The organism is Arthrobacter ginkgonis (genome assembly GCF_039540195.1).
Classification (GTDB): Bacteria; Actinomycetota; Actinomycetes; order Actinomycetales; family Micrococcaceae; genus Zafaria; species Zafaria ginkgonis.
On sequence record NZ_BAABEO010000034.1, the window covers coordinates 1 to 110,950 of the forward strand.

Here is a 110,950-nt window from a genome sequence, read left to right on the forward strand (position 1 = left end):
CGAGTAGTACAGGTCGGTGAACGTCCCGCCGACATCGACTCCAATGCGCTTCATGCTCGATCTCCTCCAGGTGGTCGCGGATCTCTCAGCGGCCCTCGGTTGCTCTTCCAGCAACTACTTTGCTTTCTCGGCAACTATGAGCACAAGAGGGAATGTGTAAATTCATTATTTCCCGCCCATCCTGACGACTCGGCCTTCGGCCATACGGCCTACTCGGCATTGCTTAGTGGCGGCGTTAAAGAAAATTGGTTTGACGAAACACGAATGACACGGATGCGTGTTTCTATGGATGCGTCACAGTTCTTTGGTGCACAACACCTTTTCTCTTTCGCCGGGCAGCCAAGCCTGCCGCGGAGGGTGCCGGCCGGATGGCCGGTCCGCACGGCGCGGTCGCGATGGCGCATCCGCCCGGCCAGAACGCAAGGACTCGTCATGACCCTCTCATCATCCACCCCGGCCCGTGCCGGGATACATTCCTTTACGCCGCGCGATGTCAAGATCGCCAGCTGGATCTGCTTCTTCGCGTGGGCCGTGGCGGTCTACGACTTCGTGCTCTTCGGCAACCTCCTCCCGGTCATGGCCGCCGACCTTGGCCTGGCCGAAGCGCAGGCCACCGGCCTGAACACCTGGATCACGGCCGGAACGGCACTGGTCGCCTTCGGCATCGGCCCCGTCGTCGACCGGTACGGACGCCGCAAGGGGATCGTCATTGCCGTGGCGGGGGCCGCCGTCGCCTCGGTGCTGACCGCGACCGTCGGCTGGCTCATCGGACTCCTGGGGGGCCTGGGCCTCGTCGCGCTGGTGCTGATCCGTTCGCTGGCCGGCCTCGGCTACGCGGAGCAGGCGATCAAAGCCGTCTACCTGAACGAGGTCTACGCATCCGCCGGCGCCAACGGGCCCAGCCTGCGCCGGCGTGGCCTGGTCTACTCGCTGGTGCAGTCGGGCTGGCCCGTGGGCGCGGTGCTGGCCGCCGCGTCGACGGCGGTCCTCATGCCGATTGGCAGTTGGGAACTCTGCTTCGTCCTGGCCGCCGTGCCGGCCGCTTTCATCGTGTGGGCCGCCCGCTGGCTCAAGGAAAGCCCGCAGTTCAGCGCCCGCACCGAGGTGCTGCGGCTGCAGCGGTCCGGAGACGGCGCGGCCGCTGCAGCCCTGGCCGCGGAGCATCACATCGACCACACCGCCACTGCCGCGACGCCGCTGAAGGACGCCTTCCGCGGGGAGTCGCGCCGCCCGCTGTTCGCGATCGGCCTGGCCTTCCTCCTGAACTGGATCGGCGTCCTGGTGTTCTCCATCCTCGGCACCTCGCTGCTGACGGCGGAGACGGGGAAAGCCATCGAGTTCACGAACGCCCTGCTGATCCTTGCGATCTCCAACGGAACCGCATTCCTGGGCTACCTTTTCCACGGCTGGCTGGGGGACCGGATCGGCCGCCGCAACACCATCGCCATCGGATGGACCCTCTCGGCGGTCTCCTTCGCGGCCATGATCCTGCTGCCGGCTGGCGCGTTTGCGGCGACGGTCGCGCTCTACAGCCTGGGGTTGTTTTTCCTCATCGGCCCGTTCGCGGCGCTGCTGTTCTTCAACGGCGAAAGCTTCCCCGCGGCGACCCGCGCCACCGCGGGGAGCATCATCAACGCAGCCGGCCAGGTCGGGGCCATCGTGGGTGGCGTCCTGGTCACGGCGGCCCTCTCCGCGGGGCTGAGTTGGAACACCACCGCGCTGATCGTGGGGTGCGTTCCGGTCTTTGCGGCCGGGCTCGTCGTCCTCGCCGCGCCGCACCGCGACCCGGCGGCATTGCCCGTCGAGTAGGGGACAACGCCCCGCCGAAGCGCCGTTGGACGCCGTAGCGTCCGACGGCGCTTCGGCGCGCCGTTTGCCTTCGCCATTTGTCTGCGCCGTTTCGCCGCTGCGGCCTGCGTGTATAGGGGGAGGTGGCGTGGTCACGCGGGCCTCATGGCCTCGTCGGCTATCGTGGATCGTGGCCATAGCCGGATCCCTGTGCGGCGGCGGATGTGGACAGGATCACCAACGTACCGAGGAGCCTCCGTGTCACCAGAACCGAATGACCGCGCCGCGGGAGTCCAAGGCGCGGCGGCGTCCCTGCTCAACGGTCTCAAGGTCCTGGAAGCGTTCCGCATCGGGCGCCCGAGCCTGGGCGTGACCGAGGTCGCCCAGATCGTCGACCTGCACAAGAGCACGGTCTCGAGGATCCTTTCCGGCTTGGCGGCTGCCGGCTACCTTGAGCGCGAGCAGGAGAACGGACGCTACCGGCTGGGCCTCGGGGTCATCGGTCTGGCGGGTCCGCTCCTGGCCGAACTCGATGTCCGGCGCCTGGCTCGCGGCCCGTTGGAGCACCTGACGCTCCAGACGCAGGAAACCAGCGCGCTCTCCGTGTGGAACGGGACCGGGGCGATCGTCGTCGAGCAGGCACCCAGCCCGCAGTTCGTCAAGCACACGGCCTACATCGGGACGCGCTTCGACCGTTACGAGAGTTCGTCGGTCCGGGTCTTCCTGGCCGCGCTGCCGGAGAGCGCGGTGTCCCAGCTCCTGGAGACCGGACAGATTGCGCGCACTGCGACCTCGGGGCTCGGCACCGACGTCGCGGCCCATCTGGCCCAGGTCCGGGAGCAGGGGGTGGCGCTCAACGACGGATTCACCGATCCCCAGGAGTTCGGTGTTTCCGCACCGGTCAAGGACTACCGCGGCGAGGTGGTCGGATGCATTACGCTGTCCGCCCCGCGCGGGCGCATCTCGCCGGAGGCGCACGCGGACCTCATTGCCGCGGTCCGCGCTGCCGCCGAAGAGGTCACGGACCGGCTCGGCGGCGCCCCGGCCAAGCCCGAATCCTAGGGCGCGCCGCCACCGCTGGCCGGTAGCCCGTTGGCGGTTGCGGTGAGTAGGGCGACGGCCCCGTAGTTGCCGGCGGCGACCGTGCTGCCCTTGCCGTCGAAATCCCAGCGGTTCCGGTTCCCGTATCGCTCGGGCAGGTCCCTTCCGCGGCGCGTTCGCACGGGCCTTCCTTGCTGTGCCCTCAACGCCGGAACCCGAACAGGTTCCGGCAACACGCTTTGGCGGGCTCTGGCCGCATCGTTCCGGGAAAATCGAGAGGCACTGAGGGCCATGTTGCTGGGGGAGCAACTATTTTCTCCGCGGCCAAGTTGGCTGGCACTATCGGATCGCCTTGGAGCGGCGCCTGCCGCGGGCCGGTCGGAATCCTTGATTTCGCAAGTTCATGGGAGAAATCTGTGCGTGGACGGGCTATGCGGCGCCATCTCGGGGTGGCGACGTCAGTCACTGAAGGAGATGCACGTGTCCAACGAAATCGAGACCCAGCTGAACGAACTCCTGGAGAAGGCCTTCGCGATCGGAGCCGAGGAGTACGCGGAGCGCGGCTTCAAGCGTCGCGTTGGCTACGGCACGCGCCCGGCCCTCATCCACATCGACATGGCCAACGCGTGGACCCGTCCGGGCCACCAGTTTTCCTGCAAGAACATGGAAACGATCATCCCGGCCTGCCAGAGCCTGAACGAGGCCGCCCGGGCCAAGGGCGTTCCGGTCATCTACACGACCACCGCCTACGACATCACCGGCGTCACCGCCGCCGGCTGCGTGCGCCACACCGTCGAGGACGCCATCGCCGAGGGCTTCCGCCCGATCGTCGTCCGCGAGGCCGTCGGCGACCGCGTCCCCGGCGTCGTCGCCTGGAACCTGTTCGACATCGACGCCAAGTTCGGCGACGTCGAGCAGCTCGAGAACGTGGTCGCGTACCTCAACGCGCTGCCGGACTTCTCCGAGACGGTTCCCACTTCGCAGGTCCCCGTGGGGAAGTCGTCCCTCGTCTAGACGCCGAGGGGCCCCGGCCGAGCGAAGCGAGGTCGGGGAGGCGTCGACGACGTTAGTTCCGCTTGCCTGATCAGCGGGCCGGCCACCTCCTGGTGGCCGGCCCGCTGGCGTGTGGGCCGGACTTCGGCGCGCCGGTTAGATCCCGAACGCGGCCGGGTACTGGATGGCGCCGGAGGGCACGGGGCGCCCCGGGTCCAGCGTGAGCGCCATCATCGCCTCGTCCGGCACCTCGAACGGTGCCCGGATGCCGTAGCCGGAGGCCGGGGTGAAGCCGAAGCGCGGGTAGTAGCCGGCGTGCCCCAGCACGAGCACCAGGTTTTCGCCCAACGCCCGGGCGGCTTCCAGGCCGGTCCGGATCGCGGCCGCGCCGGCGCCCTGGCCCTGGAACGCGGGCAGCACCGCGCACGGGGCCAGCGCGAGGGCCGGCTGCCCGTCGACATGGCAGCGGGTGAGCAGGGCATGCCCCGCCGGGGTCCCGTCGGGGGCCTCGGCGAGGATGGACAGGCCCTCGATCCAAGCCCCCGGATCCGCGCGCAACGCTTCGACCAGGTCCGCCTCGGCGGGGGTCGGGAACGCTGCGACATTGATCGCGCGGACGGCTGCGACGTCGGCGGGGGCCTCGGGACGGGTGGTCCAGGCGGGGGTCATGCGCTCTCCGTTTCGGGGTGCTTCGCCCGCACGGCATCGGTGCCGGCCGGCGAAGCGGGATTGGTCGGGGCGCCTAGGACCCGAGCTCGCGCTGCCGGTTTTCCGCCTTCAGTGCAGCCAGCCGGGCCTCCACCTCGGAAACCTCGCCCAGGTTCTCCAGTTCCTCGAACTGGGCGTCCAGGGAGGATGCCGCCAACTCCGCCGCTCCGCGGACCTTGGCCTCCTCGCGGCGGATCTTCTCCTCGAAGCGGCCCACCTCGCTGGCGGGGTCCAGCAGGTCGATGGATTTCACCGCGTCCATCATCTGGTTCTGCGCGGCGGCGGTGCGCGAACGCGCCACCAGTTCGTCGCGCTTGGCGACCAGCTGGGCCCGCTTGGCCTTCATGGCCTCCAGTCCGGCCTTGAGCTTCGCGACGATCTCTTCCTGGGCGGCGATGGTCGGCTCCGCGTCGCGGGCCTCCTTCTCATGCTGCAGCTGGCGCGTGATGGCGACCCGGGCCAGTTCGTCGAACTTCGCGGCGTCCACCGTGTCGCCGGCGGTGCGGAATCCGTCGGCCCTGGTGGAGGCGGCCAGCGCCTTGCGTCCCCAGTCCTCGGCGGTGCGGAGGTCGTTGCGGTAGTCGTCCTGCAGCAGGCGGAGGTTGCCGATGGTCTGGGCCACCGATGCCTCGGCCTCGGCGATGTTGTTGGTGTAGTCGCGCACCGTCTGGTCCAGCATTTTCTGCGGGTCCTCCGATGCGTCGATCGCGCTGTTGGCGTTCGCCTTAACCAGCTGGGCGATGCGTCCGAACAGGGACTTCTTCTCTGCCATGGGGCGCCTTTCTCTGGGATGACCGCCGGGTTCCACCTTGAGCCTACGCCGCCGGCGCCCCTCTTGGCTGGATAGGCACCGCGGCGGCGGAGCGGTGCCCGTCCCGCCGCCGCGGTGCGTCTCTGTTGGTCCGGGAGGGTGCTCGCTACGCTGGGAGCAACCACACTGGGGGACAACGAAAAAGTGGGGGATCCCATGACCGACGCGAACCAGCCAAGCAGTCCAGATACGCCGAACCCGTCAAACCAGCCCTCTTCCGGCCAGCCCTACCCGAACCGCCCCGACCCGTATCAGCAGTACCCGAACCAGCCATATCCAAACCAGCCCGGCCCGTACTACCAGCCGGCGCCCTACGACGGCCAGCCCCCCGAGCAGCTGTCGGGGCTGACCATCACGGCCATGACGGTCGGGATCGTGGCGCTGGTCGTGGCCGCGATCCCGATCTTCGGGTTCGTGTCCTTTGTGCTGGGCCCGCTCGCGATCATCCTGGGCATCATCGGACTGGTGAAGAAGCGCCCGAAGAAGGGCTTCTCCATCACCGGCATCATCACTGGCGCCCTGGCGCTGCTGCTGTGCATCCTCTATCTGGCGATCGGCATCGCGCTCGCGGGCGTGTTCGGCAACGCCACCAGCCAGGCCGGAACCTACACCTACAAGGTGGTCGGGGAGGGCACCTTCCAGGTCACCTACACCACCACCAGCCTCTTCGATCGCACCACCAACCAGGCGACCGGCCAGTTCAGCGCGGAGGTCGAGGCCTCCAAGCTGCTGGGCACTCTCGAGGCGCACAACACCGGTAACACCGCGGGCGACCTGACCTGCACGATTACCGACTCCACCGGCAGGCTGATCTCCACCAACACCGCCTCGGGAACCGGCGCCTCGGTCATCTGCGCCACCGTGGCGGGCATGGACAAGGACGGCGACGGGAACTGGGACGGCCAGCCGTAGCCCCTGTCAGCGCCGGTAGCCGGTAGCCCGCCGGGCGGCGACGAGGCGCTCGACGACGGCCACCGCCGTCGGACAGTTCCCGCCCGGCCCAACCGCCACGAAGCAGGGGGCCTCGTGCGCCGGCCCGGCCTCGTCGTCGTACCGGAACGGCAGGTAGCTGCCGCCGGCCTGGCGCACCAGCAGGACGCCCGCGGCTACGTCCCACGGGTTCGTGTCCAGGCCCAGGGTCGCATCCGTCCACCCGGCCGCCACGTGCGCCAGCGCCAGTGCCGCGCTGACCTTGCGGCGCACCGTCGCGTAGGTGCCCACCAGCTCGCCGAACGCCTCCAACGCGGCGGGCCCGTCGAGGGCGAGCGCCTCGGCGGACGGATAGTCGGTCATCAGGCAGGCGCGGGCCTCTTCGGCCTCGGCCTGCGGGTGCAGGGGCGCCCCGTTCAGGTAGGCGCCGGTCAGGTCGGCGGTGAAGAGCAGGCCGGCGATCGGGTCGTAGACGACGCCGGCCAGCAGTTCGCCCTCGAGCGCCGCCGCGATGGACACGCAGAAGAACGCGACGCCGTGGGCGAAGTTGCTGGTGCCGTCGATCGGGTCCACGATCCACTCGATGCGCCCCTGGCCGCGGTGTCCGCCCTCCTCGCCCAAAACGCGGCTGTCCGGTTCGCAGGCGAGCAGATGGCGGACGATCGCTTCCTCGCTGGCCCGGTCGTGCTCGGTGACCAGGTCATGCGCGTTGGTCTTGTGGCCGGCGCTGACGCCGCTGCGGAAGGCCGCGCGCAGGCCGGGTCCGACGCCGGTCGCGGCGTCGGCGGCAATGTCGCGCAGCCGGGTGGACAGGCTGGCGAGGTCTTCGAGGGATTCCACGCGTCCAGCCTAAGCTTTTCTCCCCAAAGTAGTTTGCACGGTCAACAGTTATGTGCATATAGTTGCCTTACGCAATATTAGCCTCAGTCAACTTTCTTGTCCTGGTGGACCTTGTTGCATCAGTCAAGCTTTTTGCGCCACCCACCCTTTTCGCCCCGGCTGCGTCGATCCGGCTTCCCGCATCGACGGTCCGGGGTCCATCACTCACCTGCGAAGGAGATCCATGCCGGTCGGAAAAACCACCGTGGTGGAACTGGTCCAGGGCATCCAATCCCTGCACCGCATGCTCCGCTGCGTCTCCCATCTCGGCATCGAACCCGGTGAACCCGGGCTCGGTGCGCTGGGCGTGCTGGGATACGTCTACAACAACCCCCTCACCCGGGCCGCCGCGGCCGCGCGCTGGCTGGGTGTCGGCCCCGCCGTGCTCAGCCGCCATGTCGCCGAACTCGAATCCTCCGGAATGGTGGTGCGCCGCCCGGACCCGGACGACGCCCGTGCCCAACTGCTGGAGCTGACCGACGCCGGCCGTGCCGCCGTCGAGCGCTCCAACCGGCAGCGCGGCCTGCTCCTGCAGGAGATGCTGGTCGACTGGGACGAATCCGAGGCCCACGACGCGATCGAGACGCTGGGCAAGATCGAGGCCATCCTCCGCACCGGGGTCGAACGCGGAATCGGACGCCCCGGCGCCGAAGGGACGGCAGCGGTATGACGGCAGCCAAGGAAACCAGCGCCCCGGCCCTGAGCAAGGAATCCGCGCCGGAGAGCCCCCATGTCATGAAGCAGCTGATCGGCGTGCTGGCCAGCTTTTTCGCGGCCATGCTCTCGGCCACGATCGTCTCGATCGCGCTGCCGACGATCATGGCAGACCTCCATGGCACCCAAACCGACTTCGCCTGGGTCATTACCGCCGCCCTGCTGGCCAACGCGGCCACCACCCCGATCTGGGGCAAGCTGGCTGACCTGTTCCCGAAGAAGCGGCTGACCCAGATCGGCATCTCGATCTTCGTCCTCGGCTCCCTGGCGGCGGGGTTCGCCCCGAACGTGCCGACCCTGCTGGGCGCACGCGTCCTGCAGGGCGTGGGCATGGGCGGGCTCACCGCGCTGGGCATGGCCGTCATCGGTTCCGTGATCGCTCCGCGCGACCGCGGGCGCTACTCCGGCTACTTCGGCGGGGTCATGGCCGCGGCCACGGCCGGCGGCCCGCTGCTTGGCGGACTGATCGTGGACAGCCCGCTGGGCTGGCGGTGGACCTTCTGGTTCGGCATCCCGATCGCGCTGGCCGCGATGCTGCTGATCCACCGCACCCTGCGCGTGCCGTACCTGCCGCGCAAGGTCCATATCGACTGGGCCGGCGCGGTGCTGGTCACCACCTCCGTGAGCATCCTGCTGATCTGGGCCTCCTTCGTGGGCAAGCCGGACTACTTCGGATGGGCCTCCTGGCAGACCTATGCCATGGTCGGCGGGGCACTGGTGCTGATCGCGGTGCTGCTGGTCGTGGAGAGCCGCGTCCCCGAGCCCGTCCTGCCGCTGAAGATCATGGTCCAGCGCACCCCGGCCCTGGCCATCATCGCCTCCGTCTCGGTGGGCGTGGCCATGTTCGGATCCGGCGCCTTCCTGGGCCAGTACTTCCAGATCTCCCGCGAGGCCAGCCCCACGCTGGCCGGCATCCTGACCCTGCCGATGATCGCGGGCAACCTGATCGGTTCGGTCGTCTCCGGCCAGCTGATCAGCCGGTACGGCCGCTGGAAGGGGTTCCTGGTTGCCGGATCGCTGCTGAACGTCGTCTCGCTGTCTTTGCTGGGCACCATGACCCACGAGACGCCCTACGGAATCCTGGCCGTGGGCATGCTCGCCAACGGCATGGCCATGGGCATGCTGATGCAGAACCTGGTCCTTGCGGTGCAGAACACGGTCCAGGTCCGCGACATCGGCACGGCCAGCTCGGCCGTCGCCTTCTTCCGCTCCATCGGCGGCGCGGCAGGCGTCGCGGTGCTTGGGGCGGTGCTCGCCGAGCGCGTGGGCACGCTGACGCTGGACGGCATGGTCGCCGCGCACCTGATCTCTCCGGACGGAAGCGCCGCCGCCTCGGTGTCCAGCATGGACGTGGGCGCGCTGCCGGCCTCCGTGCGCATGATCGTCGAGGGCGCCTACGGCGACGGAACCGCGGCGGTGTTCCTGCTGTCCGCGGCGGTGGCCGTGGTGGCCTTCGCCTGCATCCTGTTCATCAAGGAAGTTCCGCTGCGCCGCTCGCTGTAGGGGTTGCCCCGCCCCGGGGTGGCCTTGCCCCGCAGCCGTCCTGGCCGGCGTCGCACCCGCCCCCAACCGGGGCAGGTGCGGCGCCGGTCAGGTTTCGTCCAGCTGTTCCGGCTGGGCGCCGAGCATGAAATGCCGCCCCGTGGTCGAGGACGGGACGATCTCCACCCACACGTCCTTGAGTGTGGGAATCCACGGAGCCACTCCGGAGTCGCGGGCTGCGGCGATCTCGGCTTCCGTCTCGAGGATGCGCGCCTCGCCGCGCACCACCACGGACCAGGCCTCGTCGCTGAGGATCCCGTCCGTTTCCAGGGCCACCTGCGGATTGACCGCAAGTTCGGCAAGCTTGGTGCCCGGGCCGGTGCGCAGGAACACGCGGCGGCCGGCGGTGGAGTAGTTGACCGGGAAGATATCGGGCCTTCCGCCGACGGTCACGGCCAGGCGGCCGTGCTTCGCATTGTCCAGGAGGCGCCAAATCTGGTCTTCGTCGAGAAGGAGGATGGGCTGGTTGTCTGCATGTTCGAACATCATGGAACCATTTTTCTACGCGACGTAGAAGATTGCTAGGGCGAGGCCGGGAATTCCAGGCTGGGGCCGGAAATTCTAGGCCGGGGCACCCAGGAACGCGTCCAGCCGGTCCAGCACCTGCTCGGGGTCCTTCAGCTGGCACTCCCAGAGCGTCAGCACGGACCAGCCCATCGCTTCCAGCGCCCCCGCGTTGCGGGCGTCGCGCGCCATCGTCGCCTCCCGCTTGGCGGACCAGAATTCGGCGTTCGACGCCGGCGCGACGCGTCCGGCGGGGCAGTCGTGCATGTGCCAGAAGCAGCCGTTGACGAACACCGCCTTCCGGCTGCCGGCGAAGACCAGGTCCGGGCGCCCCGGCAGTTTGCCGCCGGGCAGCTTGCCTCCGGGAGCGCGGCGGGCCTCGGCACGGGATACCTTCCCGTGGAGGCGGTAGCGGTACCCGGCGGCGTGGGCGATCCGGCGCACGCGCAACTCCGGCCCGGTGTCCTTGCTGCGGATCCGGGACATCAGGGCCGAGCGCTGTTCGGGGGTCAGACGGTCCACCGGGCCCGCATCCCGCTGCGACCGCCGCGTGACGTGGCGGCCATGTCTTCATTCTGACAGCGGGCCCGCGGTCGTGACAGACTGGGCGCCATGCCCGCCAAGAACAAAACGCACTTCGCCTCCAAGCTCGAAGACGGGTTCCACGCCTGGCGCGAACGCCGGGCACGCGAACGCGGGATGGTCGCCACGGTGCTTCCGTTCAAGGGATACGGGCGCGCCGGCGCCGATGCCGGGTGGGTCCGCATCCTGGCGCGCGTGGTCATGGCCCGTCCCCGGGCCTTCGAGGACGGGCACCTGCAGCCCAAGGTCATCTCCGACGGAGTGCGCGGGTGGCGCAACTTCATTTCCCCGGCGGCGCCGTATGCCGAGGTGGTCGCCCGGATCGGCGACCGCGAATTCCGCATCGACGCGGACCGCGGCGGCGTGCTGGACGCCCGCGTCCCCGCCAACCTTCCACCGGGCTGGCACACCGTCACGCTGACCTGCCAGGACTCCGAGCCGGCGTCGGCCAAGATCTTCGTGGTCGCCGAAGACGCCCGCTTCGGGCTGCTCTCCGACATCGACGACACCGTGGTGGTCACCGCGCTGCCGCGTCCGCTGCTCGCGGCCTGGAACACCTTTGTGCTCGACGAGCACGCCCGCGTCGCCACCGCCGGCATGGCCGTCATGATGGAACGGGTGCTGCGCGGCCGCTCGGGCGTCCCGGTGCTGTACCTCTCCACCGGCTCCTGGAACGTGGCACAGACCCTGACCCGTTTCCTTAACCGCAACCTCTATCCGGAGGGCACCCTGCTGCTCACCGACTGGGGCCCCACCGAGGTGGGCTGGTTCCGCTCCGGCATGAAGCACAAGGTGGACCAGCTGCGCCGCCTCGCCGTCGAATTCCCGGACATCCAGTGGCTGCTACTCGGCGACGACGGCCAGCACGACCCGGAGATCTACGCCGAGTTCGCCCGCCGCTACCCGCAGAACGTGTGCGCCATCGTGATCCGCCAGCTCACCCCTTCCGAGGCGGTGCTGGCCGGCGGCCGGTCCCAGGGCATCATGGCGTCCACCCCGGGGGTGCCGTGGGTCTACGCGACCGACGGTGCGCAGATCGTCGCCGAGCTGGGCCGGCTCGGCCTGGTCCCCGAGCCGGCGGAGCGCGACGGCGGAGACGTCCGGTGAGCGGCCGGAAGCTGCGCGTCCAGGTCCCGATGCGCTGGGCGGACATGGACGCCTACGGGCACATCAACAACGTGAACCTGGTGCGCATGATGGAGGAGGCCCGCATCGCCGGCTTCGGCGTGCCCGGCGGCACCGGCAAGCCGGGCACCGAGCCGCTGGTGAACCTGTTCTCCACCATTCCGGAGGCCACCCAGATCCTCGTCGTCGAGCACCGCGTGCGCTACGTGGTGCCGCTGGACTACCGGAACGTCCCGGCCGACGCCGACCTCTGGATCTCCGGGGTCAAGCCGGCCAGCTTCGATATCTGCTATGAGTTCCACGACCCGGTGGACGGCGGGCTGCGCGTGAAGGCGACCACCACGCTGGCGTTCTTCTCCGTGAACGAGGGACGCCTGCTGCGCATCCCGGCCGCGCACCGCGAGGCCCTCGAGGAATTCCGCGGAGAGCCGGTTTTCCGCTCCTAGCGGCGCTCAGCCGCGGTGGCCTGACGAAGGTGTCGGCTCATGGGGTGGTTGCTCCTTGGGTGAGAACGGCGGCCAGGTTGTCCACCACGATCTCGCCGTCCACCACCGTGAGCAGGACCGGGGAGGAAGAAAAGTCGTCCGGATCGGTTTCCAGCGGGTCGTCGAGGAAAACGGTGAGGTCGGCGCGGGCTCCGGCCTCGATGGTCCCGCCCGTTTCCCCCACGGAGAGCCAGTACTGGCTGGTGTAGCCCTCAAGGGCCGCCCGGGCGGAGAGGGCCTGTTGCGGCTGCACCGGCTCGATGTCCGGCCGGCCCGCCGGGCGGCGCGTTTGCGCGGCGGCGATGATCCCGCGCGGATCGTGGGGCGCGATGGGCCAGTCCGAGCCCAGGGCCACGACGGCTCCGGCGCGGCGGAGGTCTCCGGTGCGCCACGCGTGGTTCGCCCGTTCGGTTCCCAGCCGCTGGGACCAGTTGTCGCTGTGGTCGGCCCTGCTGTAGAGCGCGCAGTGGGTGGGCTGCAGGCTGGTCGTGGCGCCGGAGGCCACCACCTGGTCCAGCACGCCATCCGGGATCGTTTCGATGTGTTCGATCCGGTGCACGGTGCCGTTGGGCGGCAGCCGGGAAATGGCTTCGGCGATGAAGGACACCGCGCGGTCGCCGATGGCGTGGGTGGCCGTGGGGATGCGCAGGTCGTGGAGGCGGCGCAGGACGGAGGTGAGGTCCAGCGGGTCGGTCCACAGGGGCTGCCGGGATTCGCCCTGCGTGTCCGGTTCGAACAGCCAGGCCGTTCCGTTGTCGATGGTGCCGTCCATCATGAGCTTGACGCCGTGCACGTGCCAGCGCCGCCCGTGCCGCCCCTGCAGGCCGATGACCCGTTCCACGTCCTCGGCCGTGTCGCCCGGCATGATCCAGGGCGAGATCCGCAGCCGGATCGGCAGGTCGGCGCGCTCCTCGAGCGCTTCGAGGAGGTCCAGCGCGTCCGGGGTCCCCAGGTCCAGCATTTGCCCCGCCACCAGTCCGGAGGAGGCCATTTGGGTGAGGATCTGGTGGAGGTCGTCGAGGCGCTCGCCGAAGCCGCGTTCGGGCAGCCCCCGCGAGACGAGGTTCATGGCGGCGGACTCGAAGAGCATCCCCGTGGGGCGGCCGTGCGCGTCGACGCCGACGCGGCTGGAACCGGGGAGGTCCCGCGCCCCGCTGAGGCCCGCTGCCGCCAGGCCGGCGGCGGAGACGACGGCGGCGTGCCCGTCGAAGAACGTGACGTACGCCCGCCTGCCGTCGAGGATGCCGTCGAAGAGGGCGTTGCTGAACGGCCGGGTGCCGTAGACGGCGGGGTCCAGTCCCCAACCGAGGACCCATTCCCCGTCGCCGGAGTGGGTTGCGGCGTGTTCGGCAAGGAGGGACCGCGCCGCGTCCCAGGTCGTGACGCCGCTGAGGTCGGCGCCGCGGGCGAACTCCCCACCGAGGATGGGGTGGATGTGGGCATCGATGAGGCCCGGTACCACCGTGGCGCCTCCGACGTCGATGACGCGGCGGGCGCGCGCGGTGAGTTCCTGGAGGCTGTCGGAGGACCCGACGGCGACGACTCGGCCCGCGTCGATGGCCACGACGCCTTGGACCTTGGCCAGGTCGGCTCCGGTGAGGATGCTTGTCGAGACGATCGCTAGGTCGATGGGGTGGTTCGGGTTCATGGAAGCTTCTCCTGGTTGTCGGCGGGTTCGGGGGCGAGGGCGGGAACGGGCGCCACGGGGCCGGGCACCGCTGTTCGTTTCAGGCCCGCGGCCAGGGTGTCGGCGAGGAAGCCGAAGCGGTCCACCGGGCGGGTGGAGAGCGCGTCCCTGGCGCCGGCGAGGTTCGGGAAGGCGGCGGCCTGGCCGTCCGTGAAAGTCCACATCGATTCGATGGTCAGCGCGTCCAGGGCCGCGCCGATCGCGGCGCTGTCGAGGGTTTCGACCGCGGGAAGCACCAGGTGCTTCGGCACTCCGGCCGCCTCGAAGGCCGCGGCGATCCTGTCGTAGACGGCTAGGGCGTCGGGGTGGGTCATGGGCTGGACGAGGAGCAGTGGCAGCAGCGCCGGAACGGTTTGGTAGGTGCGGCGCAGGACGTCGAACACCTGGTGGACCAACGTGTCGAGGTCCCCGGAGAGCCGGGGGAGCGGGATGCGTTCGGCCAGCGCCCCCCGGGCGAGTTCCACGATGTCGGACCGTCCCGCGACGTGCTTGTAGAAGGCCGACTGGCGCACTCCGAGGCGTTCGGCGAGCCGGGGCAGGGACAGCACGCCCTCCTCCTCCAGCAGCGCGAGGGCCTCGTGCCCGATCGCGTGCAGCGACAGCCGCGGCGTGCTGGGCCGTCCCATCCGGCGCACGGGGGGTGTCTGGCCGTCTGCTGCCTGGCTCATTTCGGGTGTCCGATTCATTCCGAGTGTCCGATCCGTGCGTAGGTTCCGGGGCGGGCCCGCCGAAGCCAGAGGGCGATGAGGGCACCGACGGTGAACACTACCGGCGTGACGGAGATGAGGATCGTGTTGAGCGGGTCGCCGGGCGCCGCCCCGGTCAGCAGCTGGATGTTGGCGATGCCCAGCCCGGCGACGGTGGCCATCACGACGGCGGCCACGATGGCGGAGGGGACGACGTACCAGGCCGGACGCAGCTGGCGGTTGCGGAGGAAGTAGGCCACCACGCCGATGCTCGTCAGGCCCTGCAGGACGAGGATGCCGATGACCCCGGGGGAGTTCATCCAGATCACGAACTGGCTGAAGGGATCGAGCTGTAGGAGGGCTGCGGCCCCGACGAAGACGACCGCCAGGAGCGTCTGGAGGACGCCGGCGCTGGAAGGGGTGCGGAACCGGGGGCTGACCCTGGCGGTCCAGCCGGGGAAGATGCCCTCCCTGCCGAGCGAGAGCGTGTAGCGGTTGATCGTGTTGTGGAAGGCGAGCTGGGAGGCGAAGATGCTGGTGACGATGAGGATGCTCATGAGCTGCACGCACCAGTCCCCGGCGTACTGGCCCGCCATGATGTAGGCGGTGTCCCCGGCGTCGAGGTGGCCGGCGGCGAAGGCCTGCACCGCATCGGCGCCGAAGGCCTGGACGATGACCCAGACGGCGAAGGCGTAGAACGCGCCGATGAAGGCGATGGAGATGTAGGTGGCCCGGGGGATGGTCCGGTCCGGGTTGCGGGCCTCCTCGCGGTAGAGCGCGCCGGCTTCGAAACCCATGAAGGCGGAAAACCCGAGGGTCAGGACGGCTGCGAAGGCGGGGGAGAAGACCACGTCGGGGCTGAAGGAGTCGAAGCTGATCCCGCCCGCCCCGCCGCGGGCGAGGACGGCCACCGCGACGACGGCGACGATGAGGGTCTCCAGGGTCAAAAGGACCGCGAGCACCTTGGCACCGACGTCGATGCCGACCCATCCCAGGACCCAAACGGCCGCGATGGCAGCCATGGCGTAGAGCCACCACGGCAGCTCGATCCCGGTGAACTGCCGGACGCCCAGGTTGGCCTGGATCCCCAGGAGGCCGTAGAGGCCGATCTGGATGCCGTTGTAGCTCATCCAGGCCGTCAGCCCGGCGCCGAGTCCGGCCACCCGCCCCAGCGTCTTGACGATGTAGCCGTAGAAGCCGCTGTAGGAGCGCACGTAGCGGGTGAGCGCCATGAACCCGATGGCGAAGAGTCCCAGCCCGAGGGCCGCGACGGCGTAGATCGCGGGGGCGCCCACGCCGCCCACCGCGATGGCGAGCGGGGCTATGCCGACCACGATGGTCAGCGGCGCGGCGGCGGAAACCAGCATGAACACGATGTCACGGGTGCCGATCGCGTCTTTTTTGAGTCCGGCGGCGGGGCCGGCGGCGGGCGGAGCGTGGGTCGCCTCGTCTTTAGTGAAAGCCATACACTTTAGTGTGGGGCAGGTCACTCCAATGTCAAGCCCCTGCCACAAAAGCCGCTCCCGTGACGCGATCAGTTGCGCGGTAGACAAGTTGTATACAGTTGGTCTACAGTCTTGCTCGTGAGTTAGATCACCCGGCGCAAGGCGCCATCTCTCAGCCCCCGTGAGGGGCTCCAACCCTGGAGAAACCGCATGACGACGCTTTCCTCGCCTCCACGCGTGCGCAAACACACCTCCCTGCCGGCCGTTGCCGCGTCCAGCCTCGCTGGCACGGCAGTGGAGTGGTACGACTTTTTCCTGTACGGCACGGCAGCGGCACTGGTTTTCAACAAGCTCTTCTTCCCCAGCACTGATCCGTTCGTGGGCACCATGCTGGCCCTCGGCACGTTCGCCGCCGGCTTCCTCGCCAGGCCCCTGGGCGCCATCGTCCTGGGGCACCTGGGCGACCGCCGCGGCCGCAAGGCCACCCTGGTGGCGAGCCTGATGTTGATGGGCGTCGCGACCGCGCTCATCGCCCTCATCCCGCCCTACGCCAGCATCGGCGTGGCGGCGCCGGTCATCCTGCTGTTCCTTCGCCTCGTCCAGGGATTCGCCCTGGGAGGGGAGTGGGGAGGAGCGGTACTGCTCGTCTCCGAGTACAGCAACGACAGCACCCGCCGGGCGTTCTGGGCCTCGTGGCCCAACGTGGGGCCGCCGCTGGGCAACCTGATGGCCGCCGGCGTGCTCGCACTGCTCTCCGCCACCATGCCCGCCGAGCAGTTCATGGCCTGGGGGTGGCGGGTCGCCTTCGGCCTGTCGGCGATCCTGGTCGTCATCGGCCTGGTCCTGCGCCTCTACGTCCAGGAGACGCCCCTGTTCCAGGCATCCCAGGCGAAGGCGGACGCCGAGGATGCCGGGCGTTCCCGGCTCCCGCTGGCCCGGCTGGTACGGCACCACTGGCGCGAGATCCTCATCGCCGCCGGCAGCCGCATGGGCGAGAATGCCGGGTTCTACATCTACTCCCTGTTCCTGATCACCTACGTCACGGAAATCCTCAAGCTGGACCGCCAGACGGGGCTGACCGCGGTGATGGTCGGGCAGGGCGTGGCGGTCCTCGCGATCCCGCTGCTGGCAGTCCTGGCGGACAGGGTGGGGCGCAAGCCCCTGCTCTTCGCCGCCTCCGGCGCCACGGTGGTGTGGGGATTCGCCTTCTTCGCCCTGCTGGACACCGGCGAGTTGCCGTTCATCATCCTGGCCGCGGTGGGCGGGCTGCTGATCTTCGCCGCCTACAGCTCCGTGATCGGTGCCTTCTTCTCCGAGCTCTTTCCCACCGAGGTCCGCTACAGCGGCACCTCCGTGGCCTACAACATCGCCTCCCTGGTGGCAGGCTCCCTGTCCCCAATAATCGCGCTGGCCCTCTACCAGGCCTTCGGGACCGGGCAGGCGATCGCCCTGTACCTTGTGGTGATGGGGTTCATCTCGATCGTCTCGGTGGCCTGCGCCAAGGAGACCAAGAACCTGCGGCTCAGCGACCTGGATGCCGCCCCGGCCGGCAGTTAGCCGGCCCGAATCCCAGCCCCCGCACCATCTACCTAGCTAGGAACGAGAACGATGAGCATCTTCCAACCGGCCCCCACAAGCGCACCCGACCGGGCGTTCCTGTGGCTGCGTCAGCAGATCGCGGCCCTGCCGTGGGACCGGGAGGCGTTCCTGAGCGAAAACGCGATCGCGGAGGCCTCGGGGATCTCCCGCACGCCCGTCAGGGAGGCGCTGCTGCGGTTGGAGGCCTCGGGCCTGCTCCGACGGGTCCCGCACAAGGGCGCCTACATCCCGGCCCTGACGGAGACGGACATCCAGGAAATCATGGAAGTGCGCCAGGTGATCGGCGAATGGGCGACCCGCAAGGTCGCCGCGGACGGGCTCGTCCCCGCCGACGACCTCGAGGCCCTGGTGCTCGAACAGGAGCAGCACCTCGCCGACCCGGTGAAGTTCATCGAGTGCGACATCACGTTCCACCAGCGCATCGTCCACGCCGCCGGCAACCCGACGCTCGCGCAGGTCTATGACTCCCAGCGGTTCAAGCAGGAGCGCCTCGGCATCCAGGCCGTCCTGGCCGGCCTCGGACGAAGCGAAACCGTCCTGCTCGAGCACCGGGCCATCGTGCAGGCCATCAGGGACGGCGATCCCGAGCGGGCCGCGGAAGCCGTCCGCAGCCACATCCATTCCACCCGCAGCGTGCTGGGCGCGCGCCGCACGTCCTAAGGACGTCCTAGCCGCGGCCTAGCCCCACCCCACCCCTCCGCCGGGGCCGTTTCGACCCCGGCGTAGCCACTGCATACCCAAAAACACCCTGAACCAAGACATCCCGAACCGCCCTGGAGACCCCATGGAAACCGGCTTTTTCCACCTGCCGCCGGGGGAGGAGGGTGCCGCCTTCGATTCCGCCGGTCTCGGCGACCTCGTTCGCGCCAGCCTCGATCCGGCGCTCACCCGCCCCGCGCCCCACCACCTCCCCACCTGACCCGACACGTCCGGCCACGAACGCCCGGACTCGAACCACCCGGACAAGAAACGGAAGACATGCCCACCCACACAGACACCCTCCAATTCAGCGTCGACGGCACGGGCGAATCGATCGTCCTGGACGACTTCACCGCCATCGTCGCCGGCTACACCGGCCGCGACGAGGCCGCGGTGCAGCACCACATCGACGAACTCGCGGCCATCGGCGTGGCCCCGCCGCCCGCGGTCCCGATGTTCTATCCGGTGCAGAACCACACCATCACCACCGTCGCCCGCGTGCAGGTCGCAGGCGACAAAACCTCGGGGGAAATCGAGCCCCTGTATATCCGCCACCAGGGCCGCTACTACCTCGGCATCGCCTCCGACCACACGGACCGGCACGTCGAAACGATCGACATCGGCGAGTCGAAGCGGGCCTGCCCCAAGCCGGTCGCGGCCACCGTCGTCCCGGTGCCGGACCTCGCCGGCCTCGTGCTGGACGGAGCCCGGGCCCGCTGCTGGGTCGACGGCCGGCCGTACCAGGACGGGACGCTCGATGGCCTGCGCACCCCCGAAAACGTCGTCGAACTGCTGCTGCGGCGCACCGGCATCGGTGAGGGGGACTTTGTCTGCCTCGGCGGAACGCTGCCCGTCATCGGCGGAACGTTCGTCTACGGCACCGACTGGCGCCTCGAACTGACACTGCCCAACGGCACCCGGCTTTCCCACACCTACACCATCCAGAAAGGAAACTGACCATGCGCACTGGAGAGGCCTACCTCAAGTCGCTCAACGACGAGCGAACGGTCCTGCTCGACGGAGAGGTCGTCGACAACGTCGCCGGGCACCCCGCCTTCCGCAACGTCGCCCAGACCATCGCCGAGCTCTTCGACATCGCCGCCGACCCCGCCAACGGGATGCAGTACCACAGCGACGAAATCGACGGGCCGGCCAACCTGGTCTTCAGCGTTCCCCGCTCCGCCGACCAGCTCGCCGCCCGGCGCCGGGCCGTCGAGCGGTGGACCAAGCACACCCACGGATGGGTCGGCCGCAGCCCGGACCACGTGGGCACCTTCTTCGCGGCCTTCGGCGCGCACCCCGAGGTCTTCGAGCACCCCGAGCGTGATTTCGCCGGGAACATCAGCCGCTACTACCAGCGGATCCTTGCCGAGAACCTCTACGTCTCCTACGCCATCATCCCGCCGCAGGTTTCCCGCGCGACCACCGCATCGGGCTGGGAAGGCGACTTCCTCCAGGCAGGCGTCGTCCGCGAAACCGAGGAAGGCCTGATCGTGCGCGGATCGCAGATGCTGGCGACCGGCGCGGCCATCGCCGACGAAGTGTTCGTCACCTGCATCAAGCCCCTGGGGCCGGACGACGTCGACTTCGCCGTGAGCTTCGCCCTGCCCGTGGCCACCCCCGGCCTCAAGCTGCTCTGCCGCCGCCCCTATGCCCCCCAGGCCTCCAGCGACTTCGACTACCCCCTGACCAGCCGCTACGACGAACCCGACGCGCTGGTCATCTTCGACGACGTGCTGGTTCCGTGGGACCGCGTCTTCATCGACCGGAACGTCGAGACCCTGCGCCGCCAGTTCTTCGACACCGGAGCGCACGCACTGGGCAACTGGCAGGCCCAGACCCGGCTGAACACCAAGCTGCAGTTCATCGCCGCCGTCGCCCGCAAGGTCACCCAGGTCAACGGGACCGAACGCATTCCCGGCGTGCAGGAAAAGCTCGGGGAGCTGGCGGCCGTCGTCTCCTCGGTCGAATCGGCTCTGGTCGCGGCCGAACACACCGCCGAGCCGGACGAAGCGGGGATGCTGGTGCCCGGAAAGCGCGCCCTCTACGGGGCCATGGGCCTGCAGTCCGAAACCTACCCGCGGGCGATCGCGATCCTCCGGGACCTCGTCGGCGGCGGGGTCCTGCAGATGCCCTCCGGCGTCTCCGACATGAAGAGCCCCGTCACCGGACCGGACGTGGAACGCTACATCGCCTCCCCGGGCGTTTCCAGCGAGGAACGCATCAAGCTCTTCCGCCTGGCCTGGGACATCATCGGGTCCGAGTTCGCCGGCCGCCACCAGCAGTACGAGCTGTTCTACGCGGGCGCTCCGTTCGTGGTGAAGGGCGCCTACACCTTCCGCAACTACGGCTTCGAATTGCACGTTGCGGAACTCGACGAATTCCTTGCCGCCTACGGCACCGACCACATCCAGAGCGGCCAGATCCAGGAGGCGAAGTAAGCCATGCCGAAGCCAGAGTACGAGTTCACCCCCACCTCCTCCGTGGAGTTCGCCCCGTGCAACCCGCACATCGAGGGCCTGTCCGAAGCCATCCTCGCCCGCAACACCGCCGACGATTCGGTCACCCGGATCCTCCGGTTCGAGCCGGGGACGGACACCACTCCCAACGGGGCCCTCCGCCACGACTTCTGGGAGGAAGTGTTCATCTTCGAGGGGTCATTCGTGGACCAGCGGCTGGGCCAGACGTTCCGTGCCGGCGACTGGGCGACCCGGCCTCCGGGCATGGAACACGGCCCGTGGATCTCCGCCGAAGGAGCGAAGATGTTCGAGGTCCGGTACTACCAGCGGAAGGGCGAGTAGCCATGGCGCTCGCGGCCACTTTCGCGCAGCCCGACGGGCTGGCCATGCGCCGGGCCATGGGCCGGTTCCTCACCGGCGTCGCAGTGGTCACCACGGCACACGACGGCGAGGCGTCGGGCATGACCATCAATTCGCTCACGTCGATCAGCCTGGATCCGCCCATCCTGATGATCTCGCTGAACCACAACACCCGCACCGGGGACGCGCTCCTGGCCAGCGGCAAGTTCGCGATCTCCATCCTGGGCGTGAAACAGGAGGCCGTGGCCCGCCAGTTCGCCGTGCGGGGAGGAGCCCGGTTCGAGGCCGGGAGCTTCGACACGACGCCCGGGGGCCTGCCGGTGATCGCGGACGCGCTGTCCCAAGTGGAGTGCGAGGTCGCCCACCAGTACGTCATCGGGGACCACCAGGTCTTCTTCGGCAGGGTCCTCGCCTGCCGCGACCGCGACGGGGACGGCCTGGCCTTCAACGCGGGAAAGTTCGGAGCCTTTGCGGACTTCCACCACGAACAAGGGCCGTGGCTGTTCTAGCCTGAACATCTAGCCTGAATACACACCTGCCCGAACACGCCGGTGGGGTGGCCGCCGCGCGGCGGCCACCCCACCGGGATCCGCGGCCACACCAATCCGGACTTCTACCCCGAATGGAGACAGCATGAGAATCGCGATCGCACAGATCCTCAGCGGTTCCGACCCCGCCGAAAACCTCGAAACCGTACGGGACTATGCGACAAGGGCCAAGGAGCAGGGCGCGGACCTCGTGGTCTTCCCCGAGGCGACGATGTGCGCCTTCGGCCATCCCCTGGGCAGCGTCGCCGAACCGCTGGACGGCCCGTGGGCCACCGAAGTCCGCCGGATCGCGCACGAGCTCGGCCTCGTCGTCGTGGCCGGCATGTTCACCCCCGGGCGCGGCGGGCGGGTGCGGAACACCCTGCTGGCCTGCGGCCCCGGCGTGGACACGCACTACGACAAGATCCATCTGTTCGACGCCTTCGGGTACGCCGAATCCGAAACCGTCGATGCGGGCGAGTCGCCCGTCACCTTCGAGCTCGGCGGCACGGCCATCGGACTCGCGACCTGCTACGACGTCCGTTTCCCGGCCTTGTTCGCCGCCAACGCCACCTCCGGCGCCCGGGTCAACATCGTCTGCGCATCCTGGGGAGCGGGCGAGGGCAAGGCCGAGCAGTGGGAGCTCGTCACCCGCGCACGGGCCGTGGACAGCACGACCTTCCTCGTCGCCGTCGGCCAGGCCAACCCGGCTTCCGTGGACAAGGCGACCACGGGAACGGCCCCCACCGGAATCGGCCGCAGCGCCCTCATCAGCCCCCTGGGCACCGTGCTGCATGCGCTCGGGGAGAAGCCCGAACTCGTGGTCCTGGACCTCGATCCCGCGCAGGTCGACGAGGTGCGGGCCAAGCTGCCGGTACTGGCGAACGCCAGGAACCTCACTGTTCCCGCGAGGCCTTAGGCACCCGTTGCCACAGCCGGCTCCGAGCCGGCTGTGGCAACGGGCCCTGGCATGATTCACTCATCGCGGGTTTCCCAATAGGCTGGCCGGGTGGATACAGGCACCGTGAACTCCGGCGAAAAGCTTGACAGGCAGTCGCGCATTCTCGAAGCGGCATTGCAGCTGCTGTCGCGGCACGGCATATCAGGCGTCAATATGCGCGCCGTGGCGCGCGAAGCCGGCGTCGCCCTGGGGCTCGTGAACTATTACTACGAAGACAAATCGACCCTGATCCGTGCGGCCCTGCGCCGCATCGACGAGGACGACCTCATGCTGGTCGCGCCCGACCCGGCGTCGCCCCCTGACGAACAGCTCCGCAAGGCCCTTCACCGCGTTGCCGGTCCGGAAATCCTGACCACGCAATATCTGTCCCTGCGGCTCCATCTCTGGGCGCTCGCGCAGGCTGATGAAGATTTCGCCCTGATCAATGCGGCCGCGTTCGATCGGTATCTCGAGGGGCTCGCGACGCTGATCGGGAATGCCAGCCCCGAGCTTTCCCGCGAGGAGTGCCGGGAGCGGGCGGCCGACATCGTCGTGGTGCAAAACGGCATGTGGTTGACGGCCCTCCTGGGCATTGACAAGACGTTCATCCAGCGGAGCATCGCCCGCACGGAGCAGATCGCTTTCGCCGCCGCGCCATAGGGCGGGCGGTCCCGGTGCCGGGCCGTTCCCACAAACACTCCTTCCGCTGTAACGGCGTCGAAACATGTTTGAACATTTGTTCAGGTAGGGTCTTGAACAATTGTTCAACCCCTACTAGCCTTCATCTATGACCTACGCCACACCGGCCCAATGCGGGCCGGGATGGAGGTTCCGGCGCCGGCCGAGAGGGCGAACGGCTGCAGGCCCGTCGCCGTACTACTGGAGGAGACACTATGACCGATACCGCATCCACCCTGTTCATCAATGGCTCGTGGGAGCCGGCCAGGTCCGGCGCGGTGCGCCAAATCCGCAACCCGGCCGACGGCGAACTGGTCGCCACCGTGTCCGAAGCCGGTCGGGAAGATGCCGAACGCGCTATCGCGGCGGCCCGTGCGGCCTTCGATGCCGGTGTCTGGGCCGCGGTCCCGGCGCCCGAGCGCGGTGCCTTCCTGCTCAAGGTGGCTGCGGAACTTCGCGAACGCCGCGAGAAGTTCGCCCGCGCCGAGTCACTGGACACCGGAAAGCGGATCATCGAGAGCCGGATCGACGTGGACGACATCGCCGCCTGCTTCGAATACTTCGGAAGGCTTGCCGGGCAGCAGGCGGGCCGCATTGTCGACGCCGGGGACCCCGCCGTCGTCAGCAGGATCGCCTACGAGCCGGTGGGCGTCTGCGGCCTGATCACGCCGTGGAACTACCCGCTGCTCCAGGCGGCTTGGAAGGTCGCGCCCGCGCTGGCCGCCGGCTGCACCTTCGTGCTCAAGCCCTCCGAGCTGACCCCGTCCACCGCCATCCTGGCCATGCAGCTGCTGCAGGACCTGGGCCTGCCGGACGGCGTCGCGAACCTGGTGACAGGGGCCGGCGCGGAGGCCGGCGCACCGCTCTCGGAGCATCCCGACGTCGACCTGGTCTCTTTCACCGGCGGGTTGGAGACCGGCAAGCGCATCGCGGCCGCCGCCGCCGGCACCGTGAAGAAGGTGGCGCTGGAGCTGGGCGGCAAGAACCCGAATGTGGTGTTCGCCGACGCGGACTTCGACGCTGCCGTCGACAATGCGCTCAACGGGGCCTTTGTGCATTCCGGGCAGGTCTGCTCTGCCGGAGCGCGGCTGGTGGTCGAGGAATCGATCGCCGAACGCTTCGTCGACGAGCTGGTCCGCCGCGCGCGGGGCATCCGCCTTGGCGGTCCATTCGACGAGGCCGCCGAAACCGGGCCCCTGATTTCCGCGGCCCATCGCGAGAAGGTCCACGCCTATGTGCAGCGCGGCGTGGCCGAGGGTGCGCGCGTGCGGTGCGGAGGGGCGGTGCCTGAAGGGCGGAAGTACGACGCCGGTTTCTACTACCAGCCGACCGTCCTGGACCGCGTGCGCAAGGGAATGTCCGTCGTCGTGGACGAAGCGTTCGGCCCGGTAGTGACGGTCGAAACTTTCCGTACCGAGGACGAGGCCGTGGCGACCGCCAACGACACGATCTACGGCCTGGCCGGCGCCGTCTGGACCCAGGATGCCGGCAAGGCGCAGCGCGTGGCGGGCCGGCTGCGGCACGGCACCGTCTGGATCAACGACTACCACCCCTACCTTCCCCAGGCCGAGTGGGGCGGCTTCGGCCAGTCCGGCGTCGGTCGCGAGCTCGGTCCAAGCGGCCTGGCCGAATACCAGGAAGCCAAGCACATCTACCAGAACACCAGCCCGCAGGTGACCGGCTGGTTCGCTGACCACGGCAAGGAGAACTAGATGCACACTGACAACATCGAGAAGCTCAATGACCGGGAGTTCGACTACATCGTCATTGGCGGCGGATCCGCCGGCGCCGCGGTCGCCGCCAGGCTAAGCGAGGACCCGGCCGTGTCCGTGGCGCTGGTGGAGGCCGGCCCGGACGACCGCGGAATACCCGAGGTGCTGCAGCTCGACCGCTGGATGGAGCTGCTGGAATCGGGCTATGACTGGGACTACCCGATCGAGCCGCAGGAGAACGGCAACTCTTTCATGCGGCACGCCCGCGCGAAGGTCATGGGCGGCTGTTCCAGCCACAACTCCTGCATCGCCTTCTGGGCCCCGCGGGAAGACCTGGACGAGTGGGAGTCCAAATACGGCGCCACCGGCTGGAATGCCGAGGCCGCCTGGCCGCTGTACCGGCGGCTGGAGACCAACGAGGACGCCGGCCCGGACGCGCCGCACCACGGTGACTCGGGCCCCGTGCACCTGATGAACGTGCCCCCGGCGGACCCGGCCGGCGTCGCGCTCCTGGATGCCTGCGAACAGGCGGGCATTCCGCGCGCGAAGTTCAATACCGGCAGCACCGTGATCAATGGCGCCAACTTTTTCCAGATCAACCGCCGCGCGGACGGCACCCGCTCCTCCAGCTCGGTCTCCTACATCCACCCGATCATCGAGCGCGGGAACTTTACCCTGCTGACTGGCCTGCGCGCCCGCCAGCTGGTGTTCGACGCGGACAAGCGCTGCACCGGCATCGACGTCGTGGACTCGGCGTTCGGCCGGACCCACCGGCTGTCCGCGCGGTGCGAGGTGGTCCTGTCCACCGGCGCGATCGATTCGCCCAAGCTGCTCATGCTCTCCGGCATCGGCCCGGCCGCGCACCTGGCGGAGCATGGCATCGAGGTCCTGGTCGACTCTCCCGGCGTCGGCGAGCACCTGCAGGACCACCCCGAAGGCGTTGTGCAGTTCGAAGCCAAGCGGCCGATGGTGCAGACATCGACGCAGTGGTGGGAAATCGGCATCTTTACCCCCACCGAGGACGGCCTGGACCGCCCCGACCTGATGATGCACTACGGCTCCGTCCCATTCGACATGAACACCCTGCGGCACGGCTATCCCACCACGGAGAACGGCTTCAGCCTCACCCCGAACGTCACCCATGCCCGCTCCCGCGGCACCGTCCGGCTGCGCAGTCGCGACTTCCGCGACAAGCCCGCGGTCGACCCGCGGTACTTCACCGATCCGGTAGGCCATGACATGCGCGTTATGGTTGCCGGTATCCGCAAGGCGCGCGAAATCGCCGCCCAGCCCGCCATGGCCGAATGGACCGGCCGCGAGCTTTCCCCCGGCGTCGACGCGCAGACCGACGAGGAACTGCAGGACTACATCCGCAAGACGCACAACACCGTGTACCACCCCGTCGGCACCGTCCGCATGGGACCCGCCGATGACGACATGTCGCCGCTCGACCCCGAGTTGCGGGTCAAGGGCGTCACCGGCCTGCGCGTCGCCGACGCCTCCGTGATGCCCGAGCACGTCACGGTGAACCCCAACATCACCGTCATGATGATCGGCGAACGGTGCGCGGACCTCATCCGCGCCAGCCGAAGCGGCGAAACGCCGGCGGCGGAGCCGAGGCTCAGCGCGGCCCTCGCCTGAGCGGCAGCGCTTTGCCGGGGGCAGGCGCGAACAGGACTGAACATCTGTTCATTCGCACGTCTTGAACGCATGTTCAGCATCGACTAGCCTGCTGGCTATGATGCACGTCACACCGAAGTCCGACGGCGTGCGTCCGTAACCTTTGGTCCGCATCCGGCAGCCGGTGGGCTTGCTTTTCCCCGGGAAGCCCGTCTTTCCCGGGAAGCGGGGCGGACACTACGGCTAGTCATCAGCAGTGGGGGGAGACGGTCCGGGCGCCGCGGCGCGGTGCCCGGACCGTCGATTTCAGCAGCGTGATCCACTCCGCGTCCAATGGAGGCCGCGGGTAATCACCATTGTGCTTTTCTGACTTAGGAGTTCAGATGTTGGAACCCAGCAAGAGTACTGATTCAGGCGGCATGGACGAGTTCGGCTACGCCCAGACCCTGGACCGCAGCATCGGCAAATTCGCCAGCTTCGCCGCCGGGGTCAGCTACATCTCCATCCTCACCGGCGTATTCCAGCTCTTCTACTTTGGTTTCTCCATGGCCGGTCCCGCCTATGCGTGGTCCTGGCCCATCGTTTTTGCCGGCCAGCTGATGGTCGCACTCTGTTTCGCCGAACTCGCGGGTCGCTACCCGGTGGCCGGATCCGTCTATAACTGGGCCAAACGGCTCTCCTCGGGCACCTTCGCCTGGCTGGCGGGCTGGCTCCTGCTGCTGTCCTCGATGATGGCCCTGGGCGCCGTCGCGCTGGCCCTCCAAATCACGCTGCCGCAGATTTGGTCAGGTTTCCAGATCGTCGGCGACGGCACCGGCCAGTACGACTTCGCGATCAACGGCGTGCTGCTGGCCAGCATCATGATCGGTATCTCCACGCTGATCAACGCGTTCGGCGTGAAGCTCATGACCCTCATCAACAGCGTCGGCGTGTTCGTTGAACTGGTGGCGGCCGTGCTGCTGATCCTGGCCCTGCTCTGGCACGCGGTCCGCGGCCCGGGAGTCCTCTTGGACACCTCCGGCTACGGGGAAGGGCACCCGCTGGGGTTCTTCGGCGTCTTCCTGATCGGCGCCATGGCCTCGGGCTACGTCATGTACGGCTTCGACACCGCCAGCTCCCTCGGCGAGGAAACGAAGGACCCCAAGCGCACCGCGCCCAAGGCCATCCTGCGCGCCGTCACCGCCTCCTTCCTGCTGGGCGGGCTGATCCTGCTCGGCGGGCTGCTGGCCGCTCCGGACCTCAATGATCCGAAGGTGGGCCATGCCGACGGCGGCCTGCAGTACATCGTGCTCTCGGTGCTGGGCGGCCCCTTCGGCAAGGCCTTCCTGGTCTGCATCGTCGTGGCCGTCATTGTGTGCACCCTGGCGGTGCACGCGGCCGCCATCCGGATGATGTTCGCGATGGCCCGGGACAACAACCTGCCGTTCAGCCGGCAGCTCAGCAAGGTCGATCCCGTGCGCAGGACGCCTGCCGTGGCGGCCATCGTCATCGGTGTCATCGCGGTGATCCCGCTGATCGTCAACGTGATGCAGCCGGCCATTTTCACCATCATGTCCAGCATCAGCATCGTCCTGATCTACCTGTCCTACCTGCTGGTCACCGTGCCCATGCTGCGCAACAGGTTCCTGAGGAAGTGGCCGCTCAAGGAGGAAGAGGCCGGCAAGGCCGGATTCAGCCTCGGCAAGTGGGGCCTGCCGGTGAACATCCTGGCCGTGTTCTGGGGCGGGGCCATGACCCTGAACCTCATCTGGCCGCGGCAGGAGATCTACAACTCCGTTCCGCCGTTCGAGTGGTACCTGCAGTGGGGCGGCGTGCTGTTCGTCGGTGCCGTCGTGATTGGCGGCACGCTCCTCTACCGCCTGAAGATCCGCCACCAGACGGGGGTGCTGGCCGAGCACGCGGCGGCCGTCGCGGCCCATCCGTCCTCGGGCTCCGCACGTACCGAACCGTCGGCTGCCCCCCGACCGCTGCCGGATCCTGTCCGGGCCGGGGCCGGCCTGTCCAGCGCGGACATTGCCAGTGAGATCCCTGACGCGCTGCCAGCCAATGCTGCCCTGTCAGAGAAAGGCACGGGGTCGTAGATCGGGCCCTTGGGGATGCCCGCGGGGCCGCTGCTCCTAGACGGCGTCGAACTCGGCGAAGTCGGCGGTCACCGCATTGAAGAAGCGCTCCAGCTCGGGGTCGTGGTCCAGCGGACACGGGACCAAGGGCTCCAACGACAGGCTGAGGTAGCTGCGCCCCGCCTGGCGGCGCGGATCCGCGGGCATCCCCAAAACCCCGGCCTCGGGGTTCCACACCGGCTCGGCGCGGCGGCCGGTCCGTCCGAGCGAGTCCAGCAGCCGGGCGTGCTCGGCCAGGGCCAGGGCATCATGCGTGTAGGCCAGGACCTGCTCCCCGCAGAACGTCACCATCCGCACTGCCTGTTCGGCCACGTCCACGTCCACGCTGGTGATCCGTTCCCATGCCGTGGCATCGCGGAGGGCCCCGGCCACGGTCCGGAGGTGGAGGCGGTGCCCGCGCCCGAACAGGGTGCAGTTCGCTTCGGCGCCGGCGGAGGGGATCGGATAGCCCATGGGGGACCTTTCGTTGCTCTTGTCCGGAGCGGTGTTGCACCAGACCACTTCGTCATCCGAACCACCCGTGAAGCATGGGGTTGGTGTGCGGTCGGGTCGGAGCCCAAACATGGCCGCAGCTCGTGAAGCTTTTCCTAATGGTATCCCATTCTCCAAGGCGCCAGCGTCGCGCAAGTTGCTTCGCGGGCCGGAGTGGGATTGGCTGGGAAGGAACGCTTTAGGCAACCCTTACCTCGGGTTGGTCCCGAACGTCCCCGCCGAACGCCCGCGAAGAGGAACCGCCATGACCGCAGCACCCGCCGCCCGCACCCCACGTCCCGCCCGCCCGCAGGTGGTGCTCGAGGTGCTCGCCACCGAACGCCTCAGCCCCCACATGGTGCGGCTGACTCTGGGCGGGGAGGGGTTTGCGGGGTTCCAGAACAAGGACGCCACGGACAAGTACGTCAAGATCCTCTTCGCCGATCCGGCGCTGGGACTGGAACCGCCGTACGACCTGGAGGCACTGCGCGTGAAGCTGGGCCCGGAGGCCGTGCCGGTGCGCCGCACCTACACGGTCCGCCGCGTCGACGAGGCGGCACGGACGCTGCAGATCGACTTCGTGGTCCACGGAGACGAGGGCATCGCCGGGCCCTGGGCCGCGGCGGCGCAGCCGGGGGAGAAGGTCTGCTTCAACGGACCCGGCGGGATGTACGCGCCGGATCCGTCCGCCGACTGGCACCTGCTGGCCGGGGACGAGTCGGCACTGCCGGCGATCTCCGTCGCGCTGGAGGCCCTGCTGGACGACGCCGTGGGCGTCGCCTATCTGGAGGTCGCGGGCCCGGAGGACGAGTTGGAGCTCGCCGCGCCCGCCGGCGTCGAACTGCGCTGGCTGCACCGCGGCGAGTTCACCCCCGACTCCACCGTGCTGGCCGCAGCGGTCGAGGCCGGAGCGTGGCGCGAGGGGCGGGTGCAGGTCTTCGCGCACGGCGAGCGGGAGGTCGTGAAAAACCTGCGCCGCTACCTTGCCGAGGAACGCGCGGTGGACCGCAGGCAGCTGTCCCTGTCCGCCTACTGGGCCTACGGCCGGGCCGAGGACGCGTTCCAGGCGGAGAAGCGCGAGGCGGTCGGGCAGATCTTCCCCGAGGGCTGAGGCGCCTCCCGGAACCGGGCCGCAGGCCCTACATGGCCTGCGGGTAAGCCGGCGGCAATGACGATCGGGCGTCGAAGCGCGCGCCCTGGGGGTGGGAGGGCAGCACCATGAAGATGAGGATGATCAGCCCGCCGACGCCGGGTATCAGGGACAGCAGGTAGAACCAGCCGCTGTAGTTGGCATCGTGCAGCCGGCGCACCGCGATGGCGATGCTGGGGATCAGGACCGCGAGGGAGTAGGCGGCCAGCAGGACGATCAGCACGACCGTCAGCGGGGCGGGCCGCCAGTTCTCAGGGTCCGGCTCGTAGTCCATCTGGGGATTTCCCGTGGCGACGATCGAGATGGCGAGGAGGATCGAGCCCACGGTCGCCACCAGTGCGTTGAACAGGGCGGCCCACCAGTACTCGCTCCGGCTGGCCCGCCCGGAGAAGGTCGCGTACTTGGTGAAGAACCGTTTGATGGCCTGGCCGAAGCTGGCGTTGTAGAGCGGCTGGTCCAGGGGAACGGGGGAGTTCCCGCTCCGGGGCAGGGGCTGTGCCATGGAAGGTCCTCTCATCAGGCGGTATGCGTCGGCCGGAGTGATCCTCCCGACCATAATCCGCCCGGGTGTCCCGGCGGGGAAGGCCGCGGGGGCCTATGATGGCGAAAAGATTGGGAGGCCCACCATGACCGAGACCCCGGAGACCACCTTCTCGGCCCGTTTGCGCCACGCCACGCAGGCGGAGCACTCCCGGGCGGAGTCCGCCGAATTCATCTCCACGCTGATGGAGGGGACCCGCAGCGCGCGGGACTACGCCCTCTTGCTGTCCCAGTACCGGTTCATCTACTCCGCCCTGGAGGAGGAATGCCGCTCCCTGCGCGAGCGGCCCGGGGCGGGGGACCTGCTGGCGGAGTTGCTGGATCCCCGGCTTGAGCGGCTGCCGTCCATCGAGGCGGACCTGGCCGGCCTGGTTCCGGCCGTGGGGCTGGACGCGGCGCCCGGAGCGCTTCCGGCGACCCGGGAGTATGCGGCGCGCATCCGCGCGGCGGCCGCGGAGGATCCGGCACGCCTGGTGGCGCACCACTACCTGCGCTACCTGGGGGATCTTTCCGGTGGCCTGGCGATCGGCAGGCTGGTCGCGCGCCACTACGGCATTGTCCCGGAGCACCTGAGCATGTGGACCTTCCACGGCATCGACAAGCCCAAGGTGTACAAGGACGGCTACCGGGCCAAGCTGGATGCCTACGCGGTGGACGACGCCCGCGCCGACGCGCTGGTGGACGAGGCGGCCTCCGGCTTCGCCCTGAACCGGGCCCTGTTCGCCGAGCTGTTGGGACTGTCCCGGAAGGTGGCGCCAGCGGTGGCCTAGCGCGCGGGCCTTGCCCCGCGCTTACCGGTCAGCCGGGCCAGACCCCCGAGGTCCCGCGCCGGTGGCTATCCACCAGGTGGGTGTCCACGATGCCGGTGGCCTCCATGAGGGCGAACATCGTCGTGGGGCCAACGAACGCGAAGCCCTTCCTGCGCAGCGCCTTGGAGAGGGCCACCGACTCGGGCGAGGTGGTGGGCACCTCGGCCATGCTTCGTGGCTCCGGCGTTACTGCGGGCCGGAAGGACCACACGAAATCCGCCAGCCCGCCCTCGGCCCGCAGCGCGATCGTCGCCCGGGCGTTGGTGATCGCGGCCAGGATCTTGGCCCGGTTGCGCACGATCCCCGCGTCCGCCATAAGCCGCTCCACGTCCGCCTCGCCGAATGCGGCCACGGTATCCGGGTGGAAGCCGCCGAACGCGGTGCGGAACGCCGGCCGCTTGCGCAGGATGGTCACCCAGGACAGGCCGGCCTGGAACGCCTCGAGGCTGAGGCGCTCGTACATGCCCCGCTCATCGCGCACGGGCATGCCCCACTCGGTGTCGTAGTACTCCCGCAGCAGCGGGTCCCGGCTGGCCCACGCCGGCCGGACGAGTCCGTCGTCGCAGAGCACGACGCCGGCGGCCGCCTTCGCGGACACGTTTTCCGCGGGCACGGGTGCCTCGGTCACGGGGCGTCCTCTCCCGCTTCCGGCGCGTCCAGGCCGGTGGCGCGCAGCGTGATGTTGATCCTGCCTCTTCCTTCCAGCCCGCACCCTTCCGGCGCGGTGCCGGGAAACACCTTCGGCACCCCGTGGTAGGCGAGCCGCGAGGGGCCGCCGAACACGAACAGGTCGCCGGAGCGCAGCTCCACGTCCGTGTAGGGGCGGGTCCGGGTTTCGGTGTTCCCGAAGCGGAACAGGCAGGTGTCCCCGATCGAGAGGGACACCACCGGTTCCCGGGAGATTTCGTCCTTGTCCTGGTGCATGCCCATCTTCGCCATGGTGCCGTCGCCGATCGTGCCGTAGTGGTTCGCCAGCGCGGCGTCCGGCACGTAGCCGGCGGCAGCGGCGCCGTCGTACGCCTCCGCCACGGCCTTGCGGCCCAGCCGCACCAGCCACTCCGGCAGCGGCAGCACGCGGGCGCCGTTCACGTCCGTGGCCTCGCGCGTGTAGCGGTAGGGCTGCCAGTGCCAGCCCAGGCAGACCGTGCGCACCGACATCGGGTGCCCGCCGATCCGCGCCGCCCGGGCGGGCACCGGACCGGCCGCCCACTCCCGGAAGCGCTCGACGATCCAGGCCTGCTGCTCCAGGGTCAGCCAGCCGGGCACGTGCACCGCCCCCGGGGCGACCTCCCGGCGCGGGCGGGCCAGCAGGTCGTCTCCGAAGAGTTCGGTCACGCCGCGGCTTCCATCGCCAGCAGCGTGGTCTTGGCCTCGAGCCCGCCCAGGTAGCCGCCCAGGCTGCCGTCAGTGCGCAGCACCCGGTGGCACGGGACGACGACGGGCAGCGGGTTGGTGGCGCAGGCGGAACCCACGGCGCGGACCGCGTTGGGGTTGCCCACCAGGCGCGCGACCTCCGCGTAGGACTCCGTATGTCCGAAGCCGATCTCCGAGAGGTGCTCCAGCACGGTGAGCCGGAACCCCTTGGACAGGGAACGGTCCAGCGGCAGGTCGAAGCGGCGGCGGTGGCCGGAGAAGTACTCGTCGAGCTGGCGGGCGGCGTTCTCCAGCCGGCGCGGGGAGCGCAGGATACGCGGGCCGATCCGTTCGGCCAGGGCCTGCAGGACGGCGTCGTGGTCCTCGCCGGCGAAGGCGACCCGAACCAGGCCGCGCTCGGTCGCGGCCAGCAGCAACTCCCCGAGCGGAGTGGGGACGGTGGTGTAGGCGATGTCGAGGATCCCGGCATCGGCCGCGGCGACCTCCAAGCGCTCGTGGAGGGAGGCGAGCGCTCCGGCGGGAACGTCCCGGAGGGGTTCCAGCACGCTCTCTTGGTCAAGCGCGGCGGTGGTGGGGGACTGGATGGCTGTCATCGGAGGACTTCCTCCTTGGGAATATGAGGGGTCGAAATTTCGGGGAAGGGGGGTTCGGGAGTGGCGGCGGGGGAGCCGGAAGGGGACGGGCGCGGGATCGCGTCCCGCAGCCGCTTGATCCCGTCGGAGGCGGCACGGCGGGCTGCCTCGGGCGTGCCGCCGAGGATTCCGGCGACCTCCCGGTAGGGCAGCCCGGCGACGTGGTGGTAGGCCACCGCCAGGCGCTGCTTCTCGGGCAGCGACGCGAGGGCTGCCCACAGGGAGGGCTCCCGGTCCCGGGGGAAGCGCAGGTCCTCGGGAATGCCGAGCGTGGAGACCGCCTCGGGCAGGTCGTCCGAGGGGAGCGCGCGCCGGGCGGCGGCCCGCACGGCGTCGATCGCCTTGCGGTGGGCGATGGTCACCAGCCAGGCCTCGACGTTCGCGTCCGCCGGCAGTGCGGGGTAGGCGCCGAGCGCGGCCAGGAAGGTTTCCTGCCAGGCGTCCTCGCTGTCCGGGCCCGGACCGAGCACGGCGCGGCACACCCGCAGCACGGTGGCCCCATGCCCGGCGACGATCGCTTCGAACGGTTTCTTCATGTCCAACGCTTCCCGGTACCCATCGCATACTTACCCATCACACAGCGTAGACGCCGGGGGTTCCCTAAACGTGAGGTCCGGCGTCGCACCCGGCCGGGATGGCCGCAATGCGTGCGCGATCCGTGCCGGTGTGAGGCCTCCAAACCGGCACGGATCGGTCACGCGTTGTGGGAACCCCTAGGAGTGGTGCGAACCCGCAGGCGCGGACAGCGTGGTGGGAGCTTCCGTCTCGGTGCCCGGCTCCACGCTGCCTGGATCTACAACAGTGAATTGGCCCATCATGCCCTGGTCCTCGTGCCAGAGCAGGTGGCAGTGGTACATGTACGGCACGTCCGGGTCGGTGTGCTTCCCGAAGGGAACCACCAGGTCCACGCTCTCGCCCGGACGCACCAGCACGGTGTCCTTCCAGCCCAACTGGGCGGCCATCCCCGCCCCGTCCTTGCCGGTGACCGAACGCACCCGGAACTGCACGCCGTGGACGTGGAAGTTGTGGGCGTGGTCGGAGGAGTTTTCCACCCGCCACAGCTCCACGGCCCCGGCCGGGACGGACAGGTCGATCCGGTCCATCGCCATGGTGGCGCCGTTGATGGACTTCTCGCCCAGGTTGAACGTGCGCACGGTGGCGCCCTGAGGCGGGCCGGCCGGCAGGGAGGACAGCTCCGGCGCCGGCAACGACGCCGGAATCCCGGCCGAAACCCCGCCTGCCGGGCCGCTGATCCGCAGCAGGTCGAACTCGTCCCGGGCCCCGGCCAGCTCCTCGTCCCCGCCCATCCCCAGCTCGTGCGTGAAGGACCGCAGCACCACGTCGGCGCCCGGGGCCAGTTCCACCAGCACCTCCGCGCGCTCGCCGGGGGAGAGCAGCACCCGCTCCAGCGCCGTCGGATCCGGCACCAGGCCGCCGTCGGTCCCCACCAGCCACAGCCGCCCGCCGCCCTTCAGCCCCAGGTTGTAGCAGCGGGCCGAGGACGCGTTGAGCACGCGAAGGCGCAGCAGGGGCGTCGAGGCGGCAAAATGCGCCTGGTGGGTGCCGTTGGCCAGGACCGTGTTGCCCAGCCGACCCACCGGGGCCTGCGTGCGCCCGCCCTCGGTCCTGCCGCCGGAGGCCACTGCGACGTCCTGCAGGATGAGCGGGATGTCGTCCACCCCGTACTCGGATGGCAGCCCGGCGGCACCGGCATCGTCGACGGCTTCATCTATAAGGAACAGCCCGGCCAGCCCGCGGACCACCTGTTCCTCGGTCTGCCCGTGCGGGTGCGGGTGGTACCAGAGGGTCGCCGCCGGCTGGTCCACCGTCCATTCCGCCGTCCACGTCTCCCCGCGGGAGATCGACTGGTGCGGCGTTCCGTCCTGGGCGGCCGGCAGGCACATCCCGTGCCAGTGCGCGGTGGTGGCGGTGGTGAGCCCGTTGGTGACCGCGACGCGGACCGTCTCCCCGCGCGCCGCGCGCAGCGTCGGGCCCAGGAAGGTGCCGTTGTAGCCCATGGTCCGGAAACTCACCCCGGGCAGCAGTTCCGTCAGCCCGGACCCGGCCTTGAGCCGGAAGGAGCGCACCCCGCCGGCAACCTCCGCCTCCGCCAGCGGAGGGATGGCCAGCGGCGTCGCGAAGGCCTCGCCGCCGTCGTCGTCCTGTTTTCCGGAGGACAGCGCGGCGGCGGTGCCGCCGCCCACCGCCAGGACCGCCCCGCCGGCGAGGGCCAGGAACGTGCGCCGGGACGGCCGGGACAGGCCTTGGAGAGCGGGGCGCGGCCCGGCGGGAGGGGCGCCGGGGACCATCAGCGCAGGACGATGTCGGTGGCGATGGCGGGGGAGAGGCCGGTCTCGACGAACCCGGACACGTTGGAACCCGGGTGCTTGACGATGTCCGTCACCGATCCCAGGTGCCGGGACAGGTCGATCTTGTCCTCCGGGGCTGCCAGCAGCAGCTGGAACCCGAACTCCTGCAGCGCGTTGATGCCGGCGGCCGCGTACTCGGAGTTGGCTTGGATGAACGCCTCGTCGATCATCACGGTGCCGTAGGTGGTGAAGCCCTGCGTCGCGAAGCCCAGTTGGTAGGCCAGGGCCGCGCCCATGATGAAGGAGGTGAAGCGCTGGCCCTCGCCGCCGGAGAGGGTACCCGGCTCCAGTCCGGTCTCCACCTCGCCGCCGGGCTTGTGCTCGTTGCAGGAGATGCTCACGTGCTGGCGCACGTCCAGCACGGTGTCCCGCCAGGACTGGCGGGAGGAGTCGTCCAAGGCGTCCACCAGCTTCTCCAGCTCGCGGTAGCTGGCGCTCATGTGGTCGGCCCCGCGCTGGGTGTAGGCGTTGCCGAGGGCGTTCTTCAGCGCGGTGCGGAAGTCGCGGGCCTCGTCCGGGATGGTGGTGCGCACCTCCAGGGCCAGCCGGGAGCCGTGCTCGAACGGCACGTCGGCGAGGATCTGGTTCAGCGGCAGGATGCGCTCGCCGATCGCGCGGCGCTCCTCCTCCAGCAGCTGCAGCAGGTCGGAGAAGCGCTCGTAGGAGCGGTTGGAGAAGTACTCGCGGAATTCCTCCTCGCGCTGGGGCAGGCCCTCCTGGAGGATGCCCTGGTAGAGGGCCACGAAGTGCGGGGCCGCCTCGACGCCGGTTCCGAAGGAGGCCGTCGCGGCGGGGCCGAAGTCCCGGGTGAACTGCTTGAAGGTGTCAGTCAGCGCGGTTTCGGTGGCGAACTGGGCCTGGCGCAGTCCGGTGGCCTCCTCGCCGAAGGCCAGCGCGGCGGCGGCCACTGCAGCGTCCAGCTCGGCCACGGTGGTGGGCTGTGCGGCCTGGATCCGCTCCACGACGCCGGCCAGCGCCGGGTGCCGGTGCAGGGCCTCGGTGGCGGATTCCTCCGGCGCGCCGGCGGCGCTGCGCTGCAGGGCGGCCTTGAGCTGGGACTCGGCGGCGCCGGAGCGGCGCTCCAGCGCGGAGGTCTCGCTGCGCAGCACCGCGAGGCGTCCGACGGCGGCCTCGAGTGCGGTGCGTGCCTCGGCGAGGGTGGTGCGCAGCGCGGCGAGGTCGGTGCTGGAGTCCATCGCCTCGGCGATGCGCTGCTCCAGGTCGGCCACGGCCGCGGCCTGCGTGGTCGAGTCCAGGGTGGAGAAGGGGCGCTTGTCCGCGGCGAGGAAGCGCAGCGAGGCCAGCCGCTCGGCCAGGTTCTCCTTGGCCCGGCTGCGTTCGAGGGCGAGCTCCTCGGCGTCGCGCTCCTCGGCCGCCAGCGCGGCGGCGCGCGCCTGCAGTTCGTTGATCTTCTCCTGGTTGGTGAAGCCCAGCAGGTAGTCGGAGGCGGCGATGGTGCGGGTGTCGCGCTCGTAGGTGCCGCGGCCGGCCTTGATGGTGCCGGCCAGCGAGATCGCCTTGTCGTGGATGTGCAGGCCGGCGTCGGACTCGACGCAGGCGAACCCGTAGTCCGCGGCGATCTTCGCGCGCAGCCAGGCGCCGGCGTCGGACTTCTTGAACTCCAGCTTCGTGACCAGGTCAGCCGGCCCGGATTCGGCCTCGCGCGGGACGCGGGAGATGTCCATCCAGCGCAGCCGGCCGAAGCCCTCCAGTCCGTCGATCGCCCGGGTGACGGCCTTGAGGTCCTCCCCGCGCACCAGCAGCGTGGTGGCCAGGGTGCGCAGCGCCTTCTCCGCGGCCGGGCGCCACGGGGCGTGGCCGGGGGCGATGTCCACCAGTTCGCCGCCGAAGGGCAGGTGCTCGACGTCGATGCCGGTTTCGGCGGCGATATGCCGGCGGGCGGCGGCGGAGGCGCTGTCGATGTTGGAGCCGCGCTTGGCGTAGGAGTCGATCTCCGCGCGCAGCTTGCGCCCGCGTTCGCGGGCCTCCATGGACGCGGCCATGGCCTCGTACTCCATGGTCTTCGCGTCCTTGGCGACGCCCTCGAGCGTCTCGGCGGACACCGCGGCCTGCCGGCGGGCGGCCTCCAGCCCGGAGGCGGACCAGGTCAGGGGCACGGCCACGCCCTCCACCTGGGCGCGCAGCGCGGCGGCGGTGTTCTCCCGCTCGGCGTAGCGGGAGCGGGCGGTCTCCAGCTCGCGCTCCAGCGCCTGCACGGCCTGCCCGCCGTGCGAATCGTGCTGCTCCTGCAGCGAGCGCACGCGCTCCTCCAGGCCCGCCTTGTCCTCGGCGGCGGCGGCGATGTCCGCGTAGTTCTGCCCCAGCTCGGCGGCCAGCCGGGTGGATTCGGTGCCGAGCAACTGCGCGGCCAGGTGCTCGCGCAGCAGCGGCAGCTGGCCGGAGGCCAGCTCGGTGTTGCGGTCCAGCGCGGCGGCCAGTTCGCGGTGGCGGGCGTACTGGTCCGGGACCAGCTCCAGGGCGTCGCGCTGGGCGCGGGCCTCCTCCAGCTGGCGGTGGATGCCGCGCAGGTGGGAGAAGTCCTCGACGGCTCCGGCGGCGGCCTTGAGCGTGGCCGGGACCTCCAGCACCTCGTAGCGGAAGAACTGGTTGACGCCCTTGTCCAGGCCCTTGCCGTTCTGCAGGGTGCGCAGCAGCTGGAAGGCCTTGTCGTTGTCGATGCCCAGGCGGCGGCGGAAGCGCTCGGCGAACGCGCGGTGCACGTCGAAGGCCTCGAAGCCGGGCAGCACCTTCTGCAGCGAGGAGGGGGAGAAACGGCGGGAGCCGTGGTCCTCCAGCGCCTCGGTGTCCAGCGGGCGGTCGCCCATCACGTAGTGCTTGCCGACCTGGCCCTCGAGCCCGTTGGCGGGCAGGTCGAACAGTGCGGCGAGGCAGACCTGGCCGCCCAGGCCGTCCTCGTAGACCAGCGCGATCGCGCTCCAGGTGGCGCCCGGGCGCTGGTAGAGGGTGCCGGCCTCGGTCTTGAAGCGGCGCCCGCGCATGTAGGAGTACGTGGTGCGGCGGTCCTTGCGGGTGGAGGCCTCGTGGGCTGACTCGTTCAGCCGCGGGGCCGCGTGGAAGATGTGGCCGATGCCGTCGAAGAGCGTCGACTTGCCCACGCCCGGCTGGCCCGTGAGCAGCGTGCCCAGCCGGTCCACGTACAGGCTGTGGCGGCCGTGGAAGGTGCCCCAGTTGATGACCTGGATGCGGCTCAGGCGGTGCTGGCCGGGGTTGACGGCCTCGCCGAACGGCAGGGTGAACTCGATGCTCACAGTTCCTCCTCGGTGTCCGCGTCCAGCAGGGTGTCGCCGGCGGAGCGGTCGATCGCCGCGATGTAGGCGGGGATCTCGTCGATGGTTTCGAACGGCAGGGCCAGCGCCAGGGCGCCGGAGACGCGGTACTCGTCGTCCAGTTCGGTGGGCAGGATCAGCTTCAGCGCCAGCAGGCGGGCCAGCGAGGCGTCGGTGAGCTCCTCCAGGCGCTTGTCGTCCACCGCGCCGGGCTGGCGGTGCTCCTCGAGGATCTCGCGGGCGCCGGCACGGGAGATGACGGCGTCGGTCCCGGTCCCGGCGTGCCGGTCCAGCAGCAGGCGCAGGCGCAGCGCGATCAGCGTCTCCTCGCGGCGCAGCGGCTTGCGCGGCACGATCGTGGTGGTGTGCGGGGCCTCCACGTCCACCGGGACCAGCAGCGCGATCTTGCGTTCGGTGTCCAGCGACAGGCGCAGGAACAGTTCGGCGACGAACGCGGAGATGTCCGCGCGCCGGTCCAGCACCAGCTGCCAGACCTTCGGTTCGGCGGAGCCGTCCAGGTACGGCCCGCGCAGCAGGCGCACCAGCACCTGGCGCAGCGGCAGCGGGAACCTGCCGGTGTCCCCGTCGAAGAGGCGGCGTTCGGCGCGCAGGCCCGCGCCGTCGTCGTACCGGTCCTGCTGGACCGAATCGTGGGCGTCGTCGATGGCGGTCATGCGGGGTCCTTCGCGAAGGTGATCACGGGCAGGTAGGCGGTGCGTTCGGTGCCGTCGACCTGGGTGTAGGCGAGCGGTTCGAACGCGGTGGCGTCCACGGCCCCACCGGCGGTGCGCGCGGCAAGGACCAGGTGGCGGACGGAGTTCAGGTGCCGGTCGGCCGGCTCCAGCACGGCGAAGGCCTGGCCGACCGTGGCGGTCCCGCCGGCGGTGCGGCGGGCGCGCACGACGGCGGCGCGCAGCCGTTCGGGGTCGGCCTTGGGCGTGCTGGGGGTGCGTACGATGTCGGCGCCGGACAGCGCCGGGGGATCGGCCAGCTTGGGCGGGGCGACGTGCTCGGCCGGATCGAAGATGCCCAGGGTGGCGAGCGTGGCGAACTCCGGCTGGAAGAGTTCCACACGAGCCACCGGGGTGCGGGCCTTGAGCCCGGTGGAATTGGCCACGGCCAGTTCGGCGGCGCGCACGGCCTTGCGCAGCAGCTGGGATTCGCGGAACGCGTCCGACTGCACGTAGGCGTGCAGGCTTTCGCTGAGCTTGCCGTAGCTGGAGTGCACCTCGCCGGCCTGGCGGCGCAGTTCCCTGACCAGGTTGGCGAGGGTGTGCCGCTCGGTGGGGGCGAGCTCGTCGATGAAGTCGCGTTCGAGGACCTCGTTGACCGCCTGGCGGAAGCGGGCCTGCTGGGCGGGGTCGTTGAGGAACTCGGTGAAGCCGCGGAAGGTCTCGCCCTCCGGGGTGCTGCGCAGCTGCCGGTCGCCCTCGAGGACCTGGCCCACGGCGACGCCCTTGGTCACGGAGGACTCCATGATTTCCTGGCGGACGGTGTGCAGCATCTCCTGGACGCCGTCGCGCATGCGCTTGAAGTCGGCGGGCAGGTTCGCGGCCAGGTCCAGCACGGACCGGGCAGCGGCGACGGCGCCTTCGCGCGGCATCACGGCAGGGCCCTCGCCGGCCTGGAGCTGGCGGATGCGGTCCTGGCGCTCGGCGATCTCCGCCTCGAGCTGGCGGACGCGGGCCTGCGGGTCCGGGTCGGTCTCGTGGGCCAGCGTCTCGATGCTGGTCAGCAGGGTGTTCAGCCGGGAGGAGTTCAGGTTGGTGCGGGCGCCGGTGAAGTCGTCCAGGAAGGTCAGCACGCGGGCGGTCTGCGCGGTGGGCTCGTAGTGGAACTGGCCGTCCACGAGCGGGCGGGCCAGGAAGCGGGACCTGACCCAGGAATCCGCGTACTGGGCGGCCTGCCACTGCTCGTTCAGGCCGGCCCCGTTGGCGCGCAGGTGCTTGAGGAAGGCGTCCAGGGCCGCATGGAAGGCATCCAGGGTGATCCGCGGACGGGCCTGGGTGAACTCGGCGCGCAGGAATGCGACAGTCCAGGGTGCCGCGGAGAGCAGCTTCCAGGCGGGGGAGGAGCGGAAATCCAGTTGGTCGGCCCACAGGGCGGCGGCGTGGTCGGTGGGCCGCATCGAGGTCGCGTCCTTTCTGGCCAGCGGTGCCGCACTCCGCCGGGCAGGGCACGGGGCACGGCAGCACGGCAGGTCACCGGCAATCCGGCAGCGGGATGGAGATTCAATTCTAGGCCACTTGGGCGTCCCGCTTTCCCGCCGGTTCGCCCGCGCTACCCGCCACCCCTTGCGCCAGCCGTCCCGGTCTGGGTCAATGCTGGTGGGTCCGCCACTGCCGGACCCGCGAGAGCAGGGCGACCAAGCTTTGGAGGGGAACATGGCGCGGCTGGACTACATCTCGATCGTTTCGCTGGACGGGTACGTCGCAGACGCGGAGGGCAACTTCGACTGGGGCGCTCCCGACGCCGAGGTGCACGGCTTCATCAATGCCCTCCAACGCGACTACGGCACCCTGCTCTACGGGCGCAGAATGTACGAGGTCATGGTGTTCTGGGAGACGGAGGGCGACGGCCCGGACGCATCGGAGGTCGAGGAGGAATACGCCCGGATCTGGCGCTCCCAGGACAAGGTGGTCTACTCGCGCACCCTTTCCGAGGTCTCCAGCGCCGCCACCCGGCTGGAGCGCGAATTCGACCCCGACTCCGTGCGCCAGATGAAGGCCGAGGCCGGGAAGCCGCTGGCCGTGGGCGGTGCGGAACTGGCCGGGCAGGCCCTGCGCGAAGGCCTGGTGGACCAGGTGCACCTGTTCGTCTCCCCGGTCACGGTCGGCGGGGGCAAGCGGTGCCTGCCCGCGGACCTGCGCCTGCGGCTGCAACTGCTGGACACGCGCCCCTTCGACAGCGGCGTGGTCTACCTGCGCTACCGCGTCGCGTGAGGACACCCTGGCTGGCCTGACGGAAATGCACTGGCCTGACGGAATCTGGCGAAACTGCACTTGTGCCGGTGGCCCTCGGCGTGTCGCCGCCACTGGAGCCACTTTGGTGCCCATGCGTCACGCCGAGTGCAGAAACGTCCCCAGCCGCGCCAGGCCAGTTCAACCGCCAGGCCAGTTCGACGGTCAGGCCAGCTCGTCCGGGAACGTCTCCGTGTCGATGCTGGCCTGCTGGCCCGCGGTGTAGCGGGGGCCGTGGACGGTGTCGTGGTTGATGAGCCCATCCAATTCGGCGAGGGTCGCGGCGTCGAGCACCACGTCCTCCGCCGTGAGGTCCTCGTCCAGGTGCTCGGTCCGGGTGGTCCCGGGGATGGCGACGATGTGCTCGCCCTGGGCCAGCACCCAGGCGATGGCCAGCGCGGCCGGCGTCGTGCCGAGGCGCTCGGCGATCGCGGCGAACCCGGTGAGCAGGTCCAGGTTCCGCGGGTAGTTCTCGGCGTCGAAGCGCGGCATGCGGTGGCGCATGTCGCCCTTGGGCAGCGCTGCCGGGTCGGTCAGCGTGCCGGCGAGGAACGCGCGGGCCAGCGGGCTGAACGCCACCAGGGTGGTGCCCAGCTCGCGGCAGGCCTCGGAGAGCCCCAGCTCCGGGTTGCGGGTCCACAGCGAGTATTCGTTCTGCACGGCCGCGACCGGGTGGACCGCATGGGCCCGGCGCAGCGTCGCGGCGGAGACCTCGGACAGGCCGATGCCGCCGATCTTGCCCTCCTCCACCAGCTCCGCCAGCGCTCCGACGCTGTCCTCCACCGGCACGGACCTGTCCAGACGGTGCAGGTAGTACAGGTCGATCCGGTCCGTGTTCAGCTTGCGCAGCGAGGCCTCGGCCTGGGCCTTGATGGTCGCCGGGTGCCCGTCGGTGGCCCCGCGCCCGTCCACCATGGCCAGCCCGCACTTGCTGGCCAGGAAGTACTCGTCGCGCCGGCCCAGCAGCGCGGACCCGAGCAGCTCTTCGTTCCGCCCGCCGCCGTAGAGCGTGGCGGTGTCGAAGTGGTCAATGCCCGCGTCCAGCGCGTGCTGCAGCAGCCGGGCGCCCTCCTTCGCGGTGGGGAAGTTCGAGTAGCCGTGGCTGAGGTTCATGCAGCCGAGGCCTACCGGGCGGACGGTGGTACCCGCGAGGGCGCGCTTTTCCATAGGACTTTCCTAGCACGGCGGCGGACCGAACCGCAGTACCGCAGCCGATCCCGGCCGCTAAGCCCCTGCCGCGCAAAGGCCCACGAACGCCCCGAGTTCGGCCAGCGCGGCCGGCCGGGTGGGCATGTGGTGGGTCAGGTCGGGGGAGCGGACGATCACGGCCCGCCACTGTCCGCGCGAGACCGCCACGTTGATGCGGTTGCGGTTGAGCAGGAACTCCATGCCGCGCGGCGCCTCGGCCGCGTTGGAGCACGCCATGGTCACGATCACCACCGGGGCCTCCTGGCCCTGGAACTTGTCCACGGTTCCGACCCGCACCCCGGACAGGCCCGCGGCCTCCAGCGCGTCGCGCACCACGTTGACCTGCGCGTTGTACGCGGCGACCACCAGGATGTCCTCCTGGCCCAGCGCCCGCACGCCGGAGCCCTTTCCGCCGTCCCAGCCCAAGCCCAGGTGCCGGCGCACCTGGCGCAGGACCTCTCCGGCCTCCTCGACGGAGGAGGTCGCGTTGCCGGCGTGCTCCACGTACACGGTTTCCACTCCGGCCGCTTCGCGTTCCAGGTGCCGCAGCGCCGCGGCGGGCGCGGACTTCAGCTGCCCGTCGTAGCTGAGCCGGGACACGGCCTCGCACAGCGACGGGTGCATCCGCCACGAGTCGGCCAGGAAGTATCCCAGCTCCGGGGGCAGCGTCGCGTGCCCGGCCGAGAGCCAGCCCAGCGCGGACTCGTCCACCGGCTCGGGGTGCGTTCCCTGGGTGACCTGCGGCAGCTGCTGCGGATCGCCCAGCAGCAGCAGGCGGCGCGCGGCCCGGGACACGGCCAGCGTGTTCGCCAGCGAGTACTGCCCGGCCTCGTCGATCACCAGCAGGTCCAATGAGTCGGCGGGAATGTTCTTGCCGGTCAGGGTCCACGCGGTGCCGCCCACCAGCGCCCCGTCCGGCCCGTCCAGCAGCCCGGCGAGCGCCTTGTCGTCGGTGACCGTCCACGGGACCTTGGATTTGTCCTTCTGGGCCTCCGGGTCCTTGGGCTTCTTGCCCACCCGGTCCGGGTCCACGCCGGCCTTCTCCACGGCGGCGGCGAGCATGTTTTCGACCACGGCGTGGGACTGTCCCACCACGCCGACCTTCCAGCCGCGCGCCACCAGGTTCGCGATCACGTGCGATCCCACGTGCGTCTTGCCGGTGCCGGGAGGGCCCTGCACCGCCAGGTAGGAGTGGTCCAGGTCCGCCACCGCCTCGGTGATGGCCCCGATGTAGTCCAGCTGGCCGTGGCCGTCCGGCCCGACGGCGGGAGGCGCCTCCAGCGTCCGGAACCGCGGCGCCGCCTTGCGCAGGATCTCCAACCCGGGGTGGCGGGGCAGCGAGGGCAGCGCACCTCCCACGGTGCGGGCGAGCTCGGCCAGCGCTTCGCGGATCGAGGCGGTGCGGATCGGCTGGTCCGGCGCCAGCACCATCGGCAGGTGCGGGTACGGGTCCACCTTGCCGCTGGACTTCTCCGCGATGGTCAGGACCGCCCCGCCGTTCTCCTCGTCGAGTTCGGCCTCCAGGATCTCGGTGGAAAACATTCCGCCGCGGCCCAGCGCCGAGCTGCGCGAGGGCTCGATCCCCTCGGGCAGGGAACCGCCGAACATGCGGAACCAAGTGGTCCCGGGCCGGAAATCGGAGCCGGGAGGCATCGAACCGCGCAGGCGCACGGTGCGGGTCTCGGTGCGGGCCCGCGGGGTGGGCTTGGCCCAGTCCTCCAGGACCTCGGCCCGCTCCACCACGAAGACGTTGCGGGTCTCGGCCCATTCGTCCACGGGCTTGTCCAGGCGGTCGTAGTGGCCCCACCAGAACTGCTTTTCCTCGCGCCGGTGGTAGCCGGTGGCGGCGGCGACCATCGCGACCGCGCGCTCGTCCGCGGTCAGCTCCCGGTCGCTCGGCAGCGCCTCCAAGTATGCGCGCAGGCGCAACTCCTCGGGGGAAGGCTCCTCCTGCGGAACCTCCGGGGATTCATCGGGTTCCAGGACGCCCTGCCGCGCGGCCGGTGGCGCGGCCTCCGCCGGAACCAGGCCCACCAGCCACTCGCGCAGGCGCAGCGTGGAGAGGCAGTCGTACTCGTTGTAGGCGGCGATCGACTCCAGGACCTGCTCCGCCTTCTCCGCCTCCCCGGCATCGCGGGCCGCGCAGTAGTCGGCGTACGCGACCACGGACGCCCCGGCGTCGACCACGTCCCCGCCGCGCGGGTTCCCGGCCATGTACAGCGGCTCGAGTTTCTTGATCGAGTAGGAGGACTCGGAGATCCGCAGCGAGTGGCGGACCGTGTCGTAGAGGTCCACCAGCAGGCCCTCGCGGAGCCAGGCGTCGATGGTGTCCTCGCCGGCGGTGTGCGCGGAGGCGAGGTGGCGCAGCGCGGTCTTCTCATACGGCGCGTAGTGGTAGACGTGCAGGTCGGGCCAGATGGCCCGGCGCTTCTCCACGTAGTCGAGGAAGTCCAGGAACGCCCGCTTCTCCCCGCCGCGCGAGTGCGCCCAGAAGGGGTGGAACGCCGGCTCCGGCCCGTCCGCCTCGACGACGCCGAACAGGTACTCCAGCCCCCAGCCGCCCTGGGGGTCCTGCCACAGCGGATCGCCCTCGAAGTCGAAGAAGATGTCCCCGGGGCTGGCCGGCGGCAGCTTGCCGATGGTGCCGTCCCGCAGCAGCCGGTAGGAGACCGTGTGCTGCCGGCCGTCCTTTTCGTAGGTGCACGATCCGTCAGGGGTCTCGCGGCCGGTCTGCATCCGCGCCTGGTCGCGCAGCCGGGCGAGCGGGCCCGTGGCTTCGGCCTCGGGCAGCAGGGCGAGGTCGTCGATGGTGCGCACCCCGGCCTCCATCAGCTTGGCCCGCCGGGCCGTGCTCATCCCGGAGACCAGCAGCAGGTCGCGGTTCAGGCTCACCTGTTCGGCGCAGTAGTCGCAGCGGCCGCAGTGGGCGAGTCCGGCCTGGCCCCACGCCACGGGGCCGTCGCCGGCCCGGTGGAAAGCGGTGAGGGTGCGGAAGCGCTGGCGGCGCTCGCGGAAGACCGGCAGCAGGTCCGGCAGCGGGTGCACGCTGCGGCTCAGGTCGCCCAGGACCAGGGTCAGCTGCGGGTGGGCCGAGAACCCGGCCTTGCCCAGCTGCTCTCCGTAGGCGGCCAGCTGCAGCAGCGCACCCACCTTCGCGTGCCGGGCCAGCTTGGTGTCCCACACCGCGTGGCTGCCGTCCGGCTGCCGGACGATGAAGTCGGCGAACCCGAGGAACTCGCCGTCGAAGAACGTGGCCTGGAAGACGACGTCGGCGCCGGCCCCCAGCGCCCGTTGCGTCTCGTCGTGGCGCTCCCGCAGGGAAGCGTGCCCCATGTCCGCGGGGCGCTCGATCCGGTAGACGCCGGCGCCCGCCTCCGGGTCCCACGGCCCGTGCTCCTCGATGAGCGCATCCAAAACCTTGCGTTCGTGGGCGTCGCCGAGCTCCCCGGCCCGGGCCAGCATCTGGTCGGCCGCGAACTGCGGCCGGAGGGTGCGGCCCAGCTTCTCGTCCAGCACGCGCAGCGTCCGGTATTCGCATTCGCTGGCCCCAACCAGGTCCGAGGCGGAAAAGACCAGGTCGGACACGCCAACGGCGGACTCGAGAAGGAACACGCTACCCCCATGGCGTTTCGGCTGCAGTGGTGGGGGCACCGTGGTGGCCCCACCCAAGAACCTATACGCTCCGGCCGACACTTCGTGTCGCCGGCCGCCGGCGTGAAGGGGTCCCCCGCGGAAAATCCCTGGTCAACCGGGCTCGCTAGCATGGGCCCATGACGGCACCCAGCTCCCTGCCCAACCCCCTTCCGGCCCCCGGCTACTCGAGCGCCTCCGCCCTGCTGGCGCACCTGCGCTCCTGCGCGGCCTCCCTGGTGCCGGCCGAACGCCGGGTGGCGCAGGTGCTGATCGAGCGGGCCGCCGACGTGCCAGGGTTTTCCGCCGCGGACGTCGCGGAACTGGCCGGATGCTCAACGGCCACCGTGGTGCGCGCCTGCCAGCGGCTGGGTTTTCCCGGCTTCCAGCGGCTGCGTTCCGACCTGACCCGCCTCTCCGCCGGCCTCGCTGAACTGGGCAAGGCTGAACCGGGCGGCGTCGACGTCGGGACGGACGCCATGGCGGGAGACTCGTTGCTGGGCCGGGTATTCGCCGCGGCCCGGGCCGAACTGGACGCGACCGAAGCCCTCTTGGACCGTGCCGCGTTCGCCCGCGCCGTGCAGTTGGTGGCGGCGGCCCGGAAGGTCCTGCTGCTGGGGACCGGCGGCTCCGCGATCCCGGCCCAGGACGCGGCCCTGCGGTTCACCATGGGTGGGCTGGCCGCGACGGCTCCGGCCGACGTGCTGGCCCAATTGTTCACCGCCCGCCTGCTCGGTCCGAACGACGTGTGCGTGGCCGTCAGCTTCTCCGGCGCGAACCGGCACACCCTCGCCGCCGCGGACGCGGCCCGCACCGCCGGGGCGCGCATCGTCGCGGTCACCAGCGCCGCGCTGTCCCCGCTGTCCCGGCTGGCCGACGTCGCACTCGTCACCGGAGCCGTGACGGCCGAATCCGAGGTGCTCGCCAGCCGCATCACCCACACCCTGGTGCTCAACGCCCTGAACCTGGCCGTCCAACAGGCCGCGGGGCAACCGAGCTTCGGGCCCTCGGCCGCGCTCGCCGGCCTGCTCGCCGAGGTGCTGGGTTCGCCCGAAACCACGCCCTGACCTCTGCCCTCGGGCCCGTGCCTTGGCGCCGGAGCCAGCCTTCGGGAACGCTTCACCACGGAACCTCACGCCGTTCACCCGCGTGTCATCCGGGCCCGGTCAGATCAATTCGTAACAAGAATCCCTGGACGGGGAAACGATGTAACGGATTGAGGAGCGTACGTGGAAACGGCGAAACGGACCGGCGGCAGCCTGGTGAACCTGCGGCGGGTCCCCGGGGCGGGGCGGCTTTACCGCGCCGCCGCGCCCGCCGGGCTGGGGCCCGAGGGTCTTGCCGCCCTGGAGGCACTGTCCCTGGGGACGATCGTGGACCTGCGCGAACCGGCCGAGGCGGCGGCCGCCCCGGGCCATCTTCCCGCCGGCGCCCGGTACGTCTCCGTCCCGCTCTACCGTGGGCAGGTCCCGCTGGCCGAACCGATCGGCGCGGTCTACGAACGGCTCCTCACCACCCGCGGCACCGAACTGGCCGAGGCCGTGCGGGCCGTCGCTGCCGGACTGCGGTCCCCGGCGGGAAAACCGGATGGCGTCCTGGTGCACTGCGCGGCCGGCAAGGACCGCACCGGGCTGGTCGTCGCCCTGGCGCTGGCCGCGGCAGGGACCGCACGCGCCGGCATCGTGGCCGACTACTGCCGCAGCGGAGAGGGCCTGTCCGCGGACTACCGGTCCCGGGTGGCCGCCCGCCTCGGCGCGCTGCTGCCCCCGGGCCCGGAATTGGACACCGCGCTGGAACTGCACCTGGCCAGCCCGGCCTCCGCGCTCGAATCCGCCCTGGACCTGCTGGAAACGCGCTACGGCGGAGCCGCGGACTTCCTGCTGGCCCACGGACTGGACCCCGCCGAACTGGCAGCCCTGTGCCGCGACCTGGGAACCCCCGTTGGGGCACACGCGTGAACACCACCCTCATCCACCTGACCGACACCCACCTGCTGCCCGACGGAGAACTGCTGCACGGCCGGATCGACACCTGGGCCCGCGCCATGGGTGCGTTCAGCGCGGCCGCGCACTTCGCCCCGGACGCCGTCGTGGTCACCGGAGACATCGCCGATCGCGGCAGCGCCGTGCACGCGCGGGCCGCGCGACTGTTCGACCACGCCGCGGAGCAGCTGGGCTGCCCGGTGATCGCGCTGCCCGGAAACCACGACCCCGCCGGTTCCGTCGGCGCGGCCTTCAACCCGGCCAGCACGGCCCGAGGCCCGCGACCGGGCGACACCGTGCACGACGTTTCCGGGCTGCGGGTGATCGGCCTGGACACGGACGGCTACGCGGAGCCCGAAGGACGGCTGCGGCCCGAGCAGTTGGACTGGCTGATGGACCAGCTGGACACCCCCGCCCCGCGCGGCACGGTGCTGGCCATGCACCACCCGCCCATCCCGGCCCTGCTGCCTGCCTTGGCCGGTCGGGGGCTGGCTGATCCGGGGGCCTTGGCCGAGGTCCTGGCCGGCAGCGACGTCCACGGGATCCTCTGCGGCCACTACCACCTGCCCGCCGGCGGGCGGCTCGGCAGCGTCCCCGTTTGGGCCGGCCCCGCGGTCGCCTACAACCACAATCCGTTCGCCCCTGCGGACACCGTGCAGGGACTGGATACCAGCTGGATCAGCGTCGTGCGGGTCCATTCCGCCGGGATGACCACGACGCCGGTCCCCGTCGCCGCGCCCGCCGCGGTGTTCACTCGCCCCGCTCCAATCAACACGGTGGCCCCGCAAACCGCAGCCTGACAGGCCCAGCAACCCGGCCAGCCTGCCCCCAAAACTCCGCGGGTCCGCCCGGACCCGCGGCCAGCACCATCCATCAACCGCACCAGCGTCATTCCCCGCACCGCGCATTCCCCGCGCCTCGTATGGAGACACCCATGTCCAAGGAGACAACCATGAAGCACCGCATCGCCAAGCTCGCGCCGCTGGCGCTCGTTCCCGTCCTGGCCCTGACCGCTTGCGGCGGCGCCTCGGAGGCCTCCTCCGCCGACGCTGCAGGCACCAAGACGCTGACCGTCTACACCTCGGAGCCGCAGGCGAAGATCGACCAGGTGGTCGAGGCCTTCGAGAAGGCGAACCCGGAGGTAGACGTCCAGGTGTTCCGGGCGGCCACCGGCGAGCTCAGGACCCGCATCGCCACCGAGCGCGAATCCGGCAAGATCCAGGCGGACGTGCTCCTCGCCGCCGACGTGCCCACGTTCGAGGCCTACGCCGCCGACGGCGCGCTGTCCACGCTGGACATCGGCAACGACGAGCAACTGGATCCCAAGTTCGTCGACGCCGAGGGCTACTGGGTGGGTACCCGCATCATCCCGACCATCCTCGCCTACAACACCGGCACCGTCACCGACGCCCCCACCAGCTGGGCCGACCTGACCGATGAGGCCTACCGGGGCAAGATCGCCATGCCGAACCCCGAGGTCTCCGGCGCCGCCGCGTTCAACACCGCCGTGTGGCTGAACGAGCCGGCCCTCGGCGAAGCCTGGCTGAAGGACCTGGCCGCCAACGAACCCACCGTCCTGGAAAGCAACGGCCCGGTCGGCCAGGCCGTCGCCGACGGGACCGCCGGCGTCGGCATCGTGGTGGACTACGTCGCCCGCGAACTGGCGGACAAGGGCTCCCCGATCGCCGTGAACTACCCGAGCGACGGGGTGCCCTACGTCTCCCAGCCGGCGGGCGTCTTCGCCGACGCGCAGAACCCGGAGGCCGCCAACGCGTTCGTGGACTTCCTCGTCTCCAAGGAGGGCCAGGAACTGGCCGTCTCCCAGTCCTACCTCCCGGTCCGCGACGACGCCGGCGTGCCGGCGGGCGCGCCCGCCCTGTCCGAGATCAACCTGCTGGACCCGGACCTGGAGGAGATCGCCGCCGGGCAGGACGCCGCCATCGACTTCTTCAACTCGCTCCTTGGCTAAGACCGTCCCGCCTACCGCACTCCGGCAGGACGCTGCCGCGCAGCCGGCGGCCCCGGAAACCCGCGAGGGTTCCAGGGCCGCCGGCCGGCCGGTCGTGGAGTCCCGTTCCCGCGGGAACACCGCATCCCGCCCTCACGTCCCAGTCCGTGCGGGGGACGGCGCCGGCGGGTTGCGCACCCTCGTGTGGCTGGCGCTTGCGCTGCTGGTGGGCGCCCCGCTGGCCGCACTGGCCGCCATGGGCCTGCGCCCCGAGGCGCTGTCCGTGTTCGCCGACCCCGCGGTGGGCCAGGCCGCGGTGAACTCCGTGGCCTCCGCCGCCGGTTCGGCCGTGCTGGCCACGGCGGCCGGGGCCGTGCTCGCCGTCGTGCTGGAACGCAGCAACGTGCCCGGCAGGGCCGCGCTGCGCTGGGTGGTGCTGCTGCCCTTCCTGATCCCGCCGTTCATCGGCGCGATGGCCTGGATGGCCCTGCTCGGCGTGAACGGGCCGGTCAACAAGGCGCTGGCCGCCCTCGGCGTCGCCGAACCCGTGAGCATCTTCGGCGGCTGGGGCGTGGTGTTCCTGCTCGCCGTGCACTCCTACCCGATGGCCTACCTGGTCATCGCGGCCGCGCTGCGCCGCATCCCGGGCAACCTGGAAGAGGCCGCCCGCATCTCCGGGGCCTCCACCCCGCGGGTGCTCGCCACCGTCACCGGCCCGCTGCTGCGCCCGGGACTGCTGGCCGCGTTCGTGCTTACCCTCGTGGCCAACCTGTCCGACTTCGGCATCCCCGCACTGATCGGCCTGCCCGAGCGCTACACGACCCTCACCACGCTGGTCTACCGCTACCTCGCGTCCGGCACGACGACGAACCCGCTGCCCGCGGTCTCGGCGATCGGCCTGGTCCTGCTCGCCCTGGCCCTGCTGGCCGTGCTGGCCCAGCGCCGGCTGCCCGCGGACACCCAGCTGGCCGCCGGCACCACGGCGCTTCCGCTGGACTTAGGTCCTGCCCGCTTTCCGGTGGCGCTGATGCTGTGGGCCGCCGCGGCCGCCGTTTGCGTGGTGCCCCTGCTCGCGCTCGCCAGCCAGGCCCTGCTTCCGGCTCCGGGCGTGCCGCTGACCTGGGACAACCTCACGCTGGACAACATCGTTCGCGCCGCGACCTCGCGCGGCGCGGTGGCCGGGACCGCCACCTCGCTGATGCTTGCCGGGATCGCCGCCGCGGCGTGCGCGGTGCTCGGCCTCGGCGTCGGGCTGCTGCTCACCCGCGCCAGGCACCGCTCCAACGCGGCGCTGGATGTCGCGGCCACGCTGCCGCAGGCGCTGCCCGGCCTGGTCATCGCGGCCGGCTGGCTGCTGATCGCCCCGGCGCTGGGAATCTTCAACACGCCGTGGGTGATCCTGGGAGCGTACGTGATGGCCTTCCTGGCGCTGGTGGTCCAGTCCGTGCGGGCCCCGCTGGCCTCGGTCTCCGACGCGCTGGAGGAGGCGGCCCGCACCTCCGGCGCCACCCCGCTGCGCGCGCTGGTGGACGTCACCGCGCGGCTGGCCGCGCCGGCGGCGGCGACCGGCGCCGTCGTCGTGTTCCTGACCGCGGTGCGTGAACTGACCATTTCCATCCTGCTGGTGGCCCCCGGCACCCAGACCCTCGGCGTCACCATCTTCAACCTGCAGCAGGCCGGCGACTACAACGCCGCCTCCGCGCTGGCGCTGCTCGTCGCCCTGGTGGGGGTGGCGGGGCTTTCGGCCACCGCGGCGCTCACCGCCCGGCGCGCCTCCTGACCCCTTTCGAAAGGCTGACATGGCAACCATCGACATCTCCGGGCTGCGGCACGAGTACGCCAACGGGCACCTGGGGCTGGACGCGATCGACCTGACGGTGCGCGACGGCGAATTCCTGGCCCTGCTGGGTCCCTCCGGCTCCGGCAAGACGACGCTGCTGCGCACCATCGCCGGCTTCCTGCGCCCGGCCGCGGGAACGCTGGCCATCGGCGGGCAGGCCGTCGCCGGCCCCGGAACCTGGGTTCCCCCGGAGCGCCGCCGGCTCGGCATGGTCTTCCAGGACCACGCGATCTGGCCGCACCTTTCCGTCGCGGCGAACGTCGCCTATCCGCTGAAGCTGGCCGGAGTGGCCCGCCCCGAGGCCACGGCCCGGGTGGCGGCGGTGCTGGAGCAGGTGGGGCTGGGCGACTACGCCCGGCGCAAGCCCTCCGCGCTGTCCGGAGGCCAGCGCCAGCGTGTGGCCCTGGCCCGGGCGATCGTCGCGAACCCGCGGGCGCTGCTGCTGGACGAGGCACTCTCCGCGCTCGACGAGCCGCTGCGCGCCCGGCTGCGGCTGGAACTGAAGGCGCTCACCCGGGAACAGGGCCTGACGGCCGTCCACGTCACCCACGACCGGGGCGAGGCGCTCGCGCTGGCCGACCGGGTGGTGGTCCTCAACGCCGGCCGGATCGAGCAGGTGGGCACGCCGCGCGACCTGCTGGAAACCCCGGCCAGCGCGTTCGTGGCCGCGTTCGTCTCCGACGCGACGGCCTTTCCCGGGACCGTGGTCCACGGGGTCTTCCGCCCGGACCACGGCGGGCTGCGGCTGCCCCGGAACGGCGTGCGCACGGTCGGCGGAGCCTCCCCGTCGGATCCCTCGGCGCGCTCCCGCCGGGCGGTGGCCTGCATCGCCCCTTCCGGGGTGCGGCTGGAGCGGGCCGGGGCGACGGCGGATCCGGCCGCGGAGGCGACCGTGACCTCCGCGCTGTACGGTCCGCACGGGTTCGACGTGTCCCTGGACTGGCAGGGCGTGCCGCTGCGGGCGCACGTCTCCGGGTGGGCGCCCCGCGAGGGGGACAGGGTGCGTCCCGTCGTCGAACGCGCCCACCTGTTTCCCGCCTCCTCGGGCCGGCCCGGGACAATCAGCGGGGCCGCAGCATGAGCGCCGGAACACTGGCCCCCGGAACCCTGGCCCTGGTGCGGCACGGGCAGACCGACTGGAACCTGGCCGGCCGGATGCAGGGGCGCACGGACATCCCGCTGAACGCTACCGGCCGGAGACAGGCCGCGGCGGCGGCCGAGGCCCTGGCCGCCGCGGGTCCGTGGGACCTGATGGCGTCCTCCACGCTGTCCCGGGCCCGCGAGACGGCAGCGATCATCGGGGACCGGCTGGGCCTGGATCAGGCCGGCGGGTTCGCCGGCCTGGACGAACGCGCCTACGGGGACGCCGAGGGGGCCGTGGTGGCAGGGCTCGGCGAGGACGCCAAGCGGGCGCTGATGGAGCGCGGGGAGCCGGCGTCGGAGGTGGTCGCCCGTGGCCTCGGCGCGCTGTCCGGACTGGCCGCGGCGCACCCCGGCCGGCGCCTCGTCGTGGTCTCCCACGGCACGCTCATCCGCCTGGTGCTCTCCGCCCTGCACGGCACGGGGCACCCACGCGTGGAGAACGGGCAGCACATCCTCCTGGCCGGCGAGCTGCTCGCCGCCGGGCCACGGCTCAGCGCAGGGCTCAGCCCACGCTGAGCGTGCCGCCGTCGACCACCCAGCGCGCGTCCAGCCGGACGTTCTGCAGCAGGCGCCGGTCGTGGGAGACCAGCAGCAGCGCGCCGTCGTAGGACTCCAGCGCCTCCTCCAGCTGCTCGATCGCGGGCAGGTCCAAGTGGTTGGTCGGCTCGTCCAGCACCAGCAGGTTCACCCCGCGGGCCTGCAGCAGCGCCAGCGCGGCACGCGTGCGCTCGCCGGGGGAGAGGCTGATGACGCGGCGGCCCACCTGGTCCGCCTTCAGCCCGAACTTCGCCAGCAGCGTGCGCACATCGGCGTGGTTCATCTCCGGGACCAGCGCCTCGAAGGACTCCCCGAGCAGCTCCTCGTCGCCCAGCAGCCCGCGGGCCTGGTCGATCTCCCCGATGGCCACCGAGGACCCCAGCGACGCGGTGCCCGCGTCCGGCGCCTGATGCCCCAGCAGCAGCCGCAGCAGCGTGGACTTGCCCGCCCCGTTGGGGCCGGTGATGCCGATCCGCTCGCCCGCGGCGACCTGCACGGACACCGGGCCGAGCGTGAAGTCGCCCTGCTTCGCCACGGCCTGGTTCAGCGTGGCCACCACCGAGGAGGAGCGCGGTGCCTCGCCGATGCTGAACTGCAGCTGCCACTCCTTGCGCGGCTCCTCCACCTCGTCCAGGCGGGCGATGCGCGATTCCATCTGGCGGACCTTCTGCGCCTGCTTCTCGCTGGATTCGCTGGCGGCCTTGCGCCGGATCTTGTCGCTGTCCGGGTTCTTCTTCATCGCGTTGCGCACGCCCTGGGAGCTCCACTCGCGCATGGTGCGGGCCCGGCCGATCAGCTCCGACTTCTTCTCGGCGAACTCGTCGTAGGCCTCCCGGGCGTGCCGGCGCGCCACCTCGCGTTCCTCCAGGAAGGCGTCATAGCCGCCGTCGTACACGGACGTCTTGTTCTGCAGGAGGTCCAGTTCGACGACGGTGCCCACGCAGCGGGAGAGGAACTCGCGGTCGTGGGAGACCAGCACGGCGCCGCCGCGCAGACCCTGCACGAACTTCTCCAGCCGGTCCAGCCCGTCCAGGTCCAGGTCGTTGGTGGGCTCGTCCAGCAGCACGACGTCGAAGCGGCTCAGCAGCAGGGCGGCCAGGCCCACGCGGGCCACCTGCCCGCCGGAGAGCCCGGTCATCTCCGCGTCGGGCCCGACCTCCAGGCCCAGGTCGGCGAGCACCGCGGGCATGCGGTCCTCCAGGTCGGCGGCGCCGGAGGCCATCCAGCGGTCGAAGGCCACGGAGTAGGCGTCGGCGGACGCGTCGGTGCCGTCGGCGAGGGCCTCGGCGGAGGCCTCCATCGCCTGGGTGGCAGCGGTGGCGCCGGTGCGGCGGGCGATGTACGCGGCGACGGTTTCGCCGGGCACGCGCTCGTGCTCCTGCGGAAGCCAGCCCACGAACGCGTCCGCCGGGGCGGTGCTCACGGAGCCGGCCTGCGGGGTGTCGACGCCGGCGAGCAGGCGCAGCAGCGTGGTCTTGCCGGCCCCGTTCTGGCCGACGACGCCGATGACGTCGCCCGGGGCGACGGTGAAGCTCAGGTCATGGAAGAGGGTGCGGTGGCCGTGGCCGCCCGAAAGGTCCTTGGCGACGAGGGTTGCGCTCATGCCCCAAGTGTAGGCGGCGAGGGCCCCGCGCCGAGCGAAGCGAGGGGCGGGAGCCGCCGAAACGGTAGGCGGCGGCCACGGTCCGGGCGCTACGACAGTTCGCGCAGGGTGTCGGCCAGCGGCGTGGTCGGACGGCCGATCAGGCGGGACAGGTCGCCGGTCGTCAGTTCCAGGGCCCCGTCGCGGATGCCGGCGTCGAGGGCGGTCAGGAACCCGGCCGTGCCCTCGTCCAGGCCCGCGCCGACGAGCGCCGCGAGGTGGTCCTCAGAGGAAAGGTCGCGGTAGGTGACCTCGCGCCCGGTGACCTCCGTCAGGACGGCGGCGAACGCCTGCTGGTCCCATGCCGTGTCGCCGGACAGTTCGTAGGTCGTGTTCTGGTGTCCGGTCCCCGCCAGCACCGCAGCGGCAGCCTCGGCGTAGTCGCGGCGGGAGGCGCTCGCTACCCGGCCGTTCCCGGCGCTGCCGATGACCGCGCCGGTCTCGGCGGCCTGGGCGAGGGTCTGCGCGTAGTTCTCGTTGTACCAGCCGTTGCGCAGGATCGTGTAGGGCAGCCCGGAGGCGAGGATGGCCTGCTCGGTGGCCACGTGCTCCGGGGCCAGGACCAGCTTTTCCGGGTCGCCGCCGAGCACGCTGGTGTAGACGATCCGGCCGACGTCGACGTTCGCGGCGGCTTCGATGGCGTTCGTGTGCTGGCGCACGCGCTCGCCCAGTTCGTTTCCGGAGATCAACAGCACGGCGTCGGCCCCGGCGAACACGGCCTCCAGCGCGGCCGGATCGTCGAAGGACGCCTGCGCGGTCCGCACTCCCAGGGAAGCGAGCTGCTCCAGCTTCTCCGGGTTGCGCCCGGTGGCGAGGATCTCCTCCGCCGGGGTTCCGGCGGCGAGGAGGCTGTCGATGGTCAGGCGGCCCAGGTGGCCGGTGGCGCCGGTGACGACGAGAGTCATGTGAGGTCCCTTCAATGTGGGGGTGAGGCAACGGCCGGACGGGCCGTTCCACCCATGACAACTCCCCGGATCGGAGGAGCATTCCCGATGGAGGGTACGCACTTTTTGGTTAGTATGGTTCCATGATTGAACGACGACATGATTGAGCGACGACATGATTGAGTTGGGCGAAAACCTGCCCAAGGGCTGCCCCGCCCGCCGCAGGCTGGACCACGTGACGAACAAGTGGGGAGTGCTGGTCATCGTGGCGCTGGCCGGGGACATGCTGCGCTGGAGCGGACTGCTGCGCGCGGCCAACGGGATCAGCGAGAAGATGCTGGCCCAGACGCTGAAGGTGCTTGCCGACGAGGGGCTGGTGGTCCGCCGCGCGCTGGAGGTGGTGCCCCCGCACGTCGAATACAGCCTCACGCCCGAGGGCCGGGAGGTGGCGAGCCTGCTGATCCCGCTGGTGGAGTGGGCCGCGCGCGGGTCCGACCTACGGCATATGTCAGCGCTTGCGGCCGAACAGCAGTGAGGCCAGCGCCGTCACGGCGGTGACCGTGTAGACCGAGGGCCAGGCGCCGATCTTCTTGGCCAGCGGGTGGGAGAGCCCGAACGCGGCGATGTAGGCGCCGGTCAGCGCGGCGGCGCGGCCGGTGCCGGCGTTCATCTTCCACAGGGCGAAGGCGCCGGCGCCGGCGGCGGCGAGCACCGCGCCACCGAGCTTGCGGTTGCCGGTGTCCCGCGCGGTCTTGTAGCCGCCGATCAGGCCGGCGGAGGCGAGTAGGGAAGAAACAAGCGAACTCATGGGGGACTCCTTAACTAGTGGACTGAACCCAGCGTAGATGCCCCAAAGGCCTGCGGGGCGACCGCACGCACAAACGACGGCGGCCGCCCCCGTGGGGCAGCCGCCGTCGTGCCGTACCGGCGAAGCCGGAAAGGCCAGGGAATCGTTAGGCCAGGAAGGAGGCCTTGGCCCGGCCCGCGAAGAGGACGCGGTCCAGGGAGAAGCGTCCGGCGCCGAGCAGGGCCACGGCTGCGGAGCCGGCGGCCAGGGCCAGCACCAGTTCGAAGCCGTTGTCGGCGACGAAGATGCCGAACGGGGCGTGAACGGTAACGATCGCGCCCACCATGGCCAGCGCCAGGGCGGCGCCGGCGATGCGGGCCAGCAGGCCCAGGATCAGGGCGAGGCCGCCGGCAACCTCGAGGGTGGCCATCAGCGGGGCGGCCAGCCCGGCGGCCGGGACACCCATCTGCTCGAACGCGGCGGTGGTGCCCGGGATGGTGAACTGGTTGAACTTCTGCCAGCCGTGGGCGAGGAACAGGAAGCCGATCGCCACACGGAGCACGGCCAGGGCGATGCCGGTGGTGACCGGGGTCGCGGGGGTCGGCGTCGCCGGGGCGGTCGTCTGTGCGGTCGACTGCTCGGAGACCTGCGCGGTGGTGGTAGTCAAGGAAGGATCCTCACGTAAAGCTTGAAGTTTGGACTATTCAAGAGTGCAGCAAATAAATTGAAGTGTCAACTATTGGGCATGGGCGCCCTCAAGGGGCTGCTTTTGCATACCGTTGCGTCGCCTGCATGGTGACGCGTCGCCCGCAATCGACGCACGGGCATGCGCGCCTACTTCGGGGTGGCCAGCAGTGCGTCCCGGATGGCCGTGCCGAGGACCGCCGCCCCGGCCTGGCTGGGGTGCAGGCCGTCGTAGGAGAGCCCGGGGCCGAAGCGGCCCGGGTCCCCGGCGTCGCGCAGCCCCGCGGACGCGTCCGTCCACTCCCAGCCCTGCTCGGACGCGAACCCCGGGAGCCAAGCGTTGTAGGCCTCGGTGGCCGCGGCGAAACCGTCCCGGGGCGGGACGGAGCAGACCACCACGCGCGGGGCGCCCACGCTTGCGGCAATGGACTTCAGGTTCTCCGCGATCGTCGCGAAGGGGACGCCCAGATGGATGTCGTTGGTGCCCGCGAGGATCACCAGCGTGTTGACCGATCCCGCCGCGGGCGGGTGGATGGCCAGTTCCGCGGCCATGTCCGCCGTCGTCGCCCCGTCGCGCGCCCAGCCCCCGGCGAACGCCGCGCCGCCGCCCTGGGCGAACCGCACCCAGGAGCGGTCCCCGACCGCGCGCCCGGCGACCGCGGGACTGCCGTCGGCCGTGATTGAATCCCCGGCCACGGCGAAGGCGAGCGCCCCGGCGCCCGGCGGGGGAGCGGCCTGCGGAATCCGCGGTCCGGTGTCGCGCAGCCACAGGAACAGCACGGCCGCCACCAGTGCGGCGAGAACACCCGCCGCGGCGAGCAGCCGGAACTGACGGATGGGATATCCCTGACGGATGGGACGGTGCAGGTGCTCCCCCATGGCGGCTCCTCCCCAAAGGTGCGAGGCCTTCAGGCTAGCCCCGAAACCCCTCGCTGACAGGGGGGAACAGGACACGAATCGGCGACAATCCCGGCGCCCCGAAACCAGTCACCACATCAGCCCGCGCCACGCCCCAAGGAAACCCCACCAGCCCCACCAGGCACAGGCGCCACCGCATGTGGTGGCTGGTCACGGTTCGGGTTGTGGCGGGTTAGCCGTCCAGTCCTCCGGTGCACGCGGCGCCGGGCTCCGGGGTCTGTTCGCCCTGGCGGTACTTCGTGATGAACGTGGCGATGCGCGGGTCGGAGGCGGTGTCCACGGCCAACTGGACGCCCCAGGCGGAAAGCTTGATCGGCTCCTCCTGATCGTCGAACGGGCTGAGCAGCAGGTAGGTGCGGTCGCCCACCAGATCCTCCAGCGCCGCCTTCTCCTCGGCGGAGATGTCCGAGCGGTACGTGATCCAGACCGCGCCGTGCTCCAGCGAATGCACCGCGTGGGTCTCGGTGATCTCCTTGTTGTAGACCCCGCAGTTCGCCCAGACGGGGTAGTGGTCCCCGCCCACGCCGGGGCGTTGCGGGTAGTCGACGTCCTCCTCGACGTGGTTGGAGGTCAGGTCTCCGTAGACCTGCACGCCGTCGATCGGCTGCTCGGCCGCGGCGGAGAGCGCGGCCCGCTGGTTCGCCTCTCCGGTCAGGACGACGGCGGTCGGCACGGCGATCGCCAGGGCGGCCGCGGCAGCGACGCTGATGGTGATCAGGCGGGTGCGCTTGGCCTTCTTCTGCTGGTTGGCCACCATGGCCTGTGCCTGCTCGCGCTTGGAGCTGGCGGCTGCGGAGTTCTTGCCCATTCTGGTCGGGTCCGTTTCTGTTGAAGTTTGGTGAAAAGTGGGGCCGGGGGCCGTCGGGACTGCTGACTTGTCAGGAGATGCTGTCCAGCAGTGCGGTCAGCGCCTTGACCTCGGCGGTCTGTGCGGTGACGACCTTCTGGGCGAAGTCCAGGATGAGCGGGTTGTGGGCCCGTTCCAGGGCCGCCTCCGCCATGGCCACCCCGCCCTGGTGGTGGCGGATCATCAGGGTCAGGAAGAGCCGGTCCGCCGCGGTGCCGCGTGCGGCCTCAAGTTCCTTGATCTGCTCCGGCGTGGCCATGCCCATGGACTCCCAAGCGTGCGCCTGCGTCCCTTGGGGGTCCTGCGTCCCGGAGGTGTGTCCGGTGTGCGCGCCATCCTCCGTGGCCATGTCCTCCATCCAAGCCATCTCCGGGCGCTCGGAGGTCTGCGGCAACCCCCACGTGCGCAGCAGCGCGAACAGCTGCCCTGACTGCTGGGACTGGGTGGTGGCGATGTCGTAGGCGATGGAGCGCACGGCCTCGTTGGTGGAGTTGTCCCGCACGATCATGGACAGCTGCACGGCCTGGTTGTGGTGGGTCTGCATGTCACGGGCGAAGCCGGCATCGGCGGACATTTCGCTCGGGTAGCCGGTGCGCGGGCTCAGCGTCCCGAGCATCCAGCCACCGAACCCGACAGCCACCACCAGGGCCGCGATGGCGGCCAGCAGCGCGCGGCTGGGCCCGCGCCCGGGCGGGGCGCCGGCATCGTATTGGGGTTCGACGGCGGCTGGTTCGGGGCCGGCCGACGGGAGGGGGGAGTGGGACATCGTGTTCTCCGGAGTCGTATGAGTCGCGTGGGGTGCGTATTGTGCGGCGGGCCTGGAAGGTCGCCAGGCCCGTTCACTACATATGACTCCCTACGTGCGGCTGATGGAGAGCGCGATGAGGTCGGGGGCGGGATCGGCGAACGGGGAGCCTGGAAGACCGGCCCGTTCGGCCGCGTAGCGCGGGTGGTCCCAGAGCAGGTCCGCGTCCGGACGCGGCCCCGCGGCAGGGGTGGTGAGTTGGAGGTCGGCCTGGTTGTGGCACGCCGGAACCGGCGGTCCCTGGTCCGGGCACTGGTGCTTGGCGGCGGCGGCAGGCTGGGCGGTGGCGGCCACCTGTCCCGGTCCATCCACGCGCTCCACACTCTCTGCATGCGTCGCAGCGCTGTGGTGCACTGCCTGCGGGAAGGCCATGGGGTGGGGGACCTGCCGTGCGCCGGAGGTCAGGCAGGCGGAGACGACGACGGCAGTCAGTGCCACGATCGCCAGCATGGCGGCGAGCAGGTGGCGGCGCGCTGCCGCGTTCCGTGCCGTGCGTGCCACGTCCGATCACCGCCTGTCCGTGGTGCTTGAGTCCGCAATGGTTGACATTGAAAGCGTATCGGACGGTCCCAATTTGCTCACAGCAACGTGTCCTAGCCTCGTCGGATGAACGAAACACAATTTGCGGGAGTTCCGGTGCTGCAGGCGGCAGGGGAACCCTCGGTGGTAGGGAACTGGTGGGACGCGGTGGCTGCCGGGTTCTCCCGCGGTTCCCTGCTGCACCCCGAACCGATGCCCGTCATGCTGATCATCGCGGTGGCCGTGGGCCTCGCCGTCTTCCGGCCCACCTGGCGCTGGTTTGGCCTCTACGTGACGTTCGTGCACGAACTCGGGCACGCGTTTGCCGCCCTGACTACCGGGCGGGTCGTCAAGGGGATCCACCTGAACTTCGACCACTCCGGCCAGATGACCAGCCTCGGCCGGACCCGGCGCGGGGCCGCGTGGGCCGGCTTCTGGGGGTACCCGGCTCCGGCCCTGGTCGGAGCCGTACTGGTGTGGTCGGCCTGCGCCGGGTGGGCCGGCGCGGCCATGTCCCTGGGTGCCCTGATCCTGCTGGCGGCGTTGCTGTTCATCCGCAACCTCGCCGGAGTCCTCATTGCCGTGGGCTGCGCCGTCGTGGCCCAACTGCTGGTGATGTTCACCCCAAAGGAAGCGATCGCCTACGTGGTGCTGGCGCTGGGCATCGCCCTGCTGGTCGGCTCCGTGAAGGACTGGTTCAAGGTCCTCTCCGTCCACGTCGGGCGGCGCCACCACGTGCAGAGCTCCGACGCCTACATCCTCTACCGCACCACGGGGGTTCCCTCCGCGGTGTGGCTGACCGGTTTCGCGGTGGTCGTCGCCGCCTGCGCGGGTTTTGCGTTCGCCACCCTCGGGGACGCCGTGGTTTCCTACGCCTAGGGCCGCCCCAAGCGCCGGCCACCCCCAATACCGGCGCGCGCCAATGTGAGATGCGTCGCGGGCCCGGCCGTATCCTCTGCTGTAGAGCGTGCAGGTGAACCACCCCGGACGAAGGATGGATATGGCCCCGACCCCCACGACGTTCGACCGCGCCGAGAAGACCGCGGACCGGGAGGCGGTCGCTGCCGCGCTCGCCGGGGCCTCGCCGGCCTGCTTCTGGCTGGATACGGCGGACCGCCCCGAAGCCCACCGGCCGCTCGCCGGGGACAGGACCGCCGACCTGGCCGTTGTTGGCGGCGGATACACGGGGCTGTGGACGGCGCTGATGGCGAAGGAACGCGATCCCGGCCGGCGCGTGGTGCTGCTGGAGGGCCGCCGCATCGGCTGGGCCGCGTCCGGGCGCAACGGCGGGTTCTGCCAGGCCAGCCTGACCCACGGCGAGGCCAACGGGCTCAAGCACCTGCCGCGGGAGAACCAGCAGCTGATCCGGATGGGGCTGGAAAACCTGCGCGAGATCCGCGAGACCCTGGACCGGTACCGGATCGACTGCGACTGGGAGGAGACGGGCAGCCTGGACGTGGCCACCGAACCGCACCAGGTCGACTGGCTCCGGGAGATGGCGGAGGCCGGGGGCGCCGATTTCCTGGACCGGAACGCGGTGCGTGGCGAGGTGAAGTCCCCGACCTACCTCGCCGGCCTCTGGGACCGCGAGGGCACCGCCATGGTCAACCCGGCCAAGCTCGCGTGGGGTCTCGCCCGCGCCTGCGGGGACCTCGGAGTGGAGATTTACGAGGGCACCCCGGTGCGTGGCCTGCGCACGGAGGATGCCGGCGTCGTGCTCTCCACCGACGGCGGCGAGGTGACGGCGGCGAAGGTCGCGCTGGCGACCAACGCGTTCCCCTCCCTGCTCAAGCGCACCCGGCTGTTCACCGTCCCGGTCTACGACCACGCGCTGATGACCGAGCCGCTGACCGCCGGGCAGCTGGAATCGGTCGGCTGGTGGCACCGGCAGGGCCTGTCCGACCTGAACAACCGCTTCCACTACTACCGGCTCACCGCGGACAACCGGATCCTGTTCGGCGGCTACGACGCGCTCTACCACTTCGGCCGCTCGATGAAGCCCCGGCACGAGCACTCCCCGGCCACCTACCGCCGCCTGGCCGCCCACTTCCAGGCCACCTTCCCGCAGTTGAAGGAGGTGCGGTTCACGCACGCCTGGGGCGGAGCGATCGACACCTGCTCGCGCTTCTTTCCCTTCTTCATGCACGCCCACGGCGGCCGGGTCGCGTTCGTGGCCGGCTACACCGGCCTGGGCGTCGCGGCCACGCGCTTCGGCGCGAACGTGATGCTGGACCTGCTCGACGGCGCCCGCACCGAACGCACGCGGCTAAAGATGGTGCGGCGCAAGCCCCTGCCTTTCCCACCCGAGCCGCTGGCTTGGGTGGGGGTAAAGCTGACGACGGCGGCGATGGTCCGGCAGGACCGCAACGCCGGCAAGCGCGGACCCTGGCTGCGCTTCACCGATGCGCTGGGCATGGGATTCGACTCCTGAGGAGCCGTGAATTCACCGGCTGGTCCACGGGCTGGTCCACCGGCGGGCGCCGGTGGAACGAATCCGTTGCCGCCGGCCGCCGCACCCGTTAGCGTCGCCTCGACCGGCGGTGCGGCGTCCCTTGTCCACCGTCCGGATTTCGCCGTCCCGTTTTCTTGGACACCGACCACCGGAGGGTAGCTTTTGGGTACCGCAAACCGCCTTCGGGCCTTCGACGCCCCGCTGATGACCGTGGATGCCTCAGCCCTGGTGGTGGGGGCCTCCGGCACGCTGACCATCCCGTTCCCGGCGTTCCTGATCGAGCACGACCGCGGCGTGGTGCTCTTCGACACCGGCTTCGCCCCGGAGGCGATGGAGGACCCCCAAGCCTACTTCGGGGAACGGGCGCAGCTTCTGGACGTCCGGACCCATCCCGGGCAGCGGATCGACCGCCAGTTGGAGGAGCTGGGGTTTTCCACGCGGGACGTCACGCACGTGGTGCTCTCCCACGGGCATTCGGACCACGCCGGCGGGCTGTACCTGTTCCCGCAGGCCAGGTTCTTTGTGGGGCCCGACGAGTTCGAATGGTCCCGCAATCCGTCCCCGGGCAGCGCCCGCTACTTCCGCTGGGAGGAGGACCTGGAGCCGGTGCAGCACTTCGACTGGACCGTGGTCGAGCGATCCGAGACCGACCTCTTCGGGGACGGCGCGATCACCCTGCTGCACCTGCCGGGGCACACCCCGGGGCAGTTGGCGATGCTGGTCCGGCTGCCCAGCCAGAGCATCCTGCTGACCGGCGACGCCGTGCACCTGCGCGAGGCCTTGGCCACGCGCCAGCCCGATCCGCACGACTGGGACCTCGACGAGGCGGTGCGCAGCGTGGACCGGATCGTTGAACTGGGGGAGCAGGGCCACCGGATCTGGGTGGCCCACGACCCCGAGGACTGGGCGGAGTTCGGTGCCCTGGTGGTGCACGAATAAGGGCGGTGCGCGAATGGGGCTCTCGCCCCGCCGGACGTACGGGTCAGCCCTGGGCGGCGGGATCCGTGTATGTGGGCGGCCAGACGACGCTGAACCGCTCGAAGACGATCTCCAGGCCCTCGTCCCATTCGATGTCGCGGGACGCGCAGATCCGCTGCCAGTACCGGGTGTGTTCGCGGCGCCACGACTCGAGGCTGCGGTCGTCCTCGCCCTCGTCCCATGCGAAGTCGGGGTCGGCGCTGTCCAGCGGGCCCAGGCGCAGCTCCAGCGTGCGCAGGATCACCTGCGGCACTCCGGCCCCGTCGCAGGCGATCCAGTGGCTGCCGATGCGGGGGAGGTCCTGGCCCTCAAGCCGGAATTCCAGGGCCAGGGTTGCGGTGGCGCGCTTCTGTCCGGAGAGCACCAGGTCCAGGAGGGCGTCGGCCAGGGCCGAGTTGTCACCGAAGTGCTCGGCGACGGGAACCTCGTCGGAGAGAGCCAGCCCGGGATGGGCGTGGAGGTATTGGTCCCAGAGCGCGAGCGCTGCGGTCTGGTCCGGTGCGGCAAGGGTCATCGGCGGCCTCCGTTGGATGGGCTCTGGGGTGTCTCTTGCCCGACATTACCGGGTCCGGATCCGTGACACCCCCCAAATTCCGTTGCGGTCGTGGCCGGTGGTGCAGGTGTGGCTTTCCTGGGACGCGCAGCCGCCGCATCCGGTGGATTGTCCTGCGGGCCATCGCCGGTCCCTTCTCAGTGCGTCAGGAAGGCCTTGACCACGGACACCGCCGTTGCGACCAGTGCAAGGACGATCCCGGCGAGGACGTTCTTGAAGGAACTGGCGCCGCGTTCGATGTGGCCCAGCGCGAAGCCCAAGGCTCCCAAGCGAAAAATGACGAACGCCTCGGCGAAGATCAGCGCCCAGAAGCCGGAAATCCAGCCGATCGAGGATGCGGCCAGCAGCACGACCGGGACCGTGGCCGAGGACGCGATCGGGCGCCCGTTTCGCAGGTCACGGCGGAAATCCTCGGCAGTGACGTGCTGGCGTCCACGGACCCGATGGCCAGTGAACTCGGCGAACATGTGGGCGATGTAGGTCGTCACGCCGGTGGCGGCAATCACGATCAGGCCCTTGTTTCCCTCGGCGTCGCCGGGGTACAGCGCCACCAGTGCGGTGAGGGTCAGGATGTTGCCGTAGACGTAGGCCTCGATGCGCGCGCTGGCGTCCTCAATGGGTAGCTGCCGCAGCCCCTCTACGGTGTGTAGGGGCTCCTTGTTGCGTCGTGCCATGAACGCCATGATGGCAGAGCGCAGCGCCCTGCACGATGGGATTCACAGGGTATTTTGAGGGTCCCGCGTCCCTCCTAGTCAGACCGAGGGCGTCCGCGGGCGTTCGGCTCCCATGGGCTCCAATCGGTTTGACGGCCCCCCGTGCCCGGCCCGTAACGTGGGAGTCACGTTTTGATAACACCCCGGTTGTTTGGGGGATTGAAACCAGTGACCGAGCCGCTACCCAGCATCGCCAGCAGGCCGGCCTTCAGTGAAGTCGATTACGACGCCGGGCGATGGCGCAGCGAAAACCTTGGACGGTTTGAGCGCGGGTGGCACCCCCCAAAAATCCATGAAGCAGCAAAACGCTAAGACCCCCCTGACCCGACGTTTCCGCCGTGGCCTGGCCGCTGGCCTGGCGGCGGTTGCCCTCACCGGTGCGGCCGCTGGCCTTGCCGCGGCTCCGGCGTCGGCCGCGCCGGCGTCGGTAACCCCCGCCTCGGCCGTGTCGACCTCCACTTGGGACCGGCTGGCCAAGTGCGAGAGCGGCGGCAACTGGCACATCAACACCGGCAACGGCTACTACGGCGGCCTGCAATTCAGCGCATCGACATGGAAGGCATTTGGCGGCAAGGGTAGCGCGGCGCACGCCTCGAAGGCGACGCAGATCGCGGTGGCCAAGAAGGTCCTCAAGAGCCAGGGCTGGGGCGCCTGGCCGGCGTGCTCGGCGAAGCTGGGCCTGCGGTAATAGCCGGACTTGGCCCGATAGCCGGCTTGGCCGGGTGACCTGGCCAACCGAAGACCCCGGGCCGCCCACCCCCCGGGCGGCCCGGACGGCCCCATCCCCCCCAGGGGCCGAACCAAGAGGGGCGGACCACGCGAACGGTGGCCCGCCCTTCTGGCGCATCTGGGATGGCGTGGCGGCCGCGGCGTAGTGCCTTGCCTTGGCTAGTGCTTTGTCCGTGCCGGGCGGAAAATGGCCGCATGACGCCCTGGATGGTTGACGGGAAAAGGTTCGACTTTCGCCTCATCAATGCACGGAGTTGGTGGATCGCCACGGAGTTGTGCAGACGGCATCCCCAGCTGACGATTATCGAGCGGCATCCGCCGGACGGTCCGCACGACTCCCTCGCCCTCTTCGACGAGACGGCCGGACACATGCTCATCGACCTCAACCGGGCCGGGAGCCTGGGGGCCAATGTTGCCGGCGACGGCAAGGACGGTGGGGACGGCGCGCTGGGGTTCGGGTGGGCCGAGGTTTTTTCGACGGAGCCGCTGCATACGGTCACGCGCTTGGAGTCCGACGCCGGCCTTGCCCCGCCACGCAAGCGCCTGACGACCACCGGCCACCTCCTTACCTACCGGATAATCAGCACGCTGGTCGAGGCGAGCGCCAACGAGGCGCAACCCTGGGACGTTCGGTCCGCCTATGTGGATGCCCACGGGGAAGACTGCGGTCCGAGCAGGCATCTGTTCGAGGAATTTCGCGGCGCCGCGGAGCAGCGCGAGCGCATCGGAAAGGTTCCCTTGGGTGACCCCGCCCACGGATTCTGGGCATTCCGCCGTCGGGACCAGGTGGAGTTCATGATCGACCACTGGACGATGCTCTACCGCCGGGACCGCGATCCGGTGGAGTTGGAACTGGCCTTCCGCGGCGCCGAGCGCAACCTGTGGAAACTTATCGGCCAAGCCTTCGCCGACGAATTGGAGTGAACCGAAGCCCGCTCGGAGCAGTGCCTGCGCAGTGGCCGCTGCGGTTGCCGTTACCGGTGCCCGTGCCGCTTTCGGCCCGACGCAGGAGCCTGGCGCGAATCCCGCCAAGCCCGGAGAGCCATCTAGCGGACTAGGTTGAACTCTTGGGCGAGCAGGGCGATGGCTACAGCCAGGGCCTCCTCATTGAATCGCTGCTCGTCCTCGCTGAGAGCCGGCATGGTCCAGTCGCTGTCGACTGCCTCCGGATCCCAGCCGGCTTCCCCAGCGGCCTCCCAAGAATCGTTCCAACCGGCATCGCGAACGGTTGCTGCCCACTCGGCATTTGGGGGTACGTCCTGCACCGCCGGCTGTTCCGTCATGCCGCCAGCCTCGGGGAGCGGCAGCAGGAACTTCGAGCCCTCTTCGGGCCGGACGTCCGATTTGTCGTCTCTATCGGGGCCGGGCGAGTCGTCCCTATCGGGCTCGGTCCAGTCGTCCCAGCCGGTGGACCGTACGGGGTGCGGTTCGAATGCCCTGCCGTCCGTCGATTCCCTGCCGCCAGCCGATTCCGTATAGCGCTCTGGTTCCCCACATGCCGCTGATTCGCTAGGCGCCTCTGAGCCGCTACCCGAGGGAACCGCGGTGGGCTCTTCCCGGATCACCAGCCGATGCAAGGCGTCCCAGTCGCTTGCGGCAACCACGGGATGGAGCCTGCCGGATTCATGCCGGTCCGGAGGACGCGCGGGCTCCGATTTCGTGCCGGATTCCGCGGTGCCGGTGAACCACGGAGCGTCGGGCTGGGTGGTGCGGGTGGTTCCGCCAAGGGTGGTCACCGTGAAAGTGCCCTCCGGGGTCAACTGGACGGAGTAGAAGCCCAGCGACTTGAAGCGGTGGTGGCGCCTGCAGGCCGATGCCAGATTGGAGAGGTCCGTGGGGCCGCCGTGCTGGAACTCGATCACGTGGTCGGGATCGCAGCGATGGGCCGGTCTGCGGCAGCCGGGGAACCGGCAGGTCCGGTCCCGGAGGGCCAAGGCGCGTCGCTGCGCGGGGCTGGGTCTGTAGCGTTCCCTGCCGAAGGCGACCACGGCGCCGGTCACCGGGTCCGTGACAACTCTGTCCCACGTTGCTGCCAAGGACAGCAATACGGCGGCCGATTCCTGGTCGATGGGACCGAGACCCTGGACCTGGGGAACGTCTGCTCCAGGCGGCAGATGCGCGGCGGCGGGATCCAAGCCGTCGACGGGAAACTCATCCGCTGGCCCGGCCCCGGCTGCGGAACTCGCACTGGCCTCTCGTCCGCACCCGCACCTGCTGCCGGCAGCGTAGCTGGGTACTCCAGGCCCGCCCGGCGTTCCGGGGAGGACGGTGCTGGGAACCGTGACCACAACCGTTGGCTTGATGTTGTGGATGCCGCTGGCGTCGGGACCGGCCAACAGCAGGTCGGCCAAGATGTCGGCATGGAGTTGGTCTTGGGTGCGCGACTCTTCCGGGTCCCGGGACAGGATAGCCGCGATCGATTCCAAGCGGTTGCTGATCGCCTCTCCGGCCAAGTTGGACAGCTTGGCCTCCAGATAGCACATGCCGTCGTCGTCGGCCTCGCTGATCCGCACCTGCCGGCTGGCGCTGGCTTTTTTGGTCCGGGTAGTGAAGGACTCGGGGTGGTGCTTCTGCCGGAAGGTTTTCGCTTTGGATTTCAGCTTCCCCGGCGAGCACCCGGCCGCGGCGGCCAACAGGCTGGCACCCAGCGCGGTGCGGGCCGCCGCAGCGGTCTCCTCCGCGGCGCGGACTGAGCGGGCATGCTCCTCCATGGCACGCTCCCACGACTCGTGTTCGGCAGCCGTGGCATCGGGCGCGGGCTTCTCCGGGCGGGGCAGGTGCGGTGCGGTGATCAGCGCCGCTTGCTCAAGGATGATCCGCACGTGTTGCGGTCCGATCTCTCCGGCGCGCAAGGCCGCCAGTAGCAGGGGGTGCTCGGATACCAAGGCAATCGCGCGGCCCAGTGCCATGGATGCCGTGATCGACGCCAGGTCCTGGGCCGCGGCGACTTCCATGGCCGCCCATTGGGAGTCCAGGTCTTTCCTCAGCGAACCGACGCGCTTGCTGGTGTCCATGCCCGGCGTCTCCGGCAGTGCCTCCACGTGCCGTGGCACTTCCCGGGCAGCCCAGCCCGCCACCTCCGCCATGCGCTCATTGACCTCGGCTTCGACGAAGCGGCGCAGTGATTCGGCTGCGGCCAACCGGTCGGCCGCAGTGGAGGCCGCCTCGGGATGCCGGACCACGGTGACCGTGTATCCGGGGTACTCGAGGGTGGTTCGACCCGCTTCCATGATCCCAATTTAGAACTGATTTGCGGATATTGAAAGACTTGTTAGAAGAAAGTTTCCCATAGTCTATGGGGGAGAGCGGCAAAGGGTTCCCGCTCTCCACAATTCCTCCACGGACCCGCACAAACCCGCCACAATTCGCCGAAGAACCCGCACAAACGCGTCAGAATTCCGGAACTGGAGAGCGGGCCTGGCGACGTCCGGTGTCCGTGGCCGGCGTGGAATGGGCATGCATCCCGGGAGCGGACGCGCCGCCGGCTTCGCTCCTGGCCCGCCGGCTTCGTCCCCACCGCCGGCCCGCAGGCCTCGGCCCTACCGGCTCGCCGGCCTCGCCTCCATCGGTCCGGAGGTCTCGGCCCGGACGGTCTTGTGCCAGCACCCCGTCCCGCATGGTGCGGATTCATTCGGTACGCCCGGCGCCTGCGTGGGGCACAATACGGGGAACGGGTTTCGTTGGGGGGACGCCACCACGGGTCGTGCCAACTGGGATCGCCTGCGGAGGTTTGACGGTACACGGCCGCTCCGTAGCGCGGCAGGGGAAGGCGCGGGTGCCATGGCGATGACGGTGTGGCAGGGGAGCGGGCGGGAGCTTGCCGACCTGGTGATGTCCACGCGGAACAGGCCGTTGGTGATCGTCTCCTACGTGCCCGGGGCAGATGAGTTGCACCTGGATGCCCAGCGCATCGCGGACGAGGCGGGCGACTGGGCCGACGTCGTCCTGGTCCGCAACGGGACACCGACCCGCGAACTGCAGCGGCACCTTCCGGAGGACTGGCAGGTGTTCGGCAACGCGGCACGGATCTACCCGCGTCCGGTGGCCGGCCGGAAGCCCGAGCCGAGCCGCTACTTCATGGCGCGCAATCCCCGGGAGGTGGAACGGTGCACGCAGGAATTGATCGATGTCGTGCTCGCCCTGCCGGCGCCCGCCAGCGGCACCGCCCTCCCCGCGGTCAAGCCCGCACCGCCGGTCCCCACGGAGAAGGCCGGCATCGTCAAGGGATTCTTCGCCGATGGCGCCTGCGCGTGGGTGGAACTGAACGACGGCGGCGTGGCGCAGATCGCGCAGCAGGACGTGGTGCCGGGGGTGCGGCTGGACTGGCTGCTGGCCCAGAAGCAGCAGGTGGAGGGCCTCTTTGATGCCGAACGGCACACGCTGGACATCGCCGGCTCCGTGCTCCGGCCGCGGCTGCTGGAGGCCTATACCTGGGGCCAGGTGGTGCTGTGCCTGGTGCTGGCGGCGGACGCGGACCGCGCGCTGCTCGGCCCCCTGCCGGGCGAGGAGATCGAGGTCCTGCGGGCCGACATTTCCTCCAACGACCTGGATGAGGTCGATTCGCTGCTCGCGCCCGGCCAAGTGGTCGCGGCCCGACTGGTGCTGGACGCTGGCCGGCGGCGGCTGCGGCTGGTGGACGTCGACGACGACGATCCGGTGGCGCCTGTGCCGGTGCTGGTGCGCGGCGGGCTGCCGTGGCTGGCGGAGGGTCGGGACCTCCTGCCGCCGGCCGGGGAGGAACCCGACGCCGGGGCCTCCCGGGCCGTCTCCCGCATCGAGGGGGCGGGGGTTACCGGAGCGGAAACTGCCGGGGCGGAAGCTGCCGCCGGCCCGGCCGGAACGAATGGGTCGCCAACGGTCGGGGCAACCACGAACGGCGCATCAACGATCGGGGCGGCGGAGCCTTCCACTCCCAAGCCCACGGACCTTGGGAGTGCGGCCGCCGGAGGCCCGGCCGCCGACGCCAAGGTACGCAGCGGTTCGGCCCTGACCGACGCCTTGCTGAAGGTGGCCGAGCTGAAGGCGAGGGTGGAGCGGGCCGAGGCCGCCGCCGTCGTGCTCCAGGATGCGGCAGCGCGCGCCGAGCAGGTGGAGGGGGAGCTGGCGCGGGAGCGGACCGAGTCCGCGCGGCTGCGGACGGAGAACCTGCGGATTTCCGAGCAGCGCAACAAGGCGCAGAAGCTGGCCCGCAAGGGCGTCAAGACGGCGGATTCCAAGCAGGCCCGGGAGCTGTTCACCACCGGCACGGAAGCCCTGCGGCACGAGGTGTACCTGGCGTGGGTCGAGCGGATCTCGGCGGTCGAGAAGGCGGACCGGCCCCTGCGGGAGTATGCGGTGGGACCCGGGTTCGCCAAGGCGTACTTCGCGCAGCCACCCGACATTCGGCACAAGGTCGCCAAGGCGCTGGTGGACCTGCTCACCGCGGAGCCGGGGCAGTCGGTGCAGCGGCAGGTGCACGAGTGGCGCACCGGACGCGGAGGGGACAATCCGCCGCGGACCCGGGAGGACGGGGCCGTGGGCTTCCGGATGTACGTGGAGGAGAACACTCCCGGGGCGCGGCGCGTGCATTTCTGGAAGCTGCCCGGCGGCGGGATCGAACTGCACGACGTCGGGGTCCACGACAAGGACCTGGCCTAAGGCGGCGGGCCGGCACGTTGCTGACACCGCCAGGACCATTGCCGTTGCCTGCCCCGAGTGGGACCATCGTGTCCGGGGTCGGGACGGGGACAAAGGAGTCGACGATGGCTGGCGAAACGGGACTGATCAAGCGCTTCTACCTGGAGGTGCTGGCCGGCGGAAACTTCGACCTCATTGACGAACTGGTTGCCGAGGGGTTCGTCGACCATGAGAGCCTTCCCGGCCAGCCGCCGGGCAAGGAAGGCGTGCGGTTCTTCGCCGACACGATGCGGGCGGCCTTTCCCGACCTGAGCGTGAAGTCCATCGACCCGGCGCTGGCCGAGGGGGACCTTGAGGCCGTCCGCACGGTCCTGACCGGCACGCACCAAGGCGAGCTGATGGGGGTGGCGCCAACCGGCCGGACCGTGGAAATCGAATCGATCGACATCATCCGCATCGAAGACGGCAAGGTCGCCGAGCACTGGGGAATCACCGACTCGATGGGCCTCATGCAGCAGCTCGGGGACGTGCCCGGATAGAAATGCCCACACCAGCCCGGTGCCGCTGTGCCGTCCTGAGGAACGCGGCTTCGTGTCGGTCTCCGGCCCGTCCCTAATGCTCTGTACAGTATCTCCAAACAGTTGATGAGGTGGGCCGGGTCACACCCGGGCTGCTCCGATGCAGGAACGGAGGAGGGCGGATGAGCGGACGACTCAACGAGGCCCTGGACGTGGTTGATGCCACCGACGCCTACGATTCGAGCACCGAGGCCAGGGGGCGGCGCGCCCACGCGCGCGTGCTGGCCACGATTGAACTGGCAGAGGCTACCGCCAAGTTGCACCGGGAGCAGCGCATTGCGAACCTCCTCCAGCTCGCGCAGCTGGACACGAAGGACTCCGCGTGGGCGCTGAAGGAGGCCCGCAAAATGCTGGCTGCGGATGGGGGCCTCCTGAGCAAGGTTAAAGACGCCGCCTGAGGGCGTGCGCATCACCGGGTCCCTTCCCGGTCAATGACTCAGGTGTGCGCGTTCGCCGTCGTGGTCCAGGATCGTCAGGATCTCTACCGGTCCGCCCTCGGCGGTGATCGCATGCGGCACCATCGTTGAGAACTCGGCGGCCTGCCCGGCATGGACGGTCACGACGCGCTCGCCCAGCTGCACCCGGGCGGTTCCTGAGAGCACAGTCAGCCATTCGCGCCCCGGGTGCACCGGGAGCTCCGCCGGCACTGCCCGTTCGGGCGTGATGCGCATCTTCGCCACCGTGACCCCGTGCAGGGTCGATTCGTTGGACAGCAGCCAGGTGGTCGTGCCCGGCGTGTGCTGGGGCTCGGGCCGGATGACGACGTCGGAATCCTCCTCCGCCTGCACCAACTGATCCAGCGTGGTGTCCAGGGCGCGGGCCAGCGGGACGAGTTGGTCCAGGGCGATGCGCCGGTGCCCGGTCTCGATCCGGCTCAGGGTGGACGGCGTCAGCCCGCACCGGTTGGCGAGGGCCTCCAGGGACCATCCGCGCGCGGTCCGCAGCCCGCGGATCCTTTGGCGGACCACGTCATCTACATCGAGTTCTTGCGTCATGCGCAAAAGCATATGCGTATGAAGCATGGGGTTTCTACACTCGACACCATGACCCGACATGCCCGGCACGGCCAGCCCGAAACCCACCCCCGCGAAGTGAACGCCCACGCGTCCCACGGCGAAGGCGTCCACACTCACGGTGCCCACGAGCACGGATCCCACAACCACGCAGCCCACGACCATGGAAGTCTGGCCGACGAGGCCGCCATGGCCGAGGTCATCGAGCTCGATGCCTCCTTGGCCGGAGGCTACGCGGACGAGGCCGCCGCCTGGGCGGCCGAGCTGGCCCACGGGCCGGTTCGCTCGGCCCTCGACCTCGGGGCCGGCACCGGCGTCGGAACGCTGGCCCTGGCCAGACGGTTCCCCGAGGCGACACTCACCGCCGTCGACCTGTCGCCGATGATGCTCCGCCGGCTCCGGACCGCCATGGAGAAGTCGGGGATGGGGGAGCGGCTGCGCACCGTCGAGGCTGATCTCGACGCCGAATTCGATGCCGGATGGGCAGGCGCCGCGGGGGCCGAAGGCGGCGCCGATCTGGCCTGGGCCTCCTCCTCGCTGCACCACGTGACGGATCCGGACCGGGTTCTGGGCAGCATCCTGCGGACACTGCGCCCCGGGGGCCTGCTTTTGGTGCTGGAGCTCGACGAGCTGCCCCGCTTCCTGGACGGTGCCGGCGACGGGCTGGCAACGCTCGAGGATCGCTGCCACAGGGAGATGGACCGCCTGGGCTGGAACTCCCACCCGGAGTGGAGCGACGCCCTCGCCGGCGCCGGATTCCGGCTCGAGGGCCGGCGCACCCTTGAGGTGGAGGCCGGGGGAGCCGACGAGGCCAACGGGTCCCCGCCGTCCGAGCTTGCCCGCTTCGCCCGCCTGTTCCTGTCCAGGATCCGGGCCGCGCTGAGCTCCTCGCAGGGCTCCTCGCTGGACGGATTGGCCGTGGAGGAGGACCTCGCCGCGCTGGACATCGCCGATGACATGGCAGCACTCGACCGGCTGCTCGGACAGGGACCGGGCTCGCTCGAAGAGCTGCCCGGGCTGTCCGTCCGTACCCGCCGCACCGCCTGGGCCGCCCGCCGTCCGGTGTAGGGCGTCGGCAGGGCGGCCCGGCCCCTAGCCACCGCAGTTTCACGCACACCACCCCTACGCGACCACCAGGAGGATCCCATGACCACCACCCACCACGACGTCCTGATCATCGGCGGGGGAGCGGCCGGCCTCAGCGCCGCTACTACCCTGGCCCGCTCGCTGCGCGACGTGCTCGTCGTCGACGCCGGCGAACCGCGCAACGCCCCGGCCCACGCCGCCCACAACCTGCTGGGCCGGGAGGGCATCAATCCGCTCGAGCTGCTCGCAGCCGGCCGCGCGGAGGCTGAGGCCTACGGCGCCCGCATCGTCCGCGACCGCGCAGTATCCATCAACAGCGTAGGGTCCATCAGCGGCGAAGCCTCCGTCGGCCGCGGCGGCAGCGGGTTCGCCGTCGAACTGGGCTCCGGCGCCACTGCAACCGCCCGCCGCCTGCTGCTCGCCACCGGCCTCGTGGACGAGCTTCCCGACGTTCCCGGCCTGCGCGAGCACTGGGGCAGCCGCGTGCTGCACTGCCCGTACTGCCACGGCTGGGAGGTCCGCGGCCGGAAGATCGGGGTGCTCGCCAGCTCCCCGATGGCCGTGCACCAGGCCCTGCTGTTCCGCCAGCTCAGCGAGGACGTCACCGTCTTCCTGCACGAGCAACCCGGCTTCGGACCGGAGGAGGCCGCGCAGCTGGAGGCAATCGGCGTACGGATCATGCCGGGCCGGGTGGTGCGCGTGGAGTCCGGTCCGGAGGGTACGACGCCGGATGCCGGCCAGGACGCGGACGCTGCCGCGGAAACGGGATTGGGCGTGGTCTTGGAGGATGGGGCGCGGATGGACGTCGACGCGCTCGCCGTGGGGCCGCGCATGGTCGCCCGCGGGGAGCTGTACGAACAGCTCGGCGGCACGCTGTCCGAGCATCCGATGGGCCTTTTCATCGAGACCGGCCCCATGGGTAAGACCCCGCTCGACGGCGTGTGGGCGGCAGGCAACGCGAACGACCTCGCCGCCATGGTCTCCGTCGCCGGCGGGGCCGGAACCATGGCCGCCGCCGCGATCAACGCCGACCTCGCCGGAGAGGACGCCCGCGCGGCGGCCCTTGCGATGACCCGTGCGGTGGCGGCCTCCCGCTGATGAAAAGTGGGCGTGACGGCCTCTTGGCCAGCGTCCCCATGCCGTTCATTGCTGGCGCCGCCACGGACCATTGCCGCCACCTGCCCCGAGTGGGACCATCGTGCTCGGGGCCCGAACGGCGACAAGGGAGTTAGCTATGGGTAACGACGCGGGACTGATCAAGCGCTTCTACTTGGAGGTAGTGGCGGGCGGAAACCTCGAGCTCATCGACGAGATGGTTGCGGAGGGGTTTGTCGACCACGAGAGCCTTCCCGGCCAGCCGCCCGGCAAGGAAGGCGCACACTTCTTCGTCAACACGATGCGGACGGCATTCCCGGACCTGAGCGTGAAGTCCTCCGAGCCGGCGCTTGCCGACGGGGACCTTGAGGCCGTCCGCACGGTGCTGACCGGTACGCACCAAGGCGAATTGATGGGAGTGGCGGCAACCGGCCGGACGGTCGAAATCGAGACGATCGACATCGTGCGCTTCGAGGACGGCAAGGCCGCCGAGCACTGGGGAGTCACGGACCTGTGGGGCCTCATGCAGCAGCTCGGAGCCGAGTCGCAGCAGAGAGGGCCCGAGTAGGGAAAGCCCGAATAGGGAAGGGCGGCGGCGCTCTCTCAGAGTGGAGCTGAATCGCCGTCGGCGGGCCCTATGAACTCAGCCCCATAAACATCGTCCGGTGCAGTATGTCCACGTGCTTCCGGGACACGTCCACCGCCGCGGCCATATCACCTGCCTTGAGTGAGGCCACCAGCGCAATGTGGTCCCGGTTGGACTGGTGCAACAGCCCGATCGGATACGGGATGAAGTAGGCGTAGAGCTCCGCAAGGGTCTCGTTGTAGGCCTCCACCGCCGAGCCCAGCCCCGAGGCCTCGGCAACCAGCCGGTGGAACTTCTCGTCCGCCTGGTGGTAGTCGGACCAGTTGGTGGATATGGCCATCTCGGCGGTGAGCCGTTCCAGCTCGTCCAGTTGCCCGGCGGTGGCGTTGGCCGCTGCGTAGTGCGTGACGGCGCATTCGAACAAGAGCCGGCGGTCCACCAGCCGGTGCACCGCCTGCGATTCCGCCGGCGACGCGGCAAGTTCCCGCAGCACCTGCTGCGGGGGCTCGTCCGCCACGAACGTTCCGCCGCCCCGACCCCGCCGGCGCACCACCACGCCCTGCTCGGCCAGGCTGGCCAGCGCGCGGCGGGCGGTGATCGGGCTGACGGACAGCCCCAGCGCGACCTCCTGCTGGTCCGGCAGCCGCTCCCCGGGCTTGAGCAGCCCCAGTGAGATGGCCATGCCGATGCGCAGCCGCACCGCGTCGATGGCGCTGCGGCGGTCGAAGCCGGCCAAGGCCGCGGAATCCATGGCCGGGACGCCTGCGTCGGCGGCAGCGTCGGCGGCGGGGGGAGTGGTCATGCCTGCCACTTTACGGGCACCACCTTCCGTAATTGGTTCAATATGATCTAATATGGCACAGGCCACAAAAACGAGCCACACCAAACGAGCCACACGAACCAGCCTGGAGAGAGCCCGTGCAACGCATCCTTCCCCTCGTCGCCGTCCAGGCGCCGCCGCGCCTGATCGGCGAGCCGGTCTCGGCCTTCGCCGCAGAGGTCCGCGCCGCCGTCGAACGACAGCCCGGCACCCGGCTGGTCGTTTTCCCGGAACTGCACCTGTTCGGGGACGGCAACCCCGACCTGCAGCGGACCGAGGTGCTGCAGGAATCGGCCGAACCCCTGGACGGCCCGCGGGTCCGCCAGCTGCGGCAGCTGGCCGCGGACCTGGGCATCTGGCTGGTTCCGGGCAGCGTCTGCGAGCGCGGACCGGAAGGCCAGCTGTTCAACACCGCCCTGGTGCTCTCCCCGGAGGGCGAACTGGCGGGCTACTACCGCAAGATCTTCCCGTGGCGCCCGCACGAGCCCTACGACCCGGGCGACCGCTTCACGGTGGTGGACCTGGACGGGATCGGCCGGGTGGGACTGAACATCTGCTACGACGCCTGGTTCCCGGAAGTGACCCGGCAGCTGGCCTGGATGGGCGCCGAGGTCATCCTCAATGTCGTCAAGACCACCACCCCGGACCGGCGGCAGGAACTGGTGCTGGCCCAGGCCAACGCGATCGTGAACCAGGTGTTTATGGTCAGCGTGAACTGCGCCGGCCCCACCGGGCAGGGCCGCAGCCTGATCGTCGACCCGGAAGGCAACGTCATTGCCGAGGCAGGGGACGACGCCCCGGCCCTGCTGGCCGCGGAACTGGACCTCGCCGCCGTCGACCGCGTCCGCACGCACGGGACCGAAAACGTCAACCGCCCGTGGTCGCAGTTCCACGACGGCGAGCCGGCCATCGAACTGCCCATCTACCAGGGCCGGATCGACCCTGCAGCCTGGACCCCGCAGTCCTCCAACCGCTAAGGAACCACCGGTGACAACGCAACCCACACTCGTCCCCACGCTGAAGCTGCCCTCGCTGGTCCTGTTCGGGCTTGCGTACCTGACCCCGCTGATCGTCCTGGGGATCTTCGGCGTCATCGCCGAAACCACCGGCGGGGCCTCCCCGTCCGCCTACCTGGTGGCGCTGGTGGCCATGCTGTTCACCGCGCACAGCTACGGACGCATGGCCGCGGCCTACCCGGTGGCCGGTTCCGCCTACACCTACGTGCGCAAGTCCATCGATCCGCGCGCCGGCTTCCTGGTGGGCTGGGCGATCCTGCTGGACTACATGTTCCTGCCCATGGTCATCTGGCTGATCGGCGGTTCCTACCTCAACGCCCAGTTCCCGGGCGTGCCGATCGCGGTGTGGATCGTGGGGTTCATCGTGGTCTCCACGGCCCTGAACATCCTGGGCATCAAGGTTGCGGACAAGGCAAACTTCGTGCTGATGGCGTTCCAGCTGCTGGTGATCGCACTCTTCGTGGCGCTGTCCATCGGCAGCGTCGTGTCCACCGCGGGGACCGGCGGCCTGACCAGCACCGAGCCGTTCTTCAACGCCACCTCCAGCTTCGGCACCATCACCGCCGGCGCGGCCATCGCCGCCTACTCCTTCCTGGGGTTCGACGCCGTCACCACCCTCACGGAGGAGACCATCGAGCCGCGCAAGACCATGCCCCGGGCCATCATGCTGATCGCCCTGATCGGCGGCGGGATCTTCGTCGTGGTCTCCTACGTGACGCAGCTGGTGCATCCGGGCGGCGTGTTCGAGGACTCCGCCTCCGCGGCCAGCGCCATCGCCCTGCAGATCGGCGGGCAGCTCTTCGGCGCCATCTTCCTGGCCGGCCTGGTGGTGGCGCAGTTCGCCTCCGGCCTGGCCGCGCAGGCCAGCGCCTCCCGGCTGCTCTACGCGATGGGCCGCGACGCGGTGCTGCCCAAGCCGGTGTTCGGGCGGCTGAACCCCAGGTTCCACACGCCGGTGGTGAACCTGGTGGTCACCGGGGCGGTGGGCCTGATCGCGATCTTCCTGGACGTGGCCACCTCCACCTCCTTCATCAACTTCGGCGCCTTCACCGCGTTCACCCTGGTCAACCTCTCGGTGATCTTCCACTTCGTGCGCGAGCGCCGGGCGGGGATCCGGCTGAACCCGGTGGGCTACGTGGTGGTGCCGGCGGTCGGGGCCATCATCTGCGCCTACCTGCTGTCCCGGCTGGACAGCCACGCGATTACGCTGGGGCTGTGCTGGCTTGCCGTGGGCATCCTGGTGCTGGCCGGCATCACCCGGGGCTTCAAGACGGCGCCGCCGGAGATGGCAGCCACCGAAAAGGCCGCGGTTTAAGCGTCCGGGAAGCCGCGGAAGGAGGTGCCGGTCATGAGGATTGCGCTGGGGCAACTGGAATCGGGGACGGACGTCGAGGCCAATCTCGCGGCGATCGAGCGCTTCAGCGCGGAAGCCGCCCGTGACGGCGCCCTGCTGGTGGCCTTCCCGGAGTACGCCACCTATGAGAAGAAGGTGGTGGACGCCTCCTTCCCCGCGGTGGCCGAGCCCTTGGACGGGCCCGTCGGCAACGCCCTGGCCGGCATCGCCCGCCGGCACGGGGTGGCCCTGGTGGCCGGCGTCGTCGAAGCCTCCGGGGAGCCCGACCGCGCCTACAACACGCTGGCAGCGTTCGGACCCGACGGCGCCCTGCTGGCCCGCTACCGGAAGATCCACCTCTTCGACGCCCAGGGGTTCGGGGAATCCCGGTTCATCCAGCCCGCGCCGTCCGCGGAGCCGGTGGTGTTCGAATTCGGCGGAGTGAACTTCGGGCTGATGACCTGCTACGACCTGCGCTTTCCCGAGCTCGCCCGGGCGCTGTCCGACGCCGGGGCCGACGTGCTGCTGGTGTGCTCCTCCTGGGTGCCGGGCGAGCACAAGACCCGGCAGTGGCTGGCGCTGGCCGAGGCCAGGGCGATCGAGAACGGGCTCTACGTGGCCGGAGCGTGCCAAACCCCGCCGATTTCGGTGGGGCACAGCCTGCTTGTGGACCCAATGGGCGCCGTGGTCGCGGACCTGGGGCTGGAACCGGCCGTTGCCGCCGTGGACGTCTCGCTAAAGCGGATCGCTGAAGTGCGCCGGCAGTTCCCCATGTTCCGGCAGCGGCGGTTGGGGTAGGCGGGCCGGAACCCCTAGTTTTCGACCAGGACCGTTGGCCCGGTGCCCAACTCCTCGAGGAACAGCACGATCCGCGCAGCGACGCTGCGGTGCTGCTTGTCGTTGAACGCATCGCGCAGGCCGCCGGCGGTGGTGACCAGCGTGCCGTGCGGGAGCCCCGCCGCCCAGGTCCGGGCCGCGCCGACGGGCACCACCGCGTCCTCCTCGCCGTGGAAGGCGAGCACCGGGACGGGGATGTCCTCCGCGCGGGGAACCGCAGCGGGGGCCAGACCTGCGGCGAGCGCGCCGGCGTCGAGGTTTTCCTCCTGCGCCAGGACCTGGCGGTGCAGCGGGCAGGCCGACCGGACCTCGTCATCGGCCAGCGCGCTGGCCGCCCCGCCCAGCGGAAGGGCTGCGAGCACGACGGCGTCCGCCTCTGCGGCCCCGGAGGCGAGGGACAGGGCCAGGGCGGCACCGGTGTCCGATCCGGCCAGCACCCGTGGTTTTGCGGAATCGCTGGAGGCCAGCAGTGCCGAAGCGAGCGTCGCGGCAGCGTCCTGGTCCGCGGTGTCCACGACGTGCACGCGGTATCCGTCAAAGGCGATGCGCTTGCCGAAGCGGGCGTAGGCGCCGGGGTGCTCGCCGCGGCCGGTCAGCAGGACCAGGGTGCCGCGGGCGGTGGCTCCGGCAGCCACGTCCCAGGAGGCGGTCCGCACGTCGGTGGTGGTGAAGGAATCGGTGGAGCTTGTCATGGCGGGCCTTTCCGTAGGTGATCTGGAGCCGTGCGTGATCTGAAGCCGGGCGTCAGTTGGAGAAAACCAGGGAGTGGTCAGTGTCGGCGGGTTGCCCCGTGCCCCTGTCCGTGCCCGGGCCCCTGTTGTCCGGGTGATTCACCAGCGGGATGAGCTGCTCGGCGATGCGTTCCAGTTCGGTGTGCAGCGGGGAGGACTGGATCAGCAGCAGGCCGACTCCCGCGTTCTGGTACGCGGCGATCTTCTCCGCCACCTGCTCGGGCGTGCCCACCAGGTTGGGGCGCAGTCCGCGGGTGCCCACGGAGTACTCGCGCTTGGAGACCTCGATGTCCAGGTTGGAGTGGGCGGTGAACTCCTCGAAGGAGGCGTAGCCGGGGGAGTCGGGGTCCACCGTGGTGATGCGTTCCAGTTCCGCCTGCGCCTCGGCCTCGGTGTCGCGGACGATCACGTAGGCGCTCATGCCGATGGTCGCGAAATCCGCACCCTGCAGCCGGCGGCGCCGGGCGTTCAGGTCGGCCGCCTTCACCCGCAGCTCCTCGACGGTTCCGCCGTGGGTTACGTAGGAATCGGCGAAGCCGGCGATCGCCTCGCGGCCTCCCTCGGATTCCCCGCCCGCATAGATGTGGGGCGCCTGGGCGGGCTTCGGCTCCACGATGACGTCCGCCAGGTCGTAGTACTCCCCGGCCTGGCTGTAGGGAGTCTGCGACCACAGCCCGCGCAGGGCCCGCACGAACTCACCGGACTGCACGTACCGCTCGTCGTGCTCCGCGAACAACCCGCCGAACTGCCGGGCCTCTTCGGCCCACCACGCGGACACCACGTTCAGGGACAGCCTGCCTCCGCTGATGTCCTCCAGGGTGGAGACCGTCTTGGCCAGGACCGCCGGATTGTGGAAGCCGGGCCGTACCGCGGTCATGACCTCCAGGTTCTCCGTGACGGCCGCGATCGAGGCGGCCAGCGACCACGCCTCCAGGCTGGGCGCCGCGATGCCCTTGCGGTCGTTGAGGTACAGCTCGGGCACCAGCGTCAGGGCATAGCCCAGCCGGTCGGCCTGCCGGCTGACCCGGCGCACGTAGTCCCACGTGGCGGACATGTCCTCGTGCTCGACGTTGCGCAGGAAGCCTCCGTACACCGGGGTCCAGTAACCGAATTTCATCTGTGCTCCTCAGCGGGTGGCGGGGCCGCTGGCCGCGGCATGGGCGGGGACAGTGGCGTGCGCGGTGGTGGCGTGCGCGGTGGTGGCCACGAGGTCGAGCGCCCAGTCCAGGTCCTCGGCCAGGTCGCGGACGTCCTCGAGCCCCACCGACAGCCGGATGGTGGTGGGGGTGATCCCGGAGGCGGCGAACTGCTCCGGGGTGAAGCGGCTGTGCGTGGTGGTCGCCGGATGGATGACCAGCGAACGGGCGTCGCCGATGTTCGCCACCAGCCGGAACAGTCGCAGGCTGTCGATGAACGGGCCCACGGTGGCCGGGTCGGCGGCCAGGTCGAAGGAGAACACCGATCCGGTGCCGTCGGGCAGCAGGCGCGCGGCGGCGTCGTGCTGCGGGTGCCCGGGCAGGCCGGGGTGGTGGACGCGCGCGACGGCGGGGTGCGCGGCGAGGTGGCGGGCGAGGGTGAGGGCGGAGGCGTTGTGCTTGCGGATCCGCAACTCCAGCGTCTCCAGCCCCTGGATGATCTGGAACGCGTTGAAGGGGGAGAGGCTGGGACCGAGGTCGTGCACCACCTTCGCGCGGGCCAGCACCAGGAACGGGGTGCGCGGGGCGGAGAATGCGTCGTTGAAGGTGATGCCGCCGAAGCGCGTGGACGGTGCGGTGAACTGCCTCCACCGCTCGGGCCGGGCACCGAAGTCGAACGTGCCGCCGTCGACGATCACTCCGGCCAGCGAACTGCCGTGGCCGCCGAGGAACTTGGTGGCGGAATGGACCACGACGTCGGCCCCGTGCTCGAGCGGCCGCAGCAGGACGGGCGTCGGCACCGTGTTGTCCACCACCAGCGGGACGTCGTGGGCGTGCGCGATCGCGGCCAGGGCTGCCAGGTCCGGGATGGTGGCCAGCGGGTTGCCCACCGACTCGACGAAGAAGGCCCGGGTCTCGGGACGGACCGCCGCCTCCCAGGCTGACGTGTCCAGCGGATCCACCAGGGTGACGCCGATGCCGAAGTCGGCGAACGTGTCGGTGAGCAGGTCCACGGTGCCGCCGTAAAGGCTGTTCGAGGCGACGATGTGCTGCCCCGTCCGCACCAGCGTCAGGAGGGCGACGGCGACCGCGGACTGCCCGGAGCCGGTCGCCAGCGCGCCGGCCCCGCCTTCGAGGGCGGCGACGCGTTCTTCCAGGACGGCCGCGGTCGGGTTGCCGCCGCGCCCGTAGAGGTTGCCCGGGCGGCGCAGGGCGAAGATTTCGCGGGCCGCCTCAAAGGACTCGAACTCGAAGGCGGCCGACTGGTAGATCGGCACGACGGCGGTGTTCTGCCACGTGCCGGCGGAGTAGCCGCCCTGGACTTGGTGGGTGGCGGGATGCCACTCCTGGTGGTCGGTCACGGAGGTCCCTTCGCTGGGGGTGCGGAAGCTGTGGATTCCGATTCTTGGCGGGGCCGCCCGCCGCCGTCGACTGCGTGGCGAATCGCTACGTGGCAAGGCGCTTTGCGTCCTCCCGCGACGCCGCGGTACGTCCCCGTGCGTCACATCGGTGCTCCGCGGACCACGTTGCGACACCCCAGGTCACGCCGGTTCATTGGCGGTTACACGGCTTGCCGGGTTTTCGGAACGGTCTGAAGAATCCATCACCAAGGGCCGCCGGACGGAAGAGCAGGAACCGATCCGAGGCGGGACCCGCAGGATTTCCCACTTGCCAGTTCCCCAAATTTTCGGAGGTTTGCCATGGCGAAACGCCAGCTCAAGCTCGGTGCGGTCCTCATGGGTGTCGGAGGCCCCGGCGACCAATGGTCCTGGAAGGACCCGGAGGTTCCCGGCGACGCCAGCGTGGACATCGACTGGTACATCGCCCGTGCCCGCCAGGCCGAGGACGCGAAGTTCGACCAGGTCTTCATCGTGGACAGCCAATACATCACCGACCGCTCGCCCAACCACTACCTGAACCGGCTGGAGCCGTTCACACTGCTTTCCGCCCTGGCGGTCGCCACCGAGAACATCGGGCTGGTGGCCACGATCAGCACCTCCTACAACGAGCCGTTCAACGTGGCCCGGCGGTTCGCCTCGCTGGACCTGATCAGCAAGGGCCGGGCCGGATGGAACGTCGTGGCGACCGGTGACGGTGGCACCGCGCGGAACTTCAGCCGCGACGAGCACTTCGACTACGAGCACCGCTACGGGCGCGCGCTGGAACACGTCCGCGTGGTCCAGGGGCTGTGGAACTCCTACGAGGACGGCGCCTTCCCGCGGGACAAGGAAGCCGGAGTGTTCTTCGACCCGTCCAAGCAGCACAGGCTGGACCACGCGGGCCGGTACTTCCAGGTCGAAGGTCCGCTGAACCTTGACCGCTCCGCGCAGGGTCAGCCGGTGATCTTCCAGGCCGGGGATTCGGAGGAAGGCCGGCAGCTCGGGGCGGCCATCGCGGACGCCATCTTCACGCACTCGAACACGATTGCCGAGGGCCAGGCGTTCCGCGAGGACATCCGACGACGGGTGCTGGCGGCCGGGCGCGACCCGGAGCAGGTGCTCATCCTCCCCGGAGTCCAGATCATCGTCCGGGACACCGTCGAAGAGGCCCGCGAGGTCGAGCGCGCCCGGCGCGCGGCGCCGTCGTTCGCCCAGCAGCTGGCCCTGCTGGGCCGGCCGTTCGGATGGCACGACTTCACCCAGTACGACCTGGACGCTCCCTTCCCGGACCTGGGGGACCTGGGCAAGGACAGTTTCAAGACCCACGCGGAAGCGATCAAGAAGACCGCCCGGGAAGAGGGGCTGACCCTGCGCCAGACCGTGGAGCGCTTCTTCGGGTACAAGCCGGGCCCGTTCGTGGGCACCGCCCAGTCCGTGGCCGACGAGATCACCGAGTGGTTCGAGGCCGGCGCCCTGGACGGGCTGAACGTCAGCATCACCGTTCCCAGCGAGTTCGCACGGTTCGTCGAGGAGGTCCTGCCGCTCCTGCGCCAGCGCGGCATCGCGCGCGAGGACTACGACGGCACGACCCCGCATGGAAACACTTTGCGCGGCAACCTCGGGCTGCCGATCCCGACGAACATCCACTCCGTGACGCCGGAAGAACTCGTCGCAACCGCAAGCTGACGTTTCCGCGGAAACGGACGGCCCAGAAAGGAGCCCGCAGTGCCAACGATCCACTCGACGCTGCCACCTGCCGGTGCGGCAGCTGGCCGGCCCCCGAGGGAGGGGGTGAACGCAGGGGACGGTGCGAACGCAAGGGACGATGCGGCGAAGGCCGCCGTCCGCGACCTCCGCCGGCTCAAGGCCAAACGGATCGCGTTGGGTGTGCTGAAACCGCTGGGCGTCTTCGTCCCGGTGCTGCTCATTGCGACCTTCGTGACGTTCCTGCTGCGCCACATCAGCGGCCTCAGCCCGGCGCACGTGAAACTCGGGGAAAACGCCACTCCCGAACTGGTCCAGCAGGTCGAGCACGAATGGGGCCTCGATCGGCCCTTCGTCATCCAGTACCTGGACTGGTTCGGTGGAATCCTCCGCGGCGACTTCGGCGAAAGCTGGTGGAACGGCACGTCGGTTACGGAGATCCTCGCCTCGCGGGCCGTGATCAGCCTGTCCGTCGCCGGGCTGGCGCTGGTCATCGGCGTGGTCGGAGGATTTGTCCTGGGAACCCTGGCGGCGCTCTATCCGCAGTCGTTCCTGGACCGCGCCATCACGGCGGTCGCCACCTTCATTTCGGTCCTGCCGCCCTTCGTCGTCGGTGTCGCGCTCATCGCGATCTTTGCCGTCACCCTGCAATGGCTGCCGGCGGCCGGGTATGTCTCCATCGAGGACGGTGGCCTGGGCCTGTGGCTGAGCCACATCCTCCTGCCCGCCGTGGCCCTGAGTCTGGACACGGTGGCCGACGTGGCCCGGCAGATGCGCGTGGGCCTGATCTCGGCGTACCGGGAAAACTACGTCACCGGCGCGATCGTGCGGGGATTGAGCGGCCCGCGCATCTTTTTCGTCCACGTCCTGCGCAACGGCATCGGTCCGACGCTCACGGTGATCGGCATGAAGTTCCCCAACCTGCTCGGCGGCGCGGTGGTCACCGAGGCGATCTTCGGGCTCTCCGGCTTCGGCCAGTACGCCGCGGATTCGGCCCTGCGCGGCGACGTCCCGGCGGTCCAGGGAGCCCTGGTGGTGTCCATCATCCTCGTCGTCGTCTTCAACGTCGCCGTGAACATCGTGCTCAACCGGGTCACCCCGGCCGCAGCAAGGGGGGTCTAGCCCATGGTCAGGAAAGTCCTGAACCTGCCCGCAGGCCGCTTCGCCGCGATCCTGCTCTCGGTCATCCTGGTGCTGGCGATCTTCGGGCGGATCCTCGCGCCGTACGATCCGCTGGCCGGAACCGGCGAGCCGCTGCTGGGGCCCTCGGCCGCCAACTGGCTCGGCACCGACTACGTGGGCCGCGACGTCCTGAGCCGGCTGCTGTACGGGGCCACGCTGAGCATCTTCAGCGCCGTGCAGGTCGCGCTGATCGGCCTGGTGGTGGGCGCCATCCCCGGAATCCTCTCCGTCTACCTCGGGAAGGCCTACGAGTGGGCGTCCCTGCGGATCATCGACACCCTCATTTCCATTCCGTTCCTGATCTTTGCCGTGGCCGTCACCGCGCTGGTTGGCAACGGCATCAACCAGGCCATGATGGTGGTCGGCGTGCTGGTCGCCCCGCTCTTCTTCCGGGTGGCTCGGGCGGCCACGCTGAACGTCTCCAACTCCCACTACGTGGAGGCCGCCGTCCTGTCCGGCGCCACCCTGGGGTGGATCATCCGCAAGCACGTCTGGGAGAAGGTGCTTCCGCCGATCGCGATCGCCCTGGCGAACACGCTGGGAGCCGGCCTCGTCGTCGTCGCCAGCCTGACGTTCCTCGGGATCGGCGTCCAGCCCCCGGAACCGACCTGGGGCGGGGACCTGGCCTCTGACCTGAAGTACCTGCCGTTCAAGCCGTACGCCCCGCTCTTCCCGTCCCTGCTGATCATGGCGACCGTCTGGGGGCTCAACCTGCTGGCCGACGCCATCAGGGACGTCTCGGGTGAATCCGGCCGGGTCCTCACGCCCCGCAAGAAGGCCGTCCCGGCCCCGCTCCAGCCCGAACCAGCGAAATGAGTGTTGAGATGAGCACGAACCTTCTGCAGGCACCCCACCCGCCCGCCGTCGAAAGCCGGCCCGAACCCCTCCTGTCCGTCCGGGACCTGACGATCCACAACCAGTTCGCTGGCACGGACGTGGTCCGCGGCGTCGGATTCGACCTGAACCGCGGCGAGATCCTGGGCCTGGTCGGGGAATCAGGCAGCGGCAAGACCCTGACCTGCCGGTCCCTCCTGGGCATCCTCCCGCGCGGCTTCGCCGTGGACGCCGGCTCGGTGGAACTGTTCGGCGAGGACGTCACCGGGTACTCGAACAAGGAATGGTCCAAGATCCGCGGAACGTCCATCTCGGCGATCTTTCAGGACCCGTCCTCCTACCTGAACCCCTCGATCCCGGTGGGCAAGCAGGTCAGCGAGGTCTTCCGGGTCAAGGGCAAGCTCTCCCGCAGGGAGGCCAAGACGCAGACCCTGGAGCTGCTGCGCGCGGTGCACCTGCGGGAGCCGGAACTGGTCTACGGGCAGTACACGCACGAACTGTCCGGCGGCATGCTGCAGCGGGTCCTCATCGCCTCGGCGCTGGCGCTCGAGCCGAAGATCCTGATTGCCGACGAGGCCACCACCGCCCTGGACGTGACGGTCCAGGCGGAGATCCTCGACCTTCTGGTGGAGCTCCAGGAAGCCAAGGGCATGTCGCTCATTGTCGTTTCCCACGACCTCGCGGTGGTCGCGCAGCTCTGCAGCAGGGTCCTGGTGCTCAAGTCCGGGGAAATCGTCGAGCAGGGAACCACGGCGGAGGTGCTGTACAGCCCCCGGCACGAGTACACCCGGCTGCTGGTCTCCGAGCACAACCTGTATGGGCTGGACCGGTTCATCGCCGGGCAAGGACTTGCCGGGCAGGGACTTGCCCAGAAGGAACCAGCGGAGAAGGGGGCCGGGGAACATGTCCACTAGCGAATCCTCCCTGCTGCACGTCGAGGGAGTCGACGTGCACTACGGAAAGGGCCTGCGCCGCAAGCAGGTCCTGCATCAGGTGTCCTTCCGGCTGGGACGCGGCGAAGCCGTCGGGGTGATCGGCGAAACCGGATCGGGGAAGTCCACGCTGGCCCGGGCCATCCTGGGTCTGGTGACGCCGTCCGCCGGCACGGTCACCGTGGGCGGACGGGAAACCACCGGCTTCGGCAAGGCGGAATGGATCGCCTTCCGCCGGTCCGGGATCATCCAGTACGTCTTCCAGGACCCGCTGCGCAGCCTGGACGCGGCCACCACGGTCGGTTTTTCGATCGCGGAACCGCTGCTGGTCCGGGGCGGGACCCCGGGTCGCGAGGCCAAGGAACGCGTCCGCGAACTGATGGAACAGCTCAACCTCGACGCCGACCTGGCCGACCGTTTTCCCGGAGAACTGTCCGGAGGCCAGCGCCAGCGGGTCGCGATCGCACGCGCCCTGATCACGCAGCCGCAGGTGCTGATCCTCGACGAACCGGTCAGCGCCCTGGACTCGGCCAACCGGGTCCAGATCCTGGAAATCCTGGGCCAACTGCGCCAATCCGGCGTCTCGCTGCTGTTCATCTCCCACGACCTAGGATCCGTGGCCGGCATCACGGACCGGACCCTGGTCCTCTACCGGGGACAGGTGGTCGAGGACAACGTGACCGCTGACGTCGTCAACAGCCCCCGTCATCCCTATACCCAACTGCTCGTCGGATCCGCGCCCACCCTGTCCGGCGGATCCATCGACAAGGCCCGGCGCGACGAGCTCAGGGCCGCGCTGCACCTCAGTTAGACAGATCCACACCACTCGACCAATCACTCAAACCTGCGCATGTCCTGCCGTGCGCCTCCCACACCGAATGGAACACCACGCATGAAACTCAAACTCCACAAACCAGCGGCCCTACTGACGGCGGCAGCCCTCCTGCTGACCGGCTGCGCCGGCAACGCGGGGGCCGCCGGCGATGACGAATCCGTCATCAAGTGGGGCGTCACGGCCCTGAACGGAAACTGGGACCCGATCGTCACCGGCGCCACGGGAGCCACGATCACCATGACTCCCATCTACGAATCCCTGATCACCCGCGGCGAGGACGGCAAGCTGACCCCGGCGCTGGCCGAAAGCTGGACCTACAACAAAGCCGGCGACGCCGTGACCTTCAAGCTCCGCGAGGGCGCCACGTTCCAGGACGGATCGCCCGTTGATTCGGAAGCGGTCAAGTTCTTCATCGAACGCGCCAAGACGCAGGAGAACTCAGCCCTGAAGGGGTCCTACAACAACATCGACACGGTGGAAGTCGTCGACGCGACCACCTTCGTGGTCAACCTGAAGGAGAAGGACTACCAGCTCCCGTACCTGCTGAGTAACCGTGCCGGCCTGGTCACCAGCAAGGTCGCGGCCGAAGCGGATCCGGCGAAGCTGAACACCTCGCTGCCGGTGGGCGCGGGACCGTTCAAGGTGACCGAACTGATCCCGGAGGACAAGATCGTCCTGGAGAAGTTCGACGGCTACTGGGATGCGGAGAACATCCACATCGACCGCATCGAGATCAGCGGCGGCAACGACGCGTCGACCCTGGTGCCCGCCCTGCAGTCGGGCGTGTTCAACTTCGCCTCGATCGGCGCGGGCCAGGCGCAGCAGGCGGAAGACGCCGGGCTGGACGTGATCAACGACCTCAACACCAACTGGGTGGTCACCTTCCTGAGCCTCAACCTGAACAAGGAACCGTTCAACGACCCCGCCGTCGTGGAGGCGGTGCGCTACGCGATCGACCGCGAGGAACTGCTCCAGAAGGGAGCCCTCGGCATCGGCGAAACCGCGAACCAGCCCTTCCCCTCCGGGCACATCACCTTCAACGAAGAGCTCGAATCCGAGTTCAACTACGACCCGGAGAAGGCCAGGACCATCCTCGAGGAGGCTGGCTACAAGGCCGGCGACCTGAAGCTGAAGCTGTACCCCTTCAGCGCCTCCCAGCAGGCTTACGCCGAAATCGTGCAGCAGCAGCTCGGCGCCGTGGGCATCGAGGTGGAAATCGTCGTTGACCCGAACTGGAGCGCGGGGTACTTCGGCAAGGAACAGGCCTTCTCCCTGTACGGGTACGTGGGCCGCGACTCCCACGTGCAGGCCCTGACCGAGCACTACGACGAAGGTGGCGTGCTGAACCTGAGCTCACCGTTCACCTCCGACGCGTTCCAGAAGGCCCTGTCCAAGATCCGGGAAACCCCGACGGATTCGGCGGACTACGAAGAGAACCTGCAGGCTGCCTCGGCGGCCGGATACCGCAACGGCTCCACGATCGCCCTGGTGGCGACGCCGAACCTGTGGGCCAAGGACTCGTCCGTCTCCGACAGCACGGAGAAGATCGAAGGACGGCTTGGCTGGAAGGGCGTCACGATCACCAAGTAGGAACCCTCGCGCCGGTGGCCGCGGCAGGTCCAACCGACCTGTCGCGGCCACCGGGGTTCCCGTCCTTCCGACTTCCCGCTTCCCGGAACACCAATTTCACAGCGAGCCGACCTCACAGAGAGCTGATCCCACATGGCATCACCACCCGATTTCGCGTCCGCTTCCCCGGGGCGCAGGACCGTGGGCATCATGTCCCACGTCTCCGGAGACCTGCCCACCGAAGACGTCTACCGGGCCACGGTGTCCCTGGCCCAAGCGGTGGAAAACGCGGGATTCGAGGAGTTCTGGATCGCCCAGCACCACTTCTCGCCCAACGCCGGCCACGTCAGCTCGCCCTTCGTGTTCCTCGCCCATCTGGGCGCGGTGGTCACGAAGCTGACGCTGGGGGTCGGTGTCGTGGCCCTTCCCTTCGAGGACCCCATCCGCTTGGCGGAGGACATCGTGACCACCGAGAAGCTGCTGGGTCCGCGGCTGCGCATCGGCGTGGGTCCGGGCAACCCGGCCTCCCGGTTCGATCTTTTCGGCATCACGGGTGAGCAGCGGCATGCGGTGTTCGAGGAAAAATACGCGGAACTGGCAGCCCTGCTGGACCCCGCGGCCGCCTCCGACCTGGCGGACGGCCAACTGTGGCCGGCGCCCGATCCGGTGCGGAGCCGGACCCTCTACCAGGCGACCTACACCCCGGAGCGGGGGCGGGTCATCGGGGAGCGCGGACTGGGCCTTCTGCTGTCCATTACCCATCCGTCGGCCGGGCGGGGGGAGGGACCTGCAACGGCCGGCGAGGGACAGCGAAACATCGTCGACGCCTACCTCGAGGGCCTGCCGGCGGGCGTCCCGCCCCGGATCACGGCCACCCGGGCGGTCCATGTGACGGACAGCCCGCGTGAACGGGACGAGGTGGCGGCGCACGCGCTGGCCCTGCTCGGCAAGGTCATGGGCTTCACCGAACCGGGTGCGCTGCTGGAGGCCCTGGGCGTCCGGCACGCTGTCGAGGCCACCGAAATCCTCGGCTACTCGATCGGGACGGCCGAACATGTCCGCGACCGGCTCGAGGACGACCCGGCCGTCGCCGCCGCGACCGGGGTGATCTTCCAGAACGTCACCAAGGACCAGACGGCGTGGCTGGACGGCGTGGCGGCACTGGCCGACGTCGTCGTTCCCGCGCTGGCAGTCTGAAGCCGGCGTCGGAAACCGGCCATGATCGCCCGGGGCTTTAGGGAGGCGTCGCCGGAGATGGTCACCGCCCGGCAGTCGGCGGCGCACCTCAGCCGAAGCGACGCGCTACCACTGCCCCTCGTTGGCGTACGGACGGGACCATAGCGCGACCTGCACGACGACCGCTTTCAGCCACGCCTGCATCATGGCGTCCACCTGCTCGGCGGAGTCCTCGCGGTTAGCCAGGAACGGGCGGATGGTCGTCGAGATGGGCACGGCCAGCGCGATCAGGTGCCGTAGCGGGACCACCGAGGTGGAGTTGACGTGGTCCGTGGCGTTCTTGTGCGCCGGAGTGTGCCGAAGGGCAATCTCCTGCTGGTAGTCCAGCCATTCCTGGTCGTAGGGCCGGGTGCAGGTGTCCCGGATCCACTGGCCGAAGCGGGAGCGCACGGCCTGCAGGTACTCCGGGATGGGAGCGCCGCCGGGCTGTGAGAAATGGGCGACAAGATGCGGCTGGCTGCCGACGAAGGCGTACCAGACGTCCAGGACGTCCTCGATCTGATCGTCGAGCAATTCGCCGACCCGGCGCAGCAACTCGGCGTCCTGCTCGCCGAACAAGACGCTGGCCTTGAGTTCCTTCAATTCGTCGAGGGTGACGGGGGAATGCTCGGCCCTGCCGTATGTGTAGCCGGGGATCTGGGATTCGCTGGGTGACTGGGCGGACATGGTCATACCTCCAACTCGTCGGGGCGCATCTCCTCGAGGGCAGGAACTTCCAATTCAAAATAGACGGGGTTCCCTGTCTACCGGCTGTGACGGCCGGACCGGGACCATGGTTTGCAGCAGGAAGTTCCGTCAGGTTCAGAACATACGCCCGTCCGGCATTGCTGACCAGACTCTTGCGGAGCCGTCCCGAACGGGCTAACATACAACCAAATGGTTGTACGTGAGTTGAGTGACACCGAGATCGACCGCATCTTCCAGGCCTTGGCGGATGCGACCCGCCGCGACATCATCAAGCAGGCGATGCTGCGGGAACAGTCGGTCTCCGAGCTCGCTGGGCGCTACGCGATGAGTTTCGCCGCGGTGCAGAAGCACGTGGCGGTGCTCGAGCGGGCCGCCCTCATCACCAAGGAACGGCGCGGGAGGGAGCAGATTGTGCACGGCAATCCTGACACCCTGCGCCGGGCCGCCCGGCTGCTGGACGCCTACGAAGACGTCTGGCGTGGCCGCACAGACCGCATCGGGGAGATCCTCTCCGAGCCAGTGAAGGGAATGGAACCATGACCGTTGTCAGCAGCAACAAGGACCTGGAGAACCTGACGCTCACGTTCGTGACCGAGTTCGATGCCGGGGTGGAGCGCGTGTGGCAGGTGTGGGAGGATCCGCGCCAGCTGGAGCGCTGGTGGGGGCCGCCGACGTGGCCGGCGACCTTCGAGCGGCACGAGTTCGTCGCGGGCGGCAGCTGCCGCTACTTCATGACCGGCCCGGAGGGGGAGCAGGCCCGCGGCTGGTGGACGATCACCGACGTCCAGGCGCCGCACCGCCTGGAGTTTCAGGACGGTTTCGCGGGCGACGACGGCGAGCCGAGCGGTTTCCTGGGGACCACCACGTGCGTGGTGACGCTGGAAGAGACCGGCGGGGGTACCCGCATGACGCTGGTGTCCACCTTCGAGAGCCTTGACCAGCTCGAGGAGATGGTCAAGATGGGCATGGAGGAGGGCATGGGGCAGGCGCTTGGGCAGATCGACGGGGTGCTGGCCGGGCAGAGCGTCCAGTAGGGGCCGCACTCCATGTGATCGGTTGGGTGGGGCGCCAGCATCTGGGCTGGCGCCCCACCTTTTTCGGCTCATCGCGTTCAAGGGTGTGGCCGGTATCTGAATCCGCCGCTCTCGAGGAGCGACCTGGCGATGGAGCCGGGGAGGTCGCGGAACTTCACGTAGTCGTGGCCTTCCTGTGCTCGAATGTGGGCCCGCGTCCGCGCACGGCTGCCACGACCTTGGCGACCTGGGCGTCGAAGGCGTCAAGCTGCTCGGCTTCGGCAGCACTCGCGACGAAGGCGCGCCGATCGCAGGCCATGCCCGCGCGCCATATCCGCTCAATCGCTCGTGTTGCGGTGATATCCGTCAACGGGTTGCCGGACACGAGGACCAGGTCCGCGCGCTGCCCGGCTCCCACACGTCCCCGGTCGCCGAGGCCGAACACTCGTGCCGGTTCGGATGTGGCAGCCGCCAGGGCCTGCGCCGGGCTGATGCCGCACCGGACCAGGAGTTCCAGTTCCCGGTGCAGGCTTGCTCCGAACACGGTCCCCGGGTTCGGGGCATCGGTGCCCGCCAGCAGGGTGACCCCCGCATCGGCCAGTCGCCGCACGTTGTCCTCGGCCCGCGAGTAGGGCGGCATTTTCCGGCCACGCCATCCCGCGGCACCCGAGGTCAACCGGCGTACCCAGGCATCCCCGAGCGCCTCAGCGAGCCGCGGGTCCCCTGCCACTGCCGCGCCACCGGGTTCACCGAGGGTGTTCTCGATGGTGGCCAGCGTCGGACCGACCACGATTCCGGCTTCGGCGATGCGTTCGACCAGAGCCTTGTCCAGCGCGGCGTCCGCGGGGACGTGAGCCAGCGCGTCGACACCGGCGGAAACGGCCTCCTCGACACCGGCTGTCGAGCTCACGTGAGCGACGACGACCAGGCCGCGGGCGTGCGCGGCAGTGACCAGTGCCTTGATGGTTTCGGAGTCCAGCGACGGCCAAAGACCCCCGGTGCCGGAGAAGATCTTCAGGTAGTCCGAGCCCTCCGTGATCCGTTCCGCGACGAACTGCTCGGCCTGGTCGGCGGCGGTCAGCGTCGGGAACGGGGCGTACATTATCGACGGGTGCCCGCCGGGTGCGGTGGCACCGACACCCGAGGAACGCACATCGGCCACGTCCAGACGGGAGCCGGCCAGCTCCTTGGCCCGGGCCACCAGGTCGGGTTTGCTGAACATGTCCAGAACGGTGGTAACGCCGAAGGTCAACGATTGCGCGAGCGCACCGGGAACGAGGTGCACGTGCGCGTCGATCAGGCCGGGCAGCACAGTCCCGCCCGCCGCGTCGATCACTTCGTCGCCTGCTTGGGCGGCCGAGGCCACCGAGCACTCGGTGATCAGCCCGTCAGCGAACCGGACTGAAGTCCAGTCCTGCAACTTCGTCCCGTCGAAAACCTTCGCGTTCACGATCGTCGTTGCCGCAGCCACGCGTCCTCCTTCCAAGGGATCAGGTCCCTGCTGGCTTGCCACCCTTGCCGCGGCGTCGCGGGGTTTCGGGCATGGCGGCCTCGCGGTGTGCCTCGGAGTAGGTGGCCGCCGCGCGGGCCGCGTCCACGTCCAGCCCTTGGGCGCGGGCGGTGCGCAGGGCATGGACGGAGTCGCTCATGGCCACCATGGCGTCGCCGACGCGGTCCGGGGAGTAGGTCATCGAGCGCTCGCGGGCGATGCCGAGGCCGGCTCCGACCTCGATGGCGTCCTGGTTGGCGCCCAAGTACAGGAACGTCCAGCCGTCCTTCTCCTCCTGGCGTTCGATCAGCGCCTTGGCGGCGGCGTGAGTGATCTCCCGGGAGGCGTTCTCCTGCCCGTCGGTGATGATGCCGAACACCACGGTGCCGGGGCGCTCCGCCTCAGGCTTGGCCTGGATGCGGGCCCGGGTTTCCGCAATGGAACGGCCGATCGAATCGAGCAGGGCGGTGCGGCCGCGCGGAACCAGGACCAGGGACTCGACGTCGGCGAGCGGCCTTTCGACGTAGACCTCTGCGAAGCCGTCGTCGAACTGGTACAGGGAGACGGTTCCGTCCGGGTCGGTCCGGCGCTGCTCGTCGATGAAGGCGTTGAAACCGCCGATCATGTCATCGGCGATGGAGGCCATCGACCCCGAACGGTCCAGCAGCATCACGATGTCGGTGCGGGTCTTGCTCACGGTGTTCCCCCTCTGGTGGGCCGGCGCTTCTGGAAGCGCGGCGGGCTGGTTGAGATCGGTGGTGTGCGGTCGAGCTCGGCGTCGTACCTGGCCCTTTCGAGCGAGGAGCCGACGACCCTTCCATCTGCGTTGGAGTAGGCCTGCAGCGGTTCGGTCCGTCCCAGCCGCGGCGGCACCGCGTTCGGCGACAGGCCTGCCCGGAGCGCGACGGCGCGGATGGAGGCCCCGTCCAGGGTGGCCCTGGCCATCGACTCGTTCAGGGCCTCGTCCACGAGTTCGCGGACCTCGCCCAGGACCTCCACCTGATCCAGTGCGGATTCGGGCAGGTTGTCCAGCAGGGCCATGGCCCGGGCGATGCGCCGGTGCGACGTGTTGCTCATGAATTGAGTATGAGCAGAAACTGCGCATGTGTAAAGAGTGCGCAGATCGTCGTATGTGTATAAATGCTCCGTGCTGTCCCAGTGGGGCGGCATCTAATTCGGTGACGTTTAGGTCGAGGTCACCCTTTGCCATTGGCGGGCTGGAAGCTCAGTAGCCCGCATGAACGACTGGAGCTGATGCTTGCAACCGTCCCGCAGCTCCGACCCGAAGGCACCAACAACTGGCGGATCGGCTACGGTCCCGCGGCCGATGACGCCGGCAACGCGCCGACCTCGGGAACCGACGACGTCCAGGAGTTGGACATCGCGAGCGCGATCGATGTGATCACCAGTTGGACGGCAGGCCGAGGCCTGCCCCTGAGCTACGGGGCCGCGCTCCGCGTGTACTGAAACCTCCTATCCCTTGGGCTTGCCAGTCCAAAAGTCTTTCTAGCCGGTTCCGAAACTTGTGTTTTCGGTAGTGCCAATCAGCGTTCCCCGAGGCCGGCTGACCACTTGGCGCTGCATGGGTTCCATCACTGGTTTAGGAGAACCCGTGGTACGGCTTCAATCGCAGCTGGCACGAGATTTGCCAAGGTTGCGAATCCGGCGGCCAATAGGACAGTTGCCCAGAGGGCCCGTCGTCGTCGGGCGCTGTCCACGAGTCGACGCAGCTCCCTGAATTCCTGGGCAACGTCTGTATGCATTTCCGCGGGTGGGCGAACATGCCACGTGTTCGGTCGGATCGCAGCGGCGCTGAAAGTAGCAATCTGTGCAGGACTCAACACCCTCTTCCGCCTCTTTAGACGGCGCACCAGCTGCTGGTCTGAGAGCACAATGGCACCCTCAGTCTTGACCTTTATGGTGAGGCTCTTGGCGCCGACGATGACGATCATCCCGGACACCAAGACTTCTTCGCCTGTTGCAGCGGACAGGAGCTTTTCCGCACGCGCTGCTTCGTGGACTGCGGCGGGTATGTAAGGCTGCTTCCTCCCGGCCACCAGGACCGTATTGCCTGCGACCCAGACCGTCTGGCCCGAGTGATTCTTGGTGTTCAGGGTGAAAGCGCCGGTAGGGCCGATAACGACGTGGTCGATGTCGGAGGAACCGGCGCCCACCGGCACTGCATGCAAGACGGTCCACTCCGGGCCGAGTCCTTCAAGAAGCCGGGCAACTCGGATTTCTCCGAGCGCGCCTCGGTACCAGGGAAGGGCATCCAAAGAGAGGGGATTGGCGCCGAAAAAGCGCGCAAACCAATTCCGGGTAGGGGCCTCTTGCTGTATGTCGAGTAGTTGGCCTATGACTGCTTGGCCTGGAATGCGATCCCTCAAGTCCCACGCCGGGCCCGGGCCGTCCGCAGCAAGTGTACGACTGCTGGATTCCATCAAATACCGACCTGCTCATGGGACAGTCGGTCTGCGTCCGTTGGGTACCCCGTCTGCTCTTTGGCGGCCACGATGTCAGATACTGCGAAAGCGTCGAGATGGCCGGTGCGCATGATCATCCGCTGCTTCAGATACGTCAACGCCCCCAATAATCCTCGGTCCCGCATTCCCATGGTTTACCCCCTAAACCAACGGCCGTTGCTGGCCGATACGCCCTGCCCGTGCCCCATTATGGCAACACCATACTGGGGCAGGAGCTCCACCAGCGAGCATGACTTCAGGGATGCTGCCCGTAATCATGGCATTCGATTGCCAAGCATTGTCCGGGACTTCTAGGTGGCAAGACGTGGAGGCCCTGCGGGCAATACGCAGCCCCGAAGGCCCTGGTGCCTATGGCTTGGGAGCTATCACGCGGAAGGATCGGGCGGTCCGGCTCCCTCAGCCGTGCGGAGGAAGCTCGACGGACATGCGGAAACCGAACGCCCGCCACAGCGACTCGTCGTCGTGTCCGTTCGGCGCCGGGTCGGAACGCAACTCCAGCACGGACCCGATGCGGGAAACCAAGAGGACGCTGCGACATCCGGCTTCTGGCGGCACCACCACGGAAGAGCCGCCATAGAGCCGGACGACCAGCGGCGAATCGTCTGCACTGACAAACAATGCACGCCGCAATTTCCTCACATGGCGTAGGGCGAGGAGAGCCTGGCCTTCATGGAAGCAGACCAAAGGGCGGTTGCCGGCTGTCGTTACTTGGCGGCCCGCCCCTAGCCCATCCGCACGTCGTGTGCCGGTGATGAAGTCGGACGATTCCCAGACCAGCGTGGTGGCGCCGGTAACCGTCAGGCTTCCGATGGAGGACTGGCGGGCGTTCAGCCGCACCACCGGGCTAGTATCAGTGAGTTCGTGTAGGTCGGCGGTGGTGGGAGCCGGGAACAGGAGCGCTTCCAGGGTCCGGGCAGGTTGCCGCGAACCGGTGCGCGCGGGCGCGATCTCGAGGCCCGTCGTCGTCCTTTGGGTGGCAGCGATGGGTTCGCTTTCGGGGGCGACAGAGCGCAGGGAGGGTCCGGGCCGGACCGGGGCCGCCGGCCGGACAAGACTGAGCGGAACGGGCGCCGGGGCGGGAACCGCCGTTGGGGCACCAACGGGACGGGAGAGGTCAAGCGGGGCCTTCGCTGCGGGGGCCGCAGGCGCCGCGGCCTCGGGCTTGATGCGGCGGCGAAGGAAGGGGAGGTCGTGCCGGATGGAGGACTGGTTAACGGGCATGGCTAGAGCGCGATCCGGAAATCTTCGGCCACGCCGCGCAGCCCCGTGGTGTAGCCCTGTCCAACGGCACGGAACTTCCAGCCGCTGCTGTGGCGATACAGTTCCCCAAAGACCATGGCATTGATGTTCGTGGCCGTCCCGGACGGCACCTCGAAGCGCAGCAGTTCCCGGTTCTGCGGGTCGGCAACACGGATGTAGGCGTTGCGGACCGTGGAAAACGTGCCGGGGCCGCGCACTTCGGGGTCGATGTAGACGACGAAGGTGATTTTTGCGACCTCGTCCGGAACCTGCGGCAAGTCGACGTCGATCTGCTCCTGGTCCTCCCCGCCAAGGTACTCGCCGGACTCACCGGTGCCGAATTCGACGGACGCTTCGGGGGTAGCGATCTGATTGAAGAAGACCAGATGCTCATCGGAGATGGCGCGGCCATCACTGCCGCACAGGATCGCCGCGGCCACGGGTTCGGCCTGCGGACCGCGGCTTGGCACCACCGACCATCCCAAGCCCATCACAACTGTGGTCAGGTGGGGGTTTTCTAACGTCAGGGCGGCATTTGCCCCGGGCACCATGGAAACCATCAGAGGTTTCCCCCGGTCAACATGGAGGGCTCGAACTTGTCGCCCAGGAATCGTGCATAGGTGGACAACTCAGTGATCGCCCCGCTCCTTACTTGGTGGTTCAGGTCTTGCGCAGTGGCGAACAGCAGCGCCAATTGCTCGCAGAGGAGGTTCGTGGCACGTGCGTCGTCGGACCGGTCCTGCTCGCTGGCGGCGAGAAAGGCCCTCAGCGGAGTGGGGAGGTAGTCCCCGATGATGGCTTCAAGCAGCACCCGCTGTTCGGTGGAGCACCCGTTCTGGGCGATGTAGTCCACCAGCGGCTGCAGGATGTCGTCTATCTGGCGCAGTTGCGACGAAACGATGTTCGGAAGGTCGCGGCCGGCGCCGCGCACTGTCATCTGCAGGGCGATGAGGGAAGAGGCGACGCGGTCGTCGTCGGACTCGGGAGGGGGCGTGGGGCCCTGTTCGGCGTCCCGCGGGGGGACGCCGAACAGGGAACTGAGAAACCGTGAAACCATCTTGGAAAGGTCCTACCGCAATGCCCTAGTTTCCGTCGGCCTGACGGACGCGTTCCAGGTACGGCTTGGCCTTTTCGAGGCTGGTCTCGAGCGCGTGGACGGTGCCTTCCATGCTCTTCGCGGCTTGGGACCGGAAGGTGTCGATGGCGTCCATGGTCTGGAAGACGTTGTCGAAAGCGCGCTGCAGGGTTTCCACGCTGACGCCGGAGCTTGCCGCTTGCTGGTGGATGCGCGTGGTCTGGTCCTTCAGCATCTCACTGGTCTTGAGGATCATGTTGTTGGTGGTGGTGTTGATCGCATCGATCTGGTCCAGCACCATCTTCTGGTTGGCCAAGGCCTCAGCGACGATCACGGCGGTGCGCAGTGCCGCGATGGTGGTGCTGCGGGCCCGGTCGACGCCCTTGATGAGCTCCAGGTTGTTCTTCCGGACCAGGTCCATGGCCATGTAGCCCTGCACGGACACCGCCAGTTGGGTCAGGATGTCCTGGTGACGCTGGCGGACGGCGTACAGAACGTCCGAGTCGAGCTGCCTGACCAGTTCCTCCTGGCCCAAGGCGCGGGCCTGGTCGATCTTGGCCACGCAGGCGTTGTCGATGGCCTTGGCGAACACCGCATACTCGCTGAGCTTCTGCATGTTCTCCCAGAGCTGTACCTTCTCGTTGGCCAGCGCCGCGTTGTCCTTCAGGAGGGCATCCTGGCCGGCCATCAGGGACTTGATGATGGCGTCCAACTGCTTCTGCGCGCTCTCGTAGCGCTGGAAGTACTTGACGAGCTTGTTGCCGCCGGGGATGAAGCCAAGGATTTTGCGGCCGACGCTCAGATGCTCGGTGGTCGGGGCCAAGTCTTCAACCGTGGTGCGCAGCTCTCCGAGCGTCGAGGCGACCGAGGCCTGTGCGCTGTTCCCTGCCCGCTTGGCGCCGGCCAAGGAGGTGCTGGAGCGCTCCAACATCCGGCTGGAGAAACCGCCGGAAGCGAGCATCTCGTCCCTGCCGAGCTTTGAGATGCCGTCCACGCGCTGCGCGAAGTCAGGGCTGCGGGTGTCCAACGTCGCGACCTCCGCGATGAACGCCGCGGCTTGCTGGTTGATTTCCTGCTGGCGCTCGGTAGGAACCGGCACCATGCCGGGGGCGTCGTCCGGCTGGATCAGCGCGGGGGCTTCGGGGGCCTGCAGCACCAGCGTTGCCTCGGAGAGATCCGGCGGGGTCAGGGGGACAGTCATGATGCATCCTTTCGGAAACAGGAAAAGGGGCCTGGGCCGGGGTTGCACGGAACCAATCCGTGCTACCCCGGCCCAAGCGTTGGAGATCGAGCTAGCTAGCCCAGCTGCACGCCGTAGTCGCTGGCGATGCCGTGCAGGCCGGTGGCGTAGCCCTGGCCGACGGCGCGGAACTTCCATTCGCCGTTGTGGCGGTAGATCTCGCTGAAGATCATGGCGGTTTCCGGGGCTGCGTCTTCACTCAAGTCGAAGCGAACGACTTCCTTCTCCGTCTCCTGGTTGACCACGCGGCAGTAAGCCGCGCGGACCTGGCCGAAGTTCTGCCTGCGGGCCTCTGCCTGGTCGATCGAGACCACGAAGATCACACGGTCGACGTCGGCCGGAACGGTGGTCAGGTCGATGATGATTTGCTCGTCGTCGCCACCGCCATCGCCCGTGCGGTTGTCGCCGTGGTGCGTGACGGAACCGTCGGCGCTGGCCGGCTGGTTGTAGAAAATGAAGTCGGCGGAGGACCGGACCTGGCCGTTGGCGCCGAGCAGGAGGGCGGAAGCATCGAGGTCGAACGCGTCACCGGTGGTGGTGCGCGGGTCCCAACCGAGGCCGACGACAGCCCGCCGCAGGCCGGGGTCGGTCTTGGTCAGGGAAAGGTTGCTGCCCTTTTCGAGGGTGAGTCCTGCCATCTGGGAATCCTTTGTTCGTGTGTGGATGGGTCTGCCGGGTCCGGCTGCAAGTGGTTCCACCGGACCTCGATTGCTGATAGGGGAGAGCGTCTACTCCAGGACGATGCCGAAGTCGGTGACGATGCCGTGCAGGCCGGTGGCGTAGCCCTGGCCGACGGCTCGGAACTTCCATTCGCCGTTGTGGCGGTAGATCTCGCTGAAGATCATTGCCGTTTCCGACGCCGCATCCTCGCTCAGGTCGAAGCGCACGACCTCCTGCTCCGTTTCCTGGTTGACCACGCGGCAGTAGGCGTCGCGGACCTGGCCGAAGTTCTGCCCGCGGCTGTCCGCCTGATCGATGGACACGGCAATGACAATGCGCTTTACATCAGGGCCAACGAGATCCAGATCGATCGCGATCTGCTCGTCGTCTCCGTCGCCTTCGCCGGTGCGGTTATCGCCCTGATGGACGACGGACCCGTCCTTGCTGGAAAGCTGGTTGTAGAAAACGAAATCGTCTTGGCTCCGGACCTTGCCGTTGTCCCCGAGCAGCAGCGCGGAGGCATCGAGGTCAAAGGGCGCTCCCGTGGTGGTACGCGGGTTCCATCCCAGGCCGATGATGGCCCGTCGCAGGCCGGGATCGGCCTTGGACAGGGAGAGGTTGCTGCCCTTGCCGAGTGTCAGAGAAGCCATTGCTGCATCCCTCCTAGAGAACCCGGGAAGCCGGAGGGATCAGATCCATGACGGTCTTGCCAGTGGCGCGCTCACCCACGGCATGGAAGGCCCACCCGCTGCCTTGGCGGGACACCTTGGACATGATCATGGCGGTGTGCGGTCCGGCGTCGGTCAACTGGAAGCGGGCAACTTCCGGGCCGCCCGGGGCCGAGTCGTCCACCAGGCGGGTGAACGCGTTGGCCACGCCGTCGAAGGTTTGCCCGGTGTAGCTGCTGATGACGAAGACGATCTGGGCCACCGCGGGGGAGACCGCTGAGAGGTCCACCAGAATGGTTTCGTCGTCACCTTCACCGGCACCGGTCAGGTTGTCACCGGTATGGCGGGTGGAGCCGTCCTTGCTGGCGAGCTGGTTGAAAAAGACCGCGTCCAGGGCCTTTCCGTCGGCGTCGAACAGGAGAGCCGAGGCGTCGAGGTCGACCTGCGCGGTCTTCAGTCCGCCAAAGAAGCCGCGCTTGGCAGGGGCGGCGGCATCCCAGCCAAGGCCCAAGCGGACCTTGGTGAGGGAAGCGCCATCGCTCTTGGTCAGGGAAAGGGACTGGCCCTTCTGGAGGCTCAATGCCATTGGGTTTCCTCGTTTCTACTTACTTGGTGGTGGCGAACTCGTCGTTGAGCTCTTCGGCTGCAACGCGCTGATTCCGAGCAATGGAACTAAACAGCGCAGCCAAAATCGGGACGGCGACGATCACACCCAGACTCCAGGCGATGAGGATGGCGATCGCGCCGAGGACAATGTCAAGGCTGAAGGACGCGTCGATGACCTCGAAAATGCCGAGGATTGCGCACCGGACCAGGGCGACTGGGCCCCTACAGAGGAGGGCCGCGAGCGAGAAGGTAGCGGGAACGAGCGGGGATCCGACGCATAATTTGAAAAACACGCGCTCGCGCGCTGCCCTATGCCGCGGCTGCCTAGTGCACAGGGCAGCGAGGTGTTTGACCCCTTAGACATGATGCTTCCCCCAGACAAGCTGTCTTGCTGTGCTTTGTAGCAGCCTAGCGGTCGGGAGCGACAAAAATGCTCTCCTGTGGGAGAAACCAAGGGCGTGGCTAAATTTCGCGTCAACTCGCGGATGGTGCAGCTGCTGCGAACGGATCCTTGAGTAGTTGTCGGCTCGATGCAACGTAAGGCCGTCATCCTTGGAAATCCTGTCGACGGTGTCCAGTAACCTGGCCCAATGGGCGATGTTGCTGGGGGACAAAATGTTCGTGACTTGGGCGAAGGAATCTTTGAGGACCTGCTGACAGGCCAGTTGGCTAAGCGCCTCGAAGGGCTTCAGGAGCTCGTGGATTCTGTCGTCGAGGTCCCGATGTCCGAAGCACCTGCCGCGCTGGCCCGGTTTCTCGGGCCGGCGATCGAAGCCAAGCTGAGTACCCTCGAGCCCGAGGAAATGGTTGGCCTCTCGAACAGCATTCTGGATCTCCTCGACCACTCCGACCAAGTCCTTCCCGGCCCACGCAATCTCTTGTCGCTGACCCGGGACGGCGACATCCGGCGTCGTTCTTTCAAGCGTCCCCAGACGCCCCTAAGTGAGGCGGCGCTCCTGACGAACGGCCGCGACGAACCGCAACTGCGGTCCGAGCTCCTCGCCGAGCTGTCGTCGGCTGACAGCGTCGACCTGCTCTGCGCGTTCATCAAGTGGGAAGGTCTCCGTCTGCTCACGGAGGCGTTGGAGGAGTTGAAGGACCACAACGTCCCGATCCGCGTCATCACCACCACTTACATGGGCGCTACCCAACGCCATGCCATCGACGAACTCGTCCGTCGCTACGGTGCCGAGGTCCGTATCAACTACGAGACCCACGCGACGCGCCTGCACGCCAAGGCCTGGCAGTTCCGTCGCAGATCAGGCTTTGACACCGCATACGTGGGCAGCTCCAACCTGAGCAAGCCGGCCCTGCTCGAAGGCCTCGAATGGAACGTGCGCCTTTCCGGAGTGACCACCCCCGCCCTGCTGCAGAAGTTCGACCTGACCTTCGAGAGCTACTGGCAGGACGAGAAGTTCGTTCCGTACAACCCCGACAAGGACGCCGAAATGCTCGACGCCGCGCTGAAGCGCGCCGGAGGCACGACGGCGGCACGCAGCCTGGGCGCGACTGGCCTGGAAGTCACGCCCCTTCTTCACCAGAAGGAAATGCTTGAGGAACTCGACGCCGCGCGAACGAACCGCGGCGAGCACCGAAATTTGGTGGTCGCCGCGACGGGGACGGGGAAAACCGTACTCGCGGCACTGGACTACAAGCGGCTCTGCGAAGAGGCGGGACGCGATCTAACGCTGTTGTTCATCGCGCATCGCAAGGAAATCCTGGACCAGTCGCGGACAACGTACCGGAAGGTCCTGGGCAGAGGTTCCTTCGGCGAGATGTTCGTCGACGGACAAAAGCCGCAGCAGTGGAAGCACGTCTTCGGCAGCGTCCAGTCGCTGAGTGCGATGGGCCTGGACAAGATCGCTCCCGAGGCGTTCGACGTGGTGGTCGTCGACGAGTTCCACCATGCCGAGGCCGATTCCTACCGACGGCTGCTAAGCCACCTGGCACCGGTGGAGCTCCTCGGACTGACGGCCACGCCGGAACGCGGCGACGGCGTGAACGTTGCCGACACGTATTTCGGTGGACGGATTGCCTCGGAACTTCGGCTTTGGGACGCCCTGGATGCGGACTTGTTGGTGCCGTTCCACTACTTCGGCGTGGCGGACGACGTCGACCTGAGCGGCATCGAGTGGAAGCGCGGGTCCTATGATCTGTCCGCGCTGAGCGATGTGTACACCGGCAACGACATGCGGGCCCTCAAAGTCATCACCGCCCTACGCGACAAGGTGCTGAGCACCTCCTTGATGCGGGCCATCGGGTTCTGCGTTTCGGTGCAGCACGCCGAATACATGGCCAGGGTGTTCAGCGAGGCGGGCATCCCCTCGCTGGCGGTTTCCGGTCAGACCGGCAGCGATGAACGCAGTGAAGCGCTGGCCAAGCTGCGGGCGCGCGAGATCAACTGCATCTTCGCGGTGGACCTCTTCAACGAGGGCCTTGATGTGCCCGAAATCGACACCATCCTGCTGCTGCGGCCCACACAAAGCAGCACGATCTTCCTCCAACAGTTGGGTCGCGGATTGCGCAGATCTGACGATAAAGCGGTGCTGACCGTTCTGGACTTCATCGGACAACAGCGGCGGGAATTCCGCTTCGATGTGAAGTTCCGGGCGTTGCTGAACGCTTCTCGAAGGCGGATGCAGACAATGCTCGAGGACGAGGCCCCGAATCTTCCGTCCGGTTGCCAGTTGGTGCTGGATCGAGTGTCTCGCGAAATCGTCTTGGACAACATCAAGTCCCAGCTCAGGCTCAACAAGCCAGCACTGGTGAAGGAGATCAAATCCCACGGGACAACAATCCTCGAAGACTTCCTGGAGGAGTCGGGACGAGACTTCGAAGATGTCTACCGTCGCACCGGAGATTCGTGGACGGACCTGCTGCGGAAGGCCGCCCTTATTGGGGCGCGCTCTCCGTGGGAAGAGAGCCTCGAGGACTTCAACGCGGAGCAGCAACGCGAGGAACGCGAATTGCTCAAGCGCATGACTCGCTTCCTGCACATCGATGATGCCGAGCGGGCCGAAGCCTATTCCTTGCTGCTGTCCGTCGATGCGCCGAGGTACGACGAACTCGGAGATCGCCGACAGACCTTCGCCCGAATGTTGTTCTACACCTTCTGGGACGACGGCAATGGCTTCTCATCCTACGACGAAGGCCTCGACCGCATCCGAGTTCACGGCCACCTCGTGGAAGAACTCCGGGCGCTTATGGCCAGAGGAGTGGAACGGAGCCCGCATTCGCCGCGAGGACTCGGACTGGGACTCCAGCACATTCCGCTGCATTCGCATGCCACTTACTGGCGCTCGGAGATTCTGGCGGCGCTGGGCTATGGATTCCTGGAAAAGGGCAAGGGTGTGAGTCACCGCGAGGGTGTGGCCTGGTGCCCGGAAACGTCAACCGACGCGTTCTTCGTCACTCTCAACAAGGATGAAGCGAGCCACAACCCGAACACCCTGTATAAGGACTACGCAATCAGCCCGGACCTGTTCCACTGGGAGTCCCAGAACGCGACCTCCCCGGATAGTCCGACCGGCCGCCGCTACCTTAACCGGAAGGCTTACGAAACCCACATCGTCCTCTTCACCCGAGACGTTGCCGAGGACGCCAACGGAATGGCCCAGCCGTTCACGTGCCTCGGGCCGGTGGACTATGTGCAGCACAAGGGCGCCAAGCCGATTGCGATTACCTGGAAACTGCAGCGCGAAATGCCCGTTGACGTGTTTACTGCCGCCAGTGCGGTGGCGCGATAATACGGGCGATCCCAAGAATCGAGGAATAGGACGGCCATGCCGGTTGGTGATGCACAGAGGGCTTTCATGCAGGCCGCGGCTGAAGATGGGATCCGGCTTCGGCCAGGCGAGACGCTCCCTTGGATCAACGGATTGGTGCACTACGCTCTGCCCGGAGGGCGCAAGCGGCATATGAGGCGCTCGACGACATTTTCGTGAAACTCGACGGCAAGGTGGCGGAGCAAAAAGCGAAACGACGCCGTGTTCTGCCATTGGACTTTGTTCATGAATCGACGGGGACGATCGTGGAGTTTGATGAAATGCAGCATTTCACGAGCTTCCGAAGGCATTCTCTCGAACTATACCCGGAGGGGGTGTCAACCGGGTTCGACCTTGATCGGTACATCGTTATTTGCCACGACTGGAGCACTAGGGCGGATAACTATCGTGCGGCAAAAGCTGCGACTGGGTTTGGTCCTGGAGGCCGTCAGAAGCAGCGCGCGTACTTTGACGACCTTAGGGATCTCGCTGTTCCCGCCATGGGAGGACCGGGCGTCATTCGTGTGGCCTGCTTCGATAACGACGGAAGGGCAGCCTATGCGAGAGAAAGAGAAAAACTTCAAAAATTGATGACGGTGTAACGCAGAAAAGAATTCGATGTAATTTCGCTTGCACCCACTAAAATGTATTCTTCCCGGGAAAGGTTCCTGGCGGTCGAGATGCATAGTGAAAGTCGTCTAAGCCGGAGTCTTGGAGACTGCATGAGGAACGGAGGGAGTTTTATGCGCTATTTGGCTTGCAGAAGGGGCAGCAAGTATAGGAAGTGTCTGCATCGGCTGATATCAAGGTTTCGCGTGCCGGCGTCTGGGCACTCATAAACCCCCGGAGAACGCCGTTCTTCTGGACCCCCGAGTGCGGCGTGCTTTCCACGTTCCGGGAACTCCCCATGGTGTAGGCGAGACGCAGGGTTACATGTTTCTGCTGGACGGGCAAAGACACGTTTCTTTGATCGAGGTCCTCGAGGAAATAGAAGGTAAGTTGGCGATTACTTGTCCGGCGGGTGGGGACGATGATGCATCGAGAACTGTGTACCTTCTGAAGGAGGCGCACAAGGGCACTCGTTTGGAGACGCGGACAAGGTTCACAGCTCCGGCTGCCCAGCATAGCCAGGCCAGCATGATCGAGAGCGTGCATCAGGCCGCTGTCAAACAGCTGGTTGCGCGCGTGAAGCAGGTTGCGGAGAACGGTTGGAACGGGCTCGGCTAGCTCAGTCTCAAGGGCCGTGCTCGCGCTGATCCGGCTCTTAGCAAACGAAGGTGTAGTCGGGCTCTGGATTCGTCGGCTTCGGGCAGGCGAGAGTGCGCGGTCTCAGGCGGGGAGCTGGGCGTGGCATCGTCTGCAATGGTGCGGATGCTTCTCGAACAGCGGGGGAGATGGCGCGCGAATATGAAGCAGGCGACACCGAAGCAGAGCTAGAAAAGAAGTGAGGACTGCCGCATGGGGCGGTGGACCGGGCGTTGCACCGCGCTGCGCTGGAGACGCGTCACAGAGCGCACTGCCGCTGATCTTGAGAAGGAGAAACCCCGCATGGCTTCAAGAAGCTGACGTTGACGACAACATTCTGTGCGCAGAGAGCGGCGCTTCAAGATGCTAGGTGCAGAGAAGAATTCCTGGGACTACTTATTCTTATCGTCTTCGCTAGCTACATCTTGCCCGCTGCCCGCTGGCTCGTCCTTTGCCAGTAGGCTCTGTTCGCGTTTGGCACCCCGACTCTTCTTGAGCTTCTCGTATCCCCAAGCCGCTCCACCGAGTACTCCGCCGACAACGAGTCCCCTTACTCCGCCAGCTTTGGTCCCCTTCTCGAGTCCTTGATGATAGCCATGACCCCACGCATCATTTCCCTCGATTCATGCTCCTTGCTATGTTCTTGACTCGGCTCGAGCATATCTGGCGTGGGGTCGCTTGCTGTGCGGGCGCCGTAGCGGCGCCCGCACTAGCAGCGGTGTCGGGTGACACCGAACGGCTCTTGTACCAGCTGCAGAGCTATCGTGTCGTGCAGTTCTCCCCATGGCCCGCACGTCCGGCACCGGGGATTCGGTTCGGTGCCTTGATACTCTGCCTCTACCGGGGCACCGCCACGTAGCGACTACACTCCTGACTGCGAAGAGTCCCTAGTGATGATGTGGCATCCCACCGTTCACAGTTTGTTGGAGGCGGGGGAAGGCTCCACCAAACGAATTGCGCCCACATCGGCAATGAACCTATAGAACCGTTCCTCCTCATGGGTCATGGCGATGATATGGAATGGAGGCTCTAGATCTTGCGATTGGATTTGATTGCGAAGCCGCACGACGTCGTTTCGATCGGTATAGATCAGTAGAATGTCCAAGTCTTGGGGCGTCTCCGACGATAGGGCTGAACCAAACAACCAGAGAGCAAGCCTGCCGTTAAGTCGGGCAAGCGAGCAAAGGTGCTCAAGGTGCGACCACTGACGAGGGCCGTTCACTCCCTGAATAGTGAGGAGAGATTTTCGAGAAATTCGTTGAGAGTATAGATGTGAATTTTCAAAAAACGTCCTGCTTCGATTGCCTGCGGACTCATTGCGTTAGCGTATGGATTTTTTGAGACAACTGCATCAACTTCGATGTCTTCATAATTCTCAACGAGAGTGTAGACCTCGTCAGCGGTCAACTCATATTGGTTGGTAATAATGATGTGCAGTGGCGATTTCTCATCTGTTGGAAAGAGAGTGAAGGCATTTTCGCCGATGCGCTCGATACGACGAATAGACGAGTGCAAGATCAGCCTTCGTCGAACATATGTGTGATCCGGCGATCGGTAGGCAGCGATCTCACCTTCGGACTCTAAAGCCCTTCGGAGATCCCCAAAGCTCCCAATCACGAATCCGACCCCTTCTGCGCGCCTGTATGTATCGGGCTTGGCCCTTCGTTTGGTCAGGACGACAAAGTCAAGGTCCTCCACTTCTTGTTGTGCCTTAAGTAGTTCCGGGAGATCGAAATCACTGCCAATGTTGGGGTCTACGCAGTAGATGTGGCCGCTCGGTCGTCCGGACCGTTCGATGCGTAATCCAAGGTCCGACCCTTCGATAGTGCTCACCGCGTAGGTGTAGTCGTTGCGCAACTGGTTTGCAACCCAGTCTCTGATAGTCAATCCCGCTCCTGAAGTATGTGGTTCATTTCTGTCGGAAATCTCTGACTGCCGGCAGTCCAATCGCCGAGCAAATGGCGCGCCTCCAACTCGTCTCGATGAATGGCGAAAATCTGCGCGATCCGCTGTTCGTCTGAATCAAGGAGCGTCACGTTCTTTGCCAAAGCCGAGACTATCTCCGCATTATTTGGGATGATTGTGCGCCGCAAGTGGCGGTTCCACTGTGCTGCCCGTTCGTCGGTATTGAGGTCATCGGAAGGACCATACAATTCAAAGATCATTCTGTTGGTATCGAGGCGAGAGGAAACGTAATTGCGAGCCTCACCCCGATCTGAAAAGTCTGGGACTCCAGCAGCGGTTTGCACGGCCCTCTG

Annotated in this window: 110 protein-coding genes and 1 riboswitch; of the genes, 58 read left to right on the top strand and 52 right to left on the bottom strand. The window is 68.9% G+C overall.

The annotated features are described in order from the left end of the window. The first annotated feature begins 432 nt into the window (after positions 1 to 432). Entirely contained in the window at positions 433 to 1,809 is a 1,377-nt protein-coding gene (locus ABD912_RS20870; protein WP_345153969.1) for an MFS transporter, read from the top strand. Positions 1,810 to 2,046: 237 nt separating this feature from the next. Further along, positions 2,047 to 2,850, top strand: a complete 804-nt coding sequence (locus ABD912_RS20875) for an IclR family transcriptional regulator (RefSeq protein WP_345153970.1) — start codon at positions 2,047 to 2,049, stop codon at positions 2,848 to 2,850. On the opposite strand, the gene ABD912_RS20880 is transcribed toward ABD912_RS20875, so the two are convergent. Beyond that, positions 2,847 to 3,011: a hypothetical protein gene (locus tag ABD912_RS20880; protein ID WP_345153971.1), complete on the bottom strand. Its 165-nt coding sequence runs from the start codon at positions 3,009 to 3,011 to the stop codon at positions 2,847 to 2,849. The two genes, ABD912_RS20875 and ABD912_RS20880, sit on opposite strands and share 4 nt — an antisense overlap. Positions 3,012 to 3,309: 298 nt before the next feature. Here ABD912_RS20880 and ABD912_RS20885 point away from each other — a divergent pair, with 298 nt between their 5' ends. After that, positions 3,310 to 3,843, top strand: a complete 534-nt coding sequence (locus ABD912_RS20885) for an isochorismatase family protein (protein ID WP_345153972.1) — start codon at positions 3,310 to 3,312, stop codon at positions 3,841 to 3,843. A gap of 135 nt (positions 3,844 to 3,978) precedes the next feature. On the opposite strand, the gene ABD912_RS20890 is transcribed toward ABD912_RS20885, so the two are convergent. Further along, complete coding sequence (locus ABD912_RS20890) at positions 3,979 to 4,491, bottom strand: GNAT family N-acetyltransferase (protein WP_345153974.1); 513 nt, start codon at positions 4,489 to 4,491, stop codon at positions 3,979 to 3,981. 73 nt (positions 4,492 to 4,564) lie between these two features. Continuing rightward, positions 4,565 to 5,302 (bottom strand): PspA/IM30 family protein, encoded by a 738-nt coding sequence (locus ABD912_RS20895; RefSeq protein ID WP_345153975.1) that lies wholly within the window; start codon positions 5,300 to 5,302, stop codon positions 4,565 to 4,567. 195 nt (positions 5,303 to 5,497) lie between these two features. Between ABD912_RS20895 and ABD912_RS20900 the strand changes: the two genes are divergently transcribed. Further along, the gene (locus tag ABD912_RS20900) at positions 5,498 to 6,253 is read left to right on the top strand and encodes a hypothetical protein (protein WP_345153978.1); all 756 of its coding nucleotides are present in this window, start codon (positions 5,498 to 5,500) and stop codon (positions 6,251 to 6,253) included. Between the two features lie 6 nt (positions 6,254 to 6,259). Here ABD912_RS20900 and ABD912_RS20905 read toward each other — a convergent pair whose 3' ends face one another. Then, positions 6,260 to 7,111 (bottom strand): inositol monophosphatase family protein, encoded by an 852-nt coding sequence (locus tag ABD912_RS20905; protein ID WP_345153980.1) that lies wholly within the window; start codon positions 7,109 to 7,111, stop codon positions 6,260 to 6,262. Positions 7,112 to 7,334: 223 nt separating this feature from the next. Between ABD912_RS20905 and ABD912_RS20910 the strand changes: the two genes are divergently transcribed. Further along, positions 7,335 to 7,820: a MarR family winged helix-turn-helix transcriptional regulator gene (locus ABD912_RS20910; RefSeq protein ID WP_345153981.1), complete on the top strand. Its 486-nt coding sequence runs from the start codon at positions 7,335 to 7,337 to the stop codon at positions 7,818 to 7,820. Continuing rightward, the gene (locus ABD912_RS20915) at positions 7,817 to 9,367 is read left to right on the top strand and encodes an MFS transporter (protein WP_345153983.1); all 1,551 of its coding nucleotides are present in this window, start codon (positions 7,817 to 7,819) and stop codon (positions 9,365 to 9,367) included. The genes ABD912_RS20910 and ABD912_RS20915 overlap by 4 nt, the downstream gene beginning before the upstream one ends. Before the next feature lie 87 nt (positions 9,368 to 9,454). On the opposite strand, the gene ABD912_RS20920 is transcribed toward ABD912_RS20915, so the two are convergent. Further along, positions 9,455 to 9,895: a pyridoxamine 5'-phosphate oxidase family protein gene (locus ABD912_RS20920; protein WP_345153984.1), complete on the bottom strand. Its 441-nt coding sequence runs from the start codon at positions 9,893 to 9,895 to the stop codon at positions 9,455 to 9,457. A 72-nt stretch (positions 9,896 to 9,967) separates the two neighbouring features. Beyond that, complete coding sequence (locus tag ABD912_RS20925) at positions 9,968 to 10,432, bottom strand: very short patch repair endonuclease (protein ID WP_345153986.1); 465 nt, start codon at positions 10,430 to 10,432, stop codon at positions 9,968 to 9,970. A gap of 90 nt (positions 10,433 to 10,522) precedes the next feature. Here ABD912_RS20925 and ABD912_RS20930 point away from each other — a divergent pair, with 90 nt between their 5' ends. After that, the gene (locus tag ABD912_RS20930; RefSeq protein WP_345153987.1) at positions 10,523 to 11,599 is read left to right on the top strand and encodes an App1 family protein; all 1,077 of its coding nucleotides are present in this window, start codon (positions 10,523 to 10,525) and stop codon (positions 11,597 to 11,599) included. Then, complete coding sequence (locus ABD912_RS20935) at positions 11,596 to 12,063, top strand: acyl-CoA thioesterase (RefSeq protein ID WP_345153988.1); 468 nt, start codon at positions 11,596 to 11,598, stop codon at positions 12,061 to 12,063. The genes ABD912_RS20930 and ABD912_RS20935 overlap by 4 nt, the downstream gene beginning before the upstream one ends. A 37-nt stretch (positions 12,064 to 12,100) precedes the next feature. On the opposite strand, the gene ABD912_RS20940 is transcribed toward ABD912_RS20935, so the two are convergent. From ABD912_RS20940 to ABD912_RS20950, 3 genes are read right to left on the bottom strand one after another with little or no spacing between them, the layout of a single operon-like run. Next, the gene (locus tag ABD912_RS20940) at positions 12,101 to 13,750 is read right to left on the bottom strand and encodes an amidohydrolase (protein WP_345153989.1); all 1,650 of its coding nucleotides are present in this window, start codon (positions 13,748 to 13,750) and stop codon (positions 12,101 to 12,103) included. Then, positions 13,747 to 14,457, bottom strand: a complete 711-nt coding sequence (locus ABD912_RS20945; RefSeq protein ID WP_345153991.1) for a TetR/AcrR family transcriptional regulator — start codon at positions 14,455 to 14,457, stop codon at positions 13,747 to 13,749. Before ABD912_RS20945 ends, ABD912_RS20940 begins: the two co-directional genes overlap by 4 nt. Before the next feature lie 14 nt (positions 14,458 to 14,471). Then, the gene (locus tag ABD912_RS20950; protein WP_345153994.1) at positions 14,472 to 15,941 is read right to left on the bottom strand and encodes an APC family permease; all 1,470 of its coding nucleotides are present in this window, start codon (positions 15,939 to 15,941) and stop codon (positions 14,472 to 14,474) included. Between the two features lie 216 nt (positions 15,942 to 16,157). Between ABD912_RS20950 and ABD912_RS20955 the strand changes: the two genes are divergently transcribed. From ABD912_RS20955 to ABD912_RS21010, 12 genes are all read left to right on the top strand, one after another. Continuing rightward, positions 16,158 to 17,477, top strand: coding sequence for an MFS transporter (locus ABD912_RS20955; protein ID WP_345153996.1), 1,320 nt, complete (start codon positions 16,158 to 16,160; stop codon positions 17,475 to 17,477). A 51-nt stretch (positions 17,478 to 17,528) separates the two neighbouring features. Then, positions 17,529 to 18,179: a GntR family transcriptional regulator gene (locus ABD912_RS20960; RefSeq protein WP_345153997.1), complete on the top strand. Its 651-nt coding sequence runs from the start codon at positions 17,529 to 17,531 to the stop codon at positions 18,177 to 18,179. Positions 18,180 to 18,303: 124 nt separating this feature from the next. Continuing rightward, positions 18,304 to 18,438, top strand: coding sequence for a hypothetical protein (locus tag ABD912_RS20965; protein WP_345153998.1), 135 nt, complete (start codon positions 18,304 to 18,306; stop codon positions 18,436 to 18,438). 59 nt (positions 18,439 to 18,497) lie between these two features. Beyond that, positions 18,498 to 19,175: a DUF2848 family protein gene (locus ABD912_RS20970; protein WP_345153999.1), complete on the top strand. Its 678-nt coding sequence runs from the start codon at positions 18,498 to 18,500 to the stop codon at positions 19,173 to 19,175. Between the two features lie 2 nt (positions 19,176 to 19,177). After that, positions 19,178 to 20,659 (top strand): 4-hydroxyphenylacetate 3-hydroxylase family protein, encoded by a 1,482-nt coding sequence (locus ABD912_RS20975; protein ID WP_345154001.1) that lies wholly within the window; start codon positions 19,178 to 19,180, stop codon positions 20,657 to 20,659. Positions 20,660 to 20,662: 3 nt separating this feature from the next. Continuing rightward, the gene (locus tag ABD912_RS20980) at positions 20,663 to 21,019 is read left to right on the top strand and encodes a cupin domain-containing protein (protein WP_345154003.1); all 357 of its coding nucleotides are present in this window, start codon (positions 20,663 to 20,665) and stop codon (positions 21,017 to 21,019) included. Positions 21,020 to 21,021: 2 nt separating this feature from the next. Then, entirely contained in the window at positions 21,022 to 21,546 is a 525-nt protein-coding gene (locus tag ABD912_RS20985) for a flavin reductase family protein (protein ID WP_345154005.1), read from the top strand. A 124-nt stretch (positions 21,547 to 21,670) separates the two neighbouring features. Next, positions 21,671 to 22,483, top strand: coding sequence for a carbon-nitrogen hydrolase family protein (locus ABD912_RS20990; RefSeq protein ID WP_345154007.1), 813 nt, complete (start codon positions 21,671 to 21,673; stop codon positions 22,481 to 22,483). 90 nt (positions 22,484 to 22,573) lie between these two features. Further along, positions 22,574 to 23,164 (top strand): TetR/AcrR family transcriptional regulator, encoded by a 591-nt coding sequence (locus ABD912_RS20995; RefSeq protein ID WP_345154009.1) that lies wholly within the window; start codon positions 22,574 to 22,576, stop codon positions 23,162 to 23,164. Positions 23,165 to 23,397: 233 nt separating this feature from the next. Next, on the top strand, positions 23,398 to 24,894 hold the full coding sequence (locus ABD912_RS21000; RefSeq protein ID WP_345154011.1) for an aldehyde dehydrogenase family protein: 1,497 nt from the start codon (positions 23,398 to 23,400) through the stop codon (positions 24,892 to 24,894). Then, positions 24,895 to 26,535, top strand: coding sequence for a GMC family oxidoreductase (locus tag ABD912_RS21005; protein ID WP_345154013.1), 1,641 nt, complete (start codon positions 24,895 to 24,897; stop codon positions 26,533 to 26,535). Between the two features lie 362 nt (positions 26,536 to 26,897). Further along, positions 26,898 to 28,595: an APC family permease gene (locus tag ABD912_RS21010; protein ID WP_345154015.1), complete on the top strand. Its 1,698-nt coding sequence runs from the start codon at positions 26,898 to 26,900 to the stop codon at positions 28,593 to 28,595. A 36-nt stretch (positions 28,596 to 28,631) separates the two neighbouring features. Here ABD912_RS21010 and ABD912_RS21015 read toward each other — a convergent pair whose 3' ends face one another. Then, positions 28,632 to 29,087 carry a hypothetical protein gene (locus ABD912_RS21015; RefSeq protein WP_345154016.1) on the bottom strand — a complete coding sequence of 152 codons (456 nt, stop codon included), beginning with the start codon at positions 29,085 to 29,087 and terminating at the stop codon, positions 28,632 to 28,634. Positions 29,088 to 29,097: 10 nt separating this feature from the next. Continuing rightward, positions 29,098 to 29,215: riboswitch (SAM riboswitch) on the bottom strand. Positions 29,216 to 29,370: 155 nt separating this feature from the next. Here ABD912_RS21015 and ABD912_RS21020 point away from each other — a divergent pair. Next, positions 29,371 to 30,216, top strand: a complete 846-nt coding sequence (locus ABD912_RS21020) for a siderophore-interacting protein (protein WP_345154019.1) — start codon at positions 29,371 to 29,373, stop codon at positions 30,214 to 30,216. A 28-nt stretch (positions 30,217 to 30,244) separates the two neighbouring features. On the opposite strand, the gene ABD912_RS21025 is transcribed toward ABD912_RS21020, so the two are convergent. Then, complete coding sequence (locus tag ABD912_RS21025) at positions 30,245 to 30,757, bottom strand: DUF805 domain-containing protein (RefSeq protein WP_345154021.1); 513 nt, start codon at positions 30,755 to 30,757, stop codon at positions 30,245 to 30,247. Between the two features lie 124 nt (positions 30,758 to 30,881). On the opposite strand from ABD912_RS21025, the gene ABD912_RS21030 reads away from it, so the two are divergent. Beyond that, positions 30,882 to 31,565 carry a biliverdin-producing heme oxygenase gene (locus ABD912_RS21030; protein WP_345154023.1) on the top strand — a complete coding sequence of 228 codons (684 nt, stop codon included), beginning with the start codon at positions 30,882 to 30,884 and terminating at the stop codon, positions 31,563 to 31,565. A 28-nt stretch (positions 31,566 to 31,593) separates the two neighbouring features. Here ABD912_RS21030 and ABD912_RS21035 read toward each other — a convergent pair whose 3' ends face one another. The 8 genes from ABD912_RS21035 to ABD912_RS21070 form a co-directional block, all read right to left on the bottom strand. Further along, entirely contained in the window at positions 31,594 to 32,232 is a 639-nt protein-coding gene (locus tag ABD912_RS21035) for a DNA-3-methyladenine glycosylase I (protein ID WP_345154025.1), read from the bottom strand. Continuing rightward, the gene (locus ABD912_RS21040) at positions 32,229 to 32,939 is read right to left on the bottom strand and encodes an alpha-ketoglutarate-dependent dioxygenase AlkB family protein (protein ID WP_345154026.1); all 711 of its coding nucleotides are present in this window, start codon (positions 32,937 to 32,939) and stop codon (positions 32,229 to 32,231) included. Before ABD912_RS21040 ends, ABD912_RS21035 begins: the two co-directional genes overlap by 4 nt. After that, positions 32,936 to 33,571 (bottom strand): methylated-DNA--[protein]-cysteine S-methyltransferase, encoded by a 636-nt coding sequence (locus tag ABD912_RS21045; RefSeq protein WP_345154027.1) that lies wholly within the window; start codon positions 33,569 to 33,571, stop codon positions 32,936 to 32,938. The genes ABD912_RS21040 and ABD912_RS21045 overlap by 4 nt, the downstream gene beginning before the upstream one ends. Next, positions 33,568 to 34,146: an RNA polymerase sigma factor gene (locus tag ABD912_RS21050; protein WP_345154028.1), complete on the bottom strand. Its 579-nt coding sequence runs from the start codon at positions 34,144 to 34,146 to the stop codon at positions 33,568 to 33,570. Before ABD912_RS21050 ends, ABD912_RS21045 begins: the two co-directional genes overlap by 4 nt. 177 nt (positions 34,147 to 34,323) lie before the next feature. Then, complete coding sequence (locus tag ABD912_RS21055; protein ID WP_345154030.1) at positions 34,324 to 35,919, bottom strand: multicopper oxidase family protein; 1,596 nt, start codon at positions 35,917 to 35,919, stop codon at positions 34,324 to 34,326. Then, on the bottom strand, positions 35,919 to 39,248 hold the full coding sequence (locus ABD912_RS21060) for an ATP-binding protein (RefSeq protein WP_345154033.1): 3,330 nt from the start codon (positions 39,246 to 39,248) through the stop codon (positions 35,919 to 35,921). Before ABD912_RS21060 ends, ABD912_RS21055 begins: the two co-directional genes overlap by 1 nt. Beyond that, positions 39,245 to 39,940 carry a DUF4194 domain-containing protein gene (locus tag ABD912_RS21065; RefSeq protein ID WP_345154034.1) on the bottom strand — a complete coding sequence of 232 codons (696 nt, stop codon included), beginning with the start codon at positions 39,938 to 39,940 and terminating at the stop codon, positions 39,245 to 39,247. The genes ABD912_RS21060 and ABD912_RS21065 overlap by 4 nt, the downstream gene beginning before the upstream one ends. Then, on the bottom strand, positions 39,937 to 41,394 hold the full coding sequence (locus ABD912_RS21070; protein ID WP_345154036.1) for a DUF3375 domain-containing protein: 1,458 nt from the start codon (positions 41,392 to 41,394) through the stop codon (positions 39,937 to 39,939). The genes ABD912_RS21065 and ABD912_RS21070 overlap by 4 nt, the downstream gene beginning before the upstream one ends. Positions 41,395 to 41,650: 256 nt before the next feature. Between ABD912_RS21070 and ABD912_RS21075 the strand changes: the two genes are divergently transcribed. Next, complete coding sequence (locus ABD912_RS21075; RefSeq protein ID WP_345154037.1) at positions 41,651 to 42,208, top strand: dihydrofolate reductase family protein; 558 nt, start codon at positions 41,651 to 41,653, stop codon at positions 42,206 to 42,208. Positions 42,209 to 42,391: 183 nt separating this feature from the next. Here the strand turns inward: ABD912_RS21075 and ABD912_RS21080 are convergent, their stop codons facing one another. Together ABD912_RS21080 and ABD912_RS21085 are read right to left on the bottom strand one after the other, a co-directional pair. Beyond that, entirely contained in the window at positions 42,392 to 43,393 is a 1,002-nt protein-coding gene (locus tag ABD912_RS21080) for an aldo/keto reductase (RefSeq protein WP_345154038.1), read from the bottom strand. A gap of 57 nt (positions 43,394 to 43,450) precedes the next feature. After that, entirely contained in the window at positions 43,451 to 47,026 is a 3,576-nt protein-coding gene (locus ABD912_RS21085; protein ID WP_345154039.1) for a TM0106 family RecB-like putative nuclease, read from the bottom strand. A 158-nt stretch (positions 47,027 to 47,184) separates the two neighbouring features. Between ABD912_RS21085 and ABD912_RS21090 the strand changes: the two genes are divergently transcribed. From ABD912_RS21090 to ABD912_RS21120, 7 genes are all read left to right on the top strand, one after another. Further along, positions 47,185 to 48,111 (top strand): MurR/RpiR family transcriptional regulator, encoded by a 927-nt coding sequence (locus tag ABD912_RS21090; protein WP_345154040.1) that lies wholly within the window; start codon positions 47,185 to 47,187, stop codon positions 48,109 to 48,111. Positions 48,112 to 48,273: 162 nt separating this feature from the next. After that, positions 48,274 to 49,002: a tyrosine-protein phosphatase gene (locus ABD912_RS21095; protein ID WP_345154042.1), complete on the top strand. Its 729-nt coding sequence runs from the start codon at positions 48,274 to 48,276 to the stop codon at positions 49,000 to 49,002. Continuing rightward, complete coding sequence (locus ABD912_RS21100) at positions 48,999 to 49,826, top strand: metallophosphoesterase (RefSeq protein WP_345154045.1); 828 nt, start codon at positions 48,999 to 49,001, stop codon at positions 49,824 to 49,826. The genes ABD912_RS21095 and ABD912_RS21100 overlap by 4 nt, the downstream gene beginning before the upstream one ends. Positions 49,827 to 49,960: 134 nt before the next feature. Continuing rightward, on the top strand, positions 49,961 to 50,995 hold the full coding sequence (locus tag ABD912_RS21105) for an ABC transporter substrate-binding protein (RefSeq protein ID WP_345154047.1): 1,035 nt from the start codon (positions 49,961 to 49,963) through the stop codon (positions 50,993 to 50,995). A gap of 169 nt (positions 50,996 to 51,164) precedes the next feature. After that, on the top strand, positions 51,165 to 52,754 hold the full coding sequence (locus ABD912_RS21110; RefSeq protein WP_345154048.1) for an ABC transporter permease: 1,590 nt from the start codon (positions 51,165 to 51,167) through the stop codon (positions 52,752 to 52,754). A 19-nt stretch (positions 52,755 to 52,773) separates the two neighbouring features. Next, positions 52,774 to 53,895, top strand: coding sequence for an ABC transporter ATP-binding protein (locus ABD912_RS21115; protein WP_345154051.1), 1,122 nt, complete (start codon positions 52,774 to 52,776; stop codon positions 53,893 to 53,895). Next, a complete protein-coding gene (locus tag ABD912_RS21120; protein ID WP_345154053.1) occupies positions 53,892 to 54,473 on the top strand; it encodes a histidine phosphatase family protein in 582 nt (193 codons plus the stop codon). The genes ABD912_RS21115 and ABD912_RS21120 overlap by 4 nt, the downstream gene beginning before the upstream one ends. On the opposite strand, the gene ABD912_RS21125 is transcribed toward ABD912_RS21120, so the two are convergent. Then, a complete protein-coding gene (locus ABD912_RS21125) occupies positions 54,460 to 56,097 on the bottom strand; it encodes an ABC-F family ATP-binding cassette domain-containing protein (protein ID WP_345154055.1) in 1,638 nt (545 codons plus the stop codon). The two genes, ABD912_RS21120 and ABD912_RS21125, sit on opposite strands and share 14 nt — an antisense overlap. Before the next feature lie 89 nt (positions 56,098 to 56,186). Next, on the bottom strand, positions 56,187 to 57,041 hold the full coding sequence (locus ABD912_RS21130; RefSeq protein ID WP_345154057.1) for an SDR family oxidoreductase: 855 nt from the start codon (positions 57,039 to 57,041) through the stop codon (positions 56,187 to 56,189). Positions 57,042 to 57,195: 154 nt separating this feature from the next. On the opposite strand from ABD912_RS21130, the gene ABD912_RS21135 reads away from it, so the two are divergent. Beyond that, positions 57,196 to 57,555 carry a winged helix-turn-helix transcriptional regulator gene (locus ABD912_RS21135; protein ID WP_345154060.1) on the top strand — a complete coding sequence of 120 codons (360 nt, stop codon included), beginning with the start codon at positions 57,196 to 57,198 and terminating at the stop codon, positions 57,553 to 57,555. Here ABD912_RS21135 and ABD912_RS21140 read toward each other — a convergent pair. The 6 genes from ABD912_RS21140 to ABD912_RS21165 all read right to left on the bottom strand — a co-directional run bounded on the left by ABD912_RS21140 (position 57,529) and on the right by ABD912_RS21165 (position 61,562). Then, positions 57,529 to 57,828, bottom strand: a complete 300-nt coding sequence (locus tag ABD912_RS21140) for a hypothetical protein (RefSeq protein ID WP_345154063.1) — start codon at positions 57,826 to 57,828, stop codon at positions 57,529 to 57,531. The two genes, ABD912_RS21135 and ABD912_RS21140, sit on opposite strands and share 27 nt — an antisense overlap. Before the next feature lie 145 nt (positions 57,829 to 57,973). After that, positions 57,974 to 58,381: a DoxX family protein gene (locus tag ABD912_RS21145; RefSeq protein WP_345154451.1), complete on the bottom strand. Its 408-nt coding sequence runs from the start codon at positions 58,379 to 58,381 to the stop codon at positions 57,974 to 57,976. Positions 58,382 to 58,641: 260 nt separating this feature from the next. Further along, positions 58,642 to 59,370: an SGNH/GDSL hydrolase family protein gene (locus ABD912_RS21150; RefSeq protein ID WP_345154065.1), complete on the bottom strand. Its 729-nt coding sequence runs from the start codon at positions 59,368 to 59,370 to the stop codon at positions 58,642 to 58,644. Positions 59,371 to 59,581: 211 nt separating this feature from the next. Then, entirely contained in the window at positions 59,582 to 60,217 is a 636-nt protein-coding gene (locus ABD912_RS21155; protein WP_345154068.1) for a DUF3105 domain-containing protein, read from the bottom strand. Between the two features lie 70 nt (positions 60,218 to 60,287). Next, complete coding sequence (locus tag ABD912_RS21160) at positions 60,288 to 61,022, bottom strand: DUF305 domain-containing protein (protein ID WP_345154071.1); 735 nt, start codon at positions 61,020 to 61,022, stop codon at positions 60,288 to 60,290. A gap of 90 nt (positions 61,023 to 61,112) precedes the next feature. Then, entirely contained in the window at positions 61,113 to 61,562 is a 450-nt protein-coding gene (locus ABD912_RS21165) for a hypothetical protein (RefSeq protein ID WP_345154073.1), read from the bottom strand. A 105-nt stretch (positions 61,563 to 61,667) separates the two neighbouring features. On the opposite strand from ABD912_RS21165, the gene ABD912_RS21170 reads away from it, so the two are divergent. The 3 genes from ABD912_RS21170 (at position 61,668) to ABD912_RS21180 (ending at position 64,971) form a co-directional block, all read left to right on the top strand. After that, positions 61,668 to 62,459, top strand: a complete 792-nt coding sequence (locus ABD912_RS21170; RefSeq protein WP_345154074.1) for a M50 family metallopeptidase — start codon at positions 61,668 to 61,670, stop codon at positions 62,457 to 62,459. Positions 62,460 to 62,580: 121 nt separating this feature from the next. Next, a complete protein-coding gene (locus tag ABD912_RS21175) occupies positions 62,581 to 64,011 on the top strand; it encodes an NAD(P)/FAD-dependent oxidoreductase (protein WP_345154076.1) in 1,431 nt (476 codons plus the stop codon). A gap of 183 nt (positions 64,012 to 64,194) precedes the next feature. After that, positions 64,195 to 64,971, top strand: a complete 777-nt coding sequence (locus ABD912_RS21180; protein ID WP_345154078.1) for an N-acyl homoserine lactonase family protein — start codon at positions 64,195 to 64,197, stop codon at positions 64,969 to 64,971. A 43-nt stretch (positions 64,972 to 65,014) separates the two neighbouring features. Here the strand turns inward: ABD912_RS21180 and ABD912_RS21185 are convergent, their stop codons facing one another. Together ABD912_RS21185 and ABD912_RS21190 are read right to left on the bottom strand one after the other, a co-directional pair. Then, a complete protein-coding gene (locus ABD912_RS21185) occupies positions 65,015 to 65,524 on the bottom strand; it encodes an ASCH domain-containing protein (protein WP_345154080.1) in 510 nt (169 codons plus the stop codon). Between the two features lie 176 nt (positions 65,525 to 65,700). Next, positions 65,701 to 66,237, bottom strand: coding sequence for a hypothetical protein (locus tag ABD912_RS21190; RefSeq protein ID WP_345154081.1), 537 nt, complete (start codon positions 66,235 to 66,237; stop codon positions 65,701 to 65,703). A 250-nt stretch (positions 66,238 to 66,487) separates the two neighbouring features. On the opposite strand from ABD912_RS21190, the gene ABD912_RS21195 reads away from it, so the two are divergent. Both ABD912_RS21195 and ABD912_RS21200 read left to right on the top strand, forming a co-directional pair. Next, on the top strand, positions 66,488 to 66,964 hold the full coding sequence (locus tag ABD912_RS21195; protein ID WP_425548118.1) for a transglycosylase family protein: 477 nt from the start codon (positions 66,488 to 66,490) through the stop codon (positions 66,962 to 66,964). A 236-nt stretch (positions 66,965 to 67,200) separates the two neighbouring features. Next, complete coding sequence (locus tag ABD912_RS21200) at positions 67,201 to 67,929, top strand: TY-Chap2 family putative peptide chaperone (protein ID WP_345154082.1); 729 nt, start codon at positions 67,201 to 67,203, stop codon at positions 67,927 to 67,929. 122 nt (positions 67,930 to 68,051) lie between these two features. Here the strand turns inward: ABD912_RS21200 and ABD912_RS21205 are convergent, their stop codons facing one another. After that, positions 68,052 to 70,187, bottom strand: coding sequence for an HNH endonuclease (locus ABD912_RS21205; RefSeq protein ID WP_345154083.1), 2,136 nt, complete (start codon positions 70,185 to 70,187; stop codon positions 68,052 to 68,054). A gap of 598 nt (positions 70,188 to 70,785) precedes the next feature. Between ABD912_RS21205 and ABD912_RS21210 the strand changes: the two genes are divergently transcribed. From ABD912_RS21210 to ABD912_RS21220, 3 genes are all read left to right on the top strand, one after another. Next, on the top strand, positions 70,786 to 72,642 hold the full coding sequence (locus ABD912_RS21210) for a hypothetical protein (protein ID WP_345154085.1): 1,857 nt from the start codon (positions 70,786 to 70,788) through the stop codon (positions 72,640 to 72,642). A gap of 104 nt (positions 72,643 to 72,746) precedes the next feature. After that, entirely contained in the window at positions 72,747 to 73,160 is a 414-nt protein-coding gene (locus tag ABD912_RS21215; protein WP_345154086.1) for an ester cyclase, read from the top strand. Between the two features lie 161 nt (positions 73,161 to 73,321). After that, complete coding sequence (locus ABD912_RS21220) at positions 73,322 to 73,597, top strand: hypothetical protein (RefSeq protein WP_345154087.1); 276 nt, start codon at positions 73,322 to 73,324, stop codon at positions 73,595 to 73,597. A 30-nt stretch (positions 73,598 to 73,627) separates the two neighbouring features. Here the strand turns inward: ABD912_RS21220 and ABD912_RS21225 are convergent, their stop codons facing one another. After that, on the bottom strand, positions 73,628 to 74,194 hold the full coding sequence (locus ABD912_RS21225) for an XRE family transcriptional regulator (protein WP_345154088.1): 567 nt from the start codon (positions 74,192 to 74,194) through the stop codon (positions 73,628 to 73,630). 48 nt (positions 74,195 to 74,242) lie between these two features. On the opposite strand from ABD912_RS21225, the gene ABD912_RS21230 reads away from it, so the two are divergent. From ABD912_RS21230 to ABD912_RS21240, 3 genes are all read left to right on the top strand, one after another. Next, positions 74,243 to 75,280 (top strand): class I SAM-dependent methyltransferase, encoded by a 1,038-nt coding sequence (locus tag ABD912_RS21230; protein WP_345154090.1) that lies wholly within the window; start codon positions 74,243 to 74,245, stop codon positions 75,278 to 75,280. A 78-nt stretch (positions 75,281 to 75,358) separates the two neighbouring features. After that, complete coding sequence (locus tag ABD912_RS21235; protein WP_345154091.1) at positions 75,359 to 76,396, top strand: NAD(P)/FAD-dependent oxidoreductase; 1,038 nt, start codon at positions 75,359 to 75,361, stop codon at positions 76,394 to 76,396. Positions 76,397 to 76,532: 136 nt separating this feature from the next. After that, positions 76,533 to 76,961 (top strand): ester cyclase, encoded by a 429-nt coding sequence (locus ABD912_RS21240; RefSeq protein ID WP_345154093.1) that lies wholly within the window; start codon positions 76,533 to 76,535, stop codon positions 76,959 to 76,961. Positions 76,962 to 77,028: 67 nt separating this feature from the next. On the opposite strand, the gene ABD912_RS21245 is transcribed toward ABD912_RS21240, so the two are convergent. Further along, positions 77,029 to 77,781 (bottom strand): FadR/GntR family transcriptional regulator, encoded by a 753-nt coding sequence (locus ABD912_RS21245; protein WP_345154096.1) that lies wholly within the window; start codon positions 77,779 to 77,781, stop codon positions 77,029 to 77,031. Between the two features lie 116 nt (positions 77,782 to 77,897). Between ABD912_RS21245 and ABD912_RS21250 the strand changes: the two genes are divergently transcribed. From ABD912_RS21250 to ABD912_RS21260, 3 genes are read left to right on the top strand one after another with little or no spacing between them, the layout of a single operon-like run. Continuing rightward, positions 77,898 to 78,776 (top strand): carbon-nitrogen hydrolase family protein, encoded by an 879-nt coding sequence (locus ABD912_RS21250; RefSeq protein WP_345154099.1) that lies wholly within the window; start codon positions 77,898 to 77,900, stop codon positions 78,774 to 78,776. A 10-nt stretch (positions 78,777 to 78,786) separates the two neighbouring features. Next, positions 78,787 to 80,130, top strand: coding sequence for an APC family permease (locus ABD912_RS21255; protein ID WP_345154101.1), 1,344 nt, complete (start codon positions 78,787 to 78,789; stop codon positions 80,128 to 80,130). A 33-nt stretch (positions 80,131 to 80,163) separates the two neighbouring features. Continuing rightward, the gene (locus tag ABD912_RS21260; protein ID WP_345154103.1) at positions 80,164 to 80,946 is read left to right on the top strand and encodes a carbon-nitrogen hydrolase family protein; all 783 of its coding nucleotides are present in this window, start codon (positions 80,164 to 80,166) and stop codon (positions 80,944 to 80,946) included. 14 nt (positions 80,947 to 80,960) lie between these two features. Here ABD912_RS21260 and ABD912_RS21265 read toward each other — a convergent pair whose 3' ends face one another. From ABD912_RS21265 to ABD912_RS21275, 3 genes are read right to left on the bottom strand one after another with little or no spacing between them, the layout of a single operon-like run. Further along, the gene (locus ABD912_RS21265; RefSeq protein WP_345154104.1) at positions 80,961 to 81,677 is read right to left on the bottom strand and encodes an alpha/beta hydrolase; all 717 of its coding nucleotides are present in this window, start codon (positions 81,675 to 81,677) and stop codon (positions 80,961 to 80,963) included. A gap of 52 nt (positions 81,678 to 81,729) precedes the next feature. Further along, entirely contained in the window at positions 81,730 to 82,833 is a 1,104-nt protein-coding gene (locus ABD912_RS21270; RefSeq protein WP_345154106.1) for an LLM class flavin-dependent oxidoreductase, read from the bottom strand. 9 nt (positions 82,834 to 82,842) lie between these two features. Continuing rightward, a complete protein-coding gene (locus ABD912_RS21275; RefSeq protein ID WP_345154107.1) occupies positions 82,843 to 84,213 on the bottom strand; it encodes an O-acetylhomoserine aminocarboxypropyltransferase/cysteine synthase family protein in 1,371 nt (456 codons plus the stop codon). Between the two features lie 339 nt (positions 84,214 to 84,552). Between ABD912_RS21275 and ABD912_RS21280 the strand changes: the two genes are divergently transcribed. The 7 genes from ABD912_RS21280 (at position 84,553) to ABD912_RS21310 (ending at position 92,484) form a co-directional block, all read left to right on the top strand. Then, positions 84,553 to 85,917: an LLM class flavin-dependent oxidoreductase gene (locus ABD912_RS21280; RefSeq protein ID WP_345154108.1), complete on the top strand. Its 1,365-nt coding sequence runs from the start codon at positions 84,553 to 84,555 to the stop codon at positions 85,915 to 85,917. Positions 85,918 to 86,022: 105 nt separating this feature from the next. After that, on the top strand, positions 86,023 to 87,057 hold the full coding sequence (locus ABD912_RS21285; RefSeq protein ID WP_345154109.1) for an ABC transporter permease: 1,035 nt from the start codon (positions 86,023 to 86,025) through the stop codon (positions 87,055 to 87,057). 3 nt (positions 87,058 to 87,060) lie between these two features. Further along, entirely contained in the window at positions 87,061 to 87,933 is an 873-nt protein-coding gene (locus tag ABD912_RS21290; RefSeq protein ID WP_345154110.1) for an ABC transporter permease, read from the top strand. An 8-nt stretch (positions 87,934 to 87,941) separates the two neighbouring features. Beyond that, a complete protein-coding gene (locus tag ABD912_RS21295) occupies positions 87,942 to 88,865 on the top strand; it encodes an ABC transporter ATP-binding protein (RefSeq protein WP_345154112.1) in 924 nt (307 codons plus the stop codon). Continuing rightward, complete coding sequence (locus tag ABD912_RS21300) at positions 88,855 to 89,694, top strand: ABC transporter ATP-binding protein (RefSeq protein WP_345154114.1); 840 nt, start codon at positions 88,855 to 88,857, stop codon at positions 89,692 to 89,694. Before ABD912_RS21295 ends, ABD912_RS21300 begins: the two co-directional genes overlap by 11 nt. Positions 89,695 to 89,775: 81 nt before the next feature. Continuing rightward, positions 89,776 to 91,308, top strand: coding sequence for an ABC transporter substrate-binding protein (locus tag ABD912_RS21305; RefSeq protein WP_345154117.1), 1,533 nt, complete (start codon positions 89,776 to 89,778; stop codon positions 91,306 to 91,308). 132 nt (positions 91,309 to 91,440) lie between these two features. Then, the gene (locus ABD912_RS21310) at positions 91,441 to 92,484 is read left to right on the top strand and encodes an LLM class flavin-dependent oxidoreductase (protein ID WP_345154119.1); all 1,044 of its coding nucleotides are present in this window, start codon (positions 91,441 to 91,443) and stop codon (positions 92,482 to 92,484) included. Between the two features lie 105 nt (positions 92,485 to 92,589). On the opposite strand, the gene ABD912_RS21315 is transcribed toward ABD912_RS21310, so the two are convergent. Continuing rightward, complete coding sequence (locus ABD912_RS21315; protein WP_345154121.1) at positions 92,590 to 93,189, bottom strand: protoglobin domain-containing protein; 600 nt, start codon at positions 93,187 to 93,189, stop codon at positions 92,590 to 92,592. A gap of 210 nt (positions 93,190 to 93,399) precedes the next feature. Between ABD912_RS21315 and ABD912_RS21320 the strand changes: the two genes are divergently transcribed. Both ABD912_RS21320 and ABD912_RS21325 read left to right on the top strand, forming a co-directional pair. Beyond that, positions 93,400 to 93,750, top strand: a complete 351-nt coding sequence (locus ABD912_RS21320; RefSeq protein ID WP_345154123.1) for an ArsR/SmtB family transcription factor — start codon at positions 93,400 to 93,402, stop codon at positions 93,748 to 93,750. After that, the gene (locus ABD912_RS21325) at positions 93,747 to 94,244 is read left to right on the top strand and encodes an SRPBCC family protein (RefSeq protein ID WP_345154126.1); all 498 of its coding nucleotides are present in this window, start codon (positions 93,747 to 93,749) and stop codon (positions 94,242 to 94,244) included. Before ABD912_RS21320 ends, ABD912_RS21325 begins: the two co-directional genes overlap by 4 nt. 154 nt (positions 94,245 to 94,398) lie before the next feature. Here the strand turns inward: ABD912_RS21325 and ABD912_RS21330 are convergent, their stop codons facing one another. The 3 genes from ABD912_RS21330 to ABD912_RS21340 are packed head-to-tail and all read right to left on the bottom strand — an operon-like array spanning position 94,399 to position 96,789. Next, positions 94,399 to 95,694, bottom strand: a complete 1,296-nt coding sequence (locus ABD912_RS21330; RefSeq protein ID WP_345154128.1) for an amidohydrolase family protein — start codon at positions 95,692 to 95,694, stop codon at positions 94,399 to 94,401. A gap of 19 nt (positions 95,695 to 95,713) precedes the next feature. Then, a complete protein-coding gene (locus ABD912_RS21335; RefSeq protein ID WP_345154130.1) occupies positions 95,714 to 96,409 on the bottom strand; it encodes a vWA domain-containing protein in 696 nt (231 codons plus the stop codon). Beyond that, entirely contained in the window at positions 96,406 to 96,789 is a 384-nt protein-coding gene (locus ABD912_RS21340) for a hypothetical protein (RefSeq protein WP_345154132.1), read from the bottom strand. Before ABD912_RS21340 ends, ABD912_RS21335 begins: the two co-directional genes overlap by 4 nt. Positions 96,790 to 96,966: 177 nt before the next feature. Here ABD912_RS21340 and ABD912_RS21345 point away from each other — a divergent pair, with 177 nt between their 5' ends. After that, positions 96,967 to 97,179, top strand: a complete 213-nt coding sequence (locus ABD912_RS21345; protein ID WP_345154133.1) for a hypothetical protein — start codon at positions 96,967 to 96,969, stop codon at positions 97,177 to 97,179. A gap of 125 nt (positions 97,180 to 97,304) precedes the next feature. On the opposite strand, the gene ABD912_RS21350 is transcribed toward ABD912_RS21345, so the two are convergent. The 9 genes from ABD912_RS21350 to ABD912_RS21390 form a co-directional block, all read right to left on the bottom strand. Beyond that, positions 97,305 to 98,153: a nuclease-related domain-containing protein gene (locus ABD912_RS21350; RefSeq protein WP_345154134.1), complete on the bottom strand. Its 849-nt coding sequence runs from the start codon at positions 98,151 to 98,153 to the stop codon at positions 97,305 to 97,307. A 438-nt stretch (positions 98,154 to 98,591) separates the two neighbouring features. Then, entirely contained in the window at positions 98,592 to 99,035 is a 444-nt protein-coding gene (locus ABD912_RS21355; protein WP_345154136.1) for a hypothetical protein, read from the bottom strand. A 383-nt stretch (positions 99,036 to 99,418) separates the two neighbouring features. Then, a complete protein-coding gene (locus ABD912_RS21360; RefSeq protein WP_345154137.1) occupies positions 99,419 to 99,994 on the bottom strand; it encodes a TerD family protein in 576 nt (191 codons plus the stop codon). Next, a complete protein-coding gene (locus ABD912_RS21365) occupies positions 99,994 to 100,491 on the bottom strand; it encodes a hypothetical protein (RefSeq protein ID WP_345154139.1) in 498 nt (165 codons plus the stop codon). The genes ABD912_RS21360 and ABD912_RS21365 overlap by 1 nt, the downstream gene beginning before the upstream one ends. Positions 100,492 to 100,516: 25 nt before the next feature. Further along, positions 100,517 to 101,710, bottom strand: a complete 1,194-nt coding sequence (locus ABD912_RS21370) for a toxic anion resistance protein (protein ID WP_345154140.1) — start codon at positions 101,708 to 101,710, stop codon at positions 100,517 to 100,519. Between the two features lie 95 nt (positions 101,711 to 101,805). Next, positions 101,806 to 102,387, bottom strand: a complete 582-nt coding sequence (locus ABD912_RS21375; protein ID WP_345154142.1) for a TerD family protein — start codon at positions 102,385 to 102,387, stop codon at positions 101,806 to 101,808. Between the two features lie 90 nt (positions 102,388 to 102,477). Then, positions 102,478 to 103,059, bottom strand: a complete 582-nt coding sequence (locus tag ABD912_RS21380; protein WP_345154145.1) for a TerD family protein — start codon at positions 103,057 to 103,059, stop codon at positions 102,478 to 102,480. A gap of 13 nt (positions 103,060 to 103,072) precedes the next feature. After that, positions 103,073 to 103,663 carry a TerD family protein gene (locus ABD912_RS21385; protein WP_345154146.1) on the bottom strand — a complete coding sequence of 197 codons (591 nt, stop codon included), beginning with the start codon at positions 103,661 to 103,663 and terminating at the stop codon, positions 103,073 to 103,075. A 19-nt stretch (positions 103,664 to 103,682) separates the two neighbouring features. Then, positions 103,683 to 103,976 carry a hypothetical protein gene (locus ABD912_RS21390; protein WP_345154149.1) on the bottom strand — a complete coding sequence of 98 codons (294 nt, stop codon included), beginning with the start codon at positions 103,974 to 103,976 and terminating at the stop codon, positions 103,683 to 103,685. Between the two features lie 297 nt (positions 103,977 to 104,273). Between ABD912_RS21390 and ABD912_RS21395 the strand changes: the two genes are divergently transcribed. From ABD912_RS21395 to ABD912_RS21405, 3 genes are all read left to right on the top strand, one after another. Further along, positions 104,274 to 107,429 (top strand): DUF3427 domain-containing protein, encoded by a 3,156-nt coding sequence (locus ABD912_RS21395; RefSeq protein WP_345154151.1) that lies wholly within the window; start codon positions 104,274 to 104,276, stop codon positions 107,427 to 107,429. A 194-nt stretch (positions 107,430 to 107,623) separates the two neighbouring features. Then, positions 107,624 to 108,049, top strand: coding sequence for a DUF7255 family protein (locus tag ABD912_RS21400; RefSeq protein WP_345154153.1), 426 nt, complete (start codon positions 107,624 to 107,626; stop codon positions 108,047 to 108,049). 331 nt (positions 108,050 to 108,380) lie between these two features. After that, entirely contained in the window at positions 108,381 to 108,674 is a 294-nt protein-coding gene (locus ABD912_RS21405; protein WP_345154154.1) for a hypothetical protein, read from the top strand. Positions 108,675 to 109,910: 1,236 nt separating this feature from the next. Here ABD912_RS21405 and ABD912_RS21410 read toward each other — a convergent pair. Both ABD912_RS21410 and ABD912_RS21415 read right to left on the bottom strand, forming a co-directional pair. Beyond that, complete coding sequence (locus ABD912_RS21410) at positions 109,911 to 110,579, bottom strand: hypothetical protein (RefSeq protein WP_345154157.1); 669 nt, start codon at positions 110,577 to 110,579, stop codon at positions 109,911 to 109,913. Continuing rightward, positions 110,576 to 110,857 (bottom strand): hypothetical protein, encoded by a 282-nt coding sequence (locus ABD912_RS21415; protein ID WP_345154160.1) that lies wholly within the window; start codon positions 110,855 to 110,857, stop codon positions 110,576 to 110,578. The genes ABD912_RS21410 and ABD912_RS21415 overlap by 4 nt, the downstream gene beginning before the upstream one ends. Positions 110,858 to 110,950: the final 93 nt, after the last annotated feature.

Excerpts from the sequence above, each read along its gene's own strand:
- ABD912_RS20870 (WP_345153969.1), top strand. The coding sequence starts at position 433 with ATGACCCTCTCATCATCCACCCCGGCCCGTGCCGGGATACATTCCTTT.
- ABD912_RS20890 (WP_345153974.1), bottom strand. The coding sequence starts at position 4,491 with ATGACCCCCGCCTGGACCACCCGTCCCGAGGCCCCCGCCGACGTCGCA.
- ABD912_RS20895 (WP_345153975.1), bottom strand. The coding sequence starts at position 5,302 with ATGGCAGAGAAGAAGTCCCTGTTCGGACGCATCGCCCAGCTGGTTAAG.
- ABD912_RS20900 (WP_345153978.1), top strand. The coding sequence starts at position 5,498 with ATGACCGACGCGAACCAGCCAAGCAGTCCAGATACGCCGAACCCGTCA.
- ABD912_RS20910 (WP_345153981.1), top strand. The coding sequence starts at position 7,335 with ATGCCGGTCGGAAAAACCACCGTGGTGGAACTGGTCCAGGGCATCCAA.
- ABD912_RS20915 (WP_345153983.1), top strand. The coding sequence starts at position 7,817 with ATGACGGCAGCCAAGGAAACCAGCGCCCCGGCCCTGAGCAAGGAATCC.
- ABD912_RS20920 (WP_345153984.1), bottom strand. The coding sequence starts at position 9,895 with ATGATGTTCGAACATGCAGACAACCAGCCCATCCTCCTTCTCGACGAA.
- ABD912_RS20930 (WP_345153987.1), top strand. The coding sequence starts at position 10,523 with ATGCCCGCCAAGAACAAAACGCACTTCGCCTCCAAGCTCGAAGACGGG.
- ABD912_RS20940 (WP_345153989.1), bottom strand. The coding sequence starts at position 13,750 with ATGAACCCGAACCACCCCATCGACCTAGCGATCGTCTCGACAAGCATC.
- ABD912_RS20945 (WP_345153991.1), bottom strand. The coding sequence starts at position 14,457 with ATGAGCCAGGCAGCAGACGGCCAGACACCCCCCGTGCGCCGGATGGGA.
- ABD912_RS20950 (WP_345153994.1), bottom strand. The coding sequence starts at position 15,941 with ATGGCTTTCACTAAAGACGAGGCGACCCACGCTCCGCCCGCCGCCGGC.
- ABD912_RS20960 (WP_345153997.1), top strand. The coding sequence starts at position 17,529 with ATGAGCATCTTCCAACCGGCCCCCACAAGCGCACCCGACCGGGCGTTC.
- ABD912_RS20965 (WP_345153998.1), top strand. The coding sequence starts at position 18,304 with ATGGAAACCGGCTTTTTCCACCTGCCGCCGGGGGAGGAGGGTGCCGCC.
- ABD912_RS20970 (WP_345153999.1), top strand. The coding sequence starts at position 18,498 with ATGCCCACCCACACAGACACCCTCCAATTCAGCGTCGACGGCACGGGC.
- ABD912_RS20975 (WP_345154001.1), top strand. The coding sequence starts at position 19,178 with ATGCGCACTGGAGAGGCCTACCTCAAGTCGCTCAACGACGAGCGAACG.
- ABD912_RS20980 (WP_345154003.1), top strand. The coding sequence starts at position 20,663 with ATGCCGAAGCCAGAGTACGAGTTCACCCCCACCTCCTCCGTGGAGTTC.
- ABD912_RS20985 (WP_345154005.1), top strand. The coding sequence starts at position 21,022 with ATGGCGCTCGCGGCCACTTTCGCGCAGCCCGACGGGCTGGCCATGCGC.
- ABD912_RS20990 (WP_345154007.1), top strand. The coding sequence starts at position 21,671 with ATGAGAATCGCGATCGCACAGATCCTCAGCGGTTCCGACCCCGCCGAA.
- ABD912_RS21000 (WP_345154011.1), top strand. The coding sequence starts at position 23,398 with ATGACCGATACCGCATCCACCCTGTTCATCAATGGCTCGTGGGAGCCG.
- ABD912_RS21005 (WP_345154013.1), top strand. The coding sequence starts at position 24,895 with ATGCACACTGACAACATCGAGAAGCTCAATGACCGGGAGTTCGACTAC.
- ABD912_RS21010 (WP_345154015.1), top strand. The coding sequence starts at position 26,898 with ATGTTGGAACCCAGCAAGAGTACTGATTCAGGCGGCATGGACGAGTTC.
- ABD912_RS21015 (WP_345154016.1), bottom strand. The coding sequence starts at position 29,087 with ATGGGCTATCCGATCCCCTCCGCCGGCGCCGAAGCGAACTGCACCCTG.
- ABD912_RS21020 (WP_345154019.1), top strand. The coding sequence starts at position 29,371 with ATGACCGCAGCACCCGCCGCCCGCACCCCACGTCCCGCCCGCCCGCAG.
- ABD912_RS21025 (WP_345154021.1), bottom strand. The coding sequence starts at position 30,757 with ATGGCACAGCCCCTGCCCCGGAGCGGGAACTCCCCCGTTCCCCTGGAC.
- ABD912_RS21030 (WP_345154023.1), top strand. The coding sequence starts at position 30,882 with ATGACCGAGACCCCGGAGACCACCTTCTCGGCCCGTTTGCGCCACGCC.
- ABD912_RS21045 (WP_345154027.1), bottom strand. The coding sequence starts at position 33,571 with ATGACAGCCATCCAGTCCCCCACCACCGCCGCGCTTGACCAAGAGAGC.
- ABD912_RS21050 (WP_345154028.1), bottom strand. The coding sequence starts at position 34,146 with ATGAAGAAACCGTTCGAAGCGATCGTCGCCGGGCATGGGGCCACCGTG.
- ABD912_RS21055 (WP_345154030.1), bottom strand. The coding sequence starts at position 35,919 with ATGGTCCCCGGCGCCCCTCCCGCCGGGCCGCGCCCCGCTCTCCAAGGC.
- ABD912_RS21065 (WP_345154034.1), bottom strand. The coding sequence starts at position 39,940 with ATGACCGCCATCGACGACGCCCACGATTCGGTCCAGCAGGACCGGTAC.
- ABD912_RS21070 (WP_345154036.1), bottom strand. The coding sequence starts at position 41,394 with ATGCGGCCCACCGACCACGCCGCCGCCCTGTGGGCCGACCAACTGGAT.
- ABD912_RS21075 (WP_345154037.1), top strand. The coding sequence starts at position 41,651 with ATGGCGCGGCTGGACTACATCTCGATCGTTTCGCTGGACGGGTACGTC.
- ABD912_RS21080 (WP_345154038.1), bottom strand. The coding sequence starts at position 43,393 with ATGGAAAAGCGCGCCCTCGCGGGTACCACCGTCCGCCCGGTAGGCCTC.
- ABD912_RS21090 (WP_345154040.1), top strand. The coding sequence starts at position 47,185 with ATGACGGCACCCAGCTCCCTGCCCAACCCCCTTCCGGCCCCCGGCTAC.
- ABD912_RS21105 (WP_345154047.1), top strand. The coding sequence starts at position 49,961 with ATGTCCAAGGAGACAACCATGAAGCACCGCATCGCCAAGCTCGCGCCG.
- ABD912_RS21115 (WP_345154051.1), top strand. The coding sequence starts at position 52,774 with ATGGCAACCATCGACATCTCCGGGCTGCGGCACGAGTACGCCAACGGG.
- ABD912_RS21120 (WP_345154053.1), top strand. The coding sequence starts at position 53,892 with ATGAGCGCCGGAACACTGGCCCCCGGAACCCTGGCCCTGGTGCGGCAC.
- ABD912_RS21125 (WP_345154055.1), bottom strand. The coding sequence starts at position 56,097 with ATGAGCGCAACCCTCGTCGCCAAGGACCTTTCGGGCGGCCACGGCCAC.
- ABD912_RS21130 (WP_345154057.1), bottom strand. The coding sequence starts at position 57,041 with ATGACTCTCGTCGTCACCGGCGCCACCGGCCACCTGGGCCGCCTGACC.
- ABD912_RS21135 (WP_345154060.1), top strand. The coding sequence starts at position 57,196 with ATGATTGAGTTGGGCGAAAACCTGCCCAAGGGCTGCCCCGCCCGCCGC.
- ABD912_RS21140 (WP_345154063.1), bottom strand. The coding sequence starts at position 57,828 with ATGAGTTCGCTTGTTTCTTCCCTACTCGCCTCCGCCGGCCTGATCGGC.
- ABD912_RS21150 (WP_345154065.1), bottom strand. The coding sequence starts at position 59,370 with ATGGGGGAGCACCTGCACCGTCCCATCCGTCAGGGATATCCCATCCGT.
- ABD912_RS21155 (WP_345154068.1), bottom strand. The coding sequence starts at position 60,217 with ATGGGCAAGAACTCCGCAGCCGCCAGCTCCAAGCGCGAGCAGGCACAG.
- ABD912_RS21160 (WP_345154071.1), bottom strand. The coding sequence starts at position 61,022 with ATGTCCCACTCCCCCCTCCCGTCGGCCGGCCCCGAACCAGCCGCCGTC.
- ABD912_RS21170 (WP_345154074.1), top strand. The coding sequence starts at position 61,668 with ATGAACGAAACACAATTTGCGGGAGTTCCGGTGCTGCAGGCGGCAGGG.
- ABD912_RS21175 (WP_345154076.1), top strand. The coding sequence starts at position 62,581 with ATGGCCCCGACCCCCACGACGTTCGACCGCGCCGAGAAGACCGCGGAC.
- ABD912_RS21185 (WP_345154080.1), bottom strand. The coding sequence starts at position 65,524 with ATGACCCTTGCCGCACCGGACCAGACCGCAGCGCTCGCGCTCTGGGAC.
- ABD912_RS21190 (WP_345154081.1), bottom strand. The coding sequence starts at position 66,237 with ATGGCACGACGCAACAAGGAGCCCCTACACACCGTAGAGGGGCTGCGG.
- ABD912_RS21200 (WP_345154082.1), top strand. The coding sequence starts at position 67,201 with ATGACGCCCTGGATGGTTGACGGGAAAAGGTTCGACTTTCGCCTCATC.
- ABD912_RS21210 (WP_345154085.1), top strand. The coding sequence starts at position 70,786 with ATGGCGATGACGGTGTGGCAGGGGAGCGGGCGGGAGCTTGCCGACCTG.
- ABD912_RS21215 (WP_345154086.1), top strand. The coding sequence starts at position 72,747 with ATGGCTGGCGAAACGGGACTGATCAAGCGCTTCTACCTGGAGGTGCTG.
- ABD912_RS21220 (WP_345154087.1), top strand. The coding sequence starts at position 73,322 with ATGAGCGGACGACTCAACGAGGCCCTGGACGTGGTTGATGCCACCGAC.
- ABD912_RS21225 (WP_345154088.1), bottom strand. The coding sequence starts at position 74,194 with ATGACGCAAGAACTCGATGTAGATGACGTGGTCCGCCAAAGGATCCGC.
- ABD912_RS21230 (WP_345154090.1), top strand. The coding sequence starts at position 74,243 with ATGACCCGACATGCCCGGCACGGCCAGCCCGAAACCCACCCCCGCGAA.
- ABD912_RS21235 (WP_345154091.1), top strand. The coding sequence starts at position 75,359 with ATGACCACCACCCACCACGACGTCCTGATCATCGGCGGGGGAGCGGCC.
- ABD912_RS21240 (WP_345154093.1), top strand. The coding sequence starts at position 76,533 with ATGGGTAACGACGCGGGACTGATCAAGCGCTTCTACTTGGAGGTAGTG.
- ABD912_RS21245 (WP_345154096.1), bottom strand. The coding sequence starts at position 77,781 with ATGACCACTCCCCCCGCCGCCGACGCTGCCGCCGACGCAGGCGTCCCG.
- ABD912_RS21260 (WP_345154103.1), top strand. The coding sequence starts at position 80,164 with ATGAGGATTGCGCTGGGGCAACTGGAATCGGGGACGGACGTCGAGGCC.
- ABD912_RS21265 (WP_345154104.1), bottom strand. The coding sequence starts at position 81,677 with ATGACAAGCTCCACCGATTCCTTCACCACCACCGACGTGCGGACCGCC.
- ABD912_RS21270 (WP_345154106.1), bottom strand. The coding sequence starts at position 82,833 with ATGAAATTCGGTTACTGGACCCCGGTGTACGGAGGCTTCCTGCGCAAC.
- ABD912_RS21280 (WP_345154108.1), top strand. The coding sequence starts at position 84,553 with ATGGCGAAACGCCAGCTCAAGCTCGGTGCGGTCCTCATGGGTGTCGGA.
- ABD912_RS21290 (WP_345154110.1), top strand. The coding sequence starts at position 87,061 with ATGGTCAGGAAAGTCCTGAACCTGCCCGCAGGCCGCTTCGCCGCGATC.
- ABD912_RS21295 (WP_345154112.1), top strand. The coding sequence starts at position 87,942 with ATGAGCACGAACCTTCTGCAGGCACCCCACCCGCCCGCCGTCGAAAGC.
- ABD912_RS21300 (WP_345154114.1), top strand. The coding sequence starts at position 88,855 with ATGTCCACTAGCGAATCCTCCCTGCTGCACGTCGAGGGAGTCGACGTG.
- ABD912_RS21305 (WP_345154117.1), top strand. The coding sequence starts at position 89,776 with ATGAAACTCAAACTCCACAAACCAGCGGCCCTACTGACGGCGGCAGCC.
- ABD912_RS21310 (WP_345154119.1), top strand. The coding sequence starts at position 91,441 with ATGGCATCACCACCCGATTTCGCGTCCGCTTCCCCGGGGCGCAGGACC.
- ABD912_RS21315 (WP_345154121.1), bottom strand. The coding sequence starts at position 93,189 with ATGTCCGCCCAGTCACCCAGCGAATCCCAGATCCCCGGCTACACATAC.
- ABD912_RS21320 (WP_345154123.1), top strand. The coding sequence starts at position 93,400 with ATGGTTGTACGTGAGTTGAGTGACACCGAGATCGACCGCATCTTCCAG.
- ABD912_RS21325 (WP_345154126.1), top strand. The coding sequence starts at position 93,747 with ATGACCGTTGTCAGCAGCAACAAGGACCTGGAGAACCTGACGCTCACG.
- ABD912_RS21340 (WP_345154132.1), bottom strand. The coding sequence starts at position 96,789 with ATGAGCAACACGTCGCACCGGCGCATCGCCCGGGCCATGGCCCTGCTG.
- ABD912_RS21345 (WP_345154133.1), top strand. The coding sequence starts at position 96,967 with ATGCTTGCAACCGTCCCGCAGCTCCGACCCGAAGGCACCAACAACTGG.
- ABD912_RS21350 (WP_345154134.1), bottom strand. The coding sequence starts at position 98,153 with ATGGAATCCAGCAGTCGTACACTTGCTGCGGACGGCCCGGGCCCGGCG.
- ABD912_RS21360 (WP_345154137.1), bottom strand. The coding sequence starts at position 99,994 with ATGGTTTCCATGGTGCCCGGGGCAAATGCCGCCCTGACGTTAGAAAAC.
- ABD912_RS21365 (WP_345154139.1), bottom strand. The coding sequence starts at position 100,491 with ATGGTTTCACGGTTTCTCAGTTCCCTGTTCGGCGTCCCCCCGCGGGAC.
- ABD912_RS21370 (WP_345154140.1), bottom strand. The coding sequence starts at position 101,710 with ATGACTGTCCCCCTGACCCCGCCGGATCTCTCCGAGGCAACGCTGGTG.
- ABD912_RS21375 (WP_345154142.1), bottom strand. The coding sequence starts at position 102,387 with ATGGCAGGACTCACCCTCGAAAAGGGCAGCAACCTTTCCCTGACCAAG.
- ABD912_RS21380 (WP_345154145.1), bottom strand. The coding sequence starts at position 103,059 with ATGGCTTCTCTGACACTCGGCAAGGGCAGCAACCTCTCCCTGTCCAAG.
- ABD912_RS21385 (WP_345154146.1), bottom strand. The coding sequence starts at position 103,663 with ATGGCATTGAGCCTCCAGAAGGGCCAGTCCCTTTCCCTGACCAAGAGC.
- ABD912_RS21395 (WP_345154151.1), top strand. The coding sequence starts at position 104,274 with ATGGGCGATGTTGCTGGGGGACAAAATGTTCGTGACTTGGGCGAAGGA.
- ABD912_RS21405 (WP_345154154.1), top strand. The coding sequence starts at position 108,381 with ATGTTTCTGCTGGACGGGCAAAGACACGTTTCTTTGATCGAGGTCCTC.
- ABD912_RS21415 (WP_345154160.1), bottom strand. The coding sequence starts at position 110,857 with ATGATCTTTGAATTGTATGGTCCTTCCGATGACCTCAATACCGACGAA.